The following is a 115343-nucleotide window of genomic DNA, read 5'->3' on the forward strand; positions in this document are numbered from 1 at the left end:
ACCATGTCCCAGACTGAGAATGCCGAGATAGCCCCATACCAAGTCGACAGCCACCGCCAGCAAGGCATAGCTCAGGTACTTGCCTAATAGGGTCACGGTGTAGGTCGAGACGTGCAATGGATGACCTGCCGGCAGTGCCAGGTTGAGTACCGTCACCACCGCCAAGGCCACTATCAGGATGCCGAGGAAGCGTTGTGTCGAGCGTTCCTGGAAAGGTCGTCCTAGCCAATGCATCGATTAACCCTCCGCCGCTCGGCCCTTCTGCGGAAAGAGACCGCGTGGGCGCTTCTGGATGAACAGGATGATGAACACGAGCACCAGGATCTTGGCCAGCACCGCACCGGCCCACGGCTCGAGGACTTGGTTGATGATGCCAAGCGACATGCCGGCCACCAAGGTGCCCCACAGGTTACCCACGCCGCCGAACACCACCACCATGAAGGAGTCGATGATGTAGCTCTGCCCCAGGTTCGGCCCGACGTTGGTGAGCTGTGCCAGCGCCACGCCGGCCAGGCCTGCCACGCCGGAGCCCAGAGCGAACGTCAGGATATCGACGCGAGTCGCCCGAATGCCCATGGCGCGCGCCATGGCACGGTTCTGGGTCACGGCGCGCACTTCCAGCCCCAGCCGAGTACGGCGCATCACCAGCATCAGTCCAGCGAACACCACCAACGCGAAACCCAGCACATAGAGGCGGTTGAGGGTCAGCGACAAGGCGTCATTGATCACCAAGGAGCCGCTCATCCATTCTGGGGTAACCACCGTGCGGTTGAGCGGCGAGATCACGGTGCGCACCAATTGCTGCAGGATCAGGCTGACACCAAAGGTGGCCAGCAAGGTTTCCAGCGGTCGCCCCTTGAGGAATTGGATGACGCTGCGCTCGATGGCGATGCCTGCCAGTGCTGCGACGAGAAAGCCGGCGGGAATCGACAGGATCACCGCCAACCCCGGCTGGCCGGGCAGTAACTGCTGCATGGCCCAAGTGGTATAGGCTCCCAGCATGATCAGCTCGCCGTGCGCCATATTGATCACCCCCATCACACCGAAGGTGATCGCCAGGCCAATGGCGGCCAGCACCAGCACCGACCCTAGCGACAAGCCAAAATAGAGGGTTTCCAAGCCACGATTCAGCTTGAGTTGTTGTTCGATACTGACCAATGCCCGCTGCGCGGCATCGGCCACCGCAGCATCATCGGACTGGCTGGCTCGGGTCAGCGCCACTCGGATGTCGCTATTGAGGCTGCCGGTCAAGCGCTCCACCGCCTGGACATCGCCCTGCTCGAGGCGGTAGACAGCCATGGCCTGTTCCAGACGGCGGCGCACCTGGTCGTCCTCTTCACTCTCGAGTCGGCGCTCGAGGGTTTCGGAAAGCTCGGCATCGACCTTACCGATCAACTTCTGAGCAGCCGCCTGACGCGCCTCGCGGCTCTCGGCAAAGAGATCGATCATGGAAAGCGCTGAGCGCAATTGTCCGCGCAAGGCATTGTTGATGGTGATGCGATCGAGATCGCGACGTGACACCTCGCCAAGTGATTCACCAGAAAGGGCATCCTCGACCGGCCACTGCCGACCGACATTGTCGGTGACGATGACGAAGCTACCGTCGTCCTTGAGACGTTGAAGCTTGCCGTCGAGAAGTGCCTCCAGCCATGCGTTGGCACGCGGGTCCTGGCTTTCGATGACGTCCTCGATAGCCGCCGCCTTCTCCGAGAAAGCGCGTACGTCGAGGGCCTCGAGCAGGGCCTGGCCGTTGTCCTCCTGCGCCGAAGCCGCGACAGGCAGCCAGGCCAGCAGACACGACAGCAGGAGAGTGACAATCCTTGTCATGACGGTAGGCGCCATGAATGTGCAAGGGATCCTCATGAACATCCGTCCTTTTGAGTGGCGTGGATGAAAAGCCCGGAACGAAGGAGACACCGAATGTCCGTGCTTCATCGGAACATGGATGTTGCGGACCCAGAGGTACGCCGGGTCCGCGGAGCGGATCACTCTTGGGCCAAGGCTTCGCTGGCATCGCTACCCATGCAGCGACCTTCCTTGACGTTGTAGTTGCCGCACTCCAAGGGCTTGCGCCAGTCACTAATCAGGTCACGCGAACCGTCCAGGTAATCGGACCATGCATCGCCGGCCACGGTGGAGGGAGTCTCCCATACCACGGCAAACTGGCCATTGTCCTGGATTTCGCCGATCAGTACCGGCTTGGAGATGTGGTGGTTGGGCATCATCGCCGCATAACCGCCGGATAGGTTGGGCACGCTGACCCCGATGATCGCTTCCTTGACCACATCGACATCAGTGGTGCCGGCCTTGCGCACCGCCTCGGCCCACATGTTGAAGCCAATGTAATGCGCTTCCATGGGGTCGTTGGTGACGGCTTCCTCATCGCCGGTGAATTCGATCCATGAGTCGATGAAGTCATAGTTGGCATCGGTGTCGACACTCATGAAGTAGTTCCAGGCCGCCAGGTGGCCAACCAAAGGAGCGGTATCGATACCCGAAAGCTCCTGCTCACCGACCGAGAATGCCACCACGGGAATGTCAGCGGCATCGATGCCCTGGTTACCCAGTTCACGATAGAACGGCACGTTGGCATCGCCGTTGATCGTCGAGACGACGGCTGTCTTCTTGCCTTCACTACCGAAGCGCTTGATTTCGGCAACGATGTTCTGCCAATCGGAGTGACCGAAAGGCGTGTAATTGATCATGATGTCTTCGTCGGCGACACCATGCCCCTTGAGATAAGCCTCGAGAATCTTGTTGGTAGTACGCGGATAGACGTAGTCGGTACCCGCCAGCACCCAGCGCTCGACGCCCACTTCGTTCATCAAATAATCGACCGCCGGAACTGCCTGCTGGTTGGGGGCAGCACCGGTGTAGAAGACATTTTCCGAGGATTCCTCACCCTCATACTGCACCGGGTAGAACAGTAGACCATTGAGTTCCTCGACCACCGGCAGCACCGACTTGCGCGACACCGATGTCCAGTTACCGAAGATCACGTCAACCTTTTCTTGTGACAGCAGCTCACGTGCCTTCTCGGCAAATAGCGGCCAGTCCGAGGCCGGATCGACCACCACCGGCTCAAGCTGACGTCCCAACAATCCACCCTGCTTGTTCTGCTGCTCGATCAGCATCAGCATGGTGTCCTTCAGGGTTGATTCGCTGATTGCCATGGTGCCGGACAGCGAGTGCAGAATCCCTACCTTGATGGGATCTTCCTGAGCCAGTGCAGGGGCGCTCAGGCCAAGGGAAGCGAGTGCGGCAGCCGCTAGCCAACGGGAGGAAAGCGTCGAGTTGTTCACATGAGTCTCCTTGCGAGTTTACTTATTATTGCGCCAGTTCCAGCGGGGAATGACACCGGGATGGATGTCGTCCCGCTACCTCTCGCAAGGGATGTGCCAACGTGGTGATCAGGCCTTTAATGTATTGTTAATCAACAATTTATGTATACACTCAGTGTTATCAACATCACCAAATGGCACCATAATAGTGCGAACTTCAGCACAAGAAGCCCCTTATTGATGCATCTCAATTATCTATCGCGCTACCCTGGTGCAGGTGTATACAAAAATGCCAGCCCGGAGGCTGGCATTGCCTAACGAGAGCAGGTCATTTCATCTAGCCCTGAGGCTGGAAATCCGCCTCGGAAAGCTGCATCAACGGCTCGGCGCCGGCCATGATCTGGCGTTCCAGGGCCACTGTTCGTGGCAGCATACGTGCCATGAAGTGCCGCCCTACTGCCAGCTTGGCATGGTAGAAAGCGTCACCCGCCGGGCCTTGTGCTACCAAGCCTTGATAGGCTGCTCGAGCCATTTTCCACCACATCCACGCATACGCCACGTAACCCAGTAAGTCGAGATAGTCGACCGCGGCCGCACCCAGTTCCTCCGGCCGCCCCTTCGCCCGTTCGAGCAACCGAGCGGAAATCCTCTCGAGACGCGCCAACTCCTGTAGGCAACCTTGATGGAAGGTATCGATCTCGGCGGGCACATCTTCCTCCAGATCGGCGCGCATGGCGCGTGCAAAGCGGCTGAGATAGGCTCCACGATTCCTGAACAACTTTCGCCCCACCAGGTCCATCGCCTGAATGCCGTTGGTTCCTTCATAGATCATGGCAATACGGGCGTCACGCACGTACTGCTCGGCCCCCCACTCGACACAATAGCCGCTACCGCCATAAATCTGCTGGGCTTCCACCGTGGCATCGAAACCACGAGCGGTGAGAAAAGCCTTGGCTACCGGAGTCAGCAATACCACCAGATCGTCAGCGATGGCCCGCGCCTCGGCCTCAGGATGATGTTTGGAACGATCTAGCTGGCTGGCTACGAAAACGGCAAAAGCGCGACCTCCCTCATTCCAGGCGCGTACGTTGAGCGCCATGCGACGCACATCGGGATGCACCAGAATGGGGTCAGCCGGTTTCTCGGGCGCCACGGCTCCACCAGGAGCACGACTCTGCAAGCGCTCGCGAGCAAAATCCATGGCACTCTGATAGGCGACCTCACCCAATCCCAACCCTTGGATACCGATCGACAGGCGTTCATAGTTCATCATGGTGAACATGGTCGTCAGCCCTTGATGCGGCTTGCCAATCAACACGCCTTGCGCACCATCGAAATTCATGACACAGGTGGCGCTGCCCTTGATGCCCATCTTGTGTTCGAGACCGCCGCAACTCAGGGCATTGCGCTCGCCCAACGAGCCATCGTCGTTGACCGTGAACTTGGGCACCAGGAACAACGAGATGCCACGACTCCCCTCGGGAGCATCAGGCAGCTTGGCCAACACCAGGTGGACGATGTTCTCGGCCATGTCGTGCTCACCACCGGTGATCCAGATCTTGCTGCCGGTGATACGGTAGGTATCGTCCCCATCGGGAGCCGCATGCGTCTTGATCAGCCCCAGATCGGTGCCGCAATGCGGCTCGGTCAGACACATGGTACCGAGCCATTGCCCGGCATACATTCGAGGCAGGTAAAGTCGCTTGATGATGTCGGGAGCATGCTGGTCGAGCAACAACGCCGCCCCTGTATTGAGCGCCGGATAGAGGGCAAAGCTGGCATTGGCGGCGTAGAGCATTTCCTCAAAGGCCACGGTCAGCATCTTGGGCATGCCCTGGCCATCATATTCCGGGTTACCTCCCAACCCCCACCAACCGCCTTGGGCAAGCGTCTCGAAAGCCGACTTGAATCCCTTCGGCGTGCTTACCTCTCCCTTGTCGAAGTGACATCCCTCTGCATCGCCACTCTGGTTGAGGGGAAACAGTTCGGCCTGTACGACCCGAGCGCTTTCTTCAAGAATTGCCTCGGCCAGGTCCATACCCAGCTCTTGAGTGGCAGGCATGCACTTCCACTCTTCCGGTGCCTGGAACACTTCGCCGAGGATGAAGCGCATATCGCGCAATGGGGCTTGATAACTGGCCATCGATATGACTCCTGAAACGCGATTCCTGATGAACGGCTCTGAGGTCCTGAAACGAGTCTTCAAGACGGAATTTCACGACCATGATTCAAACGCTTGCTTGAATACTAGATTAGCCCGTCAGCGCTGTCATATCCACTTGGGCCGTACGTAGAAACGATAACGGGGGCAGCGATGAAAACCGCTGCCCCCGTTTAGATCTACCGTTTTGTGGTCAAATGATCCGTCAGTCCCCCTCGGCACCACCGGGGGCGACCTGCATACGGCGGCGCAACAACGGGCCGACGATGTAGGGCAGGATCAGACCCAGTCCGGCGAAGACCCACAAGCCGATCGCCAGGCCGCTGTCCCACAGTACCGTCCAGTCACCGTCGGCAATGTCCAGCGCATGGCGTAGGTTCTTCTCCATCTCGGGCCCCAGCAGCAGACCCAGAATGATCGGCACCAGCGGGATCTCCAGCTTGCGCAGCACATAGCCAGCCACGCCGAAGGCGACCATGAAGTAGAGATCGAAAGTGGTGTTGCTGATCGAATAGATCCCCACGAACGCTACCATGGTGACGATCGGCAGCAGGTACATCGGCGGCACGGAGAGCAACTTGACGAAGATCCCCACCAGCGGGATGTTGAGCACCAGCAGCAGGAAGTTGCCGATCAACAGCGCCGCGATCACACCCCACACGATATCGGCGTTCTGGGTGAACATCAGCGGTCCGGGGGTGATGTTCAGCGAGATCAGCAGCGCCAACAGCACGGCAGTGGTGCCACTTCCCGGCACGCCGAGTGTCAGCATCGGCACCAGCGCCCCGCTGGAGGCACCATTGTTGCCAGCCTCGGGCGCGGCGACCCCACGTGGATCCCCCTCGCCGAAGTAGCCCTTGCGACCCAGCACCCGCTTTTCCAGCGTATAGCTGATGAAACTACCCAAAGAGGCACCCGCCCCAGGCAAGACCCCAGCGATGAAGCCCAGGACACCACCGCGGATACTCGTCGGCATGATGCCGCGAATGTCTTTCCAAGAGAGCTTCAGCTTGTTGACGGCAACCGACTCCTTGCCGCCACCGGCGCGATCCTCAATGAAGAACAGCAGCTCGGAAATCGCAAACAAGCCGACAATGGCAATGATGAAATCGACCCCCTCATAGAGTTCCAGCACACCAAAGGTGTAGCGCTGCACGCCGGTGTTATCGATACCCACGGTAGCGATAATCAGCCCAATGGCCGCGGCCAGCACCGTCTTCACAGGGTTCTTGCCGGTAATCCCGCCCAAGGTGGCAAAGGCCAGCATGAACAGTGCGAAATACTCAGCCGGCCCAAAGGTCAGGGCGAAGTCAGCCAGTATCGGCGCCAACAGGATCAGGCCGATAGTGGCGATCAGGCTGCCCATGAAGGATGCCACGGCGGAGATCGCCAACGCCTCGGCAGCCTTGCCCTTCTGGGCCATGGGATAGCCGTCCAGGCAGGTCATCATCGCCGGCTCATCACCGGGAATATTCAGCAGGATCGAAGATATCCGCCCCCCATACATCGCCCCGGCATAGACCGCGGTGAGCATGATCATGGCGGTTTCCGGACGCAGCCCCAGGGTGAAGGCCAAGGGGATCAAGATGGCCACACCATTGGCAGGCCCCAGCCCCGGCAAAGCGCCGATCAGCGTACCCAAGAAGGCGCCCAACAAGGCAAACATCAGGTTATGTGGCGCCAACGCGACACCGAACCCGTCGATCAGAAAGCCCAGGGTTTCCATCAGCTCACCTCCAGGAACTCGAGCAGGCCCAACGGCAACGACAGGTCGAGCGCGAAATTGAACAGCAGGAATACCACCACACCAGCCACCCCGCCGGTGACATAGGCCTTGACTGGCCTGGCCCCCATACGCCAGCACAGGGTACCCACGGCCAGCAAGGTGCTGATGATGAAGCCCAGTGGCTGCAGCAGCATGGCGTACAACACCAGCACCACCAGAGCGATAATCAGTTCCAGCCCGGTACGGCTCCACGGCCAAGCGTTATCCGGGTCGGGGCGAACGATCAGATAGAGACTGGACAGTCCCAGCACTACGGCCAACAGCAGGGGAAAAGTTTCCGGACCGACGGCTTCCGAGCCACCAAACGGTTCCGGGAACTGAGTGGCGCCCCAGCCGTACGCGACGGCCAGGACGATCATCAGGACCCCGAAGATGCGGTCGTTGAAAGTCATTACTGAATCAACCCGATGTCTTTGGACAGGTCTTCGATGGACTGGATCTGCGACTTGACGAAGTTCTCGAACTGGTCAGCGCTCATGTGGAACGGCATCAGGCCGTTCTGGGTCATGACGTTCTGCCATTCTTCGCTTTCGTAGATAGTGTCCATGGCATTGATCCAGTACTGCTTGGCATCATCGGAAATGTCTGCCGGCATATAGAAGCCACGCCAGTTGGGACCAATCGCATCGATACCCTGCTCACGAGCGGTAGGAATGTCGGAGAACTCTCCCGGCAAGCGCTCTTCGGAAAGCACAGCCAGGACCTTCAGGTCACCCGACTCCATGAACCCTTGGGCTTCGGAGATGTCACCGGTGAAGGCATCGACATGGCCACCGACCACCTGGGTCATGGCCTCACCACCGTTGTTGTACGACAGATAGGGAATGCGTGGCAGATTCTCGATGCCCGCCGCCTGCGCGGCGATCAGAACCTTGAGATGATCCCAGCCGCCCTTGGCACTGCCGCCAGCAAACTTGACGCTACGCGGATCTTCCTTCAGGGCATTCATCAGTGACGGCAGGTCCTGATAGTTGGAATCTTTCGATACCGCGATGACCCCGTAATCGGCGCCCAAGGCTCCGATCCAGTTGACCATGTCGGCATCCATACCCTGGAACTGCCCTTGCGCCAGGCGCGTAGTGGTCGCTGTAGAAGCCGCTACCAGCAACTGCTCATCACCGGCACGCTTGCTTACGGTATGGGCATAGGCAACACCACCGCCAGCACCCGCCATGTTGATGGTTTGCACACTACGCGGCACCAGATCGAGATCTTCCATCACCTTACCCACGCTACGACAGGTGAAATCCCAGCCACCACCCGGGTCGGCAGGTGCCAGACATTCCACCTTGCCTTCGGGCTCGAAGGCCATCGCCATGCTGGTCGTGAGTGTCAGAGTCGCGGCAGCAAACAACTTGAGTGGCGTTCTCATCGACATTGTTGTTTTCCCCTTTCGTCCCGGATTGGACTTGGTGAATGAAATTTGACTTTCGGAAGGCTGACACTTACCTTACAATTCTGTAAGGCAGAACAACGTTCCTTGGAGTAGAAGGCTAGGTACCTCGCACAAGGGCGTCAACGACTGTTTTCGCCATTGCGACTAAAGTTCAATCCTTATCCAGACCAAGAAAGGTATGAATTCACTATGGCACAGGATCGCGTCGAGGCCGTGGAGCGAGCACTTACCGTACTGGAAGCGTTCGATTCTCCCCGAGAGCACTTCACGCTGGCCGAGCTGGCGCATACCACCGGTTTCTACAAGAGCACCCTGCTGCGTTTGTTGAGTTCATTAGAGCGTTATGACTATGTGCAGCGGGGAGACGACGGCCGGTATCGCCTAGGGCATACCCCAGTGCGCCTGGCGCGTCGTCATCTTCCCAGCCGTCAACTGGCGGCGTGGGTACAACCCGTGCTGAATGGCCTTGCCGAACGTAGTGGCGAAACATCAGCCTTGCTGGAAGTCACAGCGGGCCATGCCGAATGTCGGCTGGTGACGTTACCTGACAACAGTCTCCGTCATGACTTGCGCCCCGGGATGCGCTGGCCGATCGTCCACGACCACGACCCAGCGTTGGAACTCGCCGGTGGCTTTATGCTATGCCAATCACTAAGCCCCTCTTCCGGTGGCTTGTCGCTGTGGCTGACGCTATCCGGTCCCAATGGACGTTTATCCCAGGAAAGCGCCAAGCGTCACTTGAGTGACGCCGTTGCCGAACTGCAGCGACAGCCGGCCGATGACTCCAAACGAGAAGCGCCATGAAGCTCCTGCTGGTCGAAGACGATACCTTGCTTGCCGAGACACTGAACGACGCTCTCCAGCTCGAGGGATACCAGGTCGTTTCGCTTGACGATGGAGCGATCGCCCAACAACGCCTTGCCACCCCCGGCCATGGCTACGACCTGATACTGCTGGACCTAAACCTGCCGGGCTGCAACGGCCTGGAGGTGCTCGCCTCCCTGCGTCGTCACGACAGCAAGACACCGGTACTCATTCTTACCGCCCGCGGCGCCATCGAAGACCGCGTGCGGGGGCTCGACCTGGGAGCCGACGACTATCTTGCCAAGCCCTTTGCACTTGATGAGTTGGAAGCGCGGGTTCGAGCCCTGCTCCGCCGTCAGACACACGACCATGCACTACAGGTGGGCACGCTGGCATTCGATGCCTTGACACAGCGCTTCAGCCTGGATGGCGAGCCTCTCAACCTCCCCCCCCGTGAACAGCGTCTGTTGAATTGCCTGATGCACCATATCGGCGAACCAGTGGACAAGGCACAACTCGCCGAGGAAGCCTTCGCGGGAGACGCCATGGGTGACAATGCCATCGAGGTTTATATCCATCGCCTACGCCGTCGGCTCAAGGGCAGTCAGGTGGAAGTTCGTACCGTGCGTGGCCTGGGCTATCTGCTGGAGGCATCGTGAAGCCACCAGGTAGCCTTTATCGACGGCTGTTGGTGTGGTTGCTGCTGCCTCTGATGGCATTGGGAGCCCTGATGTTGATACAAGCCTATCTGGACGCACGCAAGACCGCGGACCGCGCCTTCGATCGCCTGTTGGAGGCGGCCACGCTTGCTATCGCAGAACAGGTGCAATGGCAGAACGAACGACTATGGCTCGACTTGCCACCGGCGGCACTTGAGATGCTCGCCACCGACGCCGAGGAGCGAGTGTTCTATGCGCTTTATGATGGCGATGGTGAATTCATCACCGGTAATGCCCGCCTTCCCGGCGACCCCCGCGGCGACGCCGAAAGCGGCGACACCTTGTACTATCGCGACATCGACTGGCACGGTCTGGACTTGCGCCAAGGGATACGGCGTACTCGTCTGGAAGACTGGAGCCTACGGGAACGTTTCGAAGTCAGGGTTGGACATACTCGTGAGGGACGTCAGGTCCTGACGCTTTCACTCCTCCGCGGTAATCTGGCTTATATTGCGGCCATGGCAGGGGTTGCAATCATCGTATTGCTTCTGGCAGTACGCTCCGCATTGGCACCACTGACCCGACTACGTCGCGCCATTCGTGCACGTGATCCGCGTACCCTGGCACCTCTGGAGCTCTCCTTGCCACGCGAACTCGCCGAACTGCGTGAAACGCTCAACGAGTTGCTGGCGCGCATGCGCCGGGTACGAGCCAATCAGGAACGTTTCATCGGTGACGCCTCCCACCAATTGCGCACCCCCCTGGCAGGGCTCTCGGCACGCGCTGAACTCGCCTTGCGCCAGGACGACCCTCAAGCGTGGCACGATGCATTGAAAGCCATGCAAGCCACCAGTGCCAGTACCGCGCGTCTGGCGGTACAGCTGCTGTCGCTGACACGACTCAACAATCCCGAGGCAACGCCTGAGCTACGCCGTCTGGACCTGAATGTCGTGTCACGCATGGCAGTTCGCAATGCCTGGAACACCTGCCACCGTGATGGTATCGACTTAGGCATGGAAGTGCCGGACTCACCCGTCATGGCCGCGGGTGTCGACTGGCAACTGGAGGAAGCACTGGGCAACCTGATCGACAACTCGCGACGTTACGGTGCCAAACGCATTACGGTGCGTACCTTGCCGAATCCCCCAACCCTCGAAGTGGAAGACGATGGCCCGGGAATACCGGCGGACAAGCGACTACTGGTGCTCCGGCCTTTCTATCGTGGCCGTGACGGAGGTGAAGGATCAGGGCTTGGGCTGGCTATCGTGGATGGTATCGCACGTACCCATCAGGCACGCCTGACCCTGCGCGAGGGCCAAGACGGGCGGGGCCTGCGGGTAATCCTGCGTTTTCCAGGGGATCGCCAATGATCAAACCGCTAATTTTGGCATTCGCGCTGGCCTGGCTGGGTTTGCCAGCAGTGGCCAATGAATCGCTACGTTTTCCCGCCACGAACGAGGATGGCCCCCCTCCACGCTCATTGACCATCCACGGCGCCCTCGACCTGCCTTATGTCGAGCCGGTACTGGAAGATTTCCACCGCCGTTACCCGGATATCGAACTGCATTACCGCAACTTCACGACACTTGCACTGCATCAACACTTTCTGGACGACGAGCAAGAGAAGGCTGACGTCATGATCTCCTCGGCCATGCCATGGCAATATCGGCTAGCCAATGATGGCCATGCTCAACCTCTCGAGACACCCGCGGCTTCCGCATGGCCATCCTGGGCACGTTGGCGGCAGGAATTGTTCGGCCTGACGTTCGAGCCCATCGTCATCGTCTACCGACACGAACTGGCAGAGCAATTCGGCGCCGTTGCCAGTCATGCCGAGCTACTGAGTCTACTGGAACGCCGCTACAAGGAGCTTCGCAATCGTGTCGTGACCTATGACCCGGCCCGCAGTGGCGCCGGCTATACCTATGCCATCGAAGAGGCCCGCCTGTCGCCACGCTACTGGGACCTGATCGCCGCCTTGGGCAGAGCAGATGCCGCCCTGGTCGGCACTACGGGAGAGATGCTCGAGGGACTCGCGGAGGGGCGCTACTGGTTGGGCTACAACCTACTGGGCAGCTATGCCAGAGACTTCGTCGAAGAGCATCCCCAACTGGAAATGGTCATTCCCAGCGACTATGCGTTAGTGACCCAGCGCCTGGCTTTCATTCCCCGCAAAGCACCGCATCCCGAATCGGCACGGCTGTTTCTCGATTATCTGCTTAGTGAAGCCGGGCAACGCGTCATCGGCGAACGGACGTCACTGGGCACGGTACATCCTTCGCTGGAAGGCCCTGGTACGGCCGGCGAGATGCGTACTCGTCTCGGCGATGCATTACGCCCGATCCGGCTGGGGCCAGGGCTGCTGGCCACTCTCGACGATCTCAAGCGCGAGGCCCTGTTGAGTCGCTGGCAACGGGAGTTTCAGCGCTGGTCTGCGATTCCCTTTCCGTGATGTCGCCTCCCTCTTCCGGAGGTCTATCGAAGAGGAGTGACACGTACCCGGACCGTCCCATCGCTTTCCATGCCAAGTTCGCGAGCGGCACGGCGCGACAAGTCAATGATGCGCCCGCGCGAATAAGGCCCTCGATCATTGATACGCACCACTGTCTCTCGGCCATTGTCGAGACGGGTCACCCGGACACGGGTACCGAACGGTAAACTGCGATGCGCAGCCGTCATAGCCTGCTGGTCAAAACGTTCTCCACTAGCGGTCTGTCGTCCATGGTAGCGGTCGGCATAATAGGAGGCCAATCCCTCCTCCACCTGCCCTTCGGTCAATCCAGTACCCGATTCACGGGCATCGCGACTAGCGCATCCAGCCAGCAGCATCGTCACCAACAGGAAAACGACCAGAGAGTTTATCCGCCCCCTGGCCGCCACAAGACGTTCTCGATCCATCACCATCATCCATGACCTCATCCACGTCAATCAGGACTGCTGTATCAATCAGGCACTACGACTCTCGGACTGAGGTGTCGGGTGCTTGCCTTCATGCCAGCCCTGGCTCGACGCTCGCTGATCGTCGAACCACGCCAATCGGGATTGCACCGACACCACATCTCCCACGATGATCAATGTAGGTGGCTTCACATCGCCATCCACCAAACTCGCCGGCAATTCAGCCAGAGTACCGATATGGACTCGCTGGCGGGCAGTGGTACCCTGCTCGACCAGTGCCAGCGGCGTTTCGCGCGGTAGACCATGAGCTTGCAATCGCTCGCGAATGATCGCCAGGCTACCCAGCCCCATATAGAATACTAGCGTCTGGCCGGGGCGTGCCATGGTCGCCCAGTCGAGGTCGCAACTGCCATCCTTGAGATGCCCGGTCACGAAGCGCACCGATTGTGCATGATCGCGATGCGTCAACGGAATCCCGGCATAAGCGGCACACCCCGCAGCAGCGGTGATTCCGGGAATAACCTCGAAGCTAATCCCTGCCTCGGCCAACGCCTCGAGTTCCTCACCGCCACGGCCGAAAATGAAGGGGTCACCGCCCTTCAGGCGCACCACCCGCTTACCGGCGCGTGCCCACTCCACCAAGGCTCTGTTGATACCATCCTGAGGCACACTATGCTGCGAACGCGCCTTGCCGACATAGCAACGCTTTGCCTTGGGATTGGCCAGCGCCAGCACCTCGGCACTGACCAACCTGTCATGCAGGACCACTTCCGCAACCTGCAGGCGCTTCAAGGCCTTCAGGGTTAGTAACTCCGGGTCGCCCGGTCCGGCGCCTATCAGCGTCACCTGACCACGGGGAAAATCACGCAACCCGGCAAGACGAGCGTGATCGCCAGGAGCATCGACTTGAGAAGGATCGGCGGTCGTCATGGCGCCATTTATACCTGTTGGATCTATAGGGGAAGATTTTATATAGCCAACGATAAGGGTTTTGCGGAGGGCTGGCCAGTAACCTCTGCTTGGAAGTTTATAACGCCCCGCAACGCGTATCAGATACACGCCATCTCGTCAGGTTTGGCCAAGTCAGAGCAAATGATAGTTAACACGCCCCGGAAGACAGACCATCAAGTTCAACCGCCGGAGTCTGGCGTATCGGCAAACGCATGGTGAACGTCGTCCCGACGCCGGGTTCGCTTTGCACATCGATACGGCCGTTATGGCGTTCGATAATGCTGTACGACACGGAGAGGCCGAGACCAGTGCCCTTGCCCACGGGCTTGGTGGTAAAGAACGGGTCGAACACCTTGGCACAGGTCTCGGCCGCCATGCCAGCGCCAGTATCGATGACCGCTATCGCAACCTGGTCGCCGTCGCTACTCGTTCTGATGGTGATGGTTCCGTAATCCGGAATCGCCTGAGCGGCGTTGACCAGCAGGTTCATCACGACCTGATTCAGCTGTGATGGTACACACTCGACCGACGGCAGGTCACCGTACTCCAGAATCACTTCGGCCGTGTGCTTGACTTCGTTGCGTACCACATTAAGTGTGCTGTTGATGCCCTGGTGTACATCCACGATCTCCCATCCCATTTCGCCTGGACGAGAGAAATCACGTAGAGACTGTACGATATCCCGTACCCGTTGTGTGCCCTCCATCGATTCATCAAGTAGCGAGAGGATGTCTTCACGCGCAAAGGCAATGTCTGCATCTTTCTTGACATCATCGAGCCTGGCAGAGAATTCCGGGTCGGCACGCAACTGTGCCTCACCCATCTCATAGGTTTCGATGAGCTTTAGCAGTGCCGAGGCATACTCACTGAGGGTCCCCAGATTGGAGTTGATGAAGCCAATGGGGTTGTTGATCTCATGGGCGACGCCGGCGGCGAGCTGGCCGATGGATGCCAGCTTTTCCGACTGCAATAACTGGACGTGGGCCTCCTCAAGCTTGAGCAACAACTGCCGCTGCGCTTCCTTTTCCCCCTCCAGCCGTTCCATGGCGTTTTGTAACGCGCGCGTCATTTTCTCGTTTTCTCGCAGCGCTGCTTCCAAGTCTCGGGTACGGTTACGCACCTGTCCTTCCAGCACGATCGTGCTCTGAAACAGGCCGAAGGTAGACCCCTGGTTGCTCATGTCCCGTTCCGCTCGATCCATAAGCGACCGGACGATCTTATTAAGGCGTGCTATCTCTGCACGTAACGCCTCTTCGTTACCATCAGCGTTCATGTCAGGCCTCGTCCAGCAGCGGGGTGCCAATCGCTACCCCGGTCAACGTCTGGTTGACGTGCAGCCCACCAAACTGTTCGCCATAGGTACTGAAGCCGACTGCGTTGTAGCGTCGCAGGATATCGCCGACCCGCTTTTTCTCATCGAGCCGGTCCACCTCCAGGCTGCGCAATATGCAGTCGCAGGTGAATATCAGTTGCGGCGATCCAACCTCCTCACCGACCTTTGCCAGACTCTGCTCCAGGTTACCGGCCAAGTCGACGCCGCGTCCCACACGCAGCACCAGCCCCTCGTCGATTGCGCAAAAAAACGTGATGCTGCCGTCTTCGTTGATGCTCTGGATGGAACGTACATAGTCAGCACCATCGATCAGCACGATCACCGGAAACTCCGCAAAATTGGTAGGCGTCAATTCCGCCAGGGAGACACCAATCAGCCGCGCGTACTCCTCGGCAGCCGGTAATCCGTTGATCTCAAGCACGATGCGATTGGCAGTATCGGCCTCAGTCACTACCAGTCGATTGTCGGTGGATACGAAGTGCTGAGTCTTGAAGACAGTCATGGGGAAGCGGGTGCAAACAAGCGCCAGCACCGCCGCATCGTTGTGGAAGGCGCCCCCATGGAATACGCAGGTCCGTTCGAACCTGAGGTCATCACCGGCCGAGCCCCCGATCACTGGAATCCGTCCGAGGCCATCCTGTACTGACCGAGCCACCGACTCCTCACGTAGCGACAAACCGTCGACGAGCAGCAATGAGAAAACGCTCTTCAATGATGACGCTTCGTGGCAGTCCTCCAGTTGACGCAACAGATCTTGGGCAAACTCGTTGCCTACGCGGGATTCAAATTGCTGCAGCTCCTGTAGCAAGCCGGTAGCCGCCATGCAACTGCTGGAGGGGAAACTGGCACCTGTCAGACTATGCGTAAGGTAACCAGCCGGGCCAATCTCACCAGCTGTCGTGCAACCCACGACCGGGACATCGCTGAACAAGCCGTTCAACTCGTCCGCCAGCGCCTCCAGGTCATACATACTGGAGCAAAAGAAAACCACCAGTGCCATTCCCGGTTGCGAGACCCTTGCGTGAAATTCACGGGCAGCCTCACGGGCATCGGCGGCACGGGAGTGTGCTGTTCTTATTCTATCCTGGGACATCGCACCTTCTCCGGGGATGAAAACGGTACGCCCGAATCGGGCGACGGGAGGAAGCGACAGTATCCAGAGCTGCTGAAGTCCCGTGGCATCTTCAACGATTCAGGGGAAGCCGCATCCTAAAATCCTACGATAACAGATACCTAAAACCCATGGGTTATATCGGCTAGAACAGGCCCAGCTACTGCCTATATGTTGTCCGAAAAATCAACGAACGAAGATCAGGACAACGTGGCATAGGCAATCGTCGCGAGAGTATCGTTATCGATTAGGTAGTGTGTGACAAAACGACCAACCCCCGCACGATGGCGGGGGTTGGAGGTTGCTGATGAGAGGTAGCGATCAGCCAGCCAGTTGTTGCTTGAGGCGCGGGCTGGCCACTTCACCGATCACGGTAATCGCTACCAGCACAGCCAACAGCCACGGCCATTGCGTCCCCATATTCAGCGTCATCAGCCCCAGGCTATCGATGAACACCAGCACGATCCCCAGCGGGCTGACATAACGGATCATGAATAGCCATAGTACATGTTGGACAGAGGACAGCCCCAACTCCGACTTGAAGATCTCGTTACGCAGCAGGAAGCCGGCCAGCAGTGCCATCCCGAGACCACCCAGCGGCATCATGAAACGTGAGGTCAGGAAATCCAGCCAGTCGAAGAAGTGCTTGCCGGCGAGTGTCCAGTCGGCGCCGACGTTGAACGACAGCATGGCCATGGTGCTGATCAGCCACAGCAGAATCCCCGTGCCCCAGGCCGCCTTGACCCGCGGGATGCCTTTGCTCTCGTTGAGCCAAGCCACGGTGGCCTCGATCATCGAGATCGCCGAGGTCAACGCCGCCATGGAAAGCATGATGAAGAAGATGGTCGCGAACAGCATGCCCAGCGGCATGGCCTGGAACGCCAGCGGCAGGCTCATGAACAACAGCCCTGGCCCCGCGGCGGGGTCCATGCCATTGGCGAAAATCACCGGGAAAATTGCCAGCCCCGCCATCAAGGCTACCAACGTATCGGCAATGGCCACCATAAAGGTGGTACGCGCGATCGAGCTGTTATCCGGCAGATAAGAGCCGTAGGTAAGAATAGCTCCGGATGCCAGGGACAGGGTGAAGAACGCATGTCCCAGAGCGGCCAGCAGTCCTTCGCTGGAAAGCTTGCCGACTTCGAAGGAGAACAGGAAGGCCACCCCCGCGCCGAAACCGCCAGAGAACATGGCGTAACCGATCATGATCGCCAGCATGATCACCATGCCCGGCATCATCCAACTCACGCTACGTTCTATCCCCTTTTGCACCCCTTTGCCCACGATCAACATGGTGACCAGCGTCATCAGCGTACTCCAGAACCCCAATACCAACGGGTTGGCGTTGTTGGCTTCGAAGATGGCCACCATGTCGCTCACATCGTTTCCCGCCAGGCCACCCGTCAGCGCCTTCCACAAATAGGAAAACGACCAGCCAGCCACCACGACATAGAACGACAGGATCATGAAACCGCACAGCATCGCCATCCAGCCAAGCAGCGACCAGGCCGAACTACGTCCCGACTCCAGAGCCACGCGGCGAATGGCATCGATGGGGCTACCGCGCCCCCGCCGACCGAGACCGATCTCGACCATCATGATCGGTACCCCGACCGCCAGGATGCAGGCCAGATAGACCAGTACGAATGCTCCCCCACCGTATTCGCCGGTCATGTAGGGGAACTTCCAGATGTTGCCCAGTCCGACCGCCGAGCCCGTTGCCGCCAGGATGAATCCCCAGCGTCCCAACCATAGATTCTTGGGTTTTCGTCTTGCCATCATCTCGAATACCTTCGGGGAGATTGTTGTTGTCGCGGATTCTAGCGTTATTTTTTGCCTTTATACCAACTCGCCATCAAGACATCTTTGAATCATGGGTTACTTAGATATAAAGAGAAGTCACGATGCTACAAAACCCGCCCCCATCCGGTGGCTACGGAGGGGGCGTTCGCCGATTATCGTCAGCGCTTCACTTATTCGTCCTTGAGTACGCCACGGCGAATCTGGTCTTCCTCGATGGATTCGAACAACGCCTTGAAGTTACCTTCGCCGAAGCCCTCGTTGCCCTTGCGCTGGATGATTTCAAAGAAAATCGGGCCGATCACCGTCTTGGTGAAAATCTGCAGCAATATCCCCTCACCCGGCGCACCGTCGATCAGCAGATTCAATTTGTGCAGTTCTTCGACATTCTCCCGATGGTTGGGTACCCGCTCGTCGACCTTCTCGTAGTAGGTATCCGGCGTGGACATGAACTCGACACCATTGGCGCGTAAGGCACGCACGGTGGCATAGATGTCATCGGTGGCCATGGCCAGGTGCTGAATGCCTTCGCCATTGTATTCACGCAGGAATTCAGCGATCTGCGACGTGTCGTCGGCAGATTCGTTGATCGGAATATGCATCTTGCCGCAGGGAGCCGTCATGGCACGCGAATGTAGTCCCGTCTTCTTGCCAGCGATATCGAAGTAGCGGATTTCGCGGAAATTGGCGATGCGGGTATAGAAGTCCGCCCACACATCCATCTGGCCACGGTCCACGTTATGGGTCAGGTGGTCGAGAACCTTTAAGCCCACGCTATGATCGTTGGCACCGCGGCCGGGGATCGGTTCGAAATCGATGTCATAGATAGTGCGACCTTTGTCGTCGAGCTTGTTGTCGACGAAATAGAGCAACGAGCCACCGATGCCCTTGACGGCGGGGATGCCGACTTCTCCCGGCCCCACCGGGTTCTCTACCGCTTCGGCGCCATTGGCTAGCGCATGCTCGAAGGCCTGCTTGGCATCGGCCACCTTCCAGGCCATGGCGCAAGCGCTGGGACCATGAACCTTGGCAAATTCAGCGGCAAAGCTTCCCGGCTCGGCATTGAGTACGAAATTCACGCCCTCCTGCTGGAACAGGAATACCTGCTTGGAGCGATGCTTGCGTGTTTCGGTAAAGCCCATTTGCTTGAACAGGGAACGCAGTGCATCGAGCCCCTCCTCAGTGGGCGCCGTATATTCGACGAATTCGAAACCATCGGTACCAATGGGGTTGTAAGTGGCGTGAGTCTCGGTCGTCTTTTGAGCAAGGGCGTTCATTAGGGATCTCCTGGATTGTTATCGATGCGATGCAATGTGGATAACAGCCTAGAGCCCTGCCACAAGCCGTGGAACGTCGTGTCCTACGTCTTGTGACGATTCTGGCCTAACCATGAGAATCATGGCTGTCACGAAATCCTTACGGCACTAAGAAACGCCCACTTCATGGCATAGAGGTGGCGAGAAAGCCTGACAAGGTGTATCGAAAAGTTTACGGAATAAGGCTGCACTACACTGATCTTCTATGGGCACGGGGTTGCCTAAGGTCGGGAGGCAAGATGTCACAGCAATTCGCCATTCTGGGCATGGGTTTCTTTGGCGTTACCGTTGCTAAGGAACTACGCCGTCAGCACGATAAAGTGCTTGGAGTCGACCGCAATGAAGCTCGAGTCAATGCCCTCTCCGATGTGTTCAGTCATACCGTGGTCGCCGATATCACCGAGGAGCAAGCCTTGTCGGAATTGTCTTTGAGCGACTACAACGCTGTCGTCATCGATACCGACGACAATCTGGAAGCCAGCATGATCTGCACCCTGCTGGCACGTGAGCAGGGGGCTCGCGAAATATGGGTCAAGGCCCATTCGGATACGCATTACCGCCTACTCGAACACCTGGGGGCCGACCATGTGGTTTATCCCGAATACGATACCGGCCTGCGGGTGGCCGAAAGCCTGCACTACCAAGCCGTCATGGACTTCATCGACCTTGGCGACCGCCAGTTCATCGTCGAACTGCAAACCACGTCCCGGCTGCGCGAAAATTTCGCAACGATTGGCGACTTGGCTCTGGATCCGGACAAGCTATCGTTGTTAGCCCTCAAGCGGGGAAACAAGGTCACCAAGGCCCCAAGTGACGACACTCCCCTGGAAGACGATGACAATTTGATTCTGATGGGGGATTTGGATGATTTGCGGTCCTTGGGCAAGAAACTCTAGCCACCTCTTTCTGACCCTGAATGGGTAAGGAATCCCCGGATGAGGTTTCGGCAACGTCTCGCACGACCGCTTCATTTGCACCCTCATGGATGGGTCATCCGACTCTCGCCCCCGGAACTTCTACTGTTGGGGTTTGCCCTGCTCAGTGTCATCGGCACCCTACTGCTACTGTTACCCGTGGCAGCGAACATCCCCCTAGCCTGGCATGAGGCATTGTTTACTGCGACTTCGGCAGTAACGGTCACTGGTTTGGGAGTCATCGATACCTCAGAGCTAACACTATTCGGCCAAATTGTGGTTCTTGGCCTGATTCAGCTTGGAGGTCTCGGTTTCATGACCTTTGCCGCCCTGATGCTGGCATTACTCGGCATGCGCCTGCCGCTACAACAGCAGAAATTAATCCGGGAAAGCCTCAACCAGACCTCCTTCAGCACCTTGATGCACCTGGTACGCCTGATCATCGCCTTCGCTCTGATCGCGGAAACTCTCGGTACCCTGTTGCTGGCCATCACCTGGGTACCCAAGTTCGGTCTATGGCCAGGACTTTGGGTCAGTGTGTTTCACGCCATTGCAGCCTTCAATAACTCCGGCTTCTCGACCTGGCCAAACAGTCTCATGGGAGAGGTCGCTAACCCCTTGGTCAATGGCGTGGTCAGTGCATTGTTCATCATCGGAGGTCTCGGGTTCGTGGTCATCGCTGAACTCACACAACTGCATCGGCGCCAGCCACTATCACTCAACACACGGATCGTGCTACATGCCACCCTATGGCTGACACTCGTGGCCATGGCCTCCCTGCTGTTGCTGGAATGGCATAACCCCGCGACATTGGGTGGGCTGGATAGCATCGGGACGCGTCTACAAGCCGCCTGGTTCCAAGCCGTCGCACCACGCACGGCGGGCTTCAATACACTGGACATTGGCGAACTGACGACACCATCGGCGCTATTGACCATGTTGTGGATGTTCATCGGTGCCGGCTCGGCGTCCACAGCCAGTGGCATCAAGGTCACGACCTTCGTGGTGTTGTTACTGGTGGCACGCGCCTTCGTGACTGGCAGACCACAACCAGCGGTCTTCTGGCGGTCGATTCCGGAGCAGACGGTCCTCAAGGCCGTGGCCGTGGCACTGGCCGGCCTGCTGTTGGTCTTTAGCTGCCTATTCGTGCTGACCATTACTGAGCCGGGACAACCCTTTCTCGCGCTAGCCTTCGAGTCGGTGTCCGCTTTCGGTACCGTGGGCTTATCACGAGGCATTACCAGTGAACTTTCGGTGCCCGGCCAGCTCATCGTGATCATTACCATGCTACTTGGCCGTACGGGCCCTATCACACTGGGCTTCTTCATCACTACCCGCCAGCGTCGTGGCTTGAAGTACGCCGAGGAAAACGTACAAATAGGTTAGTCTCATTCAACCGAGCATGGCGCCGCTGGCCAGTCGCCAGGCGATCCACCCCATCATGATGGCGATACATCCATCGATGATGCGCCAGGCCAAAGGATTCTCGAGACGCGGTGCCAGCCAGCCAGCCGCTGCCACCAGGCCAAAAAACCAACCGAAGGACGCCATCGCCGCACCCACGAAGAAACCTTCCGGGCTCGGTTGTACCGCACCGATCGCACCCAACATTACCACCGTCTCGAGGTAGACTTGCGGATTCAGCAAGGTCACGGCCAAGGTGGTCACGAGTACCGCCTGCCATGTTCCTCTCGAGGCTCCATCGGCAACCAGGCCATCAGCGCTCCAGGCACGTCGCAATGCCAGCGCTGCCTGCCAAGCCAGGAAGGCCGCGCCCCCCCACCGTGCCACTTCCAGCAGCATTGCCTGCTCGGCGAGTAGGCTTCCCACCCCTAGCACCCCGAGACCAACCAGCAACCAGTCACAAAGCGCACACACCGATGCGACCAGCCAACCATGTTCACGTCGTAGGCCCTGGCTGAGTACGAAAGCGTTCTGGGCGCCAATGGCAACGATCAAACCAGCGCAGACCACCAACCCATGCAGTGTCGAAATCAGCACCTTGGTTTTCCTTTTGTTCGCTTGCAATGGATGCACAGGTTAGGCTTGACTATTCAATGAATGAAATTAATTCAGGAAATGGATGATTAATAAAACTGATGCTCGACTATAAACTCCTTGAAGCGCTGGCCGCGGTGATCGATCAATCGGGATTCGAACGCGCTGCCCAACACCTGGGGCTTACGCAATCCGCCGTTTCCCAGCGCATCAAGCTGCTCGAAGCCCGTCTCGGTCAACCGGTCCTGGTACGCAGCCCCAAGCTTGCTCCCACTCCGATGGGACGTCGCCTGCTCAACCATGTGCTGCAGGTACGGTTACTGGAACGCGATCTTCTCGACCGCGTACCGGCACTCGGCGAAGGCGAACAACGCCTGCGCCTGGCAATCAACGCTGATAGTCTGGCTACTTGGTGGTCGGAAGGTATTGGCGATTTCTGTCATGAGCGACGCGTGCTCCTCGATCTGGTGGTAGAAGATCAGGAAGTCGCCCTCAAACGAATGCGAGACGGTGAAGTGGCCGGCTGTATCTGCGACTCCCCTCGCCCAGTACAGGGTGCGCGCGCTTTCCCCCTGGGCAGCATGCGCTATCGAGCCTTGGCCAGCCCCGACTACATCGCTCGCTATTTCCCCGCAGGATTGACACGGGAAGCGCTCATGAAGGCCCCCGCGATCGTCTATGGTCCGGATGATCGCCTGCAGCACCGTTACCTGGCCATGCATGGCGTGAATGAGCCCTTTCCCCACCATTTGTGCCCATCGTCGGAAGGCTTCGTACGTATGGCGCTGGCCGGCCTGGGATACGGCATGATCCCCGAACGCCAGGCGGAAAGAGAATTGCGCGAAGGAGCTCTCATCGATCTAGATGCCGGTCATCATCTACAATCGGGCCAACTGGTGGAACTCGACCCCAGCCATTACATCGATGTCCCGCTCTACTGGCACCATTGGCGCCATGGTGGTGAAACCCTGGAAGCACTGACCCACCACCTGCTGAGGATCGGTAATGACTGGCTCGCGCCGGTCCCGACATGACCCCCTGGGTTTGTCTGAAAAGTCGCCGAGCAATGGCCAGACAAGGCAAAAATCAGCGAAAAAGCAGAGTTTACGTAGTTGTAAATGAGCATTTTGAGCTGATTTTTAACGCCGTATGGGCGAGCGCAGGCAGTTTTCGGACAAAGCCTAATACTACGACACCCCGCATAGGCGGGGTGTCGAAGCGTCGATCACAAACGCGATCAGGCCGCTACGCTGCCATGTGGGTCGATGACGAATTTCTTCGCCGCGCCACCATCGAAGTCGGCGTAGCCCTGCGGGGCCTGGTCGAGGGTGATCATCTGGACGTTGACCGCATCGGCGATCTTGACCTTCTCGAACAGGATCGCCTGCATCAGCGGACGGTGATACTTCATCACTGGGCACTGGCCGGTGTGGAAGCTGTGGGACTTGGCCCAGCCGAGGCCGAAGCGCATGCTCAGCGCGCCATGCTTGGCGGCGTCATCGGCCGCGCCCGGATCTTCGGTCACGTACAGGCCCGGAATGCCGATCTGGCCGCCGGCGCGGGTCATCTGCATCGCCGAGTTCAGAACGGTGGCCGGTGCTTCCTTGCCGTGGTTGCAGCCACAAGCATGGGCTTCGAAGCCGACGCAATCGACGAAGGCATCGACTTCACGCTCGCCGAGGATCGCCTCGAGCTTGTCGGCCATGTCACCGTCCTGGGTCAGGTCGATGGTTTCGCAACCGAAGCTGCGTGCCTGCGCCAGACGGTCTTCGATCATGTCGCCGACGATCACGCAAGCCGCCCCCAGCAGCTGGGCGGAGACCGCCGCCGCCAGGCCGACTGGGCCGGCACCGGCGATGTAGACAGTGGAACCCGGGCCGACGCCGGCAGTGACGCAGCCGTGGAAGCCGGTGGGGAAGATGTCGGACAGCAGGGTCAGGTCGCGGATCTTCTCCATGGCCTGGTCGGCGTCCGGGAACTTCAGCAGGTTGAAGTCGGCGTAGGGCACCATGACGTATTCGGTCTGGCCGCCGACCCAGCCGCCCATGTCGACATAGCCGTAGGCCGCCCCGGGGCGAGCCGGGTTGACGTTGAGGCAGATGCCGGTCCTGCCTTCCTTGCAGTTGCGGCAGCGGCCACAGGCGATGTTGAACGGCACCGAGACCAAGTCGCCCGGCTTGATGAACTCCACGTCGCGGCCGCACTCGACCACCAGGCCGGTAATCTCGTGGCCCAGCACCAGGCCGGACGGCGCGGTGGTGCGCCCACGCACCATGTGCTGGTCGCTGCCACAGATGTTGGTAGTGACCACCTTCAGGATTACGCCGTGGTCGCACTTGCGATTGCCCAGTGCCAATTCCGGGAAGGGAATCGATTGCACTTCCACCTTGCCGGGGCCCTTGTAGACCACCCCGCGGTTGCCTTGACTCATTGGCTGACGTCCTGTGTGTTGTTTTCATGGACGATATCGGGAAGCGATATCGCTCGGGGTCGTCACCGAGATGACGACTTGCGCTCTCAGGGTAGTCGTCCAGCTTTATGGCAATGTGCCCAAATGAGACATCGACAGGTCCAAATGAGACATCGATAGGTCCCAACGAGACACCGACAGGTCCAAATGAGACATCGACATCCCGATGCCAAAACTCTTCCCCTCACAACGATACCGGCCCGATCATATGATCGGGTCCGTGCCAGCCTGAGATGAAGCGCCCCAAAAGGGCATTTCATGCTATTGCTGCTTCAACAATTCCTCGACCTTCGATATCCGATCGTCCATGGTCTGCTCACGATCGGTTCGAGTACCAAGCTTCAATGTCGTATTGACCCGCGGCGCGCCCATCTCGTGCAACACTTCATGGCAACGTTTCGTCACGGCAACCACCTCATCCCAGGGCCCCTCGACGTTGGTTCCATGCGCATGCAGGCGATGCTTCAGGTTGGTATCGCGGATCACTCTCTCGCAGGCGGCAATATATGGCGAAACCGATGCCTCGACACCGATGGGAATGATGCTCAGGTCCGCAATGACATGCATCGTTTCATCCTCCCTTGTGACATACCTCGACCTGGTCCGGTCAAGGCAATCAACGACTTTGTGGTCTAGGCTATCGAATACATAGCCTTAAGCTGTTGAATCTCTGTCTGGCCAGTAGCAAGCTAATAAAGTTGTTGCAAAACGGCAAGGAACGCCTTGCTCGAGACCCGTATCGCGCTGTGACGCGCAAATTGATTCGGAGTTCGGCATATGACCAGTGACACTCGCATAGGCCCTATCGCTCTCCCCGACACCCGAGCCCGACGCGTCTTCGATCAACTTCTCGAGGGTTCCGGTGTAACCCTCAATGGCAATCATCCCTGGGACATCCAGGTGTTTCATCCGGATTTCTTCTCCCGCGTCCTGCATCAAGGCACTCTCGGGTTAGGCGAGTCCTACATGGATGGCTGGTGGGAATGCAAACGCATCGACGAAATGGCCAATCGCTTGTTGCGCCACGGGCTCGGCGAACATGCCCATACCCCTTCCGAGCGCCTCATGTACCGCTTGCAGGCCGGTTTCCTGAACCTGCAGAGCAAGGCCCGCGCTTACATTGTAGGCGAGGCCCATTACGACTTGGGTAACGATCTCTTCGAACGCATGCTCGATCCAACCATGTGTTACTCCTGTGGCTACTGGAAGGAAGCCACGACCTTGCATCAGGCCCAGGTTGCCAAACTCGATCTCGCGGCACGCAAGCTGAACCTGGAACCGGGCATGCGGGTTCTGGATATCGGCTGCGGCTGGGGCAGCTTTGCCGAACATGCCGCACGACATTACGATGTCGAAGTCACCGGCATCACCATTTCCAAGGAACAGGCGGCCTTGGCCCAGGAGCGCTGCAAGGGGTTGCCGGTGGAAATCCGGCTCCAGGACTATCGCGATCTGAAGGGAAGTTATGACCGAATCGTGTCGATCGGTATGTTCGAGCACGTCGGCCACCGCAATTATCGCACCTATTTCACTACCGTCGAATCGCTTCTGGAAGCAGACGGCCTGTTCGTGCTCCATACCATCGGATCCAATAACTCCGATATCAGCGCCGACCCCTGGATCAACAAATACATCTTCCCCAACGGGGTGCTACCTTCGGCCATGCACATCACCAAAGCCTGCGAAGGCCACCTGTTGATGGAAGATTGGCAAAACTTTGGTGCCGACTACGACCGCACATTGATGGCCTGGCTCAGGAACGTTGATGCCCATTGGCACGAAATCGCCGACCGCTACGACGAACGCACGCGACGCATGTTCCGCTATTATCTCTCGGTCTGCGCCGGCGCCTTCCGAGCCCGTGACCTGCAACTGTGGCAGATCGTGTACTCGCGTGGGCGCAACGGACGTTATGATGCCCCGCGCTGAGCGGCCTAACACCTGCCGACATCCAGTCAACGCTATTTCAATGTCGGCGATCTCTTACATCCTGTGGCGAATGACGCCAACTCCCCACCACGCGTATATTAGCGCTCTTGCTAGATGTCCAGCACCGTAAGGGTGTTGAACCCATCGTGTCGGCCTGTAGCACTTGGAAATGCCGACACCGATGGCGAAATGCAATGCATAATAATAATCCTGTTACAGAACCACTGAATAAGGCGTCTGCAACGTGTAGACATCTACTCAGTGCCTCCTTACGTGGCAGGAAGCCAAGCAGGGGCCCATCACGCATGTTTTCCGATATGAAAGCATTGCCCGAGACCAAGGAAAGTCTCGAACAGCTCAAGAGAATGACCGAGCGCATTCCCGGCATGATCTTTCAGTTTTACCGCAGTGCCGCGGGACGGATGTGGTTTCCCTACCTTGCCGGTAGTGCCACTCTTATCCGTGGCGTAGAACGCAGGCTGCTGGCCGACAACGCTCATCATGCCTTCGAGCGCATCGATGCCGAGGACTTCCCCAGATTGATGACCGCTATCGAGCGCTCGGCCAAGACCCACAACCCATTAGCCACTCAATTCCGTTTGCGCCAACCCGATGGCGAGGTGCACTGGATCGCTGTTCGCGCCCAGCCCGAATCCCTTTCCGGCGGCACCTTGTGGCATGGCCTGATGGTGGATATCAGTGAGCAGGTCGCCTATCAGGCTCACCTGCGCGAACTCTCCGATACCGATGAGTTGACCGGCTTGGCCAATCGACGCAAGTTGATGGCTCGCCTCGATGAGGAAATTTCGCTAAGTAACCGCCATGGCACACCACTCTCGCTGATGCTAATCGATCTCGATCACTTCAAGCGCATCAACGATACCTGGGGGCACCTGTATGGCGATCAGGTACTCACCGATCTAGCGACGTTATGCACCAACACATTACGAGAAGAAGACCTCGTCGCCCGGCTGGGGGGTGAGGAGTTCGCTGTACTACTACCGTTAACTCCCCTCTCGCGATGCCAACCATTGGCCGAACGCCTGCGAAAATATATCGCCGAACACGACTTTGGCATCACGCCTGGCAGAGTAACCGTCAGCATCGGCGTTGCCGAGCACCGGGTGGGAGAATCACGGGAAGTACTGATCGAACGTGCCGATCGAGGCCTCTATGCTGCCAAGCATGCGGGGCGCAATCGAGTCGCTGGTAGCGAGTGAACAATGAAAGGCTGCCAGCGGTAGGCATCATGCCCCTGCGGCCCGATCGGTAGATGCCGATGAGCCGCAGGAATGGCAATCGGCCCGTAACGTGCTGTCGCCGATGCCATGGATCGTCACTCGGCTCATTCCACCGGTTCTGTGACGTGGATGCCGAACAGGCTGGCTTCACCCTGGCCACGGCCGATGGTTTCCGGCTCGACTATGCGGCCGTCGCGTACCACCACATGGCCACCCTGCCCCTGAGCCCCACCAATGACACTGCCGACCAGGTAGGTGGGGAAGATCGAGGCATCGTTTTCATAGTTGGGGTTGTGGATCAGGCCGATCATCTGGAAGCGGCCGCGAGTATTGCGCAGCGACTCCAGAGAGTCCTGGATCAAGCGGCGATGCGAGAGTTTGGAGAATAGGCCGTCGAGCAAGATCACGCTTTCGCGGCCGGCACGGGCACGGCGCTTGTGGTTGCCGGGCAGTTCGCGCAATTCACGCTCGATGGCGAATTCCGAGAGCTTGACCAGCCACATCAGCGACACCGCCTCACGCTGACCTTCGGACATGTCTTCGTTGAGCGAGAACAGTCGGCCATGAGGGCGGATGGCATCGTGCTTGAGACGAATCGAGACATCGCGAAACAGACCGCGATAGATGCGCCGGCGAATCTGCCGAGTCAGTTCCTCATCCTTGCGCTTCTGGTCGCCGCTTGCATTGACACCTTCCTGCTGTTGGCGGCGACGCTGGGCGACCATGTGCTCATCGATATCGGCAAGCAGCAATTGGATCAAGTCACGCACCTCAGCATCACTGATCAGCGCCGCCTTGACCTCGAAGAAAGCGCCACCCTCGCTGCTACGGCGGGCTACGCGCTTGAGAATGTCCAGATTGCCGGCAGCATCGGCGATGATTGAGCTGAGACGCTCGACCAGGGTGCCCTCGATATGCTCACGTGAGGAATGCAGTTTGGCCACTCGGTCGCGGTGGTCGTCCAACTGCCCCGTGAGCTGTGCATGCAGTGCGCGTAGGTCGTCCAGTGCCACTGGGCTGACGCCATCTAGCGCCGACAGTCGCGCACGTTCAGTACCATTGAACAGACGGCTCTCACCGGCCTCCGCCAGAGCTCGAGCCAGACGCTGCTCACGAGTCTCCACGTCGCGGGCCTGGCGCTCGCGATTGCGCGAGCGCTCGCCGAGATTCAGTGTACCCAAGGCATCGAGCAACGTCTGTTGACAGGTTTCCAGGGCGGCAAGATCGAACGTTTCACCCGGCTCATCGGACAGCCGCCATTCGATAAGCGCCTCGTCCAATGCATCTGCACTCTCGTGATCGGTCGGCCAATGACTCGCCTCAGCCAAGTCATCGAGCAATGCCAGACGCTCACGCCAGCCACTGGAGAGTTCGCGTAGTACCTCCAGCCAAGCGATGGCCAACTGATCGGTCCACAGCATGGCTTGCTGATTATCGTCGAGGCGTGCTTCGACTTCCTGCTGCTGCTTGGCATTGCCTTTGCGTTGCTCATGAGCCTCGTCACGTTCACGTTTGAGACGTGCAATCTCACGCTCGAGCTTCTGGCTGCCGCCACTCTCGTCACGCACGTCGAGATAGGCACGAATGCGGTCGAAATCGAAATCGGCGCGTCGTGCTGCGGAGGCCAACGCCTGCTCCAGTTCTGCCTGGCGCGACTCAGCACTGTCCATGAAGGCCACCCCGCCCTCGTCCTCGAAGTCCTCCAGCATCCGGAGACGGTCGCGCTCACCATCGGCAAACAGCGACTTCAATTGGCCCGCCAACTCGTCACGGCGACGGTGCAGCGTCTCGCCGCGCTCGCTGGCCTGCTCCAAGTGTTCGGCGACGATGGCCTCCTGTTCGAGCAGCTCAGCCAGTCGTGCCTCCAGTGCCGCCAGGCGTTCGACACCACCAGCATCAGCAAATTTCTCGGCAGCCAGCCAAGTGGCGCCATGGGTTTCCAACTCCTGCTCAGCATGGGCCACTTGAGGCGACAACTCGGCCAGCCGGATCTCAGCTTCAGCCAACGTCTCCGCGGCTTCCTCCAACGCCCGGTCGCCGCCTTCCAGCAGATAGCGCTGGAAGTCATCGATGACCTTGAGCGCCTGCTCGGTCATGCGCGGCGCAAGCCGTTCACGATGAGCATCGAGGTCGGTCTTGTTCTGCTCCAATGCTTCGAGGGCCACCTCGACATCTTCCTCGAGGGCGGCATGGGCACGGCGAGCCAGGGCAAAACGTTCGCCATGTGGATCAAGCCGGGCGATTTCCTCGTCGAGGGCAGCACGACGCTCACGATCGATGGCCAAGCGGCGCTGGGTCTCTTCACGCAGTGCGTTGAGGTACTGAGGATCGAGCGCCGCCTTTACAGCCAACGTCTCGACCCCCTGAACCGCGCCCAATGGCGACTGACCGGCCGTCAAGCAAGCAGACAGGCGTCCGGCCTCGATCACCGGCACCCCTAGCCCACGCTCGATCAGGCGTTCAGCCGCGTCACGCGCGGTTTCTTCACTTTCGACTACTGGCGCAAAGAGTTGTCCGGCGGCTTGTGATAGCCACTCGCGACGGCGCTCTTCGCCCCCTTCGGATGCGGTCAGCGCTTCGTGCAGGGGCACGAAAGCAATACCGGACTCATCAAGGAGAGCATGCGCCTCGGCCTCGGCGACTTGGCGCGCCAAGGGATCGCCGGAGAGGCTTTCCAGATAACGCTCGCGCGCGGCAATGTGCTCATCTAACCCTTCCGCTTCGCGCAGCAGCCGCGGATAGCGAGCCTTGGCGTCCTTGAGCCAGGCATCAGGGGCCTGTTCGGTGATGTCTCGGAAGGTCAGCAGAGCCTGGTGCAGCTCACGCAGGCGCTGTTCCTGCTGGTTCAGGCGATGGCCTTCATCGTCGAGTTCGCGCGCCTGTCGATAAAGTCGGTCACGCAGGTGTACGGGGTCATCATCACCATGCAGGCGGGTAAACTCGCGGGCCGCCTCCGCCAACGGTGCCAGACGCGTACGCCGGGTGTGGGCCTCCTCCTGGCGCCGGTGCAGTTGATGGCGCTCCTGCTGAAACGCAGCCAGTGCGGTCTTCTTGCGCGACCAGAACTCATGAATCTCTTCGTCCGGCCATCCATCGACAAACGCCTGCCAAGCATCCTGCCCCTGTTTGAGCGGCCCCTGCTCGCCCTCCAGACGTTGGCGCTCGCCACTCAATCGATCGCGTTCGTCGCGAGCACTTTCGCGCTGCCTCCCGGCACTCTCGAATTCGGTCTCGACCTCCTCGAGCTCACCACTAAGTGTTTCGTGTTGCTCGCTTTTCAATGCCAAGAGTTCGCCCGGCAAGGTATCGGGATGAGCAACCTTGAACTCGGCATGCCACTTGGCGACCTGCCGGAGTTCACCAACGCGTCCGATATGCTCGGACAATGCCTGACGCGCCTGTTCGGCAGCGGCGGTCGACGTCTCCCGAGTGGTTTCGGGTGCCTCGAGCTCATCCTCGCTGAATAACCCTTGGCTAAGCGCCTGGGTGTAGAAACTCTGATTGTCGGTAAACTCACGCTGACGCGATTCGAGCTGCTCACGCTCGCGGTCGAGCCGTTCCCATTGCTCATCAAGGTGCTGGGCGTCGGCTTTGAGCTCCTTGAGGAATTCACGATCGGCAATCACCTCCTCACGGAAGCGATTGCCATCCAGCGCTTCGAAGTCATCCGCCGCCTCGTCGAAGCGTGCCAGGGCACGATAGCGTGCCGAATCGTCAACGAAGGCATGGCTGTCGGCGAGCCACTCACGGGCTGCCGTATAGGCGACATGATGCACGTCCTTGGCCGTGGGCCAATTCGCTTCGGGCAGATGAATCAAACGGCGATGGGCATCGACTCGCGCACCACGTTCGGACAGTGCCTGACGCACGTTGCGCTCAGCCTGGCCAGTCAGTTTGGCCAACAACCATGTCGAGACACGTGGCCGTCCGGTATCGCCTGAACCCCAGGCGAAACCAGCAATCAGTTCGACATCGCTCTCCTCTCCCAGGCGTTCTGGTCGCTTCGGAAGACCGGGCAACGCCGTGAGCGCCTGCCCGCCGAGCAGTCGCTCGCTGGCCTTGAGCCCCGCGTCGAGCTCGATCAGTTGAAGGCGAGCCTCGAGCAAACCTTCACCCTGTGCATTGAGTTCATCGAGCAACACCACTTTGTGTTCGGCACGTTGCTGATCGGTTTCGGCTTCGCTCAGGCGATGACGCAGTTCGGTAACCTTGGTCCCCGAATTGAGGATCACATCCTCGATCAGCTCCTCCCCCTCATCGGTCTCGCCGCGGGTAGCGCCGGAGAGAATCTGTGGCGCCAGCACCTCAAAGAAGAACGCCTGGTCGGCCTTCTCGCCGGCACGCGGCTTGATGGCGTTGAATATCTGGCTCTTGTCGGCACCGCCCTCTTTCTGGAAGGCAGCAAGCTGGGCCAGTTCGCGGCGCGAAATATGCGCACCGACAGCATCGAGCCACTCTTCGCGGTTGGCGCTACGGGTCACGCCGTGAGTGCGCATTGCCGCCTGTACATCGGCATTGGCATAGAGCGCCAGCTTGCCGTCACGGGTCAAATGATGGACCGGAACATTCTCCAGCCGGCCGGCGTAGTGATAGAAGGACAGGCCACTGCCATCGCTGTAGCCATACATACCAAATACGAAGGTTTCACCGGCGACCTCTTCGCCAGCCGCGGCGAGCATATCGGACTGCCCGTTCGATGCATCACCGGAACGGAATTCGACACGCAAGTGTGACCAGCTACGTCCCTGGCCGCCGACATTCGACGGTGAGCACTTGCGCCGGGTACGTGAAAGTAACGAGCGATCCCGCGATAGCAACCCGATCAGCGCCTCGGCAAGCGTGGTCTTGCCGAAACCGTTCTCCATGCTGATAGCGCTGGACTGGCCGCGCAGGTCGAGCAGCAGATGACGCATCTTGGCGTCCCAGGGCGAGGCAATGTCCCCGTGCTTGTTGAGCAGGTTGGCCACTTCGATGCGATTGATGACGCTCATGTGCGGTCTCCTGTCTCTTCCACGGCTTCGGCACCGTCTTCTTCTGCAATGGCTTCGCTGCCAAGGTCATTGGGAGAGAACAGGTCGGCCTCCACCACGTCTTCGCTATCGGTGCTCTCAGCAGCCTCAGCGGTCAATGACCGGTCCTCTGATACGGCCTTCAGGGATAGCGTCTCCCCGGCAGCGGAAGCATCTTCTTTTACCGCCCCCTCGTGCGGCTGACCGGAGAGCAGTTCAACCAGGTGCGACAGGTGATGCACACCGACCTGTTCGGCCTCGATCGCACCGAGCAAGGTCTGCTGCCAGATGTCGCCACCCTCTTCAGTGGTTTCGCGCACGGCTTCGAGTTGGCCGGCACGCACCTGCAGGTCGATGAAGGCCTTGACTCGACGGCTGATGTCTTCACCACGTTCGTCGAGCAATACGCGGCTGGCGTCGGGGGCGGCATCACCGAGTGCACGCAGGCTTTCGAGTTGTTCACGCAACAACTCGACCAGTTCGGTAGTGGCGAAAGTCGCTTCCTGATAACGGCTGACGTCCGACAATGCACGATTCAAGCGGGTATACAGCAGGGTGTGCAGCAGCAGCCACAATTGCAGATACCACTGCGCCAATTCAGCGCGACTCTCCTGGCGCAAGCGCAGGGCATCGAACACCGGGTCGCGAGTGTAGAGCGGTGGCTGGTCCAGTTCAGGGTCCGGTACCAGGGCATAGAGCCGTGAGCCCGGTGCGATGCCGGGATAGTCGCCGGGCTCGAAGACACGCAGACGCAGGCCCTGGCCAGCGAGGAAGTCGCGCAATGCCTCGCGCTCAGCCTCCAGCGCATCATCGATCAAGGCACACACGTCACGCTCGGAGAGCTGGCCCTCGCGAGCGGCGCGCCGCTTGCGGCCACCACTGGGCTGACGTTCGGCGGTACGGTAGCGCAGCAGGTAGGCGACGACCTCGCCCATCTCGGTCATGTTCATGAAGCAACTTCCTGTGAAAAACGTAGCGAGGGCGTCACCACCCCCTCGATGCGACGGCCATCGTCGAGTGTGATCAAGAACGGCTCGGCCTCGATGCCTACCGTCAGTCGCTCATCGAGCAGTTGAGTATCGACAAAGGTGTTGAGCAACTGGGCCAGGCAGTCGCCCTCCTCGAAGCGGTGCCAGCCTTCGCTCAGCGCGTCGGGCAGTGACAAGGGTGACGCACTCAAGCGTTCGCGTAATGCGGGGCCGCGCGACTCGAGAAAACGTGCCAATAGTGGATCTTCCGGTCGCGCATCGTCATGTTCGTCGAATACCAGCGCCGTCGCGCTTTTCTCGGCGCGCCGGGTTTCGACGAAGGGGATCAGTGGTTCGACACGGGGCATGGCGGCAGCCAGGCCGAACGGCATCATCCGCCCCACCAAGGCATCGCGTAATGCGGCTTGTAGCGGCGCACTCAGCAGACGCCGCGAGAGATCAGCGAAATCGATGACTCCCATCGACTGAATACGCCCCTCAGCGATATCGGAAAGCAATTCAGAAAGCCGCCGCGAGAGGTTCTCGATAGCGGTGAGTACGCGCCCGATGGCTCCCGATAGCATGCGCAGGTCCCAGTCGTCGTCTTGCCTGTCGCACCACAGCTCGAAGCGCTGCATCACCTCGGGAGTGGCAAGCTGCGAGCGTGCACTGAGCAAGGTACTCTGAATCGTCGACAAGGCATTGTGGTAGTGGCGTTCGTTATCGAGAAAGCCGCTGAGCTTGCCCTCGCGGGTGGGGTTCTCGCGGATGCGGCGCAGTTCCTGAGTCAGGGCGCGAATCGCCATCAGAATCTGGTTGGTGATGTCGGGAATTCGTGCGAAATCGCCACGCGCCAACGCGGCAAGCACCTTAGCAGCATCGTATTCGGAATACAGCAGATCCTCGACCTGGCTGGCCAGGGTCACTGCCTGACGGCCACTGGGCGTCAGGCGTACCTGACCGGTCTGGCCCTGCTTTTCGATCAAGGCCGTGCGCTTGGTACTGCGTACGCCACGGCTGGTATCGCCCACCTCCTGAGCATCGTCCTCATGTCGAAAGTACAGCTCGCTGGGAGTCGAGAGCAGGTTGACGACGAAGGCCAGATCGTCGGCCGGCAATGCTGGGTAATGCTCGCGCAACTGAGCAAGACAACGCGTCTGCGAAACGAAAGCGCTGTTGGTGGCGAAATCCACGTCAAGTAAATAGTCGAGCAGCAGGCAGCCGAGATCCAGCCAGTAGCCATCGCGCAGCCCGCGGCGCTGCTCCTGGCTGACCTGTACGAAGGACGATCCCGGTTCATGGGCACTATCGTGCAGGTCTATCAGCCGCGTGGTGGCGACAAGTAGCTTGCTCCAGGCGGTCATGCGTCATCCCCGATGGGCAAAAAGCGCCATTATGCCAAGGGAGACGCAGTGGGTCATGAACGATCTCATCCAACGGTATGAAGAACGCCCTTAGCCAGCGAGGTGCTTGCGAAACCAGCGGGCAGCGTGAGCCTGTACTTCTTCCAACTTGCCCGTCTCCTCGAACAGGTGAGTGGCTCCAGGCACGATGGTCAATTCACAGGGAGCCAGCATGCGTGCTTTGGCCTGTTCGTTGAGGTCGATCACCTGCTCATCGCGTCCACCCACTAACAATAGTGTCGGTGCTTCGACCCGAGGCAGATACTCGCCAGCCAGATCTGGACGACCGCCTCGCGAGACAATGGCCTTGACCTTGTCGGGACGTTGGGCAGCAGCAATCAGAGCGGCGGCTGCGCCGGTACTGGCACCGAACAGGCCAATGTTCAGTTCCTGCGTCTGAGCCGCTTGAGCGACCCAGTCAACGGCGCCGGTCATACGCTCGCCGATCAGGTCGATATCGAAGCGAAGTTCACGGGTGCGCTCATCGATTTCGTTTTCCTCCGGGGTCAGCAAATCGAACAGCAAGGTAGCCAACTCCTGCTCACTGAGGTAGTCCGCCACTTTCTGATTACGAGAGCTGAAGCGGCTGCTGCCGCTACCGTGAGCGAATACCACGATGCCCGTTGCCGCTTCAGGGACGATCAAATCCCCTTCCAGGTCGACCCCGGCAGCCTGCAACGTGATGCTGGTACGAGAAGTCGCCATGGCAGCTCCTCCTCTTTGGTGAAGTGGTGACAGAAAACTTGCACTAAAAAGTGTAGTGTCGTGCCCCGCCTCTCGCTCAAGAGCGGCTAGGGTCTTCCTGAACTCTCCCCCCTCGCGATTCCCCCGGCAATCAAATGCGCCGTGCGTATGGGTTCCGGAATGGCGCCATTGATCGAAGTTTCACATATCACTTCGGCGGCCTCTTCACGGCTTAACCCCATGCGTTGCACGTAAACGCCAGCCAGCGGCTCCATTGGCCCGAGACGCTCGACCAGCGCCCACTTGCGAGAGCCACCGGGAATGCGTTCTAGCAAAGCCCAGCGCATAGCATCCGGACGTGGTGCATGACGGGCGACAACCAGCACCGGCACCCCCAATGCCGCATGCAGCCCAGGCACGTCGACCACATTGAAGCCAGCTAGGGCAACCCCTTGCAGCATCACCAACTGCAGATGCGCAGCGAACTTGGATTCACGTACCAGACGCGTTAGCTCCCGAGTACTGTTGACTCCATCGCGCCGTACTTTTCCCGACACCACCCCCTCCAGCCGCAGGCCAGAGTAGATCACGCCAATAACTGGCACATCGCCGCGATGCTCGCGCGAAAAGGGGCAGTCATCGAAGCCGACGATATGCGAGAAGGACCTGTGAGGTATGAGAGATGTCATCGTCAACGCTTGCCGGTGATATTTTTCGGTATGCTGGTACTCCATGTTTCCATTCTGGCAAAGGAAGTGTCGCAGCATGATCCAACAGACACTACAGCAGGTTTTCGGCTACGACGACTTCCGACCCGGCCAGCGCGAGGTGGTCGAGGCGGTGGTTGCTGGACGTTCGGCAGCGGCGATCTTTCCCACCGGCTCTGGCAAATCGCTGTGCTACCAACTGCCGGCTCTCCATCTCCCGCACCTGACCCTGGTCGTCTCACCGCTGCTGGCACTGATGCAGGATCAACTGGCGTTCCTCGCCCGACACGGCATCGCGGCGGGAAGCATCGACTCTAGCCAGAATCGCGAAGAGACCGCTGCGGTCATGGATGGCGTCAAGCGCGGTGAGATCCGTATCCTGATGATCTCGGTGGAACGTCTCAAGAATGAGCGCTTTCGCGCTTTCATCGAGCGTATACCGATTTCACTGCTAGTGGTCGACGAGGCCCACTGTATCTCCGAATGGGGACACAATTTCCGTCCCGATTATCTCAAGCTGCCCGACTATCAGCGCCAGTTCGACATTCCCCAAGCACTGCTTTTGACCGCCACGGCCACGCCTCGGGTGATCGCCGATATGCGCGAACGTTTCGGGATTGCCACTGAAGACGTCACCACCACCGGCTTCTATCGCCATAACCTCGACCTGCAAGTGGCACCGGTTGCCGCCAAGCAACGTGCCAGCGTGCTGGTCGACTGGTTACGCCCGCGCCTCGACGCCGCCACGCCTCAACCTACCATCGTCTATGTGACGCTGCAGAAGACCGCCGAGCAACTCACCGCCTACCTCGGTAAGGCCGGGCTTGAGGCCTGTGCCTATCATGCAGGGCTAGGTAGCGAAGACCGCGAACGAATCCAGCAAGACTTCATGGCCGGCCGGGTGAACGGCATCGTCGCCACCATCGCCTTCGGCATGGGCATCGACAAGGCCGACATCCGCAACGTGGTGCATTACGATCTGCCCAAGTCGATCGAGAACTACAGCCAGGAGATCGGCCGGGCTGGGCGAGACGGCCATCCTGCCGAGTGCCTGGTGTTGGGTGGCCGGGATACGCTAGGGGTATTGGAGAACTTCGTCTATGGCGATACCCCGGAACCCAGCGGTATCCGCCACGTGATCGGCGAATTGCTGACCGCCGCCAACAGCGAGCCCAATGGCCAGTGGGAACTGATGCTAAGTGCTCTCTCACAGCAGGCCAATATCCGCCCTCTGCCGCTCAAGACATTGCTGGTTCAACTCGAGCTACTAGGCATCATTGCCCCACGCTACGCCTACTTCGCCGAATACCGCTTCAAGTTCTTGATCGATCCCGAGGCTCTGATCGGCAATTTCGACGGCGAGCGGCGCGACTTCGTGGCAGCCATCGTCGATGCCAGCGTGCGAGCCAAGACCTGGTGCAGCCTGGATTTCGACGCTCTCTACCGGCTCGGTCAGGAGCGTGGCCTGGATACCCGGCGCCCCCGGGTGATCACCGCCCTGGAGTATTTCAATGACAAGGGCTGGATTCAGTTGGAAAGCAAGCAGATGACCGAAGTCTACCAAGTGCTTGCGCCTGACGTGGACCCGGCACAGCTGGCCGATCGGCTACATGGTTATTTCCAGGACAAGGAAGGTGCCGAGATTGCCCGCATCCATGCCATGCTCGAGCTATTCGAGAGCGACACCTGCCTGAGCCATCGCCTCGCCCACTATTTCGGCGACGATCGAGCTCCCAAACAATGTGGTCACTGTTCCGTGTGCCGCGGCCAAGTCGCCAGGCTACCCCAAGCCACCGACCTTCCACCGCTGGATTCGCATGCACCCGATGCCTTGTGTCAGCCACTCATCGAACGCTGTCGCGAACTCCATGATGCTGAGCCCTCGACAGCATTACTGACCCGCTTCCTGTGTGGCATCACCACACCACTGTTCACCCGACTCAAGGCCAGGCAACTACCCGGCTTCGCGGCACTGGAAGCCTATCCCTATACCGAGGTCCAGAATTGGCTTGAAATCAACCATCCGTCGGTGGCGTGAGGGTCTGAAGACTTGGCGGCAAGTGTGATGTGCCCATCAGGTAGATATCGATATGACGCGCGACGTCTCGCCCTTCGCCTATCGCCCACACCACAAGTGAGGCTCCGCGGCGAGCATCGCCACTGGCAAAGACACCGTCCAGCTCAGTCATCATGGTCTCGTCGGTGATCAGTGTGCCGTTATCGGCAAGCGTTAGCCCTGGATCGACGAGTACCTGGGCTTGGGCACCCTGGAAACCGATGGCGATCAGCACCAAGTCAGCGGGAATGCGGATATCCTCCTCGAGTACTGTCTTGTCCTTGCGGCGTCCTTGGGCGTCGAGCGTCCACTTGACGCGCTCGGTGACAATTGCGTCCACGGCACCATCACCGTCGTCATCGACAAAAGCGGTGACATTGAGGGCGAACAGTGCCTGGCCGCCCTCTTCCAAGGCATAGGTTTGCTCATAGATACGCGGCTGCCACGGCCAGGGGTTGTCAGCTGGCCGGTTCGTTGGCGGCTGCTCACGCACGCTGATCTGTGCTACGTCCAGAGCGCCTTGTCGGTGCGCAGTGGCCACACAGTCGGCACCGGTGTCACCCCCGCCCAATACCACCACTCGCTTGCCGTAAGCATCGATCGCTGGGGCACCGCGACCTGCTTGGTGGCGATTCTCATCGGTAAGATAAGGCATGCCGAAATGGATTCCCCCCAGCTCGCGACCCGGCACCATGACATCGCGATGCTGCTGGGCGCCGATCGCCAGACACACCGCATCGAAGCTCTCGCGCAACTGGGCCAATGACATCGCAGGACCAATCTCGACACCGGTACGAAACTCGATGCCTTCACCGCGCAGTTGGTCGAGGCGTCGTTCAACCTGATGCTTGGCGAACTTGAAGTCGGGGATGCCCAGCGTCATCAACCCGCCAAGGGCTTCATCGCGTTCGAACACCGTCACCCAATGCCCGGCGCGATTGAGCTGTTGGGTGCATGCCAGCCCGGCCGGCCCACTACCCACTATCGCGACTCGTTTGCCGGTACGTCGCGCTGGCGGCTCGGGACGGATCCAACCCATTTCCCAACCGCGGTCAACGATCGCCCGCTCAAGACTCTTGATGGCCACAGCATCGGCGTTGTAGGCCAGCGTGCAGGCAGGTTCACAAGGTGCGGGACAGGTATAGCCGGTAAATTCGGGAAAGTTGTTGGTGGCATGCAGCCGCGCCAAAGCCTCGCGCCAGCGACCTCGCACCACCAAGTCGTTCCACTCGGGGATCAGGTTGCCGATCGGACAGCCGCCCATGCAAGTCGGCACACCGCAATCCATGCAGCGTTCGCCCTGTTGGCGCAGGTGATCTTCTCGCCATCGAGGCGCATAGATCTCGCGATAGTCGCCGATGCGCTCGCCAGGATCGCGCTTGCCGATCGGCTCACGTGGATGCCTGAGAAATCCGTCGGGATGGTTCTCGTCCATCAGGCTACCTCCCCGGCTGCCGCTGGCGGCGCGACACGGATGTCCCGCCCCTGCGCTAGCTCGCGGCCCACCACCTCGGCATAGGCTTCGGGCACGACCTTGACCAACCTTGCCAGGGTGGCGGGCCAGTCGTCGAGCAGTTCCCTGGCTCGGTGGCTGCCAGTGTAGGCCTGGTGGTTTTCCAAAAGACGTTGTACCAGGGCAATGTCACGCTCGTCTTCCACGGCCTGCAACCCCACTCGCTCGGCATTGACCCGCTCAGTCAGATCGCCATGCTCGTCAAGCAGATAGGCTTCGCCACCGCTCATGCCAGCGGCGAAATTCTTGCCGCACGGGCCGAGAATCAACGCCACGCCGCCGGTCATGTACTCGCAACCGTGATCGCCGACGCCCTCGACCACGGCCAGCGCACCGGAGTTGCGTACGCAAAAGCGTTCGCCGGCCAAGCCGTTGATATAGGCTTCGCCACTGGTGGCGCCGAACAGCGCGACATTGCCGATGATGACATTGTCGGCGGCGACATACCCGGACTCCAGTGGGGTACGGACGCTGATCCGGCCACCCGATAACCCCTTGCCGAGGTAGTCGTTGGCGTCGCCGGTCAAATGCAGGCTGATGCCCTTGGCGACGAAGGCTCCGAAGCTCTGGCCAGCCGAGCCATGCAGATGAATGCAGATGGTATCGTCGGCAAGCATAGCCGGTGCGTAACGCTTGACCAGCGCGGAAGAAAGCAGCGTACCGACAGTGCGATCGCGATTGCATATCGTGTCCTCGATATACACTGGCTTGCCATGCTCGAGCGCTGGCGCCGCCTGGACAATCAGGCGCTGATCGAGTTTGTCATCGAGTTGATGATTCTGCTCACGTGTCTTGTAGGGGGTATCGGTCGACTCCACGCACGCCAGCAGTTCGCTGGGATCCAGCACAATCCCCCGAGGGTGCGTCACCTCTCGTGGGCGCAGGCGATGGACACAACCGACCATGTCCTGCACCGTGGCAAAGCCAAGCGCGGCCATGATCTCGCGCAGTTCCTCGGCGACGAAGCGCAGATAATTGATGATGTGCTCAGCCTCGCCATCGAAACGCTCACGTAGTCGTGGGTCCTGGGTCGCCACGCCCACCGAGCAAGTGTTGCAGTGACACTTACGCAGCAGCAAGCAGCCGACGACGACCATCGGCGCGGTGCCGAAGCCAAACTCCTCGGCTCCCAGTAGTGCTGCCATCGCCACGTCGCGGCCGGTCTTCATGCCGCCGTCGGTACGTACGGTGATACGCGAGCGCAGGTTGTTGGCCATCAGTACCCGATGGGTTTCGGCCAACCCCAACTCCCACGGTGTTCCGGTGTGCTTGATCGAGGTTTTCTTGGCTGCCCCGGTGCCGCCGGCATCACCGGAGATCAGCACCGCGTCGGCCCGTGCCTTGGTCACGCCGGCGGCGATAGTCCCGACGTTAGCCTTGGAAACCAGTTTGACGTGGATCTCGGCCTCGGGATTGGCGCACTTGAGATCATGAATCAACTGGGCCAAATCCTCGATCGAGTAGATATCGTGATGCGGTGGAGGCGAAATCAGCCCCACGCCGGGAACCGTGAAACGAACCTCGGCAATCGCTGCATCGACCTTGCCGCCAGGAAGCTCGCCGCCCTCGCCCGGTTTGGCGCCCTGAGCCATCTTGATCTCGATCTGACGGGCGCTCGCCAGGTAGTGGGCGGTGACCCCGAAGCGCCCCGAGGCGCATTGCTTCATCGAGTTCTCGGCGTCGGTACCGAAGCGCTCGACCTGTTCACCACCCTCTCCGCTGCCGGCCTTGCCGCCGATACGGTTCATGGCGATCGCCATCACTTCATGGGCCTCACGCGACAGGGCACCGAATGACATCGAACCGGTGCCGAAACGTTTGAGAATCGCCTCGACCGGCTCGACCCGTTCGAGCGGAATCGAGCGTTGCGGATCAAGATCGAAGTCGAGCAGTCCACGCAGTGTTTGTAGACAGCGGCTCTGCTCATTGACGGCCTCAGCGAAGCGGCAATAGCTCTCGGCGTCATTGTGACGGGCCGCCTGCTGCAGGTAGCCGATGGTGCGCGGATTCCACTGATGCCATTCGCCATCGCGACGCCAATAGAAATCGCCGCCCTGCAGCAACTGTAGATTACCGGCGATGCGATCGCTGTAGGCGACCGCATGTGCCTGCTCGGCTTCATCCTCGATCGTCGCCAGACCTACGCCTGGAATGTGGGCCGGTGTTCCGGTGAAGCAATCGTCGACCAATGACTGGTCCAGGCCAATGCACTCGAAGGTCTGCGCGCCCTTGTAGCTCTCCAACGTGGAAATCCCCATCTTGGCCATGACCTTGAGCAGGCCATCCTCGATAGCGAGACGATAACCTTGGTGGGCCGAGGCACTATCGGTGATGTCGGAAAGCGCCCCCTCGACATGTAAGTGTTCAAGACTGCGATAGGCCAACCACGGATAGATGGCGTCGGCTCCATAGCCGACCAAGGTGCAGTGGTGGTGTACGGCATAAGGCTCGCCGCTGCACAGCACCAAAGAAGCGCGGGTGCGCTTGCCGGCTCGGATCAGACCGTGGTGAACAGCGCCGATGGCGAGCAGGGAAGGAATGGCCACCCGCGTCGGTCCCACTTGTCGATCGTCGAGGACCACCAGGCTGATACCAGCATCGACGGCGGCCTCGGCGTCGCGACGCAGGCGTTCGATCGCTGCCGCCAGCCCATCGCCTGGCGAATAGGTGGTATCGACCGTCTGTGCGCGCAGTCCCTCGCGATCGAGCCCAGCAAGGGTCGCAAACTCCCTGTCGTCAAGAATCGGGCTTTCAAGGCGTAAACGGCGACAATGCTCGGGTGTCTCTCCGAGCAAGTTGCGTTGACAGCCCAGGTGGATGCTCAGTGAGGTAACCAACGCCTCGCGCAGGTAGTCCAACGGCGGGTTGGTGACCTGGGCGAAAAGCTGATGGAAGTAGGCGAACAGTGGCTTACGCTGTGCCGACAAGGCCGCCAATGGCGTATCGTTGCCCATCGCGCCTAGTGGATCCTTACCAGACTCGGCCATTGGCCCCAGCAATACGCGAAGCCCCTCGAGTGTATAGCCGAAGGCACATTGATGGGCGGCGAGCGTCGCCGGATCGAGTGCCTTGATAATGGGCTCGTGGGAATCGTCACGCAGATCGGCAAGCTTGACCCGGTGCCGGGCAAGCCAATCGGCATAAGGCGCTGCATGAGTCAGATGACGAAAGACCTCATCCTCGGGAACGATGCGACCCTCACGGGTATCGGCGAGAAAGAGCTGACCTGGACGTAACCGTCCCTGCAGCACGATCTCACCGAAGTCGGTATCCAAGGTGCCGCTTTCGCTGGCCATGATCAGCTTGTCATCACGGGTCAGGCAGTAACGGCAAGGACGCAGGCCATTGCGGTCGATGACCGCCCCTACCGCCTCGCCGTCCGTGGCGACGACCAATGCCGGTCCGTCCCACGGCTCCATGAGGGAAGCGTGATAGTCATAGAAGGCTCTCCGCTCCGGCATCATCGCTGGATCCTTCTCCCAGGCCTCGGGGATCAGCATGCGTAGCGCATGCGGCAGAGAGCGCCCGCCTGCCAGTAGCAGTTCCAGTACATGGTCGAAGTCGGCGGAGTCGCTCTGGTCGTCTTCGGCCAGAACCGGCTTGATCCGGTCGATATCGGCACCGAAGCGTGGGCTTTCCAGCGACACCTCACGTGCACGCATCCAGTTGACGTTACCGCGCAAGGTATTGAATTCGCCATTGTGCACCAGAGTGCGATAGGGATGAGCAAGCTCCCAGGCTCCCAGAGTGTTGGTGGAGAATCGGGAGTGCACCAGCACCAGCGCGCTTTCCACTCGTGTATCGCGCAGGTCGGTGTAATAGCTGGCCAACTGGGCACAGGTCAGCAAGCCTTTGTAGACGATACGTCGCCGATCCAGGCTGCAGATGTAGAACAGATTGGCCCCCTCCCCCCCCAGTCCACGCTCGCGCACGCGGTTCTGGATCTCGCAGCGCAGCACATACAGGCCAACATCGAAAGCTTCCGGCGGCATGGGCGTCGAGGGCGCCAAGAAACCCTGCTCCACCACGGGCTCGGAATCCAGTGCCGTACGCCCTAGCCCCCGGTTGTCGGTGGGCACACGGCGCCAGCTCAGCAGTCGGTATCCTTGCGCATCGATAGCGGCCTCGATCATTCGTTTGATCGACGTGCGCTGCTTTCCGTCTCGAGGGAGAAAGAATTGCGCGACCCCATAAGTACCGGCACTGGGCAGATCAGGAATGATGTCGGCAAAAAAACGATGAGGGACCTGCAATAGCATACCGGCCCCATCACCGGTATTTTCTTCGGCACCACGCGCACCACGGTGATCGAGGTTGCGCAGCATGCGCAGACCGTCCTCGATCAGTGCATGCGTAACCTGGCCACGTACGTTGACCAACGCACCCACGCCACAGTTGGCATAACCGGCACGAGGGTTGAAGGGCATCCTGCTGAACTTGCCTGCCGGGTATCGCATGAATGTCGTTACCCCTGACGGGTGGCTTTGCGCCTATCACAGCTTAGGCCATATGACGCCAACGCTGCAGGCCAAGCATCAGGAGGTGAACCGGCAAAAAGATGGCTAGTGGCCATAACAGCATCAGACCAGCCAGGTAGAACAATGGGTCAAGGCTATCCTGAGGCTGGCCAAAAGGGCCATGCACCCAGTTGATATTGCGCTCGGGATCGGTGAAGAGATAAGTCAAGGGGATCACCAACCAGGTCAAAGCGGTCTGCCAGAAGATGGCACGTCGGTCGAATCCAAGCCGCCATACGGCAAAGCTCGCTACCAGCGGCAGGATCAGATGATAGAGCGATAGCACCCGTGTCACGGGAGGGTGCTCTGGATTGAACATGTACTCGGTACCGCCAATGGGGTGTATACCGGTCAACCAGGCGATCCCTACATCCACCGCCCACAGCATGCCTACCAACAATACCGATAGCAGTTGCATCGACAGCAAGCGTCGGTTCTCGGTCCACAGGCCCACCAGAATGAGGAAGTTGGCCAGATTACACAGCCAGAAGAAGTTCTGATGACCGAGCATCACGACATAGGTCGGTGCCCAACCGAGAATCCAAGCGGTGAAGGCGAGCTTGAGCCATAGCGGTATGCGATGCCCCACTGGCATATCAGGATGCCTCCTCGCCTATCCCGTGGCGCTTGAGCTTGTTGGCGACAGTGGTGTGAGAAACACCCAACCGCCGTGCCAAGAGTCGGCTGGAAGGATATTGAGGATAGAGTGCAGCGAGCACGCGCTTCTCCACCTCGCCAAGAATATCAGCCAATCCACCATCCAGATCGATGCCGGCCAACCCCGGTGTCGGTCCTACATCAGGCAAACGTAGATGCGACGGTTCGATAGCCCCTCCCTCGCACAACGATACTGCCTGGAACAACACATTCTCGAGTTGACGCACGTTACCAGGCCAATGGTAGGAAGAAAGCCGCGCCAGCGCCGCAGGAGAAAGCCGAGGCATGGAACAACCGATCTGGCGCGAGGCACGATCGATGAAGTGGTTGGCCAGTTCCTCGATACCATCCAGGCAGTCGCGCAGCGGTGGTACCTGCAGCGAAAGCACGTTCAGGCGATGATAGAGATCCTGGCGGAAGCGGCCGGCGGTACACAACGCCGGCAGATCCTGCTGAGTGGCACAGATCACCCGCACGTCCAAAAAGGTTTCCTCGTCACTACCCACGCGACGAAAGCCACCATCCTGTAGGAAGCGCAGTAGCTTGACCTGCAATCTCGGGCTCATCTCACCGACTTCGTCGAGAAAGATGGTGCCGCCAGCGGTGAGTTCCAGCAAGCCCAGTTTGCCTTCCGGGCGTGCACCTTCGAATGCCCCGGGGGCATAGCCAAACAACTCGGTCTCGGCCATCGACTCCGGCAGACCGGCGCAGTTGAGCGCCATGAATGGCGCCTGGCCTCTTGAACTGGCCAGATGGCAAGCGCGTGCTAACAGCTCCTTGCCGGTCCCGGTTTCCCCCTCGATCAACAGCGGCGCATCCAAGGGGGCCATGCGTCGAGCTTCACGAATCAATGTGGCTAGCCGTGGGCTCGATTGGAAGATTGCCTCGAAACCACGTAATTCCTGGCGTTGTACATGATAGATGCGCTCGCCGATGCGGTCGGCACGGTGCAGGGTTACCACTGCCCCTGCCAACGAGGCGACATCGTCATCATTCTCGCTATGCAGAGGCGCGATATCCGCCAGGTAGGTGGCCTCCTTGAGTTTCAGGCGCAGCCCATTCACTCGTGCATTGTTGCGGCGTATCAGTTCAGGCAAGTCGAGGTCATGGAGATAACGATCCAACGATAGCCCTGGCACTTCATCGATACGTACCCCCAGCATCTGTCCCGCGGCGCGATTGGCAGCAACGATATGGCCTTCCATGTCGATCGACATCACTGGATCCGAGAGCGATGACAACAGGGCATCGAGCTCCAGATGGCGCCGTTCGCTGGGCATCAGGCTGACGCGCCTGACACTGAATACGCCGGGAATAGCCTCCAGCGTTGGGCGCAGAGTCGCTAGCTGGGCGTTGAGCAGGTGCGGCAAATGGAGATAGATAGTATTGCCATGGTCTCCGCCGACTTCTCCGCGAGCGACATTGACACCGTAATCGGCGAAGTGAGAAACGATGTCCCGCAGAATGCCGATTCTATTCTGGCAATGAAACTTGAGGCGCATGTCGAATTCTTTTCCGTCAAAAGGACGTGACTTGACTGTAAAGATAGCGTGACAGAGTTTTTCATCTCAATCACGAATCTCCCCTTCTTCCGCCCTTATGGTTCCTAAGCTACATTTAGCGTATAGAAAACTTTACAGCTTCGACACACCTTCCTCTTCCAGTGAGGCGATAAGAGTACTGTTGCGACCACCAACCCACTCTATGCTGATGAGCATTCCCTTTGTTCTTTCGACAATCACAACATCCAGGGAGGCTCGTATGGCCAAATCAACCAACTACCAGGCGCGAATGCCTGATGCCAATGGCTACATTGCCTACAGCGACCAAGAGCACGCTACCTGGAAAACCCTGATGGAGCGCCAGACGGCAATCATTGGAGGGCGTGTATGCCAGGAATACATCGATGGTCTGGAGCGCCTCGCTCTGCCCCACGATCGTATCCCCCAGCTCGCTGACGTGGATCGTGTACTCCTCGATTCCACCGGCTGGCAGACCGCACAGGTACCAGCGCTGATTCCTTTCGATACCTTCTTCGAACTGCTGGCAAGTCGTCGCTTTCCGGTAGCCACCTTCATTCGTACTCCGGAAGAGCTTGACTACCTGCAGGAGCCGGACATCTTTCACGAGCTCTTCGGTCATTGCCCGATGCTCACTAACCACGACTTCGCCGAATTCACCGCCACTTACGGCAAGTTGGGACTGGCAGCAAGCAAACAGGAGCGTGTCTACCTGGCCAGGCTGTACTGGATGACCGTGGAGTTCGGGCTGGTGGATACCCCGGAAGGTCGACGCATCTATGGCGGCGGCATCATCTCCTCGCCCAAGGAGACATTGTACGCACTGTCCGACGTCCCCGAGCATTACCCCTTCGATCCGCTCGATGCGATGCGCACCCCCTACCGCATCGACATCCTGCAGCCGCTCTACTACGTGCTTGACGGCCTGCATACCCTGCACGACCTTTCTAGGCAGGACATCATGGCCCTGGTGCATCAAGCTATGGAACTGGGGCTGTATCCGCCCAAGTTCCCGCCCAAGCCGTCCGAACCAAAAGCCGCCAACGCCTGAATACTCTTGTTTTCACACACTTTTCATTACCTGACTTCATACATATGGAGACCTCAATGAGCAATCTTTCACAACAGCAGTGCGAAGCTTGCAGCTGGGATGCCCCACACGTGACGGAGGCTGAAATCGAAGAGTACAAGAAGCAGATTCCCGAGTGGCAGATCGTCGAGCGCGATGGCATCATGCAACTGGAGCGAGTATTCAAGTTCCGCAACTTCAAGCAGGCCCTGGCGTTCACCAACGACGTCGGCGATATCGCTGAGGAAGCCGGCCACCATCCGGCACTACTCACCGAATGGGGCAAGGTTACCGTCACGTGGTGGTCGCACGAGATGAAGGGCCTGCACAAGAACGACTTCATCCTGGCAGCCAGAACCGACGAGGTAGCAGCGTAAAATGTTCGAGCAGATTCAGCGGGTGCCCGGGGATGCCATCCTCGGGCTGATAGAGGCCTTCAACAAGGACACCAATCCCAACAAGGTCGACTTGGGAGTGGGTGTCTACCGGGATGCCAAGGGCACCACGCCGATCATGCGGGCCGTCAAGGAGGCCGAGGCGCTGCTGCTGAAGAACGAGACTACCAAGAGCTATATCGGCTCTCATGGCGACCCACGCTATGGCAGGGTGATCCTACCCATGGTGTTGGGCGAAGATTCTCCGGTCCTGGCTGCGGGCCGCGCCAGTGCCACCCAATCACCCGGCGGTACCGGTGCATTGCGCTTGGCGGCGGATTTCATCCACACCCAGTTGCCCGGTAAAGGTATCTGGGTCAGTGACCCTACTTGGCCAAACCACTTGGGCATCTTCGAGGCCGCTGGTCTGAAGATCAGCAAGTACCCTTACGTCGACGCCGAGAACCGCCTGGATTTTGCCGGCATGCTCGACGCCCTCAAACAGATCCCGGTGGGCGATGTGGTGGTGCTGCATGCCTGCTGCCATAACCCGTCGGGCTTCGACCTGTCACGGGAACAGTGGCAAGACGTGCTGCAAGTGGTGCAGGAGCGTGAATTGTTGCCCTTGGTCGATTTTGCCTACCAGGGCTTTGGCGATGGCCTCGACGAGGATGCCTTCGGCGTTCGCCTGCTAGCCGAAAACCTCGACGAAGTGCTGATCACCAGTTCCTGCTCGAAGAACTTTGGCCTCTATCGTGAACGCACCGGCTGCATGATCGTGGTGGCCAAGAACAACGAGCAAATGGAGAACGTTCGCTCGCAGATGGCGATCGTTGCGCGTGAGAACTACTCCAACCCACCCGCCCATGGCGCGGCTATCGTCACCGAGATTCTCGAATCCGCGGAACTGGCAGCAATGTGGCGTGAGGAGCTCACCGAGATGCGCGACCGTATCAATGGTTTGCGGCGAGATTTCGTCGAATCGTTGACACCTTACGGTCTGGACAAGAAATATGCCTGTGTTGGCGAGCAACGTGGCATGTTCTCCTACACCGGCCTGAAGCCGGAACAGGTCGACCGTCTGCGTGACGAATTCGGCATTTATATGGTGCGTTCGGGGCGTGCCAACGTTGCGGGTCTGGCCAGCGACAATCTGCCCTACGTCGCCAAGGCCATCGCCGCAGTGAACTGAGGCGAATCCCAAGGCAGGCCATATATCCGGACGTCTGAACTGCCCCCTAAAGCCGAGGCCCCATCCAGCAATGGATGGGGCCTCGGTGGTCCAATCTCAATCCATCTATACCCTACTTCGTAGCCTCTGCCACTTTGGCACTCACCTCCTCGATATCACTGCCGGGCACGACTTCAGCATTGCCTTCGATCGAGGTTCCATATAGCGCATTGCCATGCTGACCTTCTTGTGCCATTGCCGTCTCGCCCTTCATGGAAGTGCCAGCGTGTATAGCCTCGATTTCACCAGAGACCAGGCCCCCTTGCGTGGTGACAGCAACCAGCATTTCGTCTTCGATCTCAGCTGCCACGACCGGTGCCTGCGCCTCTCGCTCATGGTAGTAAACCACCGCGCCGACCGATGCCAGCGCCACGACGGCGACGCTCAAGCCAAGTGCCTTCAGATTCATGGAGCCTCCATGGATCCCGCGTTGATCAAACCGCGGTCAGTGAATTCCCAATAGCGGCCGATCAAGCTTCCCGTTTCGTCGACCAATACCCATCCTTGGGCTGGCGACATCCTTGGTGAAGCGAAGCCTCGTGGTTTCCCTTGTCCTTGACCGGTTCGGCGACCCACCCTACCCGGACTGCAGATCTCCCTCCCTGAAGCATCTTGCCATCCCTTGATGATGCGCCTCCTGCGCATCGGCCAGCTTCGCTCCTGTCCTGAACATAGCGAATAGCATGCCAGCCTCATAAAACTTCCCATTAAAACAGCACCATATAGTCGAACAGCGTTTTCTTTCCACGGAATAAGGACAATCGACGCACACCGATCTGTTGCACAGTGCCGACATTTAGAATAAAGCGAATAACAAATCGATAAAGATCAATAGATTATACTGTCGCAAAAAGTAGACGATCCTTTCGGAATCACCAAAACCATCAGGCCACGTAGCGCGTCACATCCAATCCGCTGGGATCTATCTCGGGACGGCGCCCAGCCATCAGGTCGGCCAACAGATGGCCACTGCCACAACTCATGGTCCACCCCAGGGTGCCATGACCAGTATTGAGCCACAGATTATCGAACTTGGTCGCACCGATGATCGGGGTGGAATCCGGTGTCATGGGGCGCAGGCCAGTCCAGAATTCGGCTTTTTCGACATCGCCACCTTCCGGAAACACATCGCGCACCACCATGCTGATGGTTGCCCGGCGTTTCTCCAGCAGACTCAAGTCATAGGAAGCCAACTCAGCGGTTCCTCCCACCCGAATCCGGTTGTCGAAGCGCGAGATCGCCACCTTGAAAGTCTCGTCCATTACCGTCGATTGGGGTGCACCACCGTCGTCGGTCACCGGTACAGTCAGACTGTACCCCTTGACGGGATAGATCGGCAGCCGGATATCCAAATCCTTGACCAGGAACTTGGAGAAGCTACCCATGCACACCACATAAGCGTCGGCAAACATCTTGCCTGCGCTGGTCACCACGGATTCGATACGCCCGCCACTGCACTCGAGGCGCTGGATATCGACACCGAAGCGAAAATTCACTCCTAAATGCTCATGGCAATAGTCGGCCAGACGGTTGGTAAACAGGTAGCAGTCACCAGTCTGGTCGTCAGGCAGATGCAGACCGCCAACGAACTTGCCGGGCACCCGAGCCAATGCCGGCTCGACCTCCTGGATCTCCTTGGCATCGAGCAGCTTATGGCGCACCCCACACTGTTCGAGAACCTTCATGTCCTTGCCTGCCGCTGCAACCTGACTGTCGTAACGGAATAGCTGCAACAGACCACGCTGGCGGTCCTCGTAACGGATCCCTGTTTCTTCACGCAGCGCATTGATACACGAGCGGCTGTACTCGGCGATGCGCACCATGCGCTCCTTGTTGACGGCATAACGCTCGGCAGTGCAATTGCCAAACATCTGCATCATGAAGCGCGCCATAGTAGGGTCCATCCTGGGCTGGATCTTCAGCGGTGCATGTTCCTGAAACATCCACTTGACTGCCTTCTGGGGAATGCCCGGTGCCGCCCACGGAGAGGAGAAACCAAAAGATACCTGGCCGGCATTACCATAACTGGTTTCCATGGCAGGGCTGGACTGACGATCAACGACGGTGACCTCATACCCCTGCCGCGCCAGATAGTATGCGCTGGTGACACCTACCACCCCACTACCGAGAACCAGTACCTTCATTGCCTTCCCCCTTTTGTTGATCGTTGTCGCGAGGCCGCGGACAATGCTCGCAGTATAAAGAGGAGAAGGATAAAATTATTCTGAATTTCTATATAAAAGCAGGCAATTAAATCAAATTAATAGCCATATACATGATTTATTTTTAAATAAATCTCATAAAAAAGCTTATTCAACCACCTTAAGTCTTGCGGAACATATCCCTCGTCGATAGAGCTGCCAGGCCAAGGTACCAGCCAGCGCGTTACCTATCGCTGCACCAGCCGCCAATCCCGTTACTCCCGCCAATTGTGCACCCAACCATAGACACGGCAGATAACAGACGAACAGCCGCACGCCCGACATCAGCATTGCCCCCAGCGGCCAACCCAACGCATTGCCAGCCGATACCACCAGCATGCAGATCCCCAGCAGGGCATAACTCGGCAGCATGAAGCGCATCAGTATCGCCAGTTCATTGCGCACTTCCGGATGCCCCGACAAGGCCAACGCCACCCAGGGCGCAGCGGCAGCCAACGCCACACCGATCGCCAGTTGCCAAACAAGCACCACTCGGAACGCCAAGTGCATCAAACGCTCGACCTGAGCCCAATCCCTCGCCCCATAGCAACGCCCCAGCCAAGGCGGCAACGACATGGTCAAGGCCAGCACCACCATCAGGGAAACCGTTTCCAAACGGCTTGCCAGCCCCCAGGCTGCAACTGTCGTTTCACCCAGCGTCGCGACGATGCTGATCGCCAACATGGCAGCCAGCGGTGGCATTAGTTGGCCAATCATTGCTGGCCCGGCGATACCGGCGAAGGGTAGCGCCGAACGTTTAGCCTCTTCGACCAAGCCATGTCGTGCCAACCAATCGGTGGCTTTCAAGCGCGAGCCCAAAATCGTCAGGCCGGTGAAAAAAGCCAGCACCGTGGCCCAGGCAGCGCCGGCCAGTCCCAACCCCGGCCAGGGGCCAATACCGAAGATCAATAGAGGATCGAGCAGCAGATTGACCAGACTAGTCATCACCATCAGCTTACCCGGCAAGCGAGTGTCGCCATGGGCACGAAATAGGCTATAGCCAAAATACAGATTGGCTCCCAGCCAAGCGGCCAGCAGTTGTGGCGCCCAATAGTTGCGAATCAGCACCAAGGTAGCGTCATCGGCACCCAGGCGAAGAAACAATGGTCGATGTGCCACCCACAGAATCAACGCCAACACGCCAATGGTGATGGCTCCAGCCGATAACACCAGACCACCCAGACGTCGGGCCCGCGCCAGATCATTCGCCCCCAAGGTTCGAGAGATCAGAGCTGCGATGGCGATACCCATACCGACCTGAACGCCAATGATCAGGAACGATAAGGGAAACGTGAAGGATTGCGCTGCCAGCGGCGTCGTACCCAGACGCGCAATGAAGGCACTATCGACGAGTTGGAAGCCCAGCAACGACAAGACGCCAATGGCCATTGGCCACGTCTGGCGCCATAGCTGACCGCCAAGCGTTCGAGAGGCAGGAACAGATAGCGACACGATGTCTCCCGTCAGATTCAGGAGGCTTATTGTACGTGAGTGTCGTCAGCTATTCCGAATATCGGTGGCGACAGTGACCAGTCCGCTCAGCAGTTTCTGGGTGTCCGCAGCACTCATCGGCTTGAAATGGTAATAGCCTTGCACCAGATCACAACCCATTTCGCATACCAGTTCGAGCTGTTCTTCCTCTTCTACGCCTTCAGCAACCACTTCCAGACCCAGCCGATGGCCAATGAAGACGGTGGCAGCCATGATGGCGCGATCACTGGGATCGTGAGGGGCATCGCGTACGAAAGAGCGGTCGATCTTCAGTGCCGTGACCGGGAACAACTTCAGATAGCTCAGGGACGAGTAGCCGGTACCGAAATCGTCGATGGCGATCTTCATACCACGGTGATACAGCCGCCGCAGCACGTCGAGCACACGCTCGTCCGCCTGTATCAACACGTTCTCAGTAAGTTCGATGCCTATCTCTCGAGGTGACAACTGAAACTCTTGCATGCAGGCTTCAAGATGCTCGAACACCTCGAGATTCGCTACCTGCCTGCCGGATAAGTTGATGTCGATACGATAATCCCCCAGCCCAGCCGCCTTCCACTGCGCTTGTTGGCGACAGGCTTCACGCACGACCCATTCCCCTAGGCGGTGAATCAGATTGGAGCGCTCAGCCACCGGAATGAACTCGCTGGGCGACACCACTCCTCCCGTAGAAGGAAACCAGCGTATGAGCGCCTCGAGATTTTCGATACGACCGCTTCTGGCCGCCACCTGGGGCTGATAATAAAGCGCTAGCTCACCACGACGCAGTGCATGCTGCAATCGCTCGGCTAGTTGATGCTGGCGAACCAGTTCGTCGTGAATCTGCTGCTCGAAGAACCAGTACCGGTTGGGCCCTGAAAGCTTGGCTCGATTCTTCGCAACGTCGGCATTATGGATCAATTCGCGGGCGGTGGTGCCGTTATCGGGAAACAGACTGACCCCTAGGCTGGCCGTGACATGCAGCTCACGAGCCCCCAACTGGAAGGGAGCGGCGAAGACATCGATCACCTTGTCGATCAATTGCAGCACATCATCAGTGCTACGCAAATAGGGGAAGGCCATGGCGAATTCATCGCTGCCGAAACGCGACAATAAATCGGCACCCCGCTGGCAATGACGAAGCCGTTTGGCTACTTGGGACAACAGCGCATCGCCCTGCTCATAGCCTTGGGCATCGTTGATCTCGGCGAATTGATCCAGGTCGATAAAGATGACCGCCACGCATTCTCGCTGAAGCCGGCATTTGTCGAGGGAGTCCTCAAGCTCGGCTTCGAAGGTGCGACGGTTAGGCAGATGAGTCAAGCTATCGAAACGAGTCACGAAATCGAGATCGCGTCGAGCCTGTTTCTGTACGGAAAGATCGACATCGACACAGAACATCAACGGATCTTGAGTATGCTCGCCCAGCATCACGTGATGCGAGAACACGGCCACCGACGCGCCGCTCTTGTGCTTGAGCTCTAGCTCGCCTGCGGGAATCTCCACCCCACGCTTGACCCATGCATGATGGGCACTGATCACCCCCTCACGCATGGCATCGGGAATGATCAGATCCTCCAGCAATCTACCCTGGGCTTCATCCGGTAAATAACCGTAGAGCTTTGCGCTGGCCTCATTCCAGTAAATCACTCGTCGATAGCGATCATAACCCTGCACAGCCACCTTTGGCAGGCTTTCCAATAAGGCACGAAAGCGCTGTTCGCTCTCACTATGGCGACGTTGGGCAACCTGCAATTCGCCAATCACGGGGCGACCAGCGGAATCGTTGCGCTGCGACCAGAGATGCCATGTGACCAGTATGGACAATAGCGTACCACCGGCCGGCAGAATCGCCATCCACGACGGCAGTGTGGAGATCAGCCACCACGCCATCAACACACTAGCCGTTATCGACATGGCGAGCCACGCGACCGTACGCTTCACGAGCTCTCTGTCGACCATGCGTACCTCTTGTGAGTTCCCTGCCGGCATCGTCTCACTCGACTCTTTTTTGTGAGGCCATTTTACACATCAGTGTCTCAAAGCCCCAGTTGCCGGTGCTAATGCATCTTACCGCTCTCTTCTCCTCTCTGACGCACGTCATTGCAAAGTCTTGGGCTCCCAGACTTTGCAATGACGTGGGACATATCCCTGCTATCAGATTCTTGCCACCAATGAGTATGACACCTCCATACAACATAGACCGTTTCAGGAATCATACCCATCAGCAAAAAGATACATTTGTTGACATTTCTTTTCATTGATTTTCATTCTTTTCTATGTTGCTCCTGTAAAGCCGCTTTCAGCCATTCGGTTGAGAGTTAATCCAAGAGGAAAATGTCATGAAACATGAAAGTCTCAAGCACGGTTACGACGTCTCCACCATGGCCTTCGATATCGACCATGGCTACTGGACACCACGGGTGCACAGCGAACTGGCAACCCAAAACTGGAGTCAGGCGGACATTCGGCAGCACATCGATCTGGAGGCCTGGCAGGGCTTTCTCGCCGATCTCCCCCGCGACCCCTACGTCAATCGACGCTGGAAGCGGATGTCATGGCTCAATCTTACCGACGACGATGATGTACAGGTCATGGGCGACTGTCCCATGGCGCAAGGTGGGATGTTCAATGATGCTGAAAGCATGGCGGACAAACTCCGTTACTACGAGGGGTTGGATCCAGCGTTCGTCGAACGTCGCGACGTCAAGGCATTCGTGCGTGCCTGGGCCAAACTATGGGGAATCGGGCCGAAAGAGCCAATCCTGATGCAGATCACCGGCGTTCGCGGCAAGGGCCAGCATGACCCACTGCAGGGACAAGGCATTCATGCCGATGGCTGTAAGTATCTGAGCATTCTGGTGATCAACCGCGAGAACGTCAGCGGCGCCTCAAGCCATCTATATGCCGATAAAGCGGGTACCCAAACGCTGGATGAGCGGATTTTGAAGCCTGGTGAAATCCTGCACATTCGCGATGACAAGCTCTTTCACTCAGCGGGTGTCATGAGCCAGGAAGAGCAGGACCAGCCTTTCGAGCGTTTCATCATCATCATCAACAGTTGTTTCGTGGATGGCTTCCAGAATCGCATGCTACGGCGTCATTTCCCCGATGCCGTGCTCAACGAGGTGTTCTGAGGGCATATCTGACAAAGCTGAAAGTAAAACCGGCCAGCAATTGCTGGCCGCAGACTGCTGACGAACCCCGCATTTTTTGCGGGGTTTGTGTTTCTACGCTCGCGTTCTTTGCTCGCGACGGAAGGGAGCGCTACAACACGATTTATCTCTCGAGAGGCAGAAAATGGCGCTCTCAAGCGAGTATGGGGCTTCCTGAAGGTGTCGCTGGAAGGAAAATTCGACGACCGGGCCCCTCTCAGGCCGCCAAGGCCATTTTCTTGAGGTTCTGCGCTGCCGCACAGAGCAAGGCCTGCTCTCGCATTCCAGCGATTCCCCGCATGCGAGCATAGCGGTACCCATGGAGTTGCTTGGCATCTGCGAAGCTGCGCTCCACCGTCTCCTTGCGGCGCTCGTAAATTCGTTTGCCTACCGGCTCCAGCCGGCGGCTCCCCACCCGCTCCTTGGCGTCTTCCCAGACGTGGCGAGTCACCGTCTTGCGGTAGTGTTGATTGCGTGTGCAAGTCGCTAGGCGTGGGCACTCCCGGCACCAGACCGGGTCCGAGTGGTAATGACGATAGCCTTCCCCTGTTTCTGTACGGAAAGATCGAGTCTGGCCTTCTGGACAGCGGTAACCGTCCTGATCGGCGTCATACACGAAGAGGCGTTTCGGCATCATGCCTTTCGGCTTGCTGGGCCGACAATAACCGATCACACCGTAAAGTTGGCGCTTCTCCAACCCTTGGCAAATCGCGGCGGTAAAGTAACCGGCGTCCACCCCAACGGCGGCCAAATCGAATCCAAAGCGTCGGCGTTGGCGATCCAGCCGCTCCAGGTAGGGCACGCTGTCGTGCACGCTCGCGGGCGTGATGTGCACATCGGTGATGATGGCGTGCCTGCCATCCACCGTTCGGTGATCCAGGTAGAAAAACCCCTTGGGCTTGCCCTCCCGCACCATGTAGCCGCTGTCGGGATCGGTATCACTGATCTTCTTGGCGGTGGGCTCGGGTTCCGCCTCTCGACGAGGCGGCAGCGGCTTTTTTCCGTGAGCCTCCCGATCGGCGACCACCGCCTCTTCCAGCTCTGCCAGATAGGCCTGCGGTGTCGTCTCCACCTCCTGCATCGTGAAACGACGGCGATTGGCATTGGCCTTGATGTGGGTGCTGTCGGTGTACAGGACACGACCGCCCACCAGGCCCTGTTGCATCGCCTGCTCCACCACATGATCGAACAGTCGCTGCGCGATATCGCTGTCACGGAACCGCCGGCGCCGGTTCTGGCTGAAGGTCGAGGCGTCCGGCACCTTGTCGGTCAGACGCAAGCCCAGGAACCAGCGATAGGCCACGTTCACCTGAAGCTCGCGGACGAGCTGGCGCTCGCTGCGAATGCCGAACAGGTAGCCGATGAACAGCGCCTTGAACAGGAGAACGGGATCCAGCGCGGGGCGACCGTTGTCCTCGCAGTACAAGTGACGGGTCTCGTCGCGGATAAAGGAGAAGTCGATGATGGCATCGATGCGCCGGAGCAGATGATCGGAAGGCACCAGCTCTTCCAGCGTGACCATCTCCAGCTCGTGTTGGGTAGGACCGGGATCTTTTAGCATTCCCTAATAACAACAAAGTCCTGGCCGAAGGGCCAGGACTTTGTCAGCAATCTGCGGCCAGCAATTGCTGGCCGGTTTTTTTAGCGAAAGAAACGCTCGGTACCTTCTCTCGAAGGTACTGCATCGGTATTACTGGCGAATCCCCTCGAACACGACATCCAGTTCCAGTTGGTGCATGGGCTCGGGGAAGTCGTTCATGTCGATGCCGAAATCAGCCAATGCAAGCGTCGTGCTACCGTTGAAACCAGCCCGGTAGTTACCCCACGGATCATCCCCCTCCCCGACCAAGGCGACCGGCATCTCGATTTCGCGAGTCTCACCGTGCAGGGTCAGTTCACCGGTCAACACCCCTTCGCCCTCTCCAGTGGGTTCAAAACCAGTAGAGGTGAAGGATGCAGTGGGGTATTGATCAGCATCCAGGAAGTCGTCGCTAAGGATGTGTTTGTCACGCTCGGCATGGTTGCTGTCCAAGCTGGCCACATCGACTTCCATATTGATGCTGGAAGCCTCGAGATCGTTCGGATCGTAACTGAACTCGCCATTGAACTCACGAAAGCTACCGAGGATATAGGACATGCCCAGGTGGCTGATCTTGAACTGGACGAAGGCATGCTGGCCCTCGGTATCGATCACGTAATCAGCCGCTTGAGCCTGAGTCATTGGGACCAGAGCAGCAGCAGTCAGGGCGGCAATGGCGGTTTTCTTCAACATTCGTGCATCTCCTTGCAGTGTGAACCATCGATGTGAGCCAGCCGTGCTTAACGGCGACGACTGAGATGGGGGGATAGCATGCGAAGCAGGGTATCATGGCGATCCAGCCAATGATGCTTGAGGGCCGCCAGAGAATGACCAGCGGCAATGATCATCAATGCCAGGGCGCTATACCAGTGCACCGTACCGGCCAAGGTTGCCTGATTGGGCAAGTCATGAACCAACGCGGGCACGTCGAACCAGCCGAAAACGCTGATGGCACGACCATCAGCGGTGGAAATCAGATAACCACTGACCAGAATCACCAACAATAAGGCATAAAGCCCGGTATGCCCCAGATGCGCAGTGAGGCGCTCCAGGCGGCTCCCTTGGGCATGGGGTGTCGGCTGTAGGAAACGCCACATCACGCGCAGCAGGGTTGCTGCGAGCAGTAGCATGCCGAGCGATCGGTGCCACCAGGGAGCCAGATTGTACCAACTGTCATAATACCCTAGACCGGTCATCCACCAGCTCAGAATGAACAGACCTACGACGACCAGCGCACTTACCCAGTGCAGCAAAATGCTGATCAACCCCCAGCCTTGTCGAGTGTTACGCCACATGCTCCAAGCCCTTTCCTGAAGCGCGATGAATATCGCTTTGCCTCGAGCATACCTATATTCGCGATGACGACACAGCCAGGAAACGGTAAACGCATCATTCACGCTGTGGAAATAATGGCCAGGACTACATGCCTGGCCATTCGCTATTGACGACTCATGCCGCCTTCAACAGCTTGATCAACACTTTGGCGGCCGATGCACTCGATGCAGGGTTCTGCCCCGTCACCAGTAACCCATCTTGAACCTGGAAGGGAGCAAAGTCCTGCTCACTGCGCAGATAGCGGGCCCCCTTGTCCTTGAGAGCATCCTCGAGTAGGTGTGGCACTACTTCGGTCAGACCTGCCGCGGCTTCTTCACTATTGGAGAAGCCGGTGACCTCACGCCCCTTGACCAAAGGCTCGCCACGTTCATCCTTGGCATTGAGCAGCACTGTCGGGGCGTGGCAAACAGCGCCCACCGGCTTGCCCGCCTTGATGAAGGCCTGGATCAGAAGCAGAGAATCGGGATTGTCGGTCAGGTCCCATAGTGGGCCATGTCCCCCTGGGTAGAAGATGGCCTCATAATCGTTGGCCTTCACATCACTGAGCTTCACGGTATTGGCAAGCTGCGCTTTGGCTTGTTCATCGGCCTCGAAACGCCGAGTCTCGTCGGTGAGCGCATCTTTTCGGGTGGAATTGGGGTCCACCGGAGGTTGCCCTCCTCGAGGAGAAGCGAGAGTAATCTCGGCACCGGCATCCTTGAACACATAATAGGGGGCTGCAAATTCTTCAAGCCAGAAGCCAGTCTTGTGGCCGGTATCGCCCAGGCTATCGTGAGACGTCAGGACCATCAGGATCTTCATCGTCACGCTCCTTGAAAGAGAAAATGTGATCCAACCCTGAATAGATGACGGCATCAGGGGAAGGTTCAAGGGGGGCGCCGATGAATTCCGCCTCCTAACGCACGACGCCCCGGTTACGGGGCGTCGTATAATAATGACGAGGAAAAGATTCAGCGTAACGCATCAAGCCCACGCGCAAGGTCGCCCTTGAGGTCATCGAGATCTTCGAGCCCCACAGCGATTCGAATCAACCCTTCGGCGATACCCGCCGCCGCCTTCTGTTCCTCTGAGAGGCGCCCGTGAGTCGTCGTGCCCGGATGGGTGATGGTGGTCTTGACATCGCCCAAGTTACCAGTGATCGACATGATCCGCGTGGCATCGATCACCGACCAGGCGGCTTCGCGCCCCCCATCAACCTCGAACCCCAGCACCGCGCCATAAGCCTTTTGTTGACGGCTAGCCAGCGCGTGTTGTGGATGATGTTCCAGACCACTGTAATGCACACGCGTAACGGACGGATGCGCTTCCAGCCACTGAGCCATGGCCAAGGCGTTTTCACAGTGTGCCTTCATGCGCAAACTCAACGTCTCCAGCCCCTTGAGGAAAATCCAGGCATTGAAGGGACTCATGCAGGGGCCACAGGTGCGTACTACACCAAACAGTTCTTCAAGCTCCTTGTCGCGACCTACCACGGCACCACCGATGGCACGCCCCTGACCATCCAGATACTTGGTTGCCGAATGAATCACCAGATCGGCACCGAGGTCCAACGGACGCTGCAACGCCGGAGTCAGGAAACAGTTGTCGATTACCAGCCAGGCCTCGTGACGATGGGCAATCTCAGCCAGGGCGGCAATATCCACCACTTCGGAGAGCGGATTGGACGGCGTTTCGGCGAATAGCAAGCGGGTGCGCGGGGTAATTGCCGCTTCCCAGGCCTCCAGGTTCGACAGTTCCACATAGCGGGTCGTGATGCCGAACTTGCCCAAATACTTGTCGAACAAGCTCACGGTGGAACCGAACAACGAGCGCGAGGCCACGATCTCATCACCAGCCGATAGTAGCGCCAGTGCGGTGGAAAGGATCGCCGCCATGCCGGAACTGGTCGCCACGCAGCGCTCGCCGCCCTCCATCACCGCCAGACGCTTCTCAAAATTGCGCACTGTAGGATTGGTGAAGCGCGAGTAGATATTACCAGGCTCCTCACCGCCGAACTTACGTGCGGCCTCGGCTGCACTGCCATAGACGAAGCTCGAGGTCGGAAAGATCGGCTCGCCATGTTCCTGCTCATGGGTGCGCGCATGGCCGGCACGAATGGACTGGGTAGCCAACGCCCACTCTCGTGTTGGGTCATCCCAGTCGTGCTCATGTTGATTGGAATCGTCGTTCATGGCTGCCCCCGCTCAGTCGAGATCATCATCCTGATTGTGCATGCCAACCAAGGCATGATCACCGACATTCTGCAACTTTGCAGCATCGTTACGCGAGGCCTCGAGGTCCGCCAGATAGGAATCGTCGATGTCACCGGTGATGTAGCGGCCATCGAAAACCGAACAATCGAAATGCTCGAGTGCCGGATTGACGGCGCGGCAGGCTGCCTTCAGGTCATCCAGATCTTGATAGAAAATACGATCGGCACCAATAAGCTCGCCGACCTCAGCTTCACTGCGCCCATGAGCGATCAACTCGGCGGCAGCGGGCATGTCGATTCCATAGACATTGGGATAACGTACCGGCGGCGCTGCCGATGCAAAATAGACCTTGTTGGCACCGGCCTCGCGAGCCATCTGGATGATCTGCTTGCAGGTGGTGCCGCGCACGATGGAGTCATCGACCAATAGCACGTTCTTGCCCTCGAACTCGATGTCGATGGCGTTGAGCTTCTGGCGCACCGACTTCTTGCGTTGGGTCTGGCCAGGCATGATGAAGGTCCGCCCGATATAGCGGTTCTTCATGAAGCCTTCGCGATAGGTGACCCCGAGATGCTGGGCCAACTCCAGCGCCGAGGTACGCGAGGTGTCGGGGATCGGAATTACCACGTCGATATCGTGCTCAGGCCATTCATTCTTGATGCGATCGCCCAGCTTGCGCCCCATCTCCATGCGCGTGCCATAGACATAGGCCCCGTCGAGAATCGAATCGGGACGTGCCAGATAGACATGCTCGAATATACACGGCGCCAGTTGGGGCCGATCAGCGCACTGCTGAGTGTGGATATTGCCGTCCATGTCGACGAATATCGCCTCACCTGGTGCCAGATCACGATGAAACTCGAAACCTCCAACATCGAGCGCTACCGACTCGGAGGCGATCATCACGTCTTGCTTGCCACTCTCGTTGCGCGAACCGAAGACCACCGGACGAATGCCATTGGGATCGCGGAAGGCCACCATACCGAAGCCGTTGATGATAGCGACTGCAGCATAGCCGCCTCGGCAGCGACGATGTACCCGACGTACGGCATCGAAGATGTCCTCAGGATTGAGGTGGTGGCCTTGCTTGCCCAATTCGTGGGCAAAGACGTTGAGCAACACCTCGGAGTCCGAACTGGTATTGATATGCCGCAGGTCGGTAGAGAACAACTCCTGCTTGAGCTGTTCAGAGTTAGTCAGGTTGCCATTATGAGCGAGGGTAATGCCATAGGGCGAGTTGACATAAAACGGTTGCGACTCGGCCTCGCTCGACGAGCCGGCGGTAGGGTAACGTACATGCCCGATCCCCAGGTTGCCCCTGAGACGTGCCATGTGGCGAGTGTGGAAGACATCGCGCACCAAGCCATTGCTCTTGCGCAGCAGAAAGCGGCCCTCGTGCCATGTCATCATGCCGGCGGCATCCTGCCCTCGGTGCTGGAGGACTGTCAGGGCGTCATATAGCGCCTGGTTGACCGCCTGATTGGCCATGAGGCCCACGATACCGCACATTCCGCCTTACCTCGCTTGCAATGAAGTCCAGATGCCGCACACGCGACATCGTGATGAAACGTCAGAGGCCATCTGCCTCATCGTTACCGCTATTGCCACCTTTGTCGTCGTTGCCGATATTCGGCAACGAAATGTCACGCCACTCTTTGCTACGCCCTTGATCGTCCTGCTCCCAGGCCTCTATCTGGTCGACCGTCCAATCGCGCAACTGTTCGAAGCTTGGTCGCAATTCCGCCTGTTGCCAGGCCTGAAGCTGCGACAAGGGTGTCAGAGAAATCAGGATCGTCGCCAGCACTAGAATCGCTGCGCCGCGCAAGACTCCGAACAGGGCGCCGGCCACGCGATTGAAAAAGCCCATGCCGACCCACTCCACCGCCGCATGCACCAGGCGGATGACAATACCGCATAGCATGATGACAACGAAGATCACCAGGATGAAGGCAAGCACCAGGCGCCCATCCTGATTGTCGATGAACCCACTGAGCATGTCCGCTACCGGCTCGGCGAATATCCGTGCCGCCAGTAAGGCAATGATCCAGGCTGCCAGCCCTAGGCCTTCACGAATCAGGCCGCGGGTGAAACCGGCCAGCATCGAGATGGCCAGTACCGCCAGGAAAATCCAGTCGAGCCAAGTCAGACTCATTCACCCTCCCGGATTCTCACCAGCAGGCCCTGAATATTGGCGCGCTCCTTGAGTTCGGTACGAGCCCGCTCACCGGCTTCAGAACTCTCGTAAGGGCCGACATAGACACTGGTCAACCCTCCCTCGCGCTGGCGACGATAGGCATTGAACCCCTGCTCGTTGAGCTGTGCTTCCAGACGTTCTGCGTTGTCAGGCTTCCCGAAGCTGCCGGCCTGTACGGCCCACTCACCCGCAGCATTCGATGGTGACGGAGCAGACGTCTCGCGACGCTGTTCAGCGGCACGTGCCAGCTCCGCGATGGGATCCGCGGTTTCCGGCTGAACTTCTGCGGGAGGCGTATTCTCTTCCGAAGCCTGCTCGTCGGTCGCGGGAGCCCGCGCGACCTCCGCATCATCCTCAGATGAGGTCGCCTCTTCCGACAGTGCTTCAACGCTGCCTTGCGGATCGACAACCGGACGTGGTTGGCTGATATTGCCCAGTGTCGAGGGTGGCTCAGGGTCGGGTACTGGTGTTCGCTCGACCTCGATAGGTTGCTCGATGGTCAATACCGGCTGGGGGCGCTCTTCGCGAGGTGCCGGCTCATCGAACAGCATCGGCACGAAGATCACCGCCAGCGCGATGACGATCACTGCCCCGCTAAGCCGCTCACGCATTCCGTATTTCATCGTGCTCCCTCCTCTGCGGCCGTGACTTCCACCAGGACAGTACTTCGGCCACAGTGAAAAACGACCCACAAACCAGCGCCTCATCAACTTCACGAAGCTCGGATGCTAACCAGTCGGCCCCCTCTGCCGGCGATGCCGCCCGGTGCAGGACCCGCTGTCCCCGCGACTCGAGAGTGGCAGCCAGATCTTCTGCACCGCGTGCGCGCTCACCATCCAAGCCAACCGCGACCCAGGCATCAAGCGAACCGGCGAGCGCATCGATGACACCCTCGGCATCCTTGTCCGCCAGCATGCCCAGCAAGCCAATTCGCCGCCCCGTACAGGGCCGCTCAGCCAAACGCGCCGCCAAGTAAGTAGCGGCGTGTGGATTATGCCCTACATCCAGGCACCAGTTGCTCAACCATTGCATGCGTCCAGGCAACGTCACCTCTGCCAGGGCCTTCCGACATACCATTTCATCCAGCGCCACATCTGCCAGCGTCAAAGCCTGCAAGGCCGTGGCTGCATTGTCCAGCGGCAAACCGGGGTCCGGGAGTCCCTTCAAATGCAAAGGATGCCCGTTGGCATCTATTCCTTCCCACGCCCAGGCATCAGCGTCTTCGCAGCGATGAAACTGCTCATCCAGCATGTACACTCGTGCACCCAATGCATCGGCCACGCCACGCACACTGGCCGGCAGCACCGAACTACCGAGTACCGCTGGGCGGCCTGCACGCAGAATTCCGGCCTTCTCGCGACCGATGTTTTCCAAGTCGGTACCAAGAAAAGCGGCGTGGTCCTGGGCCACAGTCGTCACCACCCCCACGTCGGCGTCGAGGATATTGACAGCATCAAGGCGCCCGCCCAGGCCAACTTCGAGAATTGCCAGCTCCGGCTGACGCTGAGCGATAATCCACAAGGCGGCCAATGTTCCAGCTTCGAAATAGGTCAGGCTGACCGGTTCACCGCTCAGACGCGCAGCCTCGACCCGCTCGAAGCCGCGTACCAGGGTAGTATCGTCGGCTTCTTGACCATCCAGACGCAGGCGCTCGTTATAGCGCAACAGGTGTGGCGAGGTGTAGGTGGCCGTCGACAGGCCGTGAGCCCGTGCCAGGGCCTCCAGCATGGCGACCGTCGATCCCTTGCCATTGGTGCCCGCAACCGTAATCAGGCGAGTAGCCACGGGGGTATCTAACAAGCCCAAGCGACGACCCACCCGGGCCACACGTTCGAGCCCGAGGTCGATACTGACAGGATGCTGGCGTTCCAGACGTGCCAGCCAGGCATCCAGACTCAATGCAGGCGAAGAAGGCGCTTCAGGCATCGGCGACTCGTCATCAGCGCTCTTGGCTGACGTCTTCGACGACATCGTCGCTTTCCTGTTCGGCGACATCGACCAGGTCAGGCTCACGCTCCTCCGGCAAGCCGGAAACCGGCAGGTGTGTCAGCTTGCGCAGCACACTGCCCAGGCGCTCACGCATTTCGCTACGGTGGACAATCATATCCACGGTGCCATGCTCGAGCAGGAACTCGCTACGTTGGAAGCCTTCGGGAAGCTTCTCACGCACAGTTTGCTCGATGACCCGTGGTCCGGCAAAGCCAATCAGTGAGTTGGGTTCGGCAACATTGAGATCCCCAAGCATCGCCAGCGAGGCCGAAACGCCCCCATACACTGGATCGGTCAGCACCGAGATATAAGGAACCCCAGCCTGCTTGAGCTTTTCCAACGCCGCCGATGTCTTGGCCATCTGCATCAGCGAGAACAGCGCCTCCTGCATACGCGCCCCGCCGGAAGCGGAAAAGCACACCAGCGGAATGCCCTCCTCCAGCGCCAGGCTGGCAGCTCGCACGAACTTCTCACCGACAACGGCCCCCATTGAGCCACCCATGAAGGTAAACTCAAACGCCACGGCTACTACCGGCATGCTGTCGAGGGTGCCACGCATGGCAATCAGGGCATCGTTCTCGTCGGTTTCCTTCTGCGCCGCCGAGAGGCGATCCTTGTACTTCTTGGAATCGCGAAACTTGAGACGGTCCACGGGTTGCAACTCGGCAGCGATTTCCTCACGCCCTTCTGCATCCAAGAACCAGTCGAGCCGTTTGCGTGCCGTAAGCCGCAGGTGGTGATCGCACTTAGGGCAGACGTTGTGATGTTTCTCGAGTTCGGGAAGGTACAGCACCGCCTCACATTTCGGGCACTTGCGCCATAGCCCGTCGGGTACGCTAACACGGCGATCCTTACGCTGAATGCGCCCCATGGACGGTACGATCTTGTCTAGCCAGCTCATATCAGAACAGTTCCATTACGCTGTCTCAGGCCCGGCAACGGCCGAACCATCATGGAGTTTTGGCAGGAGGACTACCGACACCTCAAGCATCCAGCGCCCGACGCATCTCGCCCAGCACCTCTTTCAAGGCCGGTGCGATGGAAAGCGTGTCGTCTACCCCTTCGGCAATACGATTGACCAAGGCGCTACCGACCACCACACCATCGGCAATCCGGCCTACCGCTGCTGCGGAGGCGCCATCACGGATACCGAATCCGACACACAGCGGTAGCTCGGTCAAACGCCGCAGTGGTGCCAGTTGACGGTCGACGGATTCGACATCCAAGGTTGCGGCGCCGGTGACCCCCTTGAGCGAAACGTAGTACAGATACCCTTCGCCATGGGCACATATTGTAGCGGCACGCGACTCGGAGGTGGTAGGGGCAACCAGAAAGATCGAGGCTAGCCCATGCTCCTTGAGCAGAGGCCCGAGCTCTTCGGCCTCCTCTGGCGGCATATCCACGATCAGTACGCCATCGACACCGGCGGTGGCGGCTTGTTCAGCGAAGGCCCGATACCCCAAGCGCTCGATGGGGTTCAAATAACCCATCAACACCACCGGCGTTTCGTGATCGGTCTCACGAAATTCACGCACCATCTCGAACAGGTGAGAAAGACGGGTGCCATGCTTGAGGGCTCGTTCACAGGCCTTCTGGATCACCGGACCATCTGCCATCGGGTCGGAAAACGGCACGCCCAACTCGATGACATCGGCGCCAGCTTCGACCAGGGTGTGCATGAAACCCACGGTATGCTCCGGCGATGGGTCCCCAGCGGTAATGTAGGGAATCAGCGCGGTGCGGCCCTGCTCCTTGAGGGCAGCGAAACGTTGGTCGATACGGTTCATTCTTCTCTATCCCCTAAAGGCGGAAGTTCAAAGCAGCGAGCGATGCCACCGCCTTTAAAATTCCACGCCGTCGATCTTGGCCACCGTCAGGATATCCTTGTCACCACGCCCGGACAGATTGACGATGATGTGCTGATCGGTGCGCATGGTCGGTGCCAACACCTTGGCATGCGCCAGGGCATGGGCGGATTCCAGGGCCGGCATGATGCCCTCGAGACGTGTCAACTCACGAAACGCCTCGAGGACCTTGTCGTCGTTGGCGGCCACATACTCGACCCGTCCGACGTCCTTCCACAAGGCATGTTCGGGCCCCACACCGGGATAGTCGAGCCCTGCCGAGATCGAGTGGGTATCAATGATCTGTCCACCTTCGTCCGACATCAGGTAGGTACGGTTGCCGTGCAGTACACCTTGCGGGGCATTGGCAGTCAGCGGTGCCGCATGACGACCGGTCTCGATACCTTCGCCGCCAGCCTCGACACCGTACATCTTGACCTCTTCGTCCTCGACGAACGGGTAGAATAGCCCCATGGCGTTGGAACCGCCCCCCACACAGGCCACCAAGGCATCAGGCAAGCGCCCGATCTGTTTGAGCGACTGCTCTCGCGCCTCGCGACCGACCACGGCGCTGAAATCGCGAACCATCATCGGATATGGGTGGGGGCCAGCAACGGTGCCGATAACGTAGAAGGTGTCGTCGACGTTGGTGACCCAGTCGCGCAACGCTTCGTTCATGGCATCCTTGAGGGTGCGCGAACCAGACTCCACGGGAATCACCTTGGCGCCGAGTAGGTGCATGCGATAGACATTGAGCTTCTGGCGCTCGACATCCTCAGCCCCCATGTAGACCTCACACTCGAGGCCCAACCGCGCTGCGACGGTGGCCGTGGCCACGCCATGCTGGCCAGCCCCAGTCTCGGCGATCACCCGTGGTTTGCCACTTTTCTTGGCCAGCAACGCCTGGCCAATGGTGTTGTTCACCTTATGGGCGCCCGTATGGTTGAGGTCCTCGCGCTTGAGCCAGATCTGTGCCCCACCCAGTTGAGCCGACCAACGCTTGGCATGATACAAGGGTGACGGGCGGCCCACGTAATGGGCCAGATCGTAGTCGAATTCCGCCTGGAAATCGGGATCTTCGCGAAGGCTCAAATAGGTCTTCTCGAGATCCTCCAGGGCGAAGCTCAACGTTTCCGAGACGAACCGGCCACCATAGGGGCCAAAATGGCCTCGTTCATCGGGCAGTCGGGTCAGGTCGCTGAACTTGGTCACGAAAGACACCTCATAGGGTCGCTTGGTCTTAGGTTTTGTCCAAAAAGTCGGTCGATTGAGCTAGGAATACCTGGCGCAAAAAGTCATCGATACGCTCTGGAATCTTGATCCCGGGTGAGCGCTCGACACCGCCAGAAACATCCACTGCGAAAGGCCGCACGGTACGGATCGCCTCGGCGACATTGGCCGGGGTCAAACCTCCCGCGAGAATAACAGGTTTTGCCAGGCTTGCGGGGATTCGCGACCAGTCGAAGGTCTCACCGGTGCCGCCGGGCACGCCGGGGCGATAGGCATCGAGCAATAGTGCCTGCGCCTCTTGATAGGCGTCAGCCATGGCAGGCAGATCGAGACCATCGCGCATGCGTAAGGCCTTGATCCAGGGACGGCCAAACGAAGTGCAGAAAGCCGGCGACTCGTCACCATGGAATTGCAGCAGATCCAGGTGCGCACTGGCTCTTTCTATCAGCGTGGCCTCTTGGTCGACGAACAGCCCCACCCGGGTGACGAACGCGGGTACCCGTGCCGCCAACTCGGCCAGACGTGCTTCATCGATGGCCCGTTTGCTGCCTGGCCACAGTACGAAGCCCAAGGCATCGGCACCCGCCGCCACCGCTGCATCGATATCGGCCTCGCGGGTCAGCCCACAAATCTTCACACGGATGCGTTGAAAACGATTCGACATGACGATCACTCCTGGCTAGAGGGCTGCTGCCTGCCGAACTCGGCCGAGCTCGCAGAAAAGTTGCGATCTGCCGCCTCCGGCTGACCACGACGATAGCGAACCCAGCGACAATCGGGCAATTCGCGCTCGCCGGTCCATTCACCGAGAAATGCCAGCAGGTTGGGCCCCAAGGGCTCACGCGGCAAGGCAAAGCGTTCGTCGTAGATCGAGTCGACGAAGTGCAGCCCACAGCCCGGCGCCGTGGCACTGGCCAGCGTGCGATCCTTCACCTCGAGCAGGTGTGCGACATAGTCTTCGCCCTGTTCGCCGCGTCCCACGTCCACCAAGGCGCCGACGATGTTGCGGATCATGTGATGCAAAAAGGCATTGGCCTGAACGTCGATAACCACCAACGGGCCATGTCGATGCACCTCGATGAAATGCAGATGCCGCTGGGCGGTCTTCGACTGGCATCCCGCTGCCCGGAAACTGGAGAAGTCATGCTCGCCAACCAGCACCTGGGCGGCACGGTGCATGGCGGGCACATCCAGCGGATCACGACACCAGGTCGCGTTGGCCCGCTCCAATACCGGACGGCTGGATTGGTTGAGGATCACGTAGCGATAGCGACGCGCCACCGCCATGAAGCGTGCATGAAAATCATCGGCCACCGGCACTACCCAACGCAATGCAATGTCGCGCGGCAGATTGGCATTAGCGCCGAACACCCAAGCCTTCTGCGAGCGCCCCACTGGAGCGTCGAAATGCGCCACCTGACGGGTGGCATGCACACCGGTGTCGGTACGTCCACTACAGTGCACCCTGACCGACTCTCCAGCGACCTTGCCAAGCGCTCGCTCGACTTCGGCCTGCACCGAGGGAGCATGCTTCAGACGTTGCCAACCACAGTAGGCGCTACCGTCGTATTCCACGCCAAAGGCCAAGCGGCCGGTAAGGCGTTGTGTATCATCGAGACGCTCGAACAGGGACATGGGCTCAATCGGGTTGTACTGCGCGATCGGATCCCGCGTTTTCGCTTGGAGCGTTTACTCCGAAGAAACGGCGGGTCCCTTATTATCCAGATGCAACGGCTCGAACGCCACCTTCGCGACCTCTAACGGAATGCCATGCTACGTCGAAGCAGCATTCCAGCCACTGTTGGGAACACGGTCGCGAAAGCGAACGCATGCCCAAAACGCGAAACGCCTCCAAGGGAGGCGTTTCGAATCATACGGCATTGGCGCCTTCAATTACTGCTCACGCAGAATCCGCAACATGCGCTTGAGCGGCTCAGCGGCCCCCCACAGAAGCTGATCACCTACAGTAAAGGCTGACAGGTATTCACCACCCATTGCCATCTTACGCAGGCGCCCTACCGGAATATCCATGGTACCGGTCACGGCAGCCGGCGTCAGGCCGGCAAGCGTGGCTTCCTTATCGTTGGGAATCACCTTGACCCAGTCGTTATGCTTGGCGATGCGATCCTCGATCTCATCTATCGGCACATCACGCTTGAGCTTGATGGTGAACGCTTGACTGTGGGAACGCATGGCACCGATCCGTACACACAAGCCATCGATGGGCACCGGGTTATCGCTGCGACCAAGGATCTTGTTGGACTCGACGCTGCCCTTCCATTCTTCCTTGCTCTGGCCATTCTCCATGGCCTTGTCGATCCATGGCAACAGACCACCGGCCAGTGGCGCACCGAAGTTCTCGATCGGGAAATCACCGCCGCGCATTGCCTGGGAAACCTTGCGATCGATTTCCAGGATGGCGCTTGCCGGGTTGCTCAGTTCGTGTTGTACGGAATCACGCAGTGACCCCATCTGACTCAACAGCTCACGCATGTGCTTGGCACCAGAGCCGGAAGCGGCCTGGTAGGTCATGGAAGTCATCCATTCGATCAGGTCGGCTTCGAACAGCCCCCCCAAGCCCAACAGCATCAAGCTGACGGTACAGTTGCCACCAACGAAGGTCTTGCCACCTTTGGCCAATTGGGCATCGATGACATGGCGGTTGACCGGGTCGAGAACGATGGTCGACTCGCCTGCCATGCGCAGGGTGCTGGCGGCATCGATCCAATAGCCTTTCCAGCCGGACTGACGCAGATCCTGATAGACCTTATCGGTGTAGTCACCGCCCTGACAGGTCACGATGACATCCAGTGTCTTGAGTTCAACCAGGTCGAAAGCATCCTTGAGCGGGGGTACGTCCACACCGATGTCGGGGCCCGGCTGACCGGCCTGGGAGGTGGTAAAGAACACCGGCTCGATGCCAGCGAAGTCGTTGTCCTCCACCATGCGCTGCATGAGCACGGAGCCCACCATGCCACGCCAACCGACAAAACCGACTTTCAACATGTGAAGTCCTCCTGAAATTTGAGTGAACCCGTCATTATACATGACGGAACGCGGCCAGTACGGCATCGCCCATCTCGGAGGTGGAGACCCTACGGGTCCCAGGATAGGCGATATCGGCGGTGCGCAGACCGTCGTCGAGTACCTTGCCGACCGCGCCTTCGATACGCTCGGCCAGTTCGGGCTCATCGAGCGAATAGCGCAGCATCATGGCGACCGACAGAATGGTAGCGAGCGGGTTGGCGAGGTTCTGACCCGCGATGTCCGGCGCACTACCGTGGCACGGTTCGTACATCCCTTGCCCGCTTTCGTTGAGCGAGGCCGAAGGCAGCATACCGATAGAGCCGGTCAGCATGGCCGCAGCATCCGAGAGGATGTCGCCGAACATGTTGCCGGTGACGATGACGTCGAACTGCTTGGGAGCACGCACCAACTGCATGGCGGCGTTATCGACGTACATGTGCGAAAGCTCGACATCCGGGTATTCCGGCGCCAGGCGCTCCATGATCTCGCGCCACAGGATAGTGACCTCGAGCACATTGGCCTTGTCCACCGAGCACAGTTTCTTGTTGCGCTTGCGGGCCATCTCGAAGGCCACACGACCGATGCGCTCGATCTCGGCCTCCGAATAGATGTAGGTATTGAAGCCCACACGCTGGCCATTGCGCTCTTCAATACCACGTGGCTGGCCGAAATAGATACCACCGGTCAATTCGCGCACGATCATGATATCGAGCCCAGAGACCACCTCGGGCTTGAGACTCGAAGCTTCCGCGAGTTGGGGGTAGAGAATGGCGGGGCGCAGATTGCCGAACAAGCCGAGATGCTTGCGCAACCCCAATAGTCCCTTTTCGGGACGTTTGGCCAGATCCTCGATCTTGTCCCACTTCGGCCCTCCTACGGCCCCCAGCAGGATGGCATCGGAGGCCTTGGCCTTGGCCAATGTCGTCTCGGGCAACGGCTCGCCATGCGCGTCATAGGCAGCGCCACCGACCAAAGCCTCGTCGACGGTCACATCCAGCCCCCGCTCCTGGCAGGCCTCCAGCACCTTGACCGCTTCGCGGGTAATTTCCGGGCCAATACCGTCGCCCGGTAGAACGAGAATCTTGCGGCTCATGCGTCTTGGCTCTCTTGCTAGCGATTTATCCAGCGATTCTACGACGAAGGCCACCTTGCGGTTGCCTCCAATGAAAATGGCGCTTTCCTTGCGCGATCGCCCGAAGGGCATTCCTTACTGTGTCCAGCGTTGTGGTTATTGCTCTTTCATCGGCGACACCCGTGGCCTCAGCCTCGGAACAGCCAGGGCCGTGCCTCGCGATGACGTTGCTCAAAAGCACGGATCGCTGGCTCATCCTGCAACGTCAAGCCGATATCATCGAGCCCATTGAGCAGGCAGTGCTTGCGAAACTCGTCCACCGAGAACTCGAAGATCTCGCCCTCAGGAGTGACGATGCGCTGATGCTCGAGGTCAATGTCGAGGCTATAGCCTTCATTGGCCTCTACCGCCTTGAACAGCCGATCGACCTTTTCCTCGTCGAGAGTGATCAGCAGGATGCCGTTCTTGAACGAGTTGTTGTAGAAGATATCGGCAAAGCTCGGTGCGATCACCACACGGAAGCCGAAATCGGCCAACGCCCAGGGCGCATGCTCGCGAGAGCTACCACAACCGAAGTTGCGACGTGCCAGCAGGATGCTAGCGCCTTGGTAGCGATCCTGGTTGAGTATGAAGTCCGGATTGAGTGAACGCTTGCTGACATCCTGGCCGGGATAACCCTCATCCAGATAGCGCAACTCATCGAACAGATTGACACCGAAGCCGGTACGCTTGATCGACTTCAGGAATTGCTTGGGAATGATCAGGTCAGTATCGACGTTGGCACGATCGAGCGGCGCCACAAGGCCCTGATGACGTTCGAATTTCTGCATACTTCAGACCTCCTCGGGCTGGGTAGCGTCTTTCAGCTGACGCACATCGACAAAGTGACCAGCGATCGCGGCGGCAGCAGCCATCGCCGGGCTGACCAAGTGGGTACGCCCACCGTAACCCTGGCGTCCTTCGAAGTTGCGGTTCGAGGTGGAAGCACAGTGCTCGCCTGGATCCAGCTTGTCGGCATTCATCGCCAAGCACATCGAGCAGCCCGGCTCGCGCCATTCGAAGCCGGCCTCGAGGAAGATCTGATCGAGCCCCTCGGCTTCGGCTTGGCGCTTCACCAGCCCTGACCCCGGTACTACCATAGCCAGTTTGATACTGTCAGCGACCTTGTTGCCCTTAGCCACCTTCGCCGCTTCGCGCAGGTCCTCGATTCGCGAGTTGGTGCAGGAACCGATGAAGACCTTGTCGAGACGGATATCGGTGATCTTCTGTTTCGGCGCCAACCCCATATACTCCAGCGCGCGAAGGTAACCGCGCTTGACAGTGTCGTCGGCGACAGCATCGGGATCGGGTACTTCTCCAGAAATGTTGGTCACCATCTCGGGGCTGGTACCCCACGACACTTGGGGCTCGATCTCGGCGGCGTCTATCTCGACTACCTTGTCGAACACAGCATCGTCGTCGGAGACCAGATTGTGCCAATCGGCTACCGCGGCTTCCCACTGCTCGGCGGTGGGTGCAAATGGGCGGTTGCGCAGGTACTCGATGGTGATGTCGTCGACACCGATCAGTCCCACCCGTGCGCCAGCCTCGATGGCCATGTTGCACACCGTCATGCGGCCTTCCATCGACAGGTCGCGGATGGCACTACCGGCAAACTCGATGGCATAGCCAGTTCCACCGGCAGTCCCGATGCGGCCGATCACCGCCAGTACGATATCCTTGGCCGTCACACCGGTACCAAGCTTGCCTTCGACCCGGACCTGCATGTTCTTCATCTTCTGCGCCAACAGGCACTGGGTTGCCAACACGTGCTCGACTTCGGAGGTGCCGATGCCGTGAGCCAGCGCCGCAAAGGCTCCATGGGTAGCGGTATGCGAATCGCCACATACCACGGTCATCCCTGGCAAGGTGGCCCCCTGCTCGGGCCCTACCACGTGGACGATGCCCTGGCGAGCGTCGTTGATACGGAACTCCTCGATACCGAAGGCTTCACAGTTGTCGTCGAGCGTCTGCACCTGGATCAGCGACACCGGATCCTTGATCCCGGTGTTGCCCTCGGCACGCTCGACCAAGGTGGTCGGCACGTTATGGTCGGGGGTCGCCAGGTTGGCATCCAGACGCCAGGGCTTACGACCCGCCAGGCGCAAGCCTTCGAAAGCCTGCGGCGATGTCACTTCGTGCAGCAATTGCCGATCGATATAGATCAAGGCGGTACCGTCGTCGCGCTCCTTCACCAGGTGCTGCGACCACAACTTGTCATAAAGCGTCTGGCCTGCCATCGGTTTCCTCCCTTGGGGCTTTATTCGCCAGGCCCCTTGTTCATCGTGTCAACGAGAGTAAAATCCGAAACCCATAAAAGCAATTCATGTTATTTATTCTTTGAATTCCAAATTGGAATACAAAGAATTTTGCTATCTCCAGGATCAGAACCATGGACACGCAAAGTCTGCAGGCCTTCCTCGCCGTCGCCGATAGCAGTTCCTTCTCGCAGGCCGGTGAGCACCTCCACCTGACCCAACCGGCGGTGAGCAAACGCATCGCCACCTTGGAGGATCAGGTAGGCACCAAGCTCTTCGATCGCATCGGCAGGCGTGTCACCCTCACCGAGGCCGGACATCTCCTGTTACCGCGTGCCCGCCAGATTCTGGTGATGGTCGACGACAGCCGTCGGGCACTCTCAAACCTGGCCGGCGACGTGGCCGGTAGTCTGACCATGGCCACTAGTCATCATATCGGTCTACACCGCTTGCCGCCGCTGCTCAAGGCGTACACCCAGACCCATCCCGAGGTGCGTATGGACATGCGCTTCCTGGACTCTGAACAAGCTTATCAGGGCGTGTTGGATGGCGATCTGGAAATCGCCGTGGTGACGCTCGCCCCGACGCCCGACCCTCAGTTGACTGTAGTTCCGGTGTGGATCGACCGCTTGCGCTTCGTGTGTGGCCACGACCACCCGCTCGCCTCGCTCGATCCTCTGCCACTGACGACGCTATCACGCTTCGATGCGGTATTGCCGGGCCATTTGACCTTCACCCGCGGCATCGTGGTCGACACTTTCGCCCGCGATGGCCTCAAGGTAAACGTGGCACTGTCCACCAACTATCTCGAGACATTGAAGATGATGGTTGCCATCGGCCTCGGCTGGAGCGTGTTGCCGGAAACCCTGATCGACGAGGAAGTTCATGTGTTGCCCATCGAGCACCGCCCCATCGAGCGCCCCTTGGGCTATCTGGTGCACAAGAGCCGCACGCTTTCGAACGCCGCCCGCTCGATGCTGGAAATGCTAGACGAGGCGCGTACGCCGGAAGCCCGGACATGGCAGTGAGCAAGCGAATCGCTTGCTTGTCGGACATGACAAGGTTGCCTAGGATGCTAACTTTTAGCTTGGAATCCTCTTCTCATGCCTAGCAAGGACACGCTCAGCACCGACACCAGCTTCGATACGGGCACCTCTTCACGTCAGATGGTGGCGGGCATCGCGATCCTTGTCGGCTTGCTGCTGCAGATTTCGCAATTCGCCAACGCCCCGCTCAATCCCGATCTGATCGGTTATGCGTTCTGGCTGGCGGCACTGTTGCTGTGGCGCGACCTCGACCCGCGTACTCGACTCCAAGCCGGGGGGCTTTCTGTCATCGGCCTGGCACTGCTCGCCATCAGTCAATTCCGCTATCGCGCCGAGATCGACTGGTTCGGCATCCTGACCGGCAACACTTATGTGGTAGCCATGCTGGTAGGGGTGAGCTTCCTCGGCCTGATCGGCGGCCGGCACGCGCCCGGCGGCGAACGCTCCAGCACTGGTGCACGTGGCGTGGTCAATACCTGGCTGAGCGTCCATCTGCTTGGCGCCATCCTCAATCTGTCGTCGGTATTCATGGTCGGCGATCACATCAGGGCTCGTGGCCGGCTGGAAACGGCACAGCTATTGACTCTCAACCGCGGCCTGTCGAGCGCCGCTTTCTGGTCGCCGTTCTTCGCCTCGATGGGGGTGGCGATGAGCGTGGCACCGGACATGGCCTACGCTGGCGTCCTGATTTTCGGCCTGCCGCTGGCAGTGTTGGCCGGTCTGATCACCCGTCTCGAGATACCCCACCGTTTCGCCCTCGAGGACACCCAAGGTTTCACACTGTCACCGGCCAGCCTGTTGTTGCCGGTGGCGATGGCTGCGCTGGTGATGCTGTTCCACTACGTCATCACGCCCTCGCTTTCCATCGTCAGCATCATCACTTTCCTGATCCCTGCCGTGGCACTGCTGATCAACCTGCCCCACGGCTTGTCCTGGCCCGTGCGACGTACCCTGCAACATGCTCGTACTCGACTGCCGGCCATGCGCGGCGAGGTCACGTTATTCCTATCCGCGGGATTGTTCACGCTGGGGTTATCGACTTTCACTCAGGCAGCCACCGGGAACCAGTGGGTGCTGTTCGATGAGTTCGGCGCGCTCGAGGCATCGATCAGTTACGTGGCGATCGTGATCAGTGCCGTCGCGGGGCTACACCCAATCATCGGTGTCTCGGCACTGGCCTCGATGCTCGACCTCGACACCACCAACCATACGTTGCTGGGGTTCGTGTCACTCGCCGCCTGGGGAGTGGGGGCCGCTATCGGCCCCCTATCGGGTATCAATCTGTCACTGCAGGGGCGCTACGGCATCAACGGCTATCGCCTGATGAAGCTCAATATCCCCTACGCCCTGATGATGTCGTGCCTGGTATTCGCTGCCATTGCGTTAATGGACGCCGTCTTGTAGACCGTTCAAGCTTCCGACACCCGTGAGAAGTAACGGTGGCCACATTGGTGGCACGGTTCGAGCCGCGTTACGCTTTGCAATTCGACTTGCGCTCCGCAGTGCACGCAGGCCATACGCCCAGGGGCGGCAATCTCTCCCTCACAGTAATCGGCTTGGGCAGCTTCCAGGTCGTCGTCCAGGCGCGCCTTGTCGACGATTGAGCGGTCGGCGATCGAGAACAGGGCATCCGTCACTTTACGTGACAACACCGACAAGTCGATCCCCAACCAACTGGCCACTCCCTCACCACCAGCCGCCAGATAGCGGCGCATATCCTTGAGATCGCGCTCGACCCAAGCGCGCAACAGCGACAACTCATCCTTGGTGAACTCCTCCAGTTCGGCCTCGAATTCCACCGCTTCGTCGAGGTCCTTCTGCAAGTTTTCCCATGACAACTCGTCCGCGCCCTCCTTCAGGCGCGACAGCACGCGCTCATAGCCTTGGCGCATCCGATGTTCGCGTTGTTCCCTGTTCTCGCTCATGACGTTCTCCTGATTCCAGCCTGGCCACGGAGCCCCTACCTGCAAGCGCCCCACTGCGGTATGCTTAGTCACCATTTAGACGCTATCTTCTCGTGCCTTCAAGGATTTCCGTTCTCAAGCGGCATTTCCGGCCGAGATTGACACGATCGATCGCCCCTTGGCGTCATCCCCGGTACGCAGGCCGCGTCCGGGCATTCGCCATTCCAACGCAAGGTGCCTATTGAGACCGATGGACGCACAGTACAAGCCCCACGAAACCGAACGCGACGCCCAGCAGTTCTGGGAAAAGAACCAGTGCTTCAAGGCGGTGGAAGATACCAACCGCGAGAAGTTCTACTGCCTGTCGATGTTCCCTTACCCCAGCGGCAAACTGCACATGGGGCATGTGCGCAACTACACCATCGGTGACGTGGTATCGCGCTTCCAACGCATGCGGGGCAAGAACGTGCTGCAACCCATGGGCTGGGACGCCTTTGGTATGCCGGCGGAAAACGCGGCGATTCAGAATCGCGTGCCGCCGGCCAAGTGGACCTTTGACAACATCGATTATATGCGTCGTCAGTTGAAGGCGTTGGGCTTCGCCTACGACTGGGATCGAGAGTTTGCCACCTGCGATGCCGACTACTATCGCTGGGAGCAATGGTTCTTTACCAAGCTGGTGGAAAAAGGCTTGGTTTACAAGAAGATGGCCGCTGTCAACTGGGACCCGGTGGATCAGACGGTGCTCGCCAACGAGCAGGTCATCGATGGCCGCGGCTGGCGCAGCGGCGCCTTGGTCGAGCGTAAGGAGATCCCGCTGTGGTTCCTCAAGATCACCGATTACGCCGAGGAACTGCTCGCCGATCTTGACAAGGTCGATTGGCCCGAGCAGGTCAAGACCATGCAACGCAACTGGATCGGCAAATCGAAAGGTGTGGAGATGGACTTCGATATTGCCGACCACAACGGCGATGCTTTCGAGCCACTGCGCATCTACACCACGCGCCCCGACACCCTGATGGGGGTGACCTACATGGCCGTGGCGGCCGGCCACCCGCTGGCGCGCAAGGCTGCTGAAGACAACCCGCCGTTGGCCGACTTCCTCGAAGAGTGCAATCGGGTCGGCACCTCCGAGGCCGAACTCGCCACCGTGGAGAAAAAGGGGATGGATACCGGCTACCAGGCCGTCCATCCCATCAGCGGGCGCCGGGTGCCGGTGTATGTCGCCAATTTCGTGCTCATGGAATACGGCACTGGCGCGGTGATGGCGGTGCCCGGTCATGACCAGCGCGACTGGGAATTCGCCACCAAGTATGGCCTGCCGATCGAGGCAGTGATCACCGACGAAAACGGCCAGGTCCCGGACCTCTCACAGGGTGCCCATCTGGAATACGGCGCCCTGATTCATTCCGGCGAGTTCGATGGGCTCGATTTTCAGGCAGCCTTCGACGCCATTGCCGCACGCCTAGAAGAGCAAGGTCATGGCGAGGTCAAGACCAACTTCCGTCTGCGCGACTGGGGCGTGGCCCGCCAGCGCTACTGGGGCGCCCCGATCCCGGTCAAGTACGGCCCCGAGGGCCAGACCGTGCCACTCACCGACGACGAGTTGCCGGTCGAATTGCCGATGGAAGTCACCGTCGATGCGTCGGGCTCTCCGTTGAAGAAGATGCCGGCCTTCTATGACCTGGGCGACGGCTGGACCCGCGAGACCGATACCTTCGACACGTTCATGGAATCGTCCTGGTACTATGCACGCTTCTGCTGCGCCGACAACAAGGACGCCATGCTCGACGAGCGTGGCGACTACTGGCTGCCGGTCGACCTCTACATCGGTGGTATCGAACACGCCATCCTGCACCTGCTCTATGCACGCTTCTTCCATAAGCTGATGCGCGACTTCGGCCTGGTGAACTCCGACGAGCCCTTCCAGCAACTGCTTACCCAAGGCATGGTGATCGCCGAGACCTTCTACCGCCCCACTGCCAACGGCGGCAAAGAGTGGTTCAACCCGGCAGACGTCGAGGTCAAGCGCGACGAAAAGGGTCGCCCGGTGAGCGCGGCCCTGATCCAGGATGGCCAGCCGGTGGAAATGGGTGGCATCGAGAAGATGTCCAAATCCAAGAACAATGGCGTCGACCCGCAAGCCATGATCGACCGCTTTGGTGCCGACACGGTACGCCTGTTCATGATGTTCGCCGCTCCGCCCGAGCAGTCGCTGGAGTGGTCGGATTCCGGTGTCGAGGGCGCCCATCGCTTCCTCAAGCGCCTGTGGCGGTTGGCCGCCGAACACCTCGAGGCTGGCACGCCTGGAACGCTGGATGCGAACGCCCTTGACGATGATCAGAAGGCGCTGCGTCGCAAGACCCACGAGACCATCAGTAAAGCCAGCGACGATATCGGCCGTCGCACCACCTTCAACACCGCCATTGCCGCCGTGATGGAGCTTAGCAACGCTATAGCCCGCTTCGATGATACCACCCCTCAGGGCCTGGCCGTGGCTCGCGAGGCCGTGGAAGCCTGCGTGCTACTGCTGGCACCGATCACCCCACATGCCTGCCACGCCCTATGGCGCGAGCTAGGCCACGATGAGCCAGTGATCGACGCCACGTGGCCCAAAACCGATGAAGCGGCATTGACCAAGGACAGTATCGAACTGGTGGTGCAGGTCAATGGCAAGTTACGGGCACGTCTGGATGTCCCGGCCGATGCCGACAAGTCTGCCATCGAGGCTCAAGCCATGGCTGCCGAGAACGTTCAACGTCATCTCGAAGGCAAGACGGTGCGCAAGGTGATCGTGGTACCTGGCAAACTGGTCAACATCGTGGTCAGCTAATTCAACGTGCTAGTGCAAGGGAAACGCCCCATGAAGCGCCGACATTTTCTGTATCTTTCGCTTGCTGGCGTCACGGCGCTGGGAGTCAGTGGTTGCGGCTTCCATCTACGCGGCCTAAATACCCCAGTACTGACCTTGGATTCCCTGGCCTTGAACGCTGCCGACGGTGAGCTGACTCCTGTGGTGCGTGAAGCGCTGGAAAATGCCGGCACTCGCATCGACGAGCGCGCCCCTCTACAACTCAACCTTGGTCAGGAGCGCTTCCAGGAAGCTTCTCTGACGCACGGGGATGCCGGCAGTCAGGACGTCGAACTGCGGCTCACCGCCCCCTTCTCGGTACAACGCACTACCGATGGCGCCTATTTGCTCAACCAGCAACAGCTCGATGTCGTCACCACCATCAGCGTCAGTGACGACGAGCTGTTGGCCCAGGAAGACATCCGAGCAGAAGCCCAAGAGCAATTACGCCGCGATGCCGCACGACAATTGATCGAGCGGCTGCGGCCCTTGGCTGAACGTTAACCGAGCCATGCCATGAAAGTCTTCCCTGACAAGCTCCCCGAGACCCTGGCCAAGAAACTCCCACCGGTGGTGATCGTCGCCGGTGACGAACCCTTGATCCACATGGAAGCTTGCGATGCCGTACGCGCCAGGGCTCGCGAACAAGGCATCGAGGAGCGCGAGATCCTGCATGTCGAGAATGGCTTCCAGTGGGGCCGGTTACTCGAATCCGCCGCTAGCCTGTCGCTGTTTGCTTCCGCCAAGCTGATCGAGTTACGTCTCGGGAGCCAGTCCCCAGGGCAGGAAGGCAGCAAGGCCTTGGAGGGTTATGCCGAGAGACTTCAGGACAGTGACAACGTGTTGTTGATCTCTGCCGCCAAGCTCGACCGCAAGCTGCAGCAGAGCAAGTGGTTCAAGGCAATGGACAAGGCAGGCTTGTACGTTCCGGTTTGGCCAGTGGACCATCAGCGCCTGGGATTCTGGATGCGCGATCGTGCCGGCCGCTATGGCCTGACGCTGGACATGGATGCCGCTCGCCTGCTTGGCGAGCGTACCGAGGGCAATCTGCTGGCTGCCGATCAGGAACTGCAGAAACTGGCACTGCTGCTACCGCCCGGCTCCCGTCTGGATGCTGCCACCATCGCCGGAGGGGTCGAAGACAGCGCGCGCTTCGATGTCTTTACTCTGGCTGACGCCTGCCTGCGCGGTGAGCGTGAGCGCGCCTCACGCATCATCCGCGGCCTGCGCGGTGAAGGCGTGGAAGCCCCGATCATCCTGTGGTCCTTGACCCGAGAGCTACGCACCTTGTTGTCGCTGTATCAACATCTCGACCAAGGCCAGAGCTTCGAGCACGCCTGCAAGGCCCAGAAGCCGCCAATCTTCGACAAACGTCGCCCAGCCTACCAGCAGGCTCTGAACCGTCTGCCGGTCAAGCGCCTGCACAAGCTGCTGCTATTCTCACAGCGCCTCGACCTGGCGATAAAGGGCGCCAGCGACATTCCACTGTGGGACGGCCTGCACGACCTGGCCCTGACGCTCGCCGGCGGACGCGGGCTGCTGGCGGAATCGCCGCTGTCCTATAAGGTTAGCTGACGTTCTTTGCATGAAGCTCAGGTGAACGCCTGCCCGTCGACCTATGCCTTTGTGTCGTCATCTGCTCGATGAATTCTTCACTACGACGTTGCGCCGGCCGCTCCTTCAGTCCTGCCCAATAGGCTTCAAACTCGGGGCGCTTGTTGATCGCACCGCACTGCATGCCCCAACCCAAATCATTATGCCACATGGCTATTTACTTCTCATTTAATCCCATTGGGATCTGCAACAGCAATACCGTCGTCCAACCGGGAAAACACTTGACCTTCCCGACGCATAGACATTGATTCCAGAGCTTCCTCGACAACCATATTGAAGCCTAATCGCGCACCAAGGGAATCAGACTTCCTGTCGCGGCTGGATAAAGCTCGAAAACGACATCACCAATCTTTGATGAACAGTAGCGCTGATTATCCAAAAAACGCACCCCTAGCCGAAAAACAGGCACATCAACCGTGCTGTAAGTCCACACCGTATTGAAACCACGTTACTATTGGGCTACGTGGCCACTACAAAGCTGTAGGACGCAGTGGCATTGATCGCCCAAGGACCTTCAAACACTGGCATGAACTATCGAAGTCTCGCAGGTTCCTGCCAAGATCACACAAGCTCATGAGCCTGAAACCGTGTTGACGGGGTCGGAAAGAATGACAACAACGTTACTCCGAAGAGCAACGCAGCATGCCTGAAATATCGATGCTTTCACCGAAACCTGGTTCTTCGGTCGAAAGATACATTCGCTCTATCGGCCGATACTATATTAGCGCCACCATCATCATGACTCTGCTCATTGGAGCAACTTATCTGACGGTCAAGATCGCACTTGACCGCCATGCGATACAGCAGGAAATCAGTTTTCTGACCAGCCGTCAGTTCATCCGATTTCAGCAACTCGCCAATCAGACACGCGCGGTCATGAGCGCATCCGCCGATCCCGATCTGCCCGAATACATCATCCAGCCGATGCTTGGCGATGTGCGTGAAGCCATTGCCGATATTCGAGGCATAATGAGTCGGCTGAAGACCATGCACAGGCGCCTGAGCGATAATCTCCTAGAGCGGATCACCCCTCAGGACTCAGCGGATGAAGACCTCTACCTCGACCTCAACCGGCGGCTCGAGGTTTTTCTCTCACGCGCCGAAAGAGTGGTCGATACCAGCCGCGAAGACCGGCGGCGGCGATACACCTTCTGGGGGCCAATCGACTTCGCGGCCTCGGCCGACAGCATCCTCATGCGCCACTTCAACGATCTCATCCAACAAGCCCACAACCGCAGCGACGCCAGCATCGGCAACGCGGTGTCGATCAGCACTGCCCTTCTTCTCATGCTCGCGGTGATTTCCATTCTGGCAAGCATCGTCCTGTTCTATCCGTTATTGAAAAAGTTGCGCAGCGAACACCATCGGAAAATGGACTTCGAGCACAAACTCACCCACCTTGCCCAGACGGATGCACTCACCGCGCTCAAGAACCGCTCCTTTTTCAATTCAGCGCTCAACGATCTGTTCCGCCGTTTTGAAAGGGACGGCACCGGTTTCTCCATACTGCTCGTCGACCTGGACCACTTCAAGGCGATCAACGACAGCTTTGGCCATCCAGCCGGCGATGCCACGCTTCACCATGTCGCACGTACTTTCCGCAACGTCTTCCGCACCGACGACATCATTGCCCGTATCGGCGGGGATGAATTCGCTGTTCTGCTGCCCGGTATCGGTGATGAAGCCCATCTCAACGCAATAGCCGATCGTGTCGTCAGTGCGATAGCAGTGGATTTCCCGTACGAGGACAACACACTGCGGATATCGGCCAGCGTCGGCGGTGCCACTGTTCCCACTCATGCAACGGATGAATCCGGCCTCGTCCGTGTCGCCGACCTTGCACTCTATGCCGCCAAGAGCGGGCGGAACAATGCCGTCGTCTTCGACGAAGCGACACTCGCCTCGCAACTGGAACAGAATGAAATGGCTGCAGCTCTCGTCGGCGCGGCCGACCGCGACGAGTTCATCGTGCATTATCAACCCAAGGTTGGCCTGAGGAAGGGAGACCACCTGGGGTTCGAGGCGCTCGTCCGTTGGAATCACCCCACACTTGGCCTGCTTGCGCCGGGCGCTTTTCTGCCCTTGATGGAAGACCCACGTCTCATCGGTGACATGACATGCGCTGTCGCAAGGGGCGTATGCCGCGATCTCAAGGCATGGAATGAGGCTGGGCTTCTGCCCCGGCCCGTCGCCATCAACCTGCCGGAGGCGCTTCTGATCAACGAGAATGGGTTCGAAATACTCGCCTCGGCTATCCGCGAATACGACCTCGATTGGCACAACCTGACCATCGAGGTGACGGAGGATGTTTTCCTCAACCGATATGCCGAGCGCATACATGCATCGATGACGCGCTTCCGCGAACAAGGAGTATCCATTGCGCTCGATGATTTCGGAACCGGCTTTGCCTCACTCCTGCATCTACGCGACTTTCCCTTCGACGAGTTGAAAATCGATCGCGGTTTCGTCGCCGATATCGGGCTAGACAACCGATCCGAACAGATCATCCAGGCGATGGTCGATCTGTCACGCAATCTAGGCAAGCGCTGCGTAGCGGAAGGCATCGAAACCGAAGCACAGCGCGAGTTCCTTCTGGAGGCGGGTTGCGAAATCGGCCAGGGATACCTGTTCGCCAAGCCAATGCCGGGTAGCGAAGTCAAAGGGCGCTGGCTGAAGAAATCCGGAACCGCTCGGCACCTGCAAGGCATTGAATCGCCCGATTCCGCAACGCACATGGTGGGCGCCGACACCTCGACCTTGAATGCGCGCTGAAGTCACCGACAGCGGAATTCGGGTGATAGCGGATTAACAGGAAAAACGGATGAAACTGCTGTTGAAAGGTCTTTGTCTGGCAGCAACCATGATGGCCTCCAACGCCCAGAATGCCGCCCTCGCCGCCCCAGGCATCACGGTCGACGTCGTGCATTACTGGGTATCGAAGAGCGAATCCGCGGCGCTCGATGTTTACCGACAGGCCTGGACCCGGACCGGTAACCATTGGGTGGACCTGCCTGCCGATAGCGAAGCTGCCGTCAAACGGATCGTCAGCGACCGCATCGCCAATGGCTATTCACCGGCGGTAATGCAGTGGAATGTGGACGAGGGTGCCAGGGAACTACCCGAGATGGGGATCGTCAATGACATCGAACCGGTCGCACGGGAAGAGCATTGGCGCGACCTGCTGCCCGGCTTCGTGCTCGAACGCATCAGCTATCAGGGCACGGTGTATTTCGCGCCATCGGATATCCACGTCGAGAACTGGCTCTGGACCAGCCGGGAGATCTTCGACGAACTCGGCCTCGCGACACCCGAAACCTGGGACGATATCTTCGCGGCCGCCGACCGAATCGAGGCAGCGGGCTACCTGCCTATCGCCCTTGGCGCGAGCCCCTGGGAAATCGCGTTGCTCTTCCACAACATCATGTATTACGCGATGGGCGCGGAGGGGTATTCGCGGGTTTTCAACGGCGATGCGGAAGCGGTGCTCGACCCACGCATGCTGGATGCGCTCGATCTGTTGCGCCGTGTATCCCGCTATGTCGCCCCATCGGCGGCCCGTGAGGGCAAGACCTGGGCGGATGCCACCGCCATGGTCGGGCGCGGCGAGGCCGGCATGCAATTCATGGGCGACTGGGCCAAGGGCGAGCTCGTTTCACTCGGCTACACCGCCGACCGTGACTTTGGTTGCAACCTCACACCAGGCACCGCGATCTCCCATTTCACCGTGATCGATGCCTTTGCCTTCCCGCTGACCACCCACGAGAGCGAGACCCAGGCGCAACAGGCGTTCGCGCGTATGGTGCTCGCTCCCGACAATCAGCTCGCGTTCAGCCGCCTCAAGGGCTCGCTGCCGGTACGCACCGACGTCGATCCCAAAAGGCTCGACCACTGCGGCCAGTTGGGGCTGCAGAGGCTCTTGAATGAAGACACCGTGGACGGCGTCGTACACTCGAGGGCAATGCCATCACATGTGGCGGTCGTCTGGATCGACATACTCGCCGATTTTTTTGACGACGATACCATCTCGAGCCAGACCGCCCAGCAACGCTTGCATCAGCTTGCCAGCGAGGGCTGACGGGCCGCTGGCACAGAAACGACTCTGTATCCGGAGTTAAGAAGGAAAGCGATAGTTCCGATGAAACCTTCATTAAGCGCCCTCTTTTTCACAGCAACCATGATGGCCGCGAGTTCACAAGGGCCTGCCGTCGCCGACGAGCGCAGCACAGTCGACGTCGTGCATTTCTGGATATCGAAAAGCGAGTCCGCGGCACTCGACGTTTACAGACAGGCCTGGACCGGTGCCGGAAACCGCTGGGTGGATCTTCCGGCGGCAGACAAGGGAGCGGTACAGCGGATTGTCAGTGAACGGATTGCCAATGGCTACCCGCCAGCCGTGATGCAGTGGAACGCGAACGAGGGCTCCCATGAGTTACCTGAAATGGGGATCGTGCAGGATATCGATCCTGTGGCACGGAAAGATCACTGGCGCGATGTGCTCCCCAGTTTCGTTCTCGATCGGATCAGCTACCAGGGCGAGGTGTATTTCGCGCCGTCGGATATTCACGCCGAAAACTGGCTCTGGACCAGCCAGAAGATATTCGATGAGCTGGGGCTGGAAACACCGAAGACATGGGACGACATATTCATGGCCGCCGACCGGATCAAAGCGGCGGGGTATCTGCCTGTTGCGATGGGCTCCGGCCCATGGGAAGCTTCGCTGCTCTTCAATGACATCATGTACTACATGATGGGAGACGCGGGATATTCGCGGCTCATCGACGCGGAGGCGGAAGCCGTCCTCGATCCACGCATGCTGGATGCGCTCGATATGCTTCGGCGTCTATCCCGTTATGTCGAACCGCCGGCGGCACGGGCGGACAAGACCTGGGCGGACGCCACCGCCATGATCGGGCGCGGCGAGGCCGGCATGCAATTCATGGGCGATTGGGCCAAGGGCGAGCTCATTTCCCTCGGTTATGCCGCTGACCGGGACTTCGGTTGCAACCTCGCGCCCGGCACCTCGATTGCCTATTTCACGGTAATCGATGCCTTTGCCTTCCCGCTCACCACCCGCGAAGGCGAGACCCAGGCGCAACAGGCGTTCGCCCGCATGGTGCTCGCCCCCAACAATCAGGTCGCGTTCAGCCGCCTCAAGGGCTCGCTGCCGGTACGAACCGACATCGATCCCGCCGGACTCGATCGTTGCGGTCGACTAGGGCTACATATGCTCATGAACGACGAACACAGGGTCAGCGCGCAATCGATGGCCATGCCCTCGCAAATGTCGGAAGGCTGGATAGGAGTCCTGAGCGATTTCTTCAATGACGAATCCATCTCCAGCCGAACCGCTCAGCAGCGTCTGTATCAGGTGATCAAGCAGGGTTGAACAGGCCACCGTCACAGGAATAGTTCGATTCGAAGGCGAATATCAGGCATGGTGAGGGGGCTTGATCAGGCTCTCGGCCGGAATGCCGAACATTTCGTGAAGTTTCCAGACCATGGCAAGGGTCAGGTTCCGCTTGCCATTCAGGATCTCATAGACGCGGTTACGCCGGCCAATGGCGGGTTCGAGATCCTTGGGCGTGAGCCCCTGCTGCTCCATGCGAAACTTGATGGCCTCGATGGGGTCCGGCAGGTCCACGGGAAAGTGCTTGGCCTCGTAGGCCTCGACCAGCGTCATGAGGATCTCGAAGCGGTCGCCCTCTTCGCTGCCAGGTTCCGGCTCATTGTCAAAGTAGGCGGACACTTCCCTCAGGGCGGCTCGGTAATCGTCCTCGCTGCGAATGGGGCGAATATCCATGGGTTACTCCATCTCTATGGTTTCGGCATCCACCTTGTCATAGTGCGCGTGAGTGCCGATGAACTTGATGTAGACCGCGCCGAACCGGTAGGCAACAGCGACGATCAACCGGTAGTCGTTGCCCTTGATGTTGAACACGACACGCTTATTGCCTACTGGACTGGCGCTCCGATACTTGGCCTTGATGTCATGCGCATCTTTCCAGTCAGCATGCTTCACTTCATCGATCCAGGCTTCCAGTGGTACCTTGGCATCAGGGTGCTGTGCCCAGAAGTCGCGCAGATTCTTGATGGCAATGATCCTCATCGGTCCATCTTGTCCCATTATGGGACCCCATGCAAGAAGAGAAGTTCCCAAGACGGGACAGAGTGGCAGTGGAATGCATGCCGCGCACTGCTAGAGGTAAGCGCGGAGTGGTCCGCCATGGGCTCGGCGTGGCAGGACATTTCGCCAAAATTGGTCGCTCCTACTCCACCCCAGTTCCACTGACCAACCGGTATGTGAGCGCCGCGGTGGCACCGAACGCCAGATGTGCAGCGAAGGTGATCGGATCGCGCACCGCAGCAAACCAGGGGAACAGGGCGGTGAACCCATACAGGTTGACGGCGAACAGCGCGGCGCCGAACAGTAGGCCGACGATCAACCCCGGCAGCAGCAGCCGCCGCAAGACCAGCATCGCAATTGCGATCCCGTACGCGATGGAGAGCGCGAAGTGCACCAGGGTAGCCACCGAAAACACCAGCGGCACGAACGACGCCGGCGGTGGCAGCACATCCTGCCCAAGCACGATCGCGGCCACGAACCGCGCATCGCGGTAGAGAGTCTCGGGCAGCGGATGGCCGAATACCGCCCACAGGACGATCTGTAGCGCAGTTGCCACGATCCCGGCGACAATGCCCGCCCATATCGCGGCGCGCCAATCGATCGCTCGCATCCGGTCGTCCTCTGGTCATCACTCTCTGCGAGCCACCAGTAACCCCACCCCGGCACTGGCCAATAGCCCGGCACAACAACGGTTGAACCATTGCCGCATGGCCGGGCGCGAGAACCAGTGCCGCAAGAAAGCCCCGAAACATGCATAAGCCGCTATCGCTATCCACTCCAGCATCAGGAACGAGGTGCCCAATACGAAGAACTGCCAGGCGACATTACCTGCGGGATCCACGAACTGGGGAAGAAACGCCGTGAATATCAGAATTGCTTTGGGATTTCCCGCCGCCAACAGAAATTCCTGCCTGGCAAGCCCGACCAATGTCATATTCTTCATTGGCGCCATGTCTTCACCGGACGCTCCAGCCACCCACAACTGGAAGGCCAACCAGAATAGATAGCAGGCACCTAACACCTTGACGATGAAGAAAAGTCGTTCCGATGCAAGCAAGACGGTCGCCAAACCCGATGCGGCAAGAGCGATCATAATCACGAATGCCGACAACCTGCCGATACCAGCCAGGCACGCGGTCCGCACACCATAATGCTTGGCATTGCTCATCGACATGAGATTGTTCGGCCCCGGCGCCATGTTCAGCGCGAAACAAGCCGGAACGAAGAAAAGCAGTGTGGTCATGTTCATTGTGTTATTTCCTTCCGAACATCAAACAAAAAAGGCTACCGCCCCTCTATCACAGCCGGACAAGCCGCTAGGGAAACACTGATTCATTACTACGCTCGATATCTTGACTGCCGACGGTGCTGGTGCGCCAGCCCGGTCAGAATCCTCATTTAACACCGCGTAAACCCCGGTTATTGCGCTCCGGCGGCAGCCAACCTCTCATCGCTCGCGACATAAATCAGCGCCTCCCTAGTGGAGATGCTTCGCCTTTAAACTCGATATCCTTCCATTATCTATACAGACTAAATTTCTTTGTAAACTCCCGCAAAACCTCTGTCTCTCCAAACAAGCATATCCCAAGATATTCCAAGTCGCTTTCTCGGGTCTCCCTCGTCAATGCTTGCTGGGCAACAGAGCCTCCTTCCATCATGGTATGAGCAAAATCGGTAAACTTGATATCCTGGGAAAGAGCCTCTTCCCTTACTCTTCTAATTTTATTTGAGTTTTCCGCCTTCAGTACGATAAAGGGATAGTGCGAAATGCCGGGGTGAACATTCTCATCCTTGTCAACGTAATCAACGAATTTGGCCTGATCGGGGGGGTAACAAACCAAGCAAACCGACGCTCAAATGCCCCAAGACATTCAACGTTCGCCCCAGATCCATTTTCTTGTTCAAGACGGCAATGAATCTTTTTTCGTTTTCATCCGGCAGTTCACTCATATTCCACCCTTGCATACGACCAGCATAATATCCATTCATCATGGGCAAGAACGAGGGCCTGGTAAGCGAAGCACTCCATTGTCCACCTTCATTCCCGACGCCATTGAACTGATCCAGCTTAACGAAGTTGCCAGTCCATTTCAGGATTCGTTCATTCCCTGGATCAACACAACTCGCCATCACCCACGTTGACACCAGCATGCCACGTGCCTAGCAGGCCAGGGGAAGGTAAACTGAGCGACACATTCTCTTAGCGAAAGGATTCACGGCAGCCCATGGGCAGTTCTCCCCCACTCTACCTGCAAATTCAGCAGCACCTGCTGGAGAAGATCCAAGGCGGTGAGTGGCCGGCACATCACCAGATCCCACCAGAGGAGCAGTTGGCACGGGATTTCGGTGTTAGTCGTATGACCGCCAACAAGGCCATTCGCGATCTGGTACAGCAAGGCTACTTAGTGCGCCAGCCAGGGCTTGGTACCTTCGTCACCGACCGCAAGGCTGAGTCCTCACTGCTCGATGTGCACAACATCGCCGAGGAGGTACGCGGTCGAGGACATGACTACAGCAACGACGTACTGCGTTGTGAGGCCATCGAGGCTGACGACGAAGTCGCTTTACGCCTGGGCGTGCGCCTAGGCACACGCGTCTTCCACACCTTGATCGTGCATCGCGAGAACGGCATTCCCATCCAGCTCGAGAACCGCTTCGTCAATCCACGCTGGGTACCGGACTACCTGGAAACCGATTTCTCGCTGCACACCCCCAACGAAGTGCTAGTGGCAGCCTGCCCCATCACCGATATCGAACATGTGGTAGAAGCAGTGTTGGTTGATGAGCGTACTGCAACCTGGTTGGAGACGGGTATGACCACTCCCTGCCTATGCATGACCCGACGCACATGGTCGGACGACCACCTGATCAGCTATGCCCGACTGATCCATCCCGGCGACCGCTACAAGCTGCGCTCTTCATTGCACAAGCGCGTCAGCGAGGCCAATGCATCAGCGACGCCTCCCACACGAAATAGAACGGCCTGACCGCTGCGGGTCAGGCCATTGCGGCGTGTCGTCCATGAGAGCGAGTTCACGCTCTGTACCGTTCAGAGCCTCAGAGTGCTGACATAGCAACCAGATATCCCGCCGGCACCGCCAACATCAGGCTTAGCGCCAGGCGAATGAACCAGATCACCACGATCCGCCCCACCGAGATAGGAATGCTGGTGGAGAGAATGCAGGGGATCGAGGCAGAGAAGAACAGCACCGACGACACCGAGACCACGCCGGCGGCGAAGCGTGCCACGAAACCGGCATCTCCCATCAACAGCGCCGGCAGGAACATCTCAGCCAGACCCGCGGCGGAGGCTTGTGCCAGCACAGCGGCCTCTTCCAGCCCCCAGATCGCCACAAACGGATAGAACAGCCAACCTAGCCACTCGAACAGCGGCGTGTACTTGGCTGCCAGCAACCCTAACAACCCCACCGACATGATCGACGGCAGGATGCTGATCGCCATTACCAGCCCCTCGCGCACATTGACTGCCACGCTCTTCGGCAGGCTCGGAGCCTTAGCGGCGACATCCAGCCCAGTGTTCCAGGCGGTGGAGAGCCGCTTGCCGGAAGAGGCCGCGGGTTCACCATCGGTCTTTTCGTCATTCATCCTGGACAGCGGTGGTACACGTACAGTGATCGCCGTGACCAGAAAGGTGATGGCCAGCGTCAGCCAGAAATAGGCGTTCCAGACACTCATCAAATCCAGCGTCTTGGCGACAATGATCATGAAGGTCGCCGAAACGGTGGAAAAACCGGTGGCGATGATCGCTGCCTCGCGGGCCGAGTACTGTCCGGCCTGGTAGACGCGATTGGTGATCAACAGACCAATCGAGTAGCTGCCGACGAAGGAAGCCACCGCATCGATCGCGGAGCGCCCTGGGGTACGCCATATCGGTCGCATCACCGGCTGTAGCAGCACGCCAACCAACTCGAGTAAGCCATAGCTAATCAACAATGCCAGGAATACCGCGCCGATGGGTACGATCAGCCCCACCGGAATCACCAGCTTGTCGAATAGGAAAGGCAGCATGTCGGGTTCGTGGAGAAATCCCGGCCCCCAGCCCGTCAACGCCATCAGCGCCGCCACCACCCCAGCCAGCTTGAGCACAGTGAAGATTCGTTCGGTGAGACTGCGCCGCCAGTGGCCCTTGACCAGCGGATAGAGCGCGCCGGCGACAATCAGCGCCAAGGCGTAGAAACCACTGAGATCGCCGAGCAGGGTGCGTGCACCGGTGACCATATGATCGAGCGGGATGGTGGTGCGGCCAGCAATCGTCAATGGCACGAAGAAGATGAAAATACCCAGTGCGCTGGGTACGAACAGTTTGAGAATGGTGGTCGGTGACGGACGTCGCGCGATGCCCGGCGCCTGCTCCTGGCTTGCCATGGGGAAAGCTCCTCCTTTGTGGTTGTCTTGTGAGCCTGCATATGTATATACAATACAATATCCCACACCACCAGCCCACACTGGAAACAAGCCTCTATACTTTAGTCTAAAAGACATGCTCATTGTTCATCGACCACTTCATCGGAAAATCTTAATAATTCAATTAATTCATATCATTATATAAACACTCAGAGTGAGAGCATCGACCCATGGCACCTGCCATGGATGGTCCAAGAAGCCACCGGGGTTGACGTCACCAAAGGCTTGCTCTAAATGTATATACAAATATACCCAACGGGAGACCGTATGTCAGATAACCAGTCGACCAAGCGACTATGGCGTGACGTCCGCGTTTTCGACGGACACAACACCCTACCGGAGCGCATGGCGGTGATCGTGGAGGGAGAAAGAGTCACCAACCTGACACCCATGTCGCGCCTCGACGAAGCGCTGGCAAGCGAGTGCCGGGAAATGGGCCGTGGCGGGGTCATGACTCCGGGTCTGGTGGACTGCCACACTCATCTGGTATTCGGCGGCGGACGTGCGGACGAGTTCGAAAAACGCCTGGAAGGCGCCAGCTATGAAGAGATAGCCCAAGCAGGTGGTGGCATCCTCAGCACCGTGCGATCGACTCGCGAGGCCAGTGAGGAGGAACTCTTCGAGGTTGCGGTTCCCCGTCTGCAGGCGATGATCGCCGATGGCATGACGACGGTAGAGATCAAGTCCGGCTATGGCCTAACCGTCGAAGACGAGCTCAAGATGCTGCGCGTGGCACGCCACCTGGGCGAAACACTTCCAGTAAGAGTGACCACCACTCTACTCGGCGCTCATGCCCTGCCTCCTGAATTCCAGGACGACAGCGATGGATACATCGACCTGGTCTGCCACGAGATGATCCCAGCCGCGGCCAAACAAGGCTTGGTCGATGCGGTGGATGTCTTCTGTGAGAAAATCGCCTTCTCGGTGGCACAATGCGAACGCGTCTTCCAAGCAGCTCGCGAGTATGGGCTGCCGATCAAGGCACATGCCGAGCAGCTTTCCAATCTGGGCGGCACCACACTTGCCGCTCGCTATGGGGCACTTTCCGCCGACCATATCGAATACTTGGACGAGGCAGGCGTGGCCGCCTTGCGCGAAGCGGGCAGTACTGCCGTGCTGCTGCCTGGCGCCTTCCACACTTTGCGTGAGACCAAACTTCCACCTATCGCGGCACTCCGCGAAGCCGGCGTTCCCATAGCGCTGGCGACCGACGCCAACCCGGGCAGTTCACCAATTTTCTCCCCCACCCTGATGCTCAACTTCGCCTGCATCCTGTTCCGCCTTACTCCCCAGGAGGCACTGGCCGGCATGACCGCACATGGCGCCCGTGCACTTGGCCGAAACGAGCTGGGCCGCATTTATGTCGGGGGCCCTGCCGACCTCTGCCTCTGGAACATCGATACGGCAGCGGAACTGGCTTATGCCGTGCAGGCCGGGCGTCTCAAACAACGCATTTTCCGCGGTGAGGTAAGCCATGAAAACTGATGATGTCGACATGCGCGTCTGGAAAGGACGTATCGATCAGGAACCCGACAGCACTCGCTGGCATCAGGTAATCCAGCCACTCGCCGACGATAGCCAAGGCGGCGTGGCGCTGATCGGTTTCAGCGTAGATGTCGGCGTAAAACGCAACCAGGGACGACCTGGAGCCGCTGCCGGTCCAGTGGAGATTCGCAGCGCATTGGCCAATCTCGCCTGGCACCGTGAGGGGCCAGTGTTCGATGCCGGCAATGTCACCTGCGACAGGGATGCCCTGGACATAGCCCAGCACGCCTTGGGAGCCCGTATCGGAGCCCTACTCGATGCCAATCACTTTCCTATCGTGCTGGGTGGGGGCCACGAGGTGGCATTCGGCAGTTGGCTAGGTTTGGCTCGGCATCTCGAGGCGCATGCGTCCCCACCCAGGATTGGTATCATCAACTTCGACGCTCACTTCGATCTGCGTGATCCACGGCAAGGCGTCTCCTCTGGCACTCCCTTCTCGCAAATCGCCTTGCAGTGCCATGAGCGTGGCTGGCCATTCCTTTACGCCTGCCTGGGAATCAGCCGTGCATCCAATACCCGGATTCTATTCGAGCGGGCCGCTCAACTCGACGTATTGGTGCGTGAGGATCATGAGATCCACCCCACCAACCTCGACATGATCAAGCGTGATCTGGATGCCTTCATCGCGGACTGCGATCACCTCTATCTGACCATCGATCTGGACGTACTGCCGGCAGCGGAAGCCCCAGGTGTCAGCGCCCCGGCAGCCCATGGCGTCTCGCTGCCACTGATCGAGAATTTGATTCGCTGGATCCGCGATCGCGGCAAGCTGCGCGTAGCCGACATTGCTGAACTCAACCCGAACTTCGATATCGACGGCCGTACCGCCAAGGCGGCGGCTCGATTGATCCACCACCTGACCCTGAATGCCTGAAGTATCACAATGAGGAACGACACGATGACCAGCCACCAAACGATCTCTAGCGACCCGCGTCACGACCCAAGCCGCAAGATCGCCGCGCCCACCGGAAGCCAGCTGTCCTGCAAGAGCTGGCTGACCGAGGCACCGCTGCGCATGCTGATGAACAACCTGCACCCCGACGTGGCCGAGCGCCCCGAGGATCTGGTGGTGTATGGCGGCATCGGTCGCGCCGCCCGTGACTGGCAGTGCTTCGACAAGATCGTCGAGACCCTCCGTCGTTTGGAAGACAACCAGTCGCTGCTGATCCAGTCCGGCAAGCCGGTGGGCGTGTTCGAGACCCACAAGGATGCGCCGCGCGTGCTGATCGCCAACTCCAACCTGGTGCCAGCCTGGGCCAACTGGGAGCACTTCAACGAGCTGGATAAGAAGGGCCTGATGATGTACGGCCAGATGACCGCCGGCTCGTGGATCTATATCGGCTCCCAAGGCATCGTCCAGGGCACCTACGAAACCTTCGTCGAGGCCGGACGCCAACACTACGACGGCAATCTCAAGGGCCGCTGGATCCTCACCGCCGGCCTTGGCGGCATGGGCGGCGCCCAGCCGCTGGCGGCGAGCCTGGCCGGCGCCTGTTCGCTGAACATCGAATGCCAGCAATCGCGTATCGACTTCCGCCTGCGCACCCGCTACCTGGATGAGCAGGCCGACGACCTGGATGACGCCCTGGCGCGTATCGAGCGCTACACCGCCGAGGGTAAAGCCGTCTCCATCGGGCTTTGCGCCAATGCCGCCGATATCCTGCCGGAGCTGGTCAAGCGTGGCGTCAAACCGGACATGGTCACTGACCAGACCAGCGCCCACGATCCGCTACACGGCTATCTGCCCTCGGGCTGGAGATGGGACGAGTACGTCGAACGTGGCGAGACCGAGCCGGAAGCGGTGGTCAAGGCCGCCAAGCGCTCCATGGCGGTGCATGTACAGGCCATGCTCGACTTCCAGAAGATGGGTGTGCCGACCTTCGACTACGGCAACAACATCCGCCAGATGGCCAAGGAAGAGGGTGTGGAGAATGCCTTCGACTTCCCCGGCTTCGTACCGGCCTATATCCGCCCGCTATTCTGCCAGGGTATCGGCCCCTTCCGCTGGGCAGCACTGTCCGGCGACCCGGAAGACATCTACAAGACCGACCAGAAGGTCAAGGAATTGATCCCCGACGATCCGCACCTGCACAACTGGCTGGACATGGCCAGGGAACGCATCAGCTTCCAGGGGCTGCCGGCGCGCATCTGCTGGGTGGGCCTCAAGGACCGCGCCCGCCTCGGCCAGGCCTTCAACGAGATGGTCGCCAATGGCGAACTCAAGGCGCCGGTCGTGATCGGCCGCGATCACCTCGACTCCGGCTCGGTGGCCAGCCCCAACCGCGAGACCGAGGGCATGCTCGACGGCTCCGACGCCGTCTCCGACTGGCCGCTGCTCAACGCCCTGCTCAACACCGCCGGCGGCGCCACCTGGGTCTCGCTGCACCACGGTGGCGGTGTGGGCATGGGTTACTCCCAGCACGCCGGGGTGGTGATCGTCGCCGACGGCACGGACGATGCCCACGCCCGGCTGGGTCGAGTGCTGCGCAACGACCCGGCCACCGGGGTGATGCGTCACGCCGATGCCGGCTACGATATCGCCAAGCAATGCGCCCGCGACAACGGCCTTGACCTGCCTATGCTCAACGAGGGAAACGACTGATGAAAGCGATGACGATCAATCCCGGCAAGATGACCCTGGCGCAGTTGCGCCAGGTCTATCAGGCGCCGTGCCAGGTCGAGTTGCCGACCAGTGCCGATGAAGCGATTCAGAATGGCGTCGACTGCGTCAACCGGGTAGTAGCGGAAGATCGCACCGTCTATGGCATCAACACCGGTTTCGGCCTGCTGGCCCAGACCCGCATCGACAAGGACCACCTACAGGATCTGCAGCGCTCACTGGTGCTGTCACACGCCACCGGTGTCGGCGACCCCATGAGCGATGATCTGGTGCGGCTGATCATGGTGCTCAAGGTCAACAGCCTGGCACGCGGCTTCTCGGGCATTCGCCGCGAGGTGCTCGACGCTCTGGTGGCACTGGTCAACGCCGAAGTCTATCCGCACATTCCGCTCAAGGGCTCGGTGGGTGCTTCCGGCGATCTGGCACCGCTTGCGCACATGAGCGTGGTATTGCTCGGCGAAGGCAAGGCCCGCTACAAGGGCGAGTGGCTACCGGCCCGTCAGGCGCTGGAGATCGCCGGCCTCAAGCCACTCGCTCTGGCACCCAAGGAGGGCCTGGCACTGCTCAATGGTACCCAGGTCTCCACCGCCTACGCCCTGCGAGGGTTGTTCGAGGCCGAGGACCTGTATGCCGCCGCTACGGTGTGCGGTGCACTGACCGTGGAGGCCACACTCAGCTCACGTGCGCCATTCGATGCGCGTATCCATGCCATACGCGGTCAACAGGGCCAGATCGACGCTGCCGCAGCCTATCGTCATCTGTTGGGCGAACGCAGTGAGATCAGTGACTCCCATACCAACTGTGGCAAGGTCCAGGACCCCTACTCGTTGCGCTGTCAGCCCCAGGTGATGGGCGCTTGCCTGACGCAGCTTCGCCAGGCCGCCGAGGTGCTGGCGGTAGAGACCAACGCCGTATCGGACAACCCGCTGGTATTCGCCGCGGAAGGCGACATCATCTCCGGCGGCAACTTCCACGCCGAGCCGGTGGCCATGGCCGCCGACAACCTGGCGCTGGCCATCGCCGAGATCGGCTCTCTCACCGAGCGACGCATCTCGCTGATGATGGACGAGCATATGTCACGTTTGCCGCCCTTCCTGGTCGAGAACGGCGGCGTCAATTCCGGCTTCATGATCGCCCAGGTCACGGCGGCGGCACTGGCCAGCGAAAACAAGGCCCTGGCCCACCCACACAGCGTCGACAGCCTGCCGACCTCGGCCAACCAGGAAGACCATGTTTCCATGGCACCGGCCGCCGGCAAGCGGCTGTGGGATATGACCGCCAACGTGCGCGGCATCCTGGCCATCGAGTGGCTGGCCGCCTGCCAGGGGCTCGACTTCCGTAGCGGTCTCAAGACCACCGAACCTCTGGAGCGGGCACGTCACATCCTGCGCGAGCGTGTTTCCTACTACGACAAGGACCGCTTCTTCGCTCCGGATATCGAGGCCGCCACCGAGCTGTTGCTCGACCGCACCTTGAGTGACCTGGTGCCAGCGACGCTGTTGCCCAGCCACTGAGTCCGGCCCGCGCCTTGCCGGCGCGGGAGCGCTCATATCGAACGCGTCGCCAAGCGGCGGCGCTATCGTCGCTCGTCTTTACTCCTCCAACGACAAGATCAAGGACAATCATGAATGCCGTCGTACTGGCCATCCTGGTGATGGTTACCCTGAGTCTTGCCCGCGTTTCCGTGGTCTTCGCCCTGATCGTCGCCAGCCTGGTTGGCGGGCTTTATGCGGGCATGCCACTCGACGCCATCCTCGACGCCTTCAATGAAGGCCTGGGCAACGGCGCCACCGTGGCGCTTTCCTATGCCGTGCTTGGCGCCTTTGCGGTGGCCCTCTCCCGCTCCGGCATCACCGAGCTGATGGCCAGTCGGGCGATCCGCCGCTTCCACCTGGACGAATCGGGCGGCAGCCGCCGCATGGTCACCTATACCCTGCTGGCGGCCCTGCTCGCCGCCGCGGTGAGCTCGCAGAACCTGATTCCGGTGCATATCGCCTTCATTCCAGTACTGGTGCCACCACTGCTAAAGCTGATGAACCACCTCGAGCTCGACCGCCGTGCCGTGGCCTGCGTGATCACCTTCGGCATCACCGCCCCTTACATGCTGCTGCCGGTGGGCTTCGGTTCGATCTTCCTCCATGACATCCTGCTCGCCAACCTCAATGAAGCGGGTACCTCACTGGGGCTCAACGTCACCCCCGCGATGGTCCCCACGGCCATGATCGTACCGATTGGCGGCATGGCACTGGGGCTGCTGACCGCCCTGCTGTTCAGCTATCGCCGCAAGCGCCAGTATCAGGACCTCGACCTGGCGCATGGCGACGAGAGCCCGGCCCAGGCGGCCCGCCATCTCAAACCCTGGCAACTTGGCGTGCTGGCGGTGGCCCTGGGAGGCACAGTGGCCACCCAGCTCGTCAGCGGCTCCATGGTACTCGGTGGCATCTTCGGCTTCGCCCTGCTGTCGGTGAGCGGTGTCTTTCACTGGCACGAGCAGGACGGCATCTTCACCGAAGGCATGCGCATGATGGCCCTGGTTGGCTTCATCATGATCTCGGCGGCGGGCTTCGCCAGCGTGATGCAGGCCAGCGGTGAGGTGGAAACGTTGGTGGAGAGCTCCACCGCCCTGATCGGTGACAACAAGGGGCTGGCCGCCCTGATCATGCTACTGGTGGGCCTGTTCATCACCATGGGCATCGGCTCGTCGTTCTCGACGATCCCGATCATCGCCTCGCTCTACGTGCCGCTGGCCATCAACTTCGACTTCTCGCCGATGGCCACCGTGGCCCTGGTGGGCACCGCCGCGGCCCTGGGCGATGCCGGATCACCAGCCTCGGATTCGACCCTGGGGCCCACTGCCGGACTCAACGCCGACGGCCAGCACGACCACATCTGGGACAGCGTGGTGCCCACCTTCCTGCATTACAACATCCCGCTGATCGCCTTCGGCTGGCTCGCCGCCATGACACTTTAATGAGCGCCGGGGGCAAGACGTAGCGAGGGCCATTTGCCGAGGATGGCAAAGTAGCGTCCGGAGAAGGGTCTACAGCGCCCTCGCAGGCTTACCGCTGGACAGGCCATTCAATTCGCAACCAGGGCAGCAAGGAAGCTGCCTCACCGCCCACAGCAACTCTTGAACTTGCGCTGACTCCCGCACGGGCAAGGGTCGTTGCGGCCAGGCTTCAGTCGAGTGACGCTCGGAACGCCATCGAGGTAGTACCAACGCCCGTCTTCGCGGACGAAGCGGGAATTCTCTTCCAATACTTGCCAATGGCGGGCCTCACGGAAGGTCGCGCGAAAGTGGACATTACCGCTGTCACCTTGGGTTTCGGAACCGAGAATTTCCAGCCTCATCCACTGTATAGTGCCATTCGTCTCGATGCTGTCCGGACGAGTTTTCGGATGCCAGCTAGCCAGCAGGTAGTCATGGCGATCCAGCGCGAAGGCACTGAAGCGGGAGCGCATCAGTGCCTCCGGGGTCGCCGCCAGTTCACCTTCATGGAAGGCGCCACAACAAGCCAGATAATCACGACCACTACCACAGGGACAAACGCGAATCGTATCAAGCATGGAATAAGTTACCGCTGATTCACGACTCGATCGCCGTGACTTCAATCTCCAGGTTGCCGGATGGTCGAGGCCATACCACCCTATCGCCCACGCTGGATCTCATCAGTGCCCTGGCGAGGGGGGAAGCCCAACTCAATAGCCGGGTGGTATGCTCGGGCTGTTCGTCAGCGGAAGCCAATGCTTCATCCTCGCCTACGATCCGGTAGCAATGAGTATTGCCCTTTTCATCCTCGAAGTGCACACGGGTTCCGAAAGCCACCTGCTCTGGTGCTGTCGACTGCGGCGGCACAACGATTGCCGAAGCCAAGCGGGCGTTATAATAACGGATATCACGTTCCACAAGAGCCAAATCGCTCTCTCGCTCCAGTGCCTCACTCCCCATCAATACTTCACGCCGTTGCTGCAGTACTGCCAATTGGCGCTGCATCGCCTCGTAACCACGCTGAGTCATATAATTTGGCTGATCGCTGATGGCGCGCTCCGGCGGCGCCTCAGGACGCTCATCGTCTTCTCGGGTAAAGGCTCTGCTCATCTCGGACCTCCAGGTCTGAAGGCTGGCCCCTTCGTTAACGGGGCCGGTTATTTTTTCACTATCAGCGCAGCTTGCGAGCCATTCCTTGCTCTGGATCACTGCACCGCAACATGGCCTGTGCTACATCATCTATAGATCGATTCACATGCCACCGAAAGGCGTCCCGTTTCAAGAGGTGAAGAATGCCTGAGCGGACTCCCGCATCACATACCGCCTGGTACGCCATATCAGCCAGCGAGGCACTATCGTGCCTGAAGAGCACGCCTCACGGACTGGACGATAGTGAAGCCGAGCGGCGCTTGACCGAACACGGCCCAAACCAGTTACGTCAAGAGCAAAGCCGCCCTTGGTGGCGACGGCTATTCGCACAGCTCAACAATCTTCTGATCGTCATTTTGATCCTTGCCGCCATCGCCAGTCTGGGGCTCGGCCACCTGTTGGACGCTGCAGCCATTTTCGGTGTCGTGACCATCATCGCATTGATTGGCTTCCTTCAGGAAGGCAAAGCTGAGCAGGCCATGAAAAGCATTCGTGACATGCTGTCCCCGCAGGCCAACGTCATTCGCGACGGTCGCCGCCAAGTCATTCCAGCAGAGAGGCTGGTACCGGGCGATATCGTGATAGTGGAAAGCGGAGACCGAGTTCCTGCCGATCTACGACTGGTCACGGCCCACCGCTTGCGGACCGAGGAAGCGGCCCTTACCGGCGAGTCGGCAGCAGTGGACAAGGACATTGCAGCGGTGACTGAAGAGACCGAGTTGGCCGAGCGCTCTAGCATGGCGTATGCCGGCACTATCGTGGTCCAAGGCAATGCTCAAGGTTTGGTGGTGGAAACCGGTTTCCACACTGAGATCGGCCGCATCTCTGAAATGCTGCGCGACGTTGAGAAGCTCAAGACGCCCCTGCTGCGCCAACTCGACCGCGCTGGACGGGTGCTGGCCATGTTCATCCTCGGCGCCGCGGTGTTGACAGGGATATTCGGTATCGTAGTGCATGACTACGCGCCCAGCGCCATGTTCATGGCCAGTGTTGGCCTGGCGGTTGCCGCCATTCCCGAAGGGTTGCCTGCCATCGTCACCATCGGCCTGGCTCTTGGTGTGCAGGCCATGGCCAAGCGCAATGCCATCATTCGTCGTCTGCCAGCAGTGGAAACCCTTGGCTCGATCTCGACCATTTTCACCGACAAGACCGGCACCCTGACCCGGAATGAAATGACTGTCCAGGCGATATGGCTGCCTGAAGGAGAAATCCGTGTCGAAGGCGTGGGTTTCGTCCCGGAAGGTGATTTCCACTGGGTAGGAGAAGCCGGCGCTGCCAGTACCTTGGTTAGCGCCGACCACCCCACACTGCGCCATTTCTTGAAGGTAGGAGTCCTATGCAACGATGCCGAACTGGTCGAGGAAGAAGGCCACTGGCACATCCACGGTGACCCCACCGAAGGCGCTTTGGTAGTGGCGGCTGCCAAAACCGGACTGCAAGCATCCATACTCCGTAATGATCATTCGCGCCACGATGCCATCCCCTTTGAATCCGAACGCAGGTATATGGCTACCCTTCATGAGGTTGATGGAAAACGCCGCCTGGTGGTCAAGGGCGCACCCGACCGGTTGCTGGAAATGTGCCACAAGGTACGTATCGGCGAGAAGGAGATGGAACTGGACCATGCCGAGTGGGAGAGCCGTATTCATACCCTTTCTTCCCGCGGGCTCAGGGTGCTGGCACTGGCTGAGAAAGATGGCGAGGCCATTGAGGATCTAACCGATGACCATGCCGAAGAAGGTCTGGTGCTACTGGGACTTGTGGGCTTGCTCGATCCACCTAGAGATGAAGCCATAGCGGCCGTGAAGAGCTGCCTGGCTGCCGGCATTCGCCCCGTGATGGTGACTGGCGATCATGCGATTACCGCTCAAACCATTGCCAGGCAACTAGGGTTCGTCAACTCCGACCTCGCCCTGACCGGTAAACAGATCGAAGCCATGTCCGATGCCGAGCTGGAAGACAACATCCTCAAGGTGGATGTATTCGCCCGCGCCGCTCCCGAACACAAACTGCGTCTCGTCAAGGCCATGCAGGCCAAGGGCGGCGTCTGCGCCATGACCGGCGACGGTGTCAACGATGGTCCGGCACTCAAGCGGGCTGACGTCGGTGTGGCCATGGGTATCCAAGGTACCGAAGCGGCCAAGGAGGCCGCCGAGATAGTACTAGCCGACGACAATTTCGCCACCATCGTCAGTGCCATCGAAGAAGGGCGCAAGGTCTACGACAATATCCGCAAGACCATCACCTTCCTGCTACCAACCAATGGCGGCCAAGGCCTGGCGATCCTACTCGCCGTGCTGGCTGGTACCCAGCTCCCGGTGACGCCTTTGCAAGCACTATGGGTCAATATGGTGGTGGCGATTACCCTAGGCCTTGCTTTGGCCTTCGAAAAAAGTGAAGCGGATTTGATGCGCCGCGCTCCCCGCAATCCGGCAGCCCCTTTGCTTGATCTGTTCCTACTATGGCGAGTGACCTTCGTATCGATCCTGCTGCTAGCTGGTGTGTTCGGGATATTCTCTTGGATCCTCCATGGACAAGGGGGCGGCGAGGAGCAAGCACGCGCCGGTGCAGTCAACATGCTGGTCTTGGGCAGTGCCGCCTATTTGATCAATAGCCGCTTTCTGTTCAACAGCACCTTGTCGGTGGCTGGGATCTTCGGCAGCCGGCCGGTATGGATCGCCATTGGCTTGGTGATGACGCTGCAACTGGCATGGACCTACCTACCTTTCATGCAAGTGGTGTTCGGTAGCGATTCTCTTTCCCTGGTTCAGTGGAGCATGATTCTGGCTGCCGCCACGACACTCTTTTTACTGGTAGAGCTGGAAAAGTGGGTATTGCGCAACAAGAATGCCCACCACATGAAAGCAAGCGAGAACATCGACCACGAAACGAAGGATGGAGCCACCAAGGCGTCGTGACGGTGGCCCGCCTTTATTCTCGATGATCCCACCCACCGCTGCCCTGACCAGGGGAATGACTTGATCCGGCACAGTGCATCAGCATCATTAATAATAGTAATGACAGATCGCAATTCATTTCTAAAACAAATAGATACCGCGCTCTGCTAGACTTACCAAGTTCCGACGCGATCCACACGGTTCCCCTGACCCGGTAAGCACGATTCGGCCATGACACTTCCGTCTCCGCCGACCAATCGCCGGGGACCGTCGTCCAGCACCTCATAAAAGACAACAAAGGAGACGTCGATTGGAACTGTTTCAGTATGCTCTGAATAATCTCGATTTGCTGTTGACCCGAACGATCGAGCATATCTCCTTGGTCGGGGTAGCGGTAGGAATCGCCACGCTGACCGGAGTGCCCATCGGTATTGCCATCACCAAGAGCGAACGCCTGGCACGCGGTGTGCTTTATCTGGCCTCGATCATCGTCACCATTCCCTCGATCGCTTTGTTCGGCATCATGATCCCGATTCTATCGCTCATCGGCCAGGGGATTGGCTATCTGCCGGCAGTCATCGCGGTGTTGCTGTATTCGCAACTACCGATCATTCGTAACACCTACACAGCTATCAATAATGTCGATCCTGCCCTGCGTGAAGCCGCTCGCGGTATCGGCATGAGCCCCAACCAGCGTTTGCGCATGGTCGAGATTCCGTTGGCGGTACCGGTGATCATGGCTGGGGTCCGCACCGCCGTGGTACTCAATATCGGCGTGATGGCGATTGCCGCTTACATCGGCGCCGGTGGCCTCGGCACCTTCATCAGCCGTGGGATCTCACAGTCCGACCCACGCCAGCTCATCGTCGGCGCCGTCGCGGTCAGCCTGCTGGCGATCATCGTCGATTACGCACTGCTGGCGGTACAGAAGTGGCTCACGCCCAAGGGGATGGAGAAAGCGGTCTCCACCGCTTGACCTCACCTCTCCCTGACGACTGCGATTCCGACAAGGAACGACCCATGATTCAACTCGATAGCCTGACCAAGGTCTTCGACACGCCGAAGGGTGCAGTGGTAGCCGCCGACCATATCAGCATGGAGGTGTCCGCTGGCGAGATCTGTATCCTGCTTGGCCCCTCCGGTTGTGGCAAGACCACCACACTGAAGATGATCAACCGCATCATCCGCCCAACCTCCGGCAAGGTGTACATCGACGGCGAGGACACCACCGGCATGAATACCCAGGAGCTACGCCGCAATATTGGCTATGTAATTCAGCAGATCGGCCTGTTCCCCAATATGACCATCGAGGAGAACATCACTGTCGTGCCCAAGCTGCTGGGATGGGACAGGGCACACTACAAGGAGCGTGCCCGCGAAATGATGGCGATGATTGCTCTCGAGCCGGATGCCTTTCTCAAGCGCTATCCCAGTGAGCTGTCCGGTGGCCAGCAACAGCGCATCGGCGTAGCCAGGGCACTCGCCGCCGACCCCCCGGTAATGCTGATGGATGAGCCTTTCGGCGCGATCGACCCGATCAACCGCGCCGTGATCCAGGACGAGTTCCTCAAGATGCAGCAAGAACTCAATAAAACCATCATGTTCGTCAGTCACGACATCGACGAAGCGATCAAGATGGGCGACCGGATCGCCGTGTTCCGCGAAGGCAAGCTGGTACAGTACTCCACTCCAGACGACCTGCTGGCTGCACCGAAGAACGCCTTCGTCGAATCTTTTCTGGGCGAGGACAGGGCGCTCAAGAGACTCAATCTGGTCAAGGTACGCGAGATCGTTTCCGACGATATCGGCACCGTGACACCTGGCGACACCCTCGAGAAGGCGTTGGCAAAGATCGACGACTTCGGCTATCAGAATTCGATACTGATGATCAACGACCAACGCCAGCCGGCCGGGATCATCACCCGTTCGGTGGCTCGCACCACCAAAGGCTACTGCCGCGACCATTTCCAGAATATACCGGCGACGGTCAACCTGGAGGACGACCTACGCAAGGTGGCATCGCTGATGTTTGCCCACGATACGACCTGGCTGCCTTGTGTCGATGATGAAGGGCGGGTCTGTGGCCAGATCACCCAACGGGCCATGACCCGTCATTTGGGTTCGCGCTTCCGTGCCCGCGAAGGCGATATCCGCGAGGCCAACGCCACCACCGGGGAGTGAGCCTATGCCCATTCAGACCATGAAAGGGGCCCTGCGCGCACTGCTGTTGATCGCCATCTTCTTCTCCGGGGCCTGGAGCCAGGCGAGCGGACTGATCGATGATTTCCTGTTCTATTTGCCTGACGTTCAGTTCCTGATGGGTCAGCATCTATGGTTGACTGCCGTTTCCGGCGGCCTGGCCATCGCCACTGCCATCCCACTGGGCATCGTGCTATCGCGGCCCAGCATGGCCCGCTGGGCTGAATCGCTGATGCAAGTCCTCAATGTGGGTACCACCATTCCCACCTTGGCAGTGCTGGCCCTGTCGATGAGTTTTCTCGGTATCGGTACCGTGCCGGCGGTATTCGGCTTGTTCGTCGCCACCCTGCTGCCGATTACCCGCAATACCTATGCCGGGCTCAAAGGCGTCTCGCCAGCACTGATGGAAGCCGCCGCCGGTATCGGCATGTCGCCCATCCAGCGTCTGTTCAAAGTGGAGCTTCCCAATGCTCTCTATGTGATCTTCGCCGGCATTCGCACCGCACTGACCATCAACGTGGGCACGGTGCCGCTGGCGTTCCTGATCGGCGCGGGTGGGCTAGGCGAACTGATCTTCACTGGTATCGCTCTCTACGACACCGTGATGATGCTATCCGGTGCCATTCCCACTGCCCTACTGGCGATCATCGTCGATGCGTTGATCGCCACCATCGCCTTCCTCGTCGTACCGCGTGGGGTCAATCCCTCACGTGCCTGATATGTCTATTCCATGCGCAAGGAGACAATAACCATGAAACGCTTGATGACAACCCTCATCGGCCTGGCACTAGCCAGTTCCCTGGCCAGTGTCCAAGCTCAAGAGATTTCTGTCGGTGGCAAAGACTTCACCGAGCAGCAAATCCTTACCAGCATGACTACCCAATACTTGGAGAACCTGGGCTACGAGGTAGATAGTCGCGTCGGCATGGGTTCGGCGGTACTGCGCCAGGCTCAGGAGAACGGCCAGATCGACCTCTACTGGGAATACACCGGCACCTCGCTGATCAACTACAACGACGTTACCGAGTCGCTATCACCGGAAGAAACCTATCAGCGTGTCAAGGAGCTGGATGCCGAAAAAGGACTGGTATGGCTCGAGCCCTCGGATGCTAACAATACCTATGCTCTGGCCATGCGCGAGGACGACGCCGAGGAGCGTGGCATCGAGACACTCTCCAACTTGGCTCAGGCCGTCAACGACGGTAAGCCACTGACCTTTGCCATGAATGCGGAGTTCTATGCCCGTGAGGACGGTTGGCGGCCGCTGCAGCAAGCCTACGACTTCCGTGTCGATCGTGCCCAAATCAGCCGTATGGATTCCGGCTTGGTCTACCAGGCACTACGCGACGGCCAAGTGGATGTCGGCTTGGTATTCGCGACTGATGGACGTATTCCCGCCTTCAATTTCCACGTCCTCAAGGACGATCAAAATTTCTTTCCGGCCTATGCCCTGACGCCCGTCGTACGTCAAGAAACCCTGGAGGAATTCCCGGAGCTGGAAGAGCAGATGAATGCACTCTCCAAGCTGCTCAACGACGAAACCATGGCTGAACTCAATGCCCGAGTCGACGTCGAGCGCGAAACCATCGAAGGCGTCGCTCAAAGCTTTCTCGAAGAGCATGAACTGCTGTAACACACTGCAAGCCTGCCACACTCCACCTATCCTGAAAGCCGCCCGCAGGCGGCTTTCTGCGTCGTCGAGCGTCGAACGATCCATAAGGAGATCCCGCCATGCATTATCAGGACAATCTCCGCGTTGGCGCGGCACAGATCAATACCACCCTAGCCGATGTCGATGCCAACCTAGAGCGCCATTACGAGGTCATCTCGGAAGCCCGCGACCAAGGCATGGAGCTACTGGTGTTCCCTGAGCTCTCGCTAACCGGCTATGGCTTGGGCAGTCGGGTGATGCAGGTGGCCATGCCCTTGGAAGATCCACGGCTATCCAGTCTGGCCAAAGCCTGTGGTGAGATGCAGACGGTCATCGGCTTCGTCGAAGAGGCCAGCCCCGGCGAATACTACAATGCCCTGGCGATCTTCCAGGATGGCGAAATCCTCGCCGTGCACCGCAAGCTCAACCTGCCCACCTACGGCAGCCTGGAAGAAGGCAAGTGGTTCACTCACGGCAACGAACTCACCCATACACCAATCCGTCCTGGCTGGTCGGCTACTCAACTGATCTGTGCCGACCTGTGGAACCCTGCGCTGGTACATGCGGCGCTACTGCCTCGCCCAACAGTGCTCTGTGCGCCGATCAATTCGGCTTCCGGTATCGTCAGCAAAGATTTTTCCAATGAACAGAATTGGGCTCTAAATGTGCGTTTCTATGCCATGACCTACGGCACACCCGTCATCATGGCCAACCGATTCGGCTCCGAGGGGGACAATCATTTCTGGGGTGGCTCGAGGATTCTGGGCCCAGGCGGTGAGATCCTGGCCGAGGCTGGAGACAGCGATCAAGAAATCCTGATCACGGCAGAACTGTCACGCATGGCTATCTCCAAGGCACGCTTCGAGCTGCCTACGCATCGCGATGCTGACACTCCGCTCATACGCGCGTTGATGGAGGGATATCGCTGAAGGGCAAATACCACACCGGCCCACAGACGGCCAAGGTGACGAGAGGTATGAAAAAAGGCATGAAAATCATGGCGATCTGCCTCTATACTGAGATAGGGAAACGCTGATTTAAATGACGGCGATGGAGCTTGGCCGTTGTTGGCGACCAAGCGAGCGCATTCATCGATGAATCGGCTTTTCCCCGCATCGCGTGGATGAAGGACAGTTGGTCCCAAGGATCATTTGAAAGCCGGAAGCCAATCCCAAAAGTAAGGAACCCATCCTATGAAGAAACTGACACGAATCCTCAGCCCACTGTTGATCGCCTTCCTGGTACTGGGCAGTCTGCCAGTCGCCGCCGCCGCACCTCAGTCTGCCTCGCCACTGGTATCGACGCAGGATGCCATGCAGGCCGATCAGGTGCGTAGCGACCGCGAACGCATCAACGCACTTCTGGCCCGCCAGGATGTTCAGGAACAGCTCTTGGCACAGGGGGTCGATCCAGCCGATGTCGAAGCCCGTGTCGCCGCCCTGTCCGACGAGGAAGTCAGCCAGATGGCCGATCATCTGGACGACCTGCCCGCCGGTGCCAGCGTGGTCGGTGCCTTGGTGCTCATCTTCGTGATCCTGCTGGTAACCGATATTCTCGGTCTGACCAATGTCTTCCCGTTCACGCGCTGATACTGCAATCCATGACTAATCAAGTGACAACGAGGTTGTCAGCGAACGCCCGCTATGCGGGCGTTCTGCTGTTGATACTCCTGATGAGTGCAATGGCCGGTTGTGCCACCGGCCCGCATTTGGCAGGCCCCGCGGAGATGGGGGTACCCGAACGGGTACGACTCGACGATGTCCCCTTCCACTCCCAGCGTGATTACCAGTGCGGCCCCGCCTCATTGGCCATGGTACTCAATGCCAGTGGCGTCGATGTGGACGTCGATACCCTGATTCCCCAGGTTTTCCTGCCCAACCGTGAAGGCAGCGTCCAACCGGAGATGCTGGCCACCGTGCGCCGCTATGGACGTATCGGCTTCGTGATAGATGGCAGCTTCGAATCTCTGTTCACGGAACTGGCTGCCGGCAACCCGGTAGTCGTGATGCAAAACCTGTCACTGCCAGCCTGGCCCCTGTGGCACTACGCCGTTGCCATCGGCTATGACCTTGATGAGGAGGTCATGACAGTGCACAGCGGCATGGAAGCGGCGCGCCTCGAATCGTTCAAACGTTTCGATTCCACCTGGGCGCGCAGCGGGTATTGGGCTTTCGTCGCACTGCCCCCAGGCAAACTGCCGGCCAGCATCGACTCCGAGCAGGCCATGGACGCCATCGCCGCCTTTGAACACGCCAACGATGCCCATGCCGCGCTACCCGCCTGGCAGGCTACGGTGAAGCGCTGGCCGGAGTTCGCCATGGGTTGGTTCGCTCTTGGCAACGCCCGACATGCCGATGGCAATCCCAATGGCGCCGTGGAGGCCTTCCGCGAAGCGACCAAACAACGTCCGGATCTGGCGGTAGCTTGGCTCAATCTGGGTCTGACGCTGGAGGGCCTGGATAAGCTCGACGAAGCTCGTCATGCATTACAGCAAGCCGCTGAGTTGCCTGGCCGCTGGCAAGACGACGCCCGTGGGGCCCTTGCTCGTCTGGGCCCCACCGCGCTCTAGTGCCATGCTCAATGGGTGGGCTAAGCTGCCATTCAACAGGTTATTGTTCAGAGGCACGACATGCGTATCGCAATCTATGGTACCGGTGGCGTAGGCGGCTATTTTGGTGGTCGCCTGGCCCAGGCTGGTGAAGATGTGACTTTCATCGCACGCGGCGAGCACCTGAGCGCCATCCAACGCAGTGGATTGCATGTGCACAGTATTGCCGGCGACTTCGCCATCGCGCCAGCCAAGGTCACCAACGACCTGGCGAGCGTCGGTCCAGTGGACTGCGTGATCGTCGCAGTGAAAGCCTGGCAAGTCGTGGATGCCGCTGAGGCAATGCAGCCGTTGATCGGCCACGATACCTTCGTGGTGCCTCTGGAAAACGGTGTCGAGGCTGCCGATCAACTAGCTGACATACTCGGTCGTGAACACGTAGTTGGCGGCCTGTGCGGCATCCTGGCCTGGAGGGAAGGTCCTGGGGTGATTCGCCATGCCGGCATCGATCCTTTCGTGCGTATCGGTGAGCTGGACAATCGCATCAGTGAGCGCACACAACGCCTGCAAGCGGCTTTTGTCCGCGCGACCGGTGTGGAAGCCGAAATCGCCGACGATATCCAGGTCGCGATATGGAGCAAATTTCTGTTCATCTGCGCCATGAGCGGCATTGGCAGCATTACGCGAGCTCCGATAGGCATCACACGAGTCGTGCCGGACACCCGTCGCACGATCGAACAGATACTGGAAGAGATCTATCGCGTTGGCCTAGCCAAGGGGGTTGCTCTGCCCAACAACGCGGTGGAAAGAGCCTTGAAACTCATTGATGCGTTGCCGGAGAAGAGCACCGCCTCCATGCAGCGCGATATCCTGGAAGGACGGCCTTCGGAACTCGAATCCCAGAACGGAGCCGTGGTAAGACTAGGCATTGAATACGGCGTGGCCACGCCGGTCAACGCCGTGATCCACGCCGCACTTCTGCCCCAGGAAATGCGTGCCCGGGGCGTGGAAGATTTTTAGGGGAAACACTGAATAAATGCCTGCGCGACTCAATCACTGCGTTGCGCGGTGCTGGTGCGCCAGCCCGGTCGGAATCCTCACATATAACCCCATATGCTCCGGTTGACTCGAAACCTGCGGTTTCTCGCCCCTCCGGGGCCATCCTTCGGATGTTTGTCGCTGCGCTCGGTTCTGTGCTCCGGGCGCCTTGTGCTTGACGCCGCTCGTCGATTTATTAAGCGCTTCCTTAAATTTTTTAAACAAGGCTTAATGCTTGATGTCGTGCACTTCTCAGTCGCGCTGGTAAGTGCCTACCAGCCGGTTCATGCCCAGCAGATGCGGTTCAGCTTTACTCAGGAATTCCCCTAGGCTGAGGCCGACCGGCAGATCGAGTTCGTTGTCCAGAGCCAGTACCCAAAAGTAGTACCGGTGCAGGCCATGGTCTCCCGGAGGCATAGGGCCACCGTAGCCTTGCTTGCCGAAGTCGTTGCCCCCGGTGGTGCCCTCACTCGTGCCTTCCTCCAACTGCGTGGTGGAAGCCGGCAGGTTGTACAGTACCCAATGCACGAAACCATATAGACCATTCTGGACCAACGGCGCATCGGGGTCGTGACAGATCACCGCAAAGGCGTTGGCACCCTGCGGTGCATCGTGCCAGGACAGTGGCGGTGAAACATCGTCGCCCTCACCGGTGTACTTGGTCGGGATCCTGGTCTGCGGTTCGAAGGCGGAACTTGTCAACTGCATGGTCGATAGTGCAAATGCCATCGTGATCTTCCTCCTTTTTGCGTTCGCTACGTCATTACATTCGAAGAGATGACGCCATCCTGTCAACGAGAGCAGGTAACCTGGCATGAAAACCCGATACGCGACGGCGCCACTGCCGATATGAGCACATCCGAAACCCCTTGTTATCGGCCAGCGCAGGGACGGCCAAGGTGACTGGACGGCAGACTGTGTCAGACTATGGTTCAAAGCATCGCGGTAGAAAGGGAACAGCCCGAGAAAATCAAAAAAGAACGTCTAACAAGAAGGGGTGCACCTTGGCAGGGATAACACAACACGACGGTCGTCTGGTGCTGGACCCACAGCATCTCAAGCAACTGCGCAAACACCTAGGACTAAGTCAGGAAGCTTTGGCACAACGCTGCTTCGATCAACGGCTGTGCGTTTCCATCGCCTCGATAAAGCGCGCCGAAAGTGGCAAACCGGTGCTGTACCGCACCGCCCGCCACCTGGCAACCATTTACGAGGTCGAGGTCGAGGCACTAGAGTCCCATACTTCCCCTGCTTCGACTTCGCCGTCAGCTGTCGAAGACATGGAAATGGATGACAACGAAAGCCGCAACGTCATCCGTCTTTCGGTTGTCACCAGCACACTGACCAAACACGTAGTGCGCGACATCGGTCAGCATATCGAGCAATTTGGCGGTTCCCTATGCGAATCCACCAGCGCCACTCTGCTCGAGGCTATCTTTGGAGTGCCACGTGCCTATCGCAGTGACGCCTTGCGCTGCCTGCAATGCGCTACCGCTATCTCACGCCTGCTGGCGAATGACCGCCTTCCTGACAGCAGTATTCGGCTCGCCACCCAGCAATGGCCATCCACCGAGCAAACACCGTTGACTGCTCCCGACCTTCCAACGCCATCCTTGGCATCGACACCATCGATATGGGTAGAACATGGGCTCGCCGTGCAACTCGTCGAACGTTTTGTCTTCGATGAAAAACTGCAGCAAGGCTTCATGCGCTACGTAGGCCCCTTGGAGGCTGATCATGCCTCGCGCTTCGACCTCATCGGCCGCCATCTCGAGGTCAGTCAGCTCAAAGCCGTGCTGGAAACCACTTGTACCTACCAGACAGGCCATATCCTCTATGTGCGCGGTGTGGCTGGTATCGGCAAGACACGACTGGTCTCCGAGTTCATCGATATGGCACACCAGCAGGACGCAGACCTGCATGTCGCCACGGTGCTGGACTTCGGTACCCGCACCGATGACAGCCCCCTTGCTCAATTGTTGCGTTCACTACTGAAGCTGCCGGAAGGCTCGAGCGCCGCCGAACGCCAGCTTCGGGAAAGACTCCACTGGCTGCGTCTCCCAAACGACCATGCCATGGTCTTTCGCCCCTTACTCGGTCTGCCCCAGCCCCCGGAACATGAACGTGTCTATGCCGCGATGACCTATGACACTCGCGTGGAGCGGCAACGTGCGGCCTTGCGCGAACTGATTCTCCGGGAAGCGATCGAGCGGCCGCAAGTACTAGTGATCGAAGATCTGCATTGGGCCGATGACACTCTATTCCAGACCCTGGCTACACTGCTGCAGGACGTTCGTGACGCACCGGTAATCTGGATGCTGACCTCACGTATCGAACAGGACCCGTTGGAGACGAAACTACGGCCACTTCTCACCGATCAGCCATTGACGCTCATTGACCTGGCCCCTCTGCGTCAGCCCGAAGCCCAGACCCTGGCCACTCAATTTGGCGAATTCGACACAAGTTACGTCTCCCAGTGCGTGACTCGTTCTCAGGGCAATCCCCTGTTTCTCACTCAATTGCTGCTCTTCCATCAGAGCGGCTCACTGCCAGCCAGCCTGAAGAACCTGGTACAGACAAAACTCGACCAACTCGCCACACCAGATCGCCAGGCGATGCGCGCAGCAGCCACCATTGGCCAACGCTTCACGCTCGAGGCACTGCGTGCACTCCTGCCCTTCCACGACTACCGCCCTGAACTCCCCCGGCGCCACTACTTGGTCCGCCCCCTGGACGACGAAACCTACTTGTTCGTACATGACCTGATCATGCAGGGGATCTACGAATCCATCCCACGAACGCAGCGCGATCGAATGCACCTGCGACTGGCGCAGTATTACGCCGAGCGAGACGCGACCTTGCGTGCTCAGCACCTGCACAAGGCACGCGCCCTGGCAGCTCCCGGAGCCTTTGTGGAAGCCATCGAGATTCAGTTGAGCCAACACCGCCACGCCTCGGCCCTGGCTTTGCTGCAACAATGTCAGGAAATCGATTATGCGCCACGCGACGATTATCACCTTGAGATGTTGCATGCACAGATTTGCGTTGCCATGGGGCTCACCCAGGAAGCCCGCACTCATTACGATGCCGCCAGACACATGGCCGCCAACGACCAGGCGTTGATAGACGCCTGTATCGGTCTGGCCCGAACTCTCAACTTGCTCGATGAGTTAGATGAAGAAGAGCGCCTGCTCGACCGGATATTGCCTGAGGCTAGAAAGCTGCAAGCTCACGCAGCTCTTGCTGAAATCTACTATCTCAAGGGCAACATCTACTTTCCGCGCGGCGACTTCTCCCGCTGCCGGGAATATCAGGAGCGGGCGCTGGAGGAAGCGCGTGCCAGCGAAGGCAAGACGACAGAGATACAGGCCCTGAGTGGCTTGGGAGACTCCCACTATGCTG

Annotated in this window: 96 protein-coding genes (2 of these 96 running past the window's edge); 38 read left to right on the top strand and 58 right to left on the bottom strand. The window is 59.2% G+C overall.

What is annotated here, in order from left to right:
* From urtC to L861_RS06135, 7 genes are all read right to left on the bottom strand, one after another.
* Window positions 1–234, bottom strand: partial view of an urea ABC transporter permease subunit UrtC gene (gene urtC, locus L861_RS06105; RefSeq protein ID WP_016415698.1) — the beginning only. It extends 906 nt beyond the left edge of the window; 234 of the gene's 1140 nt are visible here — the first part of the coding sequence; its start codon is at window positions 232–234; the stop codon falls past the left edge of the window.
* Window positions 235–237: 3 nt separating this feature from the next.
* Complete coding sequence (urtB, locus tag L861_RS06110) at window positions 238–1827, bottom strand: urea ABC transporter permease subunit UrtB (protein WP_027947751.1); 1590 nt, start codon at window positions 1825–1827, stop codon at window positions 238–240.
* A 158-nt stretch (window positions 1828–1985) separates the two neighbouring features.
* Window positions 1986–3242 (bottom strand): urea ABC transporter substrate-binding protein, encoded by a 1257-nt coding sequence (urtA, locus tag L861_RS06115; RefSeq protein WP_371827881.1) that lies wholly within the window; start codon window positions 3240–3242, stop codon window positions 1986–1988.
* A 376-nt stretch (window positions 3243–3618) separates the two neighbouring features.
* Window positions 3619–5424 carry an acyl-CoA dehydrogenase C-terminal domain-containing protein gene (locus tag L861_RS06120; protein ID WP_016415701.1) on the bottom strand — a complete coding sequence of 602 codons (1806 nt, stop codon included), beginning with the start codon at window positions 5422–5424 and terminating at the stop codon, window positions 3619–3621.
* Between the two features lie 223 nt (window positions 5425–5647).
* The gene (locus L861_RS06125) at window positions 5648–7168 is read right to left on the bottom strand and encodes a tripartite tricarboxylate transporter permease (protein WP_016415702.1); all 1521 of its coding nucleotides are present in this window, start codon (window positions 7166–7168) and stop codon (window positions 5648–5650) included.
* A complete protein-coding gene (locus L861_RS06130) occupies window positions 7168–7620 on the bottom strand; it encodes a tripartite tricarboxylate transporter TctB family protein (RefSeq protein WP_016415703.1) in 453 nt (150 codons plus the stop codon). The genes L861_RS06125 and L861_RS06130 overlap by 1 nt, the downstream gene beginning before the upstream one ends.
* Window positions 7620–8606 carry a Bug family tripartite tricarboxylate transporter substrate binding protein gene (locus L861_RS06135; protein ID WP_016415704.1) on the bottom strand — a complete coding sequence of 329 codons (987 nt, stop codon included), beginning with the start codon at window positions 8604–8606 and terminating at the stop codon, window positions 7620–7622. The genes L861_RS06130 and L861_RS06135 overlap by 1 nt, the downstream gene beginning before the upstream one ends.
* A 207-nt stretch (window positions 8607–8813) precedes the next feature.
* On the opposite strand from L861_RS06135, the gene L861_RS06140 reads away from it, so the two are divergent.
* From L861_RS06140 to L861_RS06155, 4 genes are read left to right on the top strand one after another with little or no spacing between them, the layout of a single operon-like run.
* Window positions 8814–9428 (top strand): helix-turn-helix domain-containing protein, encoded by a 615-nt coding sequence (locus tag L861_RS06140; RefSeq protein WP_016415705.1) that lies wholly within the window; start codon window positions 8814–8816, stop codon window positions 9426–9428.
* Window positions 9425–10087 carry a response regulator transcription factor gene (locus L861_RS06145; protein WP_016415706.1) on the top strand — a complete coding sequence of 221 codons (663 nt, stop codon included), beginning with the start codon at window positions 9425–9427 and terminating at the stop codon, window positions 10085–10087. Before L861_RS06140 ends, L861_RS06145 begins: the two co-directional genes overlap by 4 nt.
* Window positions 10084–11457, top strand: coding sequence for a sensor histidine kinase (locus L861_RS06150; RefSeq protein WP_016415707.1), 1374 nt, complete (start codon window positions 10084–10086; stop codon window positions 11455–11457). The genes L861_RS06145 and L861_RS06150 overlap by 4 nt, the downstream gene beginning before the upstream one ends.
* The gene (locus tag L861_RS06155; RefSeq protein ID WP_016415708.1) at window positions 11454–12539 is read left to right on the top strand and encodes an ABC transporter substrate-binding protein; all 1086 of its coding nucleotides are present in this window, start codon (window positions 11454–11456) and stop codon (window positions 12537–12539) included. Before L861_RS06150 ends, L861_RS06155 begins: the two co-directional genes overlap by 4 nt.
* A 23-nt stretch (window positions 12540–12562) precedes the next feature.
* Here the strand turns inward: L861_RS06155 and L861_RS06160 are convergent, their stop codons facing one another.
* The 6 genes from L861_RS06160 to hppD all read right to left on the bottom strand — a co-directional run bounded on the left by L861_RS06160 (window position 12563) and on the right by hppD (window position 19457).
* Window positions 12563–12994 carry a septal ring lytic transglycosylase RlpA family protein gene (locus L861_RS06160; RefSeq protein WP_016415709.1) on the bottom strand — a complete coding sequence of 144 codons (432 nt, stop codon included), beginning with the start codon at window positions 12992–12994 and terminating at the stop codon, window positions 12563–12565.
* A gap of 39 nt (window positions 12995–13033) precedes the next feature.
* Entirely contained in the window at window positions 13034–13915 is an 882-nt protein-coding gene (cobA, locus tag L861_RS06165) for a uroporphyrinogen-III C-methyltransferase (RefSeq protein ID WP_016415710.1), read from the bottom strand.
* A 169-nt stretch (window positions 13916–14084) separates the two neighbouring features.
* Entirely contained in the window at window positions 14085–15116 is a 1032-nt protein-coding gene (locus L861_RS06170) for an ATP-binding protein (RefSeq protein ID WP_016415711.1), read from the bottom strand.
* A gap of 94 nt (window positions 15117–15210) precedes the next feature.
* Complete coding sequence (gene nosP / locus L861_RS06175; RefSeq protein ID WP_021029125.1) at window positions 15211–16362, bottom strand: nitric oxide-sensing protein NosP; 1152 nt, start codon at window positions 16360–16362, stop codon at window positions 15211–15213.
* 339 nt (window positions 16363–16701) lie between these two features.
* Window positions 16702–18162, bottom strand: coding sequence for a sodium-dependent transporter (locus L861_RS06180; RefSeq protein WP_016415713.1), 1461 nt, complete (start codon window positions 18160–18162; stop codon window positions 16702–16704).
* A 191-nt stretch (window positions 18163–18353) separates the two neighbouring features.
* On the bottom strand, window positions 18354–19457 hold the full coding sequence (hppD, locus tag L861_RS06185; RefSeq protein WP_016415714.1) for a 4-hydroxyphenylpyruvate dioxygenase: 1104 nt from the start codon (window positions 19455–19457) through the stop codon (window positions 18354–18356).
* Window positions 19458–19735: 278 nt separating this feature from the next.
* Here hppD and L861_RS06190 point away from each other — a divergent pair, with 278 nt between their 5' ends.
* Complete coding sequence (locus L861_RS06190; RefSeq protein ID WP_016415715.1) at window positions 19736–20392, top strand: potassium channel family protein; 657 nt, start codon at window positions 19736–19738, stop codon at window positions 20390–20392.
* 39 nt (window positions 20393–20431) lie between these two features.
* Window positions 20432–21796, top strand: coding sequence for a TrkH family potassium uptake protein (locus tag L861_RS06195; RefSeq protein WP_016415716.1), 1365 nt, complete (start codon window positions 20432–20434; stop codon window positions 21794–21796).
* Between the two features lie 6 nt (window positions 21797–21802).
* Here L861_RS06195 and L861_RS06200 read toward each other — a convergent pair whose 3' ends face one another.
* Window positions 21803–22411, bottom strand: a complete 609-nt coding sequence (locus tag L861_RS06200; RefSeq protein ID WP_016415717.1) for a LysE/ArgO family amino acid transporter — start codon at window positions 22409–22411, stop codon at window positions 21803–21805.
* Between the two features lie 98 nt (window positions 22412–22509).
* Here L861_RS06200 and L861_RS06205 point away from each other — a divergent pair, with 98 nt between their 5' ends.
* Entirely contained in the window at window positions 22510–23442 is a 933-nt protein-coding gene (locus L861_RS06205) for a LysR family transcriptional regulator ArgP (protein ID WP_016415718.1), read from the top strand.
* A gap of 203 nt (window positions 23443–23645) precedes the next feature.
* Here the strand turns inward: L861_RS06205 and fdhA are convergent, their stop codons facing one another.
* Entirely contained in the window at window positions 23646–24839 is a 1194-nt protein-coding gene (fdhA, locus tag L861_RS06210) for a formaldehyde dehydrogenase, glutathione-independent (protein WP_016415719.1), read from the bottom strand.
* Between the two features lie 300 nt (window positions 24840–25139).
* The gene (locus tag L861_RS06215; RefSeq protein WP_016415720.1) at window positions 25140–25445 is read right to left on the bottom strand and encodes an MTH1187 family thiamine-binding protein; all 306 of its coding nucleotides are present in this window, start codon (window positions 25443–25445) and stop codon (window positions 25140–25142) included.
* Between the two features lie 210 nt (window positions 25446–25655).
* On the opposite strand from L861_RS06215, the gene cfa reads away from it, so the two are divergent.
* Together cfa and L861_RS06225 are read left to right on the top strand one after the other, a co-directional pair.
* Entirely contained in the window at window positions 25656–26807 is a 1152-nt protein-coding gene (gene cfa / locus L861_RS06220; RefSeq protein ID WP_016415721.1) for a cyclopropane fatty acyl phospholipid synthase, read from the top strand.
* Window positions 26808–27112: 305 nt separating this feature from the next.
* Window positions 27113–28027 (top strand): GGDEF domain-containing protein, encoded by a 915-nt coding sequence (locus L861_RS06225; RefSeq protein ID WP_016415722.1) that lies wholly within the window; start codon window positions 27113–27115, stop codon window positions 28025–28027.
* Between the two features lie 125 nt (window positions 28028–28152).
* Here the strand turns inward: L861_RS06225 and L861_RS06230 are convergent, their stop codons facing one another.
* The 5 genes from L861_RS06230 to L861_RS06250 form a co-directional block, all read right to left on the bottom strand.
* Entirely contained in the window at window positions 28153–33039 is a 4887-nt protein-coding gene (locus L861_RS06230; RefSeq protein ID WP_016415723.1) for a coiled-coil domain-containing protein, read from the bottom strand.
* Window positions 33036–34007: a hypothetical protein gene (locus L861_RS06235; protein ID WP_016415724.1), complete on the bottom strand. Its 972-nt coding sequence runs from the start codon at window positions 34005–34007 to the stop codon at window positions 33036–33038. Before L861_RS06235 ends, L861_RS06230 begins: the two co-directional genes overlap by 4 nt.
* Window positions 34004–35389, bottom strand: coding sequence for a hypothetical protein (locus tag L861_RS06240; RefSeq protein WP_016415725.1), 1386 nt, complete (start codon window positions 35387–35389; stop codon window positions 34004–34006). The genes L861_RS06235 and L861_RS06240 overlap by 4 nt, the downstream gene beginning before the upstream one ends.
* Window positions 35390–35479: 90 nt before the next feature.
* Complete coding sequence (locus tag L861_RS06245; protein ID WP_016415726.1) at window positions 35480–36133, bottom strand: dienelactone hydrolase family protein; 654 nt, start codon at window positions 36131–36133, stop codon at window positions 35480–35482.
* An 86-nt stretch (window positions 36134–36219) separates the two neighbouring features.
* Window positions 36220–36801, bottom strand: coding sequence for an endonuclease dU (locus L861_RS06250; RefSeq protein ID WP_027947756.1), 582 nt, complete (start codon window positions 36799–36801; stop codon window positions 36220–36222).
* Between the two features lie 76 nt (window positions 36802–36877).
* Between L861_RS06250 and L861_RS06255 the strand changes: the two genes are divergently transcribed.
* Window positions 36878–38857: a RecQ family ATP-dependent DNA helicase gene (locus L861_RS06255; RefSeq protein WP_016415728.1), complete on the top strand. Its 1980-nt coding sequence runs from the start codon at window positions 36878–36880 to the stop codon at window positions 38855–38857.
* Here L861_RS06255 and L861_RS06260 read toward each other — a convergent pair.
* From L861_RS06260 to L861_RS06275, 4 genes are all read right to left on the bottom strand, one after another.
* Window positions 38835–40310 (bottom strand): glutamate synthase subunit beta, encoded by a 1476-nt coding sequence (locus L861_RS06260; RefSeq protein WP_016415729.1) that lies wholly within the window; start codon window positions 40308–40310, stop codon window positions 38835–38837. The two genes, L861_RS06255 and L861_RS06260, sit on opposite strands and share 23 nt — an antisense overlap.
* Window positions 40310–44815, bottom strand: coding sequence for a glutamate synthase large subunit (gltB, locus tag L861_RS06265; RefSeq protein WP_027947757.1), 4506 nt, complete (start codon window positions 44813–44815; stop codon window positions 40310–40312). Before gltB ends, L861_RS06260 begins: the two co-directional genes overlap by 1 nt.
* 73 nt (window positions 44816–44888) lie before the next feature.
* Complete coding sequence (locus tag L861_RS06270) at window positions 44889–45500, bottom strand: hypothetical protein (RefSeq protein WP_016415731.1); 612 nt, start codon at window positions 45498–45500, stop codon at window positions 44889–44891.
* A gap of 1 nt (window position 45501) precedes the next feature.
* Window positions 45502–47064: a sigma-54-dependent transcriptional regulator gene (locus L861_RS06275; protein WP_016415732.1), complete on the bottom strand. Its 1563-nt coding sequence runs from the start codon at window positions 47062–47064 to the stop codon at window positions 45502–45504.
* Window positions 47065–47323: 259 nt separating this feature from the next.
* Between L861_RS06275 and phhA the strand changes: the two genes are divergently transcribed.
* From phhA to L861_RS06290, 3 genes are read left to right on the top strand one after another with little or no spacing between them, the layout of a single operon-like run.
* The gene (gene phhA, locus L861_RS06280) at window positions 47324–48133 is read left to right on the top strand and encodes a phenylalanine 4-monooxygenase (protein ID WP_016415733.1); all 810 of its coding nucleotides are present in this window, start codon (window positions 47324–47326) and stop codon (window positions 48131–48133) included.
* 56 nt (window positions 48134–48189) lie between these two features.
* Window positions 48190–48528, top strand: a complete 339-nt coding sequence (locus tag L861_RS06285; RefSeq protein WP_016415734.1) for a 4a-hydroxytetrahydrobiopterin dehydratase — start codon at window positions 48190–48192, stop codon at window positions 48526–48528.
* Window position 48529: 1 nt separating this feature from the next.
* Complete coding sequence (locus L861_RS06290; RefSeq protein WP_016415735.1) at window positions 48530–49717, top strand: amino acid aminotransferase; 1188 nt, start codon at window positions 48530–48532, stop codon at window positions 49715–49717.
* A 112-nt stretch (window positions 49718–49829) separates the two neighbouring features.
* Here L861_RS06290 and L861_RS06295 read toward each other — a convergent pair whose 3' ends face one another.
* The 4 genes from L861_RS06295 to L861_RS06310 all read right to left on the bottom strand — a co-directional run bounded on the left by L861_RS06295 (window position 49830) and on the right by L861_RS06310 (window position 55389).
* On the bottom strand, window positions 49830–50165 hold the full coding sequence (locus L861_RS06295; protein WP_016415736.1) for a hypothetical protein: 336 nt from the start codon (window positions 50163–50165) through the stop codon (window positions 49830–49832).
* Window positions 50166–50640: 475 nt separating this feature from the next.
* A complete protein-coding gene (locus tag L861_RS06300) occupies window positions 50641–51900 on the bottom strand; it encodes a D-amino acid dehydrogenase (protein ID WP_016415739.1) in 1260 nt (419 codons plus the stop codon).
* Between the two features lie 165 nt (window positions 51901–52065).
* Window positions 52066–53346: an MATE family efflux transporter gene (locus tag L861_RS06305; protein ID WP_016415740.1), complete on the bottom strand. Its 1281-nt coding sequence runs from the start codon at window positions 53344–53346 to the stop codon at window positions 52066–52068.
* 108 nt (window positions 53347–53454) lie between these two features.
* Window positions 53455–55389: a putative bifunctional diguanylate cyclase/phosphodiesterase gene (locus L861_RS06310; protein WP_016415741.1), complete on the bottom strand. Its 1935-nt coding sequence runs from the start codon at window positions 55387–55389 to the stop codon at window positions 53455–53457.
* 380 nt (window positions 55390–55769) lie between these two features.
* Here L861_RS06310 and L861_RS06315 point away from each other — a divergent pair, with 380 nt between their 5' ends.
* The gene (locus tag L861_RS06315) at window positions 55770–56564 is read left to right on the top strand and encodes a 2OG-Fe dioxygenase family protein (RefSeq protein ID WP_016415742.1); all 795 of its coding nucleotides are present in this window, start codon (window positions 55770–55772) and stop codon (window positions 56562–56564) included.
* A 235-nt stretch (window positions 56565–56799) separates the two neighbouring features.
* Here L861_RS06315 and L861_RS06320 read toward each other — a convergent pair whose 3' ends face one another.
* The 18 genes from L861_RS06320 to leuC all read right to left on the bottom strand — a co-directional run bounded on the left by L861_RS06320 (window position 56800) and on the right by leuC (window position 75323).
* Entirely contained in the window at window positions 56800–58143 is a 1344-nt protein-coding gene (locus L861_RS06320; RefSeq protein ID WP_035567512.1) for an IS1182 family transposase, read from the bottom strand.
* 129 nt (window positions 58144–58272) lie between these two features.
* Window positions 58273–58854 carry a YceI family protein gene (locus L861_RS06325; RefSeq protein WP_016415744.1) on the bottom strand — a complete coding sequence of 194 codons (582 nt, stop codon included), beginning with the start codon at window positions 58852–58854 and terminating at the stop codon, window positions 58273–58275.
* Window positions 58855–58901: 47 nt separating this feature from the next.
* A complete protein-coding gene (locus L861_RS06330) occupies window positions 58902–59456 on the bottom strand; it encodes a cytochrome b (protein ID WP_016415745.1) in 555 nt (184 codons plus the stop codon).
* A gap of 154 nt (window positions 59457–59610) precedes the next feature.
* Complete coding sequence (locus L861_RS06335; protein ID WP_016415746.1) at window positions 59611–60297, bottom strand: type 1 glutamine amidotransferase domain-containing protein; 687 nt, start codon at window positions 60295–60297, stop codon at window positions 59611–59613.
* A gap of 149 nt (window positions 60298–60446) precedes the next feature.
* Entirely contained in the window at window positions 60447–61667 is a 1221-nt protein-coding gene (locus L861_RS06340) for an O-succinylhomoserine sulfhydrylase (protein ID WP_016415747.1), read from the bottom strand.
* Window positions 61668–61679: 12 nt separating this feature from the next.
* A complete protein-coding gene (purF, locus tag L861_RS06345; protein WP_016415748.1) occupies window positions 61680–63197 on the bottom strand; it encodes an amidophosphoribosyltransferase in 1518 nt (505 codons plus the stop codon).
* A gap of 61 nt (window positions 63198–63258) precedes the next feature.
* On the bottom strand, window positions 63259–63840 hold the full coding sequence (locus L861_RS06350) for a CvpA family protein (RefSeq protein ID WP_016415749.1): 582 nt from the start codon (window positions 63838–63840) through the stop codon (window positions 63259–63261).
* Window positions 63837–64505 (bottom strand): SPOR domain-containing protein, encoded by a 669-nt coding sequence (locus tag L861_RS06355; RefSeq protein WP_021029128.1) that lies wholly within the window; start codon window positions 64503–64505, stop codon window positions 63837–63839. The genes L861_RS06350 and L861_RS06355 overlap by 4 nt, the downstream gene beginning before the upstream one ends.
* Complete coding sequence (gene folC / locus L861_RS06360) at window positions 64486–65808, bottom strand: bifunctional tetrahydrofolate synthase/dihydrofolate synthase (protein ID WP_035567923.1); 1323 nt, start codon at window positions 65806–65808, stop codon at window positions 64486–64488. The genes L861_RS06355 and folC overlap by 20 nt, the downstream gene beginning before the upstream one ends.
* Before the next feature lie 13 nt (window positions 65809–65821).
* A complete protein-coding gene (gene accD / locus L861_RS06365; RefSeq protein ID WP_016415752.1) occupies window positions 65822–66772 on the bottom strand; it encodes an acetyl-CoA carboxylase, carboxyltransferase subunit beta in 951 nt (316 codons plus the stop codon).
* Window positions 66773–66854: 82 nt separating this feature from the next.
* Window positions 66855–67658 carry a tryptophan synthase subunit alpha gene (trpA, locus tag L861_RS06370; RefSeq protein WP_016415753.1) on the bottom strand — a complete coding sequence of 268 codons (804 nt, stop codon included), beginning with the start codon at window positions 67656–67658 and terminating at the stop codon, window positions 66855–66857.
* 54 nt (window positions 67659–67712) lie between these two features.
* A complete protein-coding gene (trpB, locus tag L861_RS06375) occupies window positions 67713–68927 on the bottom strand; it encodes a tryptophan synthase subunit beta (protein WP_016415754.1) in 1215 nt (404 codons plus the stop codon).
* 28 nt (window positions 68928–68955) lie between these two features.
* The gene (locus L861_RS06380) at window positions 68956–69609 is read right to left on the bottom strand and encodes a phosphoribosylanthranilate isomerase (RefSeq protein WP_016415755.1); all 654 of its coding nucleotides are present in this window, start codon (window positions 69607–69609) and stop codon (window positions 68956–68958) included.
* A 5-nt stretch (window positions 69610–69614) separates the two neighbouring features.
* Entirely contained in the window at window positions 69615–70580 is a 966-nt protein-coding gene (truA, locus tag L861_RS06385) for a tRNA pseudouridine(38-40) synthase TruA (protein ID WP_016415756.1), read from the bottom strand.
* 258 nt (window positions 70581–70838) lie between these two features.
* Window positions 70839–71951 carry an aspartate-semialdehyde dehydrogenase gene (gene asd / locus L861_RS06390; RefSeq protein WP_016415757.1) on the bottom strand — a complete coding sequence of 371 codons (1113 nt, stop codon included), beginning with the start codon at window positions 71949–71951 and terminating at the stop codon, window positions 70839–70841.
* 34 nt (window positions 71952–71985) lie between these two features.
* Window positions 71986–73065, bottom strand: a complete 1080-nt coding sequence (gene leuB / locus L861_RS06395) for a 3-isopropylmalate dehydrogenase (RefSeq protein WP_027947833.1) — start codon at window positions 73063–73065, stop codon at window positions 71986–71988.
* 167 nt (window positions 73066–73232) lie between these two features.
* Complete coding sequence (gene leuD / locus L861_RS06400) at window positions 73233–73874, bottom strand: 3-isopropylmalate dehydratase small subunit (protein WP_016415759.1); 642 nt, start codon at window positions 73872–73874, stop codon at window positions 73233–73235.
* A gap of 3 nt (window positions 73875–73877) precedes the next feature.
* Window positions 73878–75323 (bottom strand): 3-isopropylmalate dehydratase large subunit, encoded by a 1446-nt coding sequence (gene leuC, locus L861_RS06405; RefSeq protein ID WP_016415760.1) that lies wholly within the window; start codon window positions 75321–75323, stop codon window positions 73878–73880.
* Between the two features lie 152 nt (window positions 75324–75475).
* Between leuC and L861_RS06410 the strand changes: the two genes are divergently transcribed.
* A complete protein-coding gene (locus L861_RS06410) occupies window positions 75476–76369 on the top strand; it encodes a LysR family transcriptional regulator (protein ID WP_016415761.1) in 894 nt (297 codons plus the stop codon).
* 75 nt (window positions 76370–76444) lie between these two features.
* Window positions 76445–77791 (top strand): hypothetical protein, encoded by a 1347-nt coding sequence (locus tag L861_RS06415; protein ID WP_016415762.1) that lies wholly within the window; start codon window positions 76445–76447, stop codon window positions 77789–77791.
* Between the two features lie 5 nt (window positions 77792–77796).
* On the opposite strand, the gene L861_RS06420 is transcribed toward L861_RS06415, so the two are convergent.
* The gene (locus L861_RS06420; RefSeq protein ID WP_016415763.1) at window positions 77797–78312 is read right to left on the bottom strand and encodes a zinc ribbon-containing protein; all 516 of its coding nucleotides are present in this window, start codon (window positions 78310–78312) and stop codon (window positions 77797–77799) included.
* A 229-nt stretch (window positions 78313–78541) separates the two neighbouring features.
* Here L861_RS06420 and leuS point away from each other — a divergent pair, with 229 nt between their 5' ends.
* From leuS to L861_RS06455, 6 genes are all read left to right on the top strand, one after another.
* Window positions 78542–81124, top strand: coding sequence for a leucine--tRNA ligase (gene leuS / locus L861_RS06425; RefSeq protein WP_016415764.1), 2583 nt, complete (start codon window positions 78542–78544; stop codon window positions 81122–81124).
* Between the two features lie 30 nt (window positions 81125–81154).
* Window positions 81155–81646 (top strand): LPS-assembly lipoprotein LptE, encoded by a 492-nt coding sequence (locus tag L861_RS06430; RefSeq protein ID WP_016415765.1) that lies wholly within the window; start codon window positions 81155–81157, stop codon window positions 81644–81646.
* A gap of 12 nt (window positions 81647–81658) precedes the next feature.
* The gene (gene holA / locus L861_RS06435) at window positions 81659–82717 is read left to right on the top strand and encodes a DNA polymerase III subunit delta (RefSeq protein ID WP_016415766.1); all 1059 of its coding nucleotides are present in this window, start codon (window positions 81659–81661) and stop codon (window positions 82715–82717) included.
* A 681-nt stretch (window positions 82718–83398) separates the two neighbouring features.
* Complete coding sequence (locus L861_RS06445) at window positions 83399–85528, top strand: putative bifunctional diguanylate cyclase/phosphodiesterase (protein WP_016415768.1); 2130 nt, start codon at window positions 83399–83401, stop codon at window positions 85526–85528.
* Window positions 85529–85577: 49 nt separating this feature from the next.
* Complete coding sequence (locus L861_RS06450) at window positions 85578–86831, top strand: ABC transporter substrate-binding protein (RefSeq protein WP_016415769.1); 1254 nt, start codon at window positions 85578–85580, stop codon at window positions 86829–86831.
* Between the two features lie 60 nt (window positions 86832–86891).
* Window positions 86892–88142, top strand: a complete 1251-nt coding sequence (locus L861_RS06455) for an ABC transporter substrate-binding protein (protein WP_016415770.1) — start codon at window positions 86892–86894, stop codon at window positions 88140–88142.
* Window positions 88143–88184: 42 nt separating this feature from the next.
* Here the strand turns inward: L861_RS06455 and L861_RS06460 are convergent, their stop codons facing one another.
* The 6 genes from L861_RS06460 to L861_RS24890 form a co-directional block, all read right to left on the bottom strand.
* The gene (locus L861_RS06460) at window positions 88185–88556 is read right to left on the bottom strand and encodes a helix-turn-helix domain-containing protein (RefSeq protein ID WP_016415771.1); all 372 of its coding nucleotides are present in this window, start codon (window positions 88554–88556) and stop codon (window positions 88185–88187) included.
* 3 nt (window positions 88557–88559) lie between these two features.
* Window positions 88560–88862: a type II toxin-antitoxin system HigB family toxin gene (locus L861_RS06465; RefSeq protein WP_016415772.1), complete on the bottom strand. Its 303-nt coding sequence runs from the start codon at window positions 88860–88862 to the stop codon at window positions 88560–88562.
* 160 nt (window positions 88863–89022) lie between these two features.
* Complete coding sequence (locus L861_RS06470) at window positions 89023–89490, bottom strand: hypothetical protein (RefSeq protein ID WP_016415773.1); 468 nt, start codon at window positions 89488–89490, stop codon at window positions 89023–89025.
* Between the two features lie 18 nt (window positions 89491–89508).
* The gene (locus L861_RS06475; protein WP_016415774.1) at window positions 89509–90129 is read right to left on the bottom strand and encodes a LysE family translocator; all 621 of its coding nucleotides are present in this window, start codon (window positions 90127–90129) and stop codon (window positions 89509–89511) included.
* Window positions 90130–90397: 268 nt separating this feature from the next.
* Window positions 90398–90721 (bottom strand): DUF2000 domain-containing protein, encoded by a 324-nt coding sequence (locus L861_RS25285; protein WP_016415775.1) that lies wholly within the window; start codon window positions 90719–90721, stop codon window positions 90398–90400.
* Window positions 90684–91031: a hypothetical protein gene (locus tag L861_RS24890; RefSeq protein WP_201766418.1), complete on the bottom strand. Its 348-nt coding sequence runs from the start codon at window positions 91029–91031 to the stop codon at window positions 90684–90686. Before L861_RS24890 ends, L861_RS25285 begins: the two co-directional genes overlap by 38 nt.
* A 74-nt stretch (window positions 91032–91105) precedes the next feature.
* Between L861_RS24890 and hutC the strand changes: the two genes are divergently transcribed.
* A complete protein-coding gene (gene hutC, locus L861_RS06485) occupies window positions 91106–91867 on the top strand; it encodes a histidine utilization transcriptional repressor HutC (protein WP_016415777.1) in 762 nt (253 codons plus the stop codon).
* A gap of 70 nt (window positions 91868–91937) precedes the next feature.
* Here the strand turns inward: hutC and L861_RS06490 are convergent, their stop codons facing one another.
* A complete protein-coding gene (locus tag L861_RS06490) occupies window positions 91938–93266 on the bottom strand; it encodes a YjiH family protein (RefSeq protein WP_016415778.1) in 1329 nt (442 codons plus the stop codon).
* A gap of 306 nt (window positions 93267–93572) precedes the next feature.
* Here L861_RS06490 and hutI point away from each other — a divergent pair, with 306 nt between their 5' ends.
* The 5 genes from hutI to L861_RS06515 all read left to right on the top strand — a co-directional run bounded on the left by hutI (window position 93573) and on the right by L861_RS06515 (window position 100441).
* Window positions 93573–94790: an imidazolonepropionase gene (gene hutI / locus L861_RS06495; protein ID WP_016415779.1), complete on the top strand. Its 1218-nt coding sequence runs from the start codon at window positions 93573–93575 to the stop codon at window positions 94788–94790.
* Window positions 94780–95724, top strand: a complete 945-nt coding sequence (hutG, locus tag L861_RS06500) for a formimidoylglutamase (protein WP_016415780.1) — start codon at window positions 94780–94782, stop codon at window positions 95722–95724. Before hutI ends, hutG begins: the two co-directional genes overlap by 11 nt.
* Window positions 95725–95748: 24 nt before the next feature.
* Entirely contained in the window at window positions 95749–97452 is a 1704-nt protein-coding gene (gene hutU, locus L861_RS06505) for a urocanate hydratase (RefSeq protein ID WP_016415781.1), read from the top strand.
* Window positions 97452–98984: a histidine ammonia-lyase gene (gene hutH / locus L861_RS06510; protein ID WP_016415782.1), complete on the top strand. Its 1533-nt coding sequence runs from the start codon at window positions 97452–97454 to the stop codon at window positions 98982–98984. Before hutU ends, hutH begins: the two co-directional genes overlap by 1 nt.
* A 110-nt stretch (window positions 98985–99094) precedes the next feature.
* The gene (locus L861_RS06515) at window positions 99095–100441 is read left to right on the top strand and encodes a Na+/H+ antiporter family protein (protein ID WP_016415783.1); all 1347 of its coding nucleotides are present in this window, start codon (window positions 99095–99097) and stop codon (window positions 100439–100441) included.
* Window positions 100442–100581: 140 nt separating this feature from the next.
* On the opposite strand, the gene L861_RS06520 is transcribed toward L861_RS06515, so the two are convergent.
* Complete coding sequence (locus L861_RS06520) at window positions 100582–101037, bottom strand: YchJ family protein (protein WP_016415784.1); 456 nt, start codon at window positions 101035–101037, stop codon at window positions 100582–100584.
* A 19-nt stretch (window positions 101038–101056) separates the two neighbouring features.
* Window positions 101057–101569: a GreA/GreB family elongation factor gene (locus L861_RS06525; RefSeq protein ID WP_016415785.1), complete on the bottom strand. Its 513-nt coding sequence runs from the start codon at window positions 101567–101569 to the stop codon at window positions 101057–101059.
* Between the two features lie 182 nt (window positions 101570–101751).
* Here L861_RS06525 and L861_RS06530 point away from each other — a divergent pair, with 182 nt between their 5' ends.
* The 9 genes from L861_RS06530 (at window position 101752) to L861_RS06570 (ending at window position 111923) form a co-directional block, all read left to right on the top strand.
* Entirely contained in the window at window positions 101752–104526 is a 2775-nt protein-coding gene (locus L861_RS06530) for a cation-translocating P-type ATPase (protein ID WP_016415786.1), read from the top strand.
* 289 nt (window positions 104527–104815) lie between these two features.
* On the top strand, window positions 104816–105481 hold the full coding sequence (locus L861_RS06535) for an ABC transporter permease (RefSeq protein ID WP_016415787.1): 666 nt from the start codon (window positions 104816–104818) through the stop codon (window positions 105479–105481).
* A gap of 44 nt (window positions 105482–105525) precedes the next feature.
* A complete protein-coding gene (locus tag L861_RS06540) occupies window positions 105526–106686 on the top strand; it encodes an ABC transporter ATP-binding protein (protein WP_016415788.1) in 1161 nt (386 codons plus the stop codon).
* A 4-nt stretch (window positions 106687–106690) separates the two neighbouring features.
* Entirely contained in the window at window positions 106691–107422 is a 732-nt protein-coding gene (locus L861_RS06545; protein ID WP_016415789.1) for an ABC transporter permease, read from the top strand.
* 33 nt (window positions 107423–107455) lie between these two features.
* A complete protein-coding gene (locus L861_RS06550) occupies window positions 107456–108337 on the top strand; it encodes a glycine betaine ABC transporter substrate-binding protein (protein ID WP_016415790.1) in 882 nt (293 codons plus the stop codon).
* Window positions 108338–108435: 98 nt separating this feature from the next.
* Window positions 108436–109284: a nitrilase-related carbon-nitrogen hydrolase gene (locus tag L861_RS06555; protein WP_016415791.1), complete on the top strand. Its 849-nt coding sequence runs from the start codon at window positions 108436–108438 to the stop codon at window positions 109282–109284.
* A 264-nt stretch (window positions 109285–109548) separates the two neighbouring features.
* Entirely contained in the window at window positions 109549–109944 is a 396-nt protein-coding gene (locus L861_RS06560; protein WP_016415792.1) for a PA2779 family protein, read from the top strand.
* 83 nt (window positions 109945–110027) lie between these two features.
* Window positions 110028–110924 (top strand): PA2778 family cysteine peptidase, encoded by an 897-nt coding sequence (locus L861_RS06565; protein WP_236617047.1) that lies wholly within the window; start codon window positions 110028–110030, stop codon window positions 110922–110924.
* 60 nt (window positions 110925–110984) lie between these two features.
* Complete coding sequence (locus tag L861_RS06570) at window positions 110985–111923, top strand: 2-dehydropantoate 2-reductase (RefSeq protein ID WP_016415794.1); 939 nt, start codon at window positions 110985–110987, stop codon at window positions 111921–111923.
* A 270-nt stretch (window positions 111924–112193) separates the two neighbouring features.
* On the opposite strand, the gene L861_RS06575 is transcribed toward L861_RS06570, so the two are convergent.
* Complete coding sequence (locus tag L861_RS06575; protein WP_016415795.1) at window positions 112194–112670, bottom strand: YbhB/YbcL family Raf kinase inhibitor-like protein; 477 nt, start codon at window positions 112668–112670, stop codon at window positions 112194–112196.
* 275 nt (window positions 112671–112945) lie between these two features.
* Here L861_RS06575 and L861_RS06580 point away from each other — a divergent pair, with 275 nt between their 5' ends.
* Window positions 112946–115343 carry the 5' portion of an ATP-binding protein gene (locus L861_RS06580; protein WP_016415796.1) on the top strand. Its footprint extends 833 nt past the window's final position, so only the first 2398 of its 3231 coding nucleotides appear in the window; the start codon lies at window positions 112946–112948; the stop codon falls past the right edge of the window.

This window comes from Litchfieldella anticariensis FP35 = DSM 16096, from assembly GCF_000409775.1.
Lineage (GTDB): Bacteria > Pseudomonadota > Gammaproteobacteria > Pseudomonadales > Halomonadaceae > Litchfieldella > Litchfieldella anticariensis.

Excerpts from the sequence above, each read along its gene's own strand:
- L861_RS06315 (WP_016415742.1), top strand. The coding sequence starts at position 55,770 with ATGAAACATGAAAGTCTCAAGCACGGTTACGACGTCTCCACCATGGCC.
- cfa (WP_016415721.1), top strand. The coding sequence starts at position 25,656 with ATGACCAGTGACACTCGCATAGGCCCTATCGCTCTCCCCGACACCCGA.
- L861_RS06330 (WP_016415745.1), bottom strand. The coding sequence starts at position 59,456 with ATGTGGCGTAACACTCGACAAGGCTGGGGGTTGATCAGCATTTTGCTG.
- L861_RS06135 (WP_016415704.1), bottom strand. The coding sequence starts at position 8,606 with ATGTCGATGAGAACGCCACTCAAGTTGTTTGCTGCCGCGACTCTGACA.
- L861_RS06335 (WP_016415746.1), bottom strand. The coding sequence starts at position 60,297 with ATGAAGATCCTGATGGTCCTGACGTCTCACGATAGCCTGGGCGATACC.
- L861_RS06160 (WP_016415709.1), bottom strand. The coding sequence starts at position 12,994 with ATGATGGTGATGGATCGAGAACGTCTTGTGGCGGCCAGGGGGCGGATA.
- hutG (WP_016415780.1), top strand. The coding sequence starts at position 94,780 with ATGAAAACTGATGATGTCGACATGCGCGTCTGGAAAGGACGTATCGAT.
- L861_RS06355 (WP_021029128.1), bottom strand. The coding sequence starts at position 64,505 with ATGAAATACGGAATGCGTGAGCGGCTTAGCGGGGCAGTGATCGTCATC.
- L861_RS06250 (WP_027947756.1), bottom strand. The coding sequence starts at position 36,801 with ATGACATCTCTCATACCTCACAGGTCCTTCTCGCATATCGTCGGCTTC.
- L861_RS06215 (WP_016415720.1), bottom strand. The coding sequence starts at position 25,445 with ATGCATGTCATTGCGGACCTGAGCATCATTCCCATCGGTGTCGAGGCA.
- L861_RS06475 (WP_016415774.1), bottom strand. The coding sequence starts at position 90,129 with ATGAACATGACCACACTGCTTTTCTTCGTTCCGGCTTGTTTCGCGCTG.
- L861_RS06130 (WP_016415703.1), bottom strand. The coding sequence starts at position 7,620 with ATGACTTTCAACGACCGCATCTTCGGGGTCCTGATGATCGTCCTGGCC.
- L861_RS06560 (WP_016415792.1), top strand. The coding sequence starts at position 109,549 with ATGAAGAAACTGACACGAATCCTCAGCCCACTGTTGATCGCCTTCCTG.
- L861_RS06295 (WP_016415736.1), bottom strand. The coding sequence starts at position 50,165 with ATGAATCTGAAGGCACTTGGCTTGAGCGTCGCCGTCGTGGCGCTGGCA.
- leuD (WP_016415759.1), bottom strand. The coding sequence starts at position 73,874 with ATGCAGAAATTCGAACGTCATCAGGGCCTTGTGGCGCCGCTCGATCGT.
- L861_RS06450 (WP_016415769.1), top strand. The coding sequence starts at position 85,578 with ATGAAACTGCTGTTGAAAGGTCTTTGTCTGGCAGCAACCATGATGGCC.
- truA (WP_016415756.1), bottom strand. The coding sequence starts at position 70,580 with ATGTCCCTGTTCGAGCGTCTCGATGATACACAACGCCTTACCGGCCGC.
- accD (WP_016415752.1), bottom strand. The coding sequence starts at position 66,772 with ATGAGCTGGCTAGACAAGATCGTACCGTCCATGGGGCGCATTCAGCGT.
- L861_RS06340 (WP_016415747.1), bottom strand. The coding sequence starts at position 61,667 with ATGAACGACGATTCCAATCAACATGAGCACGACTGGGATGACCCAACA.
- L861_RS06275 (WP_016415732.1), bottom strand. The coding sequence starts at position 47,064 with ATGCGCCTCAAGTTTCATTGCCAGAATAGAATCGGCATTCTGCGGGAC.
- L861_RS06455 (WP_016415770.1), top strand. The coding sequence starts at position 86,892 with ATGAAACCTTCATTAAGCGCCCTCTTTTTCACAGCAACCATGATGGCC.
- L861_RS06195 (WP_016415716.1), top strand. The coding sequence starts at position 20,432 with ATGAGGTTTCGGCAACGTCTCGCACGACCGCTTCATTTGCACCCTCAT.
- L861_RS06545 (WP_016415789.1), top strand. The coding sequence starts at position 106,691 with ATGCCCATTCAGACCATGAAAGGGGCCCTGCGCGCACTGCTGTTGATC.
- fdhA (WP_016415719.1), bottom strand. The coding sequence starts at position 24,839 with ATGAGTCAAGGCAACCGCGGGGTGGTCTACAAGGGCCCCGGCAAGGTG.
- L861_RS06125 (WP_016415702.1), bottom strand. The coding sequence starts at position 7,168 with ATGGAAACCCTGGGCTTTCTGATCGACGGGTTCGGTGTCGCGTTGGCG.
- L861_RS06420 (WP_016415763.1), bottom strand. The coding sequence starts at position 78,312 with ATGAGCGAGAACAGGGAACAACGCGAACATCGGATGCGCCAAGGCTAT.
- L861_RS06465 (WP_016415772.1), bottom strand. The coding sequence starts at position 88,862 with ATGAGGATCATTGCCATCAAGAATCTGCGCGACTTCTGGGCACAGCAC.
- L861_RS06145 (WP_016415706.1), top strand. The coding sequence starts at position 9,425 with ATGAAGCTCCTGCTGGTCGAAGACGATACCTTGCTTGCCGAGACACTG.
- L861_RS06350 (WP_016415749.1), bottom strand. The coding sequence starts at position 63,840 with ATGAGTCTGACTTGGCTCGACTGGATTTTCCTGGCGGTACTGGCCATC.
- L861_RS06570 (WP_016415794.1), top strand. The coding sequence starts at position 110,985 with ATGCGTATCGCAATCTATGGTACCGGTGGCGTAGGCGGCTATTTTGGT.
- L861_RS06235 (WP_016415724.1), bottom strand. The coding sequence starts at position 34,007 with ATGAACATGACCGAGATGGGCGAGGTCGTCGCCTACCTGCTGCGCTAC.
- cobA (WP_016415710.1), bottom strand. The coding sequence starts at position 13,915 with ATGACGACCGCCGATCCTTCTCAAGTCGATGCTCCTGGCGATCACGCT.
- L861_RS06490 (WP_016415778.1), bottom strand. The coding sequence starts at position 93,266 with ATGGCAAGCCAGGAGCAGGCGCCGGGCATCGCGCGACGTCCGTCACCG.
- L861_RS06325 (WP_016415744.1), bottom strand. The coding sequence starts at position 58,854 with ATGTTGAAGAAAACCGCCATTGCCGCCCTGACTGCTGCTGCTCTGGTC.
- hppD (WP_016415714.1), bottom strand. The coding sequence starts at position 19,457 with ATGAACGCCCTTGCTCAAAAGACGACCGAGACTCACGCCACTTACAAC.
- L861_RS06140 (WP_016415705.1), top strand. The coding sequence starts at position 8,814 with ATGGCACAGGATCGCGTCGAGGCCGTGGAGCGAGCACTTACCGTACTG.
- L861_RS06300 (WP_016415739.1), bottom strand. The coding sequence starts at position 51,900 with ATGAAGGTACTGGTTCTCGGTAGTGGGGTGGTAGGTGTCACCAGCGCA.
- asd (WP_016415757.1), bottom strand. The coding sequence starts at position 71,951 with ATGTTGAAAGTCGGTTTTGTCGGTTGGCGTGGCATGGTGGGCTCCGTG.
- L861_RS06555 (WP_016415791.1), top strand. The coding sequence starts at position 108,436 with ATGCATTATCAGGACAATCTCCGCGTTGGCGCGGCACAGATCAATACC.
- L861_RS06270 (WP_016415731.1), bottom strand. The coding sequence starts at position 45,500 with ATGCCAGTGGGGCATCGCATACCGCTATGGCTCAAGCTCGCCTTCACC.
- leuC (WP_016415760.1), bottom strand. The coding sequence starts at position 75,323 with ATGGCAGGCCAGACGCTTTATGACAAGTTGTGGTCGCAGCACCTGGTG.
- hutI (WP_016415779.1), top strand. The coding sequence starts at position 93,573 with ATGTCAGATAACCAGTCGACCAAGCGACTATGGCGTGACGTCCGCGTT.
- L861_RS06380 (WP_016415755.1), bottom strand. The coding sequence starts at position 69,609 with ATGTCGAATCGTTTTCAACGCATCCGTGTGAAGATTTGTGGGCTGACC.
- L861_RS06205 (WP_016415718.1), top strand. The coding sequence starts at position 22,510 with ATGCTCGACTATAAACTCCTTGAAGCGCTGGCCGCGGTGATCGATCAA.
- L861_RS06550 (WP_016415790.1), top strand. The coding sequence starts at position 107,456 with ATGAAACGCTTGATGACAACCCTCATCGGCCTGGCACTAGCCAGTTCC.
- L861_RS06470 (WP_016415773.1), bottom strand. The coding sequence starts at position 89,490 with ATGCGAGCGATCGATTGGCGCGCCGCGATATGGGCGGGCATTGTCGCC.
- leuB (WP_027947833.1), bottom strand. The coding sequence starts at position 73,065 with ATGAGCCGCAAGATTCTCGTTCTACCGGGCGACGGTATTGGCCCGGAA.
- purF (WP_016415748.1), bottom strand. The coding sequence starts at position 63,197 with ATGTGCGGTATCGTGGGCCTCATGGCCAATCAGGCGGTCAACCAGGCG.
- L861_RS06310 (WP_016415741.1), bottom strand. The coding sequence starts at position 55,389 with ATGGTCGACAGAGAGCTCGTGAAGCGTACGGTCGCGTGGCTCGCCATG.
- L861_RS06515 (WP_016415783.1), top strand. The coding sequence starts at position 99,095 with ATGAATGCCGTCGTACTGGCCATCCTGGTGATGGTTACCCTGAGTCTT.
- L861_RS06460 (WP_016415771.1), bottom strand. The coding sequence starts at position 88,556 with ATGGATATTCGCCCCATTCGCAGCGAGGACGATTACCGAGCCGCCCTG.
- L861_RS06290 (WP_016415735.1), top strand. The coding sequence starts at position 48,530 with ATGTTCGAGCAGATTCAGCGGGTGCCCGGGGATGCCATCCTCGGGCTG.
- L861_RS06445 (WP_016415768.1), top strand. The coding sequence starts at position 83,399 with ATGCCTGAAATATCGATGCTTTCACCGAAACCTGGTTCTTCGGTCGAA.
- gltB (WP_027947757.1), bottom strand. The coding sequence starts at position 44,815 with ATGCCCTTCAACCCTCGTGCCGGTTATGCCAACTGTGGCGTGGGTGCG.
- L861_RS06245 (WP_016415726.1), bottom strand. The coding sequence starts at position 36,133 with ATGGCGACTTCTCGTACCAGCATCACGTTGCAGGCTGCCGGGGTCGAC.
- L861_RS06305 (WP_016415740.1), bottom strand. The coding sequence starts at position 53,346 with ATGGCCATTGGCGTCTTGTCGTTGCTGGGCTTCCAACTCGTCGATAGT.
- L861_RS06180 (WP_016415713.1), bottom strand. The coding sequence starts at position 18,162 with ATGATGGCAAGACGAAAACCCAAGAATCTATGGTTGGGACGCTGGGGA.
- L861_RS06530 (WP_016415786.1), top strand. The coding sequence starts at position 101,752 with ATGCCTGAGCGGACTCCCGCATCACATACCGCCTGGTACGCCATATCA.
- nosP (WP_021029125.1), bottom strand. The coding sequence starts at position 16,362 with ATGTCCCAGGATAGAATAAGAACAGCACACTCCCGTGCCGCCGATGCC.
- hutU (WP_016415781.1), top strand. The coding sequence starts at position 95,749 with ATGACCAGCCACCAAACGATCTCTAGCGACCCGCGTCACGACCCAAGC.
- L861_RS06190 (WP_016415715.1), top strand. The coding sequence starts at position 19,736 with ATGTCACAGCAATTCGCCATTCTGGGCATGGGTTTCTTTGGCGTTACC.
- leuS (WP_016415764.1), top strand. The coding sequence starts at position 78,542 with ATGGACGCACAGTACAAGCCCCACGAAACCGAACGCGACGCCCAGCAG.
- trpA (WP_016415753.1), bottom strand. The coding sequence starts at position 67,658 with ATGAACCGTATCGACCAACGTTTCGCTGCCCTCAAGGAGCAGGGCCGC.
- L861_RS06240 (WP_016415725.1), bottom strand. The coding sequence starts at position 35,389 with ATGACCGCCTGGAGCAAGCTACTTGTCGCCACCACGCGGCTGATAGAC.
- L861_RS06415 (WP_016415762.1), top strand. The coding sequence starts at position 76,445 with ATGCCTAGCAAGGACACGCTCAGCACCGACACCAGCTTCGATACGGGC.
- L861_RS06410 (WP_016415761.1), top strand. The coding sequence starts at position 75,476 with ATGGACACGCAAAGTCTGCAGGCCTTCCTCGCCGTCGCCGATAGCAGT.
- hutC (WP_016415777.1), top strand. The coding sequence starts at position 91,106 with ATGGGCAGTTCTCCCCCACTCTACCTGCAAATTCAGCAGCACCTGCTG.
- L861_RS06155 (WP_016415708.1), top strand. The coding sequence starts at position 11,454 with ATGATCAAACCGCTAATTTTGGCATTCGCGCTGGCCTGGCTGGGTTTG.
- L861_RS06225 (WP_016415722.1), top strand. The coding sequence starts at position 27,113 with ATGTTTTCCGATATGAAAGCATTGCCCGAGACCAAGGAAAGTCTCGAA.
- holA (WP_016415766.1), top strand. The coding sequence starts at position 81,659 with ATGAAAGTCTTCCCTGACAAGCTCCCCGAGACCCTGGCCAAGAAACTC.
- L861_RS06540 (WP_016415788.1), top strand. The coding sequence starts at position 105,526 with ATGATTCAACTCGATAGCCTGACCAAGGTCTTCGACACGCCGAAGGGT.
- L861_RS06520 (WP_016415784.1), bottom strand. The coding sequence starts at position 101,037 with ATGCTTGATACGATTCGCGTTTGTCCCTGTGGTAGTGGTCGTGATTAT.
- L861_RS06255 (WP_016415728.1), top strand. The coding sequence starts at position 36,878 with ATGATCCAACAGACACTACAGCAGGTTTTCGGCTACGACGACTTCCGA.
- L861_RS06230 (WP_016415723.1), bottom strand. The coding sequence starts at position 33,039 with ATGAGCGTCATCAATCGCATCGAAGTGGCCAACCTGCTCAACAAGCAC.
- hutH (WP_016415782.1), top strand. The coding sequence starts at position 97,452 with ATGAAAGCGATGACGATCAATCCCGGCAAGATGACCCTGGCGCAGTTG.
- L861_RS06430 (WP_016415765.1), top strand. The coding sequence starts at position 81,155 with ATGAAGCGCCGACATTTTCTGTATCTTTCGCTTGCTGGCGTCACGGCG.
- L861_RS06575 (WP_016415795.1), bottom strand. The coding sequence starts at position 112,670 with ATGGCATTTGCACTATCGACCATGCAGTTGACAAGTTCCGCCTTCGAA.
- L861_RS06120 (WP_016415701.1), bottom strand. The coding sequence starts at position 5,424 with ATGGCCAGTTATCAAGCCCCATTGCGCGATATGCGCTTCATCCTCGGC.
- L861_RS06260 (WP_016415729.1), bottom strand. The coding sequence starts at position 40,310 with ATGGACGAGAACCATCCCGACGGATTTCTCAGGCATCCACGTGAGCCG.
- folC (WP_035567923.1), bottom strand. The coding sequence starts at position 65,808 with ATGCCTGAAGCGCCTTCTTCGCCTGCATTGAGTCTGGATGCCTGGCTG.
- phhA (WP_016415733.1), top strand. The coding sequence starts at position 47,324 with ATGGCCAAATCAACCAACTACCAGGCGCGAATGCCTGATGCCAATGGC.
- L861_RS06285 (WP_016415734.1), top strand. The coding sequence starts at position 48,190 with ATGAGCAATCTTTCACAACAGCAGTGCGAAGCTTGCAGCTGGGATGCC.
- L861_RS06170 (WP_016415711.1), bottom strand. The coding sequence starts at position 15,116 with ATGAGCAACCAGGGGTCTACCTTCGGCCTGTTTCAGAGCACGATCGTG.
- L861_RS06320 (WP_035567512.1), bottom strand. The coding sequence starts at position 58,143 with ATGCTAAAAGATCCCGGTCCTACCCAACACGAGCTGGAGATGGTCACG.
- urtB (WP_027947751.1), bottom strand. The coding sequence starts at position 1,827 with ATGACAAGGATTGTCACTCTCCTGCTGTCGTGTCTGCTGGCCTGGCTG.
- L861_RS24890 (WP_201766418.1), bottom strand. The coding sequence starts at position 91,031 with ATGCTGGTGTCAACGTGGGTGATGGCGAGTTGTGTTGATCCAGGGAAT.
- L861_RS06525 (WP_016415785.1), bottom strand. The coding sequence starts at position 101,569 with ATGAGCAGAGCCTTTACCCGAGAAGACGATGAGCGTCCTGAGGCGCCG.
- L861_RS06565 (WP_236617047.1), top strand. The coding sequence starts at position 110,028 with ATGAGTGCAATGGCCGGTTGTGCCACCGGCCCGCATTTGGCAGGCCCC.